Genomic DNA, 115,343 nt, shown 5'->3' with positions numbered 1-115,343 from the left:
ACCGTCAGGTGGAGTCAGTACTCCACATCCACCAACCCCGTCTGAACCAACGGCCTCCCCCTCTTCCGTGACACGAACACACCCCGCCCCGCCGGCATCGGCCGGGGCCGGACTCCGTTGAGGATGTCGCCCTCGGCCGGGTCGCCGGCCAGGACGATGCCCTGGGCGCCGAGTTCCTTCATGCGCTGCATGAACGGCTCGTAGGAGGCGCGGCCCGCGCCCGCGGAGGAGCGGGCGATGATGAAGCGGACGCCGACGTCGCGGGCGAAGGGCAGCATTTCCGTCAGGCCGGCGAGCGGGTTGCCGCTGGAGTTGGAGACGAGGTCGTAGTCGTCGATGACGACGAAGACCTGCGGGCCCCGCCACCAGCTGCGGTCCCGCAGTTGCTGCGGGGTCACGTCGGCCGTCGGCGTGCGGCGCTGCATGAGGTCGGCCAGGGCCGCCATGTGGTGGTCCATCTGGCTGGACATCGGGATGTACTCGGCCAGGTGCGAGGCCGGGGTGATGTCCAGCAGCGAGCGGCGGTTGTCGACCACGAAGAACTTCGCCTCGTCGCCGCCGTACCGCAGGGACAGCTGCTTGATGATGAGCCGCAGCAGGTTCGACTTGCCGGACTCGCTCTCGCCGAAGATGAGGAAGAACGGGTCCTGTTCGAAGTCCAGGAACACCGGCTCCAGGGCGTCCTCGTCCAGCGCGAAGGCGATGCCGCGCTGCGGGAGCCGGTCGCCCGGAGGCAGCTGCACGGCCTCCAGCTGGCGCGGCAGCAGGCGGACCTGCGGCGCGCCCGGTGCCTGCCAGTGGCGGCCGACCTCGGTCGTCAACGCCGCCGTGGCCTCGGCCAGGTCGGTGTCGGAGGTCAGGCCGTCGATGCGCGGGACCGCCGCCATGAAGTGCAGCTTCTGGGGGGAGAGGCCGCGGCCGGGGACGCCTGCCGGGACGTTCACCGCCACCTTGCGGTCGATCTCCGAGTCCATGACGTCACCCAGGCGCAGCTCCAGGCGGTTCATCAGGTGGTCCTTGAGGTTCGCCCGGACCTCCATCGAACGCGACGCCGTGATGATCACGTGGATGCCGTAGCCGAGACCGCGTGCGGCGATGTCGAGGACCGCCGGCTCCAGGGCCTCGTAGTCCGTGCGGAAGTTGCCCCAGCCGTCGACGACCAGGAAGACGTCGCCCCAGGGTTCGTCCGTCACCGAGATGTCGCCGCGGGCCCGGCGGGCCCGGTAGTCGGCGATGGAGGCGATGCCCGCCGAGCGGAAGTACTCCTCGCGGCGGGTCAGGACGCCGTACACCTCGGAGACCGTGCGGCGCACGCGTTCGGGGTCGAGGCGGGAGGCGATGCCGCCCACGTGCGGCAGGCCGGACACCGCGGCCATGCCGCCGCCACCGAAGTCCAGGCCGTAGAACTGCACCTCGTACGGCGTGTGCGTCAGGGCGAAGGAGCAGATCAGGGACCGCAGGAGCGTCGACTTGCCGGACTGCGGGCCGCCGATGATCTGCATATGGCCCTGCGCGCCCGAGAAGTCGAGCATGAGCCGGTCGCGGCGCTGCTCGTACGGCTTGTCGACGAGGCCGACGGGGACGATGAGGCGGCCGGCGCCCTCGTAGTTCGGCTGGGTCAGGCCACGGCCCTGTACCGCCGCGAGGCCGGGCAGCAGCGAGTCCAGCGCCGGCGGGCTCTCCAGCGGCGGCAGCCACACCTGGTGGGCGGCCGGGCCCTGGGCCTCCAGCCGGCGCACGATCACGTCGAGGACGGTGTCGGCCAGCGCCTCGTCCACCTCGGGGGCCTGCTCGGTGCGCTGCTGCGGGATGGCCGTGTACTGCACCGGCACCTCGGTGGCCGTGAACAGCACCGGGCGCCGGTCCACCGGCAGCGGGCCGCCGCCCAGCGCCGCGCGCTGGGAGCCCGAGCGGTACGTGCCGGAGACGTACGCCGCCTTGAAGCGGACCATCTCGTCCGTGCCGAACTTCAGGAAGCCGGAACCGGGGACGTTCGGGAGTTCGTAGGCGTCCGGGACGCCCAGCGCGGCGCGGGATTCCGCCGCGGAGAACGTGCGCAGACCGATGCGGTACGACAGGTACGTCTCCAGGCCGCGCAGCCGCCCCTCTTCCAGGCGCTGCGAGGCCAGCAGCAGGTGCACGCCCAGCGAACGGCCGATACGGCCGATCTGCACGAACATCTCGATGAAGTCCGGCTTCGCGGTCAGCAGTTCGCTGAACTCGTCGATCACCAGGACCAGGGAGGGGATCGGCTGGAGCGGGGCGCCCGCCGCGCGTGCCTTCTCGTAGTCGTGGATGTTGGCGTAGTTGCCCGCGTCGCGCAGCAGCTCCTGGCGGCGGTTGAGCTCACCGCGGATCGAGTCGCCCATGCGGTCGACCAGGGTGAGGTCGTCGGCCAGGTTGGTGATGACCGCCGCCACGTGCGGCATCTGGGCCATGCCGGCGAAGGTCGCACCGCCCTTGAAGTCCGCGAGGACGAAGTTCAGGGTCTCGGAGGAGTGGGTGACCGCGAGGCCCAGCACCAGGGTGCGCAGCAGCTCCGACTTGCCGGAACCGGTCGCGCCGACGCACAGGCCGTGCGGGCCCATGCCCTCCTGGGCGGCCTCCTTGAGGTCCAGCATGACCGGGCGGCCGTCCTCACCGAGGCCGATCGGCACGCGCAGGCGCTCCGCGAGGGCGCGCGGGCGCCAGGTCCGCTTGGTGTCGACGGAGGCCGCGTCGCCGAGCCCGAGGAGGTCGGTGAACTCCAGGTTCGCGAGCAGCGGTTCGTCGTCGTCGCCGCCCGACGCCATCCGCAGGGGCGCCAGTTGCCGGGCCAGTGCCTCCGCGGACTCGTAGGACAGGGCGTCCGGCGTGCCGTCGTAGACCTCGCCGTGCCCGGACTCCAGGCGCAGCATGCCCGGCTGTACGACGATGGAGAGCTCGCCGCCCGCCGTCGTCAGCTCACCCGGCACCACCTCGACGATCGTGACGCCCTGCAGGCCCTCGGGGTTGGCGAGCACCGAGTCCGGCAGCAGGGAGATGTCGTCGAGGACGAGCACGATGTGCGGTTCGTCCAGCAGCGGTGAGGCGGCGGGGTGGAAGCGGGGGCGGCCGGTGAGCCGGGCGGACAGCAGGTCCTCCAGCTCGCGCGGGTCGGTGCCGATCAGCCGGCGGGAGCCCGCGCCGTCCACCGCACCGGGCGCCTGCACATGCGGCAGCCACTTCGCCCAGTCCCAGTGCGGCAGCGCCTCGCGCCCGGCGGCCACCGCGATGATCAGGTCCTCGGGGGAGTGCAGCGAGGCCAGCGAGCCGACCAGGGCGCGGGCGGAGGACCGTACGGACTGCGGCTCACCGCTGACCGTGACGTGGTAGAAGGCGCGCAGGGACACCGCCATCGGCAGATCGCCGACGGTGCCGTGCGTGGCGAGGAAGCGCTGCATGGCGCCCGCGGTCAGCGGCTCCAGCTGCTCGACCGGGCCGGTCTCCGGGGCGATGAGCGGGGTCGCCAGCGGCTGCGGGCCGAGTCCGACGCGCACGTGCGCGAAGTCCTCGTCACCGGGCCGCCGCTCCCACACCCGGCTGCCCTCGGCGACGAGCGCCCACAGCTGCTCGGGGGAGGGGTGCAGGTAGTACTGCGCGTCCCGCTGCGTCCGCGCCGTCGTCACGGCGGACTTGCGGGTCTGCGACAGATAGCTGAGGTAGTCGCGGCGCATGTCGGCCAGCTGGCCCTGGGAGCCCCGGCGGAAACGGACCACCATCGCGATGGACATGGCCACCGTCGAGGCGATCATGATCATGCCCATGATCTTCATGAACGGCTGACCGTTCGTGAAGAAGAAGACCACCGAGCCGCCCATGCCCAGCGTGGGCAACAGCTGCATCAGGACGCTCTCCTGATGCCCCCGCGGCAATTCGGGCGGTGGCTGGACAACGACCTCTTCCGTGGGCACTTCGGACGGCAGCGCCCTCGCTGGGCGCTTGACGACAATCTGGCTCACTGCTCACCAATTCCCTTGCCCGACCCAGGCTTTCCGCCCGCCGCCCCGTGTCCGGCGTGCGCAGGCCGCCGCGTGATCCTACTGAGTTCACGGCGGGCGGGTGAGCGGTAGGGTGCCGGATGTTCGCGTGAGCACACGCCGAGCAGGCTGGACATACTGGGACAAGCCCCTCGATGTCGAGGTGGTACGGCCCCGACTTCCGGCCACAGGGCACCCGTTCCGGCGCGCACGGCGCCGACCGGCACGAGACCTTCACGAAGTAGACGCACCACCACCACCGAGGGGGAGCAGCAGGTGAGCATGACGGCCGCCGCCACCGGCGGACCCGGCACGGGAGCCCCCGCCGGGCCCGGCACCGGACTCGGCTTCTGCCGGGTCACCATCGTCGCGCCGGACAGCCGCATCGACGTGGCACTGCCCGACGACGTCCCGGTCGCCGACCTCTACCCGGAGATCCTCCGGCTGTCCCAGCAGAGCCCCGAGTCCGGCGCCCCGGTCGGCTACCACCTGGTCCGCACCGACGGCACCGTGCTGGACAGCGCCCGCTCCTTCGCCGCCCAGCGCATTCTCGACGGTGAACTGCTCACCCTGCGGCCGTTCGCCGACTCCCTGCCGCCGGCCGTCTTCGACGACGTCTCCGAGGCCGTCGCCTCCGCCGTCACCAAGCAGCACAAGCTGTGGAGCGGCGACCTCACCCGGGCGGCGGGCCTCGTCGGCGGCGGCGTGCTGCCCGCGCTGCTCGCGTTCGTCGCATGGACCGCCGACCCGCACCACGACATGCACGGCCTGGCCGGCATCCTCGCCGCCGTCGCCGGCGTCCTGCTGGTCGTCCTGTCCGCGATCCGCGCCCGCGTCTACGACGACCGCGGCTCGGCCGTCGCCCTCGGCCTCGGCGCCCTGCCCAACATCGGCGTCGCGGGCAGCGGGCTGCTGCCGCTGAGCGGCGGGGAGGGCATCGGCCGGCTCCAGTTCCTGCTGGCGTGCGCGGCCGTCCTCGTCGCGGCCCTGATCCTCACCCTGTGCTCCCCGCACGGCGACGGCCCGTTCGTCGCCTTCGTCTTCGCCTCGGCGGTCGCCCTGGTCGTCGTCTTCGTCGCGACCCTCACCCACTGGTCCGCGACCGAGATGGCCGGCCTGTGCGCGCCCGTCGCTGTCGGCGCGCTCGCCTTCCTGCCCGGCATGTCGATGCGCTTCGCCCGGCTGCCGATCGGCTTCGAGAACCCCAGCAGCGGCCCCGCCCCCCGCTCCGCCTACGGCACCGAAGCCGCGCCCGAGCCCGTGGACACCGAGCGCATCGAGGCCCAGGCCCGGCGCGGCCACGAGCTGCTCGTCGGCCTCGTCGGCGGCTGCGCCCTCCTCGCCGTCGGCGCCGCCGCGGTGCTCGGCTTCTCCGACGGCATCTGGGCCCAGCTGCTCGCCCTCGCCACCGGCGTCGCGATGCTGATGCGCGCCGGCCTCTTCCGGTACACCGCCCAGGTCGCCCCCGTGCTCGCGGCCGGCCTCGCCTGCCTGGTCCTGCTCGGCCTCGGCCTCGCCCTCAACCCGCCGCGGCACGCGATGTTCGAGGCGTTGAGCGGGAACCGTACCGACCTGGACATCCGCACCATCTGGCTGATCGCGGCCATCGGCGCGGCCACCGCCCTGGTGACGGCGCTGGGCCTGATCCTGCCGCGTGGCGGGCTGACCCCGTTCTGGGGCCGCTTCCTGGAGATCTGCGAGGGCTTCGTCCTGCTGACCCTGATCCCGCTGACCCTGGCGGTCTTCGACGTGTACGCGACGGCGCGGTCGATGACCAGCAAATAACGGCTCCCGTCGACGGCATCGGGCCCGGGCTCACCCAAGAGCCCGGGCCCGATGCCGTGTCCGGCGCGTGCTGCCACTTGCCATGCCGTTCCGGCGCGTGGCGCTACTGCGCCGAGAGCCCCCCGTTCCGCTCCGTGGGCTCCAGATCGAACTCCCCGTCCCGAGCCCCCAGCACGAACGCCCGCCACTCCGCCTCGGTGTAGCGCAGCACGGTGCCGTGGTCGAGGGAGGACCGCATCGCCACGGCGCCCTCGGGGAGGTACGCGATCTCGACGCGCTCCTCGTGCTCCTCGGTGCCCGGGGCGCAGTGCCACTCGACGCCCGAGATGTCGAGCGCGTACAGCTCGTCCCGCTCCCGCTCCTTGCGCGCCTTGATCTCCGCTTCCGTCTCCGCCATCGTCCAGCGACCCCTTCCCGGCGTTACGTTTCGATCCGGCGCTCACCCTAGTGGCCGCGAGCGCCCCGCCCGGGCCCTTCGACGACCGCGGGAAAAGTGCCCGCCACCTCCTGGTACCCTGGCTGACGGCCGTTTGTGTACGCACCCCCGGACCCCCGTAGCCAACGCTGCAGGTTCTGGTGGCCGCGCCCAGCGGATCCCGCCTCCCGAGTAACGGAAGCTCCCCCGAGACGCAGACCGGGGGCACTCGGTGGCACTCGACAAGACTATGAGGAGTACGCGTGTCGCTCGACGCCGCTACGAAGAAGCAGATCATCTCCGAGTTCGGTACCAAGGAGGGTGACACCGGCTCCCCCGAGGTCCAGGTCGCTCTGCTCTCCCGTCGGATCTCCGACCTGACCGAGCACCTCAAGACCCACAAGCACGACCACCACTCCCGTCGTGGCCTGCTGATCCTCGTCGGTCAGCGCCGCCGCCTTCTCCAGTACCTGGCGAAGAAGGACATCCAGCGCTTCCGTACGCTGGTCGACCGCCTCGGCATCCGCCGTGGTGCGGCGGGCGCCAAGTAAGACGCCGTGAAGGGAGCGGTTCCCGAAGGACTCGGGGACCGCTCCCTTTGCCGTATGCGGGGAAACGTGCGCAGTGTCACACACGCTTTGTAGTGTGGTAGCACAACGCAATACGCACGACACGCAACGCAGGACGAAAAAGAACGAGGAGAAGCGCACCTCGCCGCCGCCGGTCCTCGGTAGTGGCCCCCGGGGGGAAGCGAGCCCCGGGTGCTTCGATCGAAGACCGGCCCGCACCAGACGGCGCGCTTCTCCGCCACAGTCCCCCTGCCACACGGGCAGCCAAGGGACGAAAGACGATACGTAACGGAGAAAACGCTAGTGGAGAACGAGACCCACTACGCCGAGGCCGTCATCGACAACGGCGCCTTCGGCACCCGCACCATCCGCTTCGAGACGGGCCGCCTGGCCAAGCAGGCCGCTGGCTCCGCCGTGGCGTACCTGGACGACGACACCATGGTGCTGTCGGCCACCACCGCCTCCAAGAACCCCAAGGACCAGCTGGACTTCTTCCCGCTGACGGTGGACGTCGAGGAGCGGATGTACGCCGCCGGCAAGATCCCCGGCAGCTTCTTCCGCCGTGAGGGCCGGCCGTCCGAGGACGCCATCCTCACCTGCCGCCTCATCGACCGCCCGCTGCGCCCGTCCTTCAAGAAGGGCCTGCGCAACGAGATCCAGGTCGTCGCCACGATCATGGCGCTCAACCCCGACCACCTGTACGACGTCGTGGCGATCAACGCCGCCTCCGCGTCCACGCAGCTGGCCGGTCTGCCCTTCTCCGGCCCGATCGGCGGCGTCCGCGTCGCGCTGATCCGCGGCCAGTGGGTCGCCTTCCCGACGCACACCGAGCTTGAGGACGCCGTCTTCGACATGGTCGTCGCGGGCCGCGTCCTGGAGGACGGCGACGTCGCGATCATGATGGTCGAGGCCGAGGCCACCGACGGCACCATCAAGCTCGTCGAGGGCGGTGCCGAGGCGCCGACCGAGGAGGTCGTCGCCGCCGGTCTGGACGCCGCGAAGCCCTTCATCAAGGTGCTCTGCCGCGCCCAGGCCGACCTCGCCGCCAAGGCCGCGAAGCCGACCGCCGAGTTCCCGATCTTCCTTGACTACCAGGACGACGTCTTCGAGGCACTGACGGCCGCCGTTCGCCCCGAGCTCGCCCAGGCGCTCACCATCGCCGGCAAGCAGGAGCGCGAGGCCGAGCTGGACCGCGTCAAGGGTCTCGCCGCCGAGAAGCTCCTGCCGGAGTTCGAGGGCCGCGAGAAGGAGATCTCCGCCGCGTACCGCTCGCTCACCAAGCAGCTGGTCCGCGAGCGCGTGATCAAGGAGAAGAAGCGCATCGACGGCCGTGGGGTGACGGACATCCGTACCCTCGCCGCCGAGGTCGAGGCCATCCCGCGGGTGCACGGTTCCGCGCTGTTCGAGCGTGGCGAGACCCAGATCCTGGGCGTCACCACCCTCAACATGCTCCGCATGGAGCAGCAGCTGGACACCCTCTCCCCGGTGACCCGCAAGCGCTACATGCACAACTACAACTTCCCGCCGTACTCCACCGGTGAGACCGGCCGCGTCGGCTCCCCCAAGCGCCGCGAGATCGGCCACGGCGCCCTCGCCGAGCGCGCCCTCGTGCCGGTGCTGCCGACGCGCGAGGAGTTCCCGTACGCGATCCGCCAGGTGTCCGAGGCCCTCGGCTCCAACGGCTCGACGTCCATGGGCTCGGTCTGCGCCTCCACCATGTCGCTGCTGAACGCCGGTGTGCCGCTGAAGGCCCCGGTCGCCGGTATCGCCATGGGTCTGATCTCCCAGGAGATCGACGGCGAGACGCACTACGTCACCCTCACCGACATCCTCGGTGCCGAGGACGCCTTCGGTGACATGGACTTCAAGGTCGCCGGCACGAAGGACTTCGTGACCGCCCTCCAGCTCGACACCAAGCTGGACGGCATCCCGGCCTCCGTCCTGGCCGCGGCCCTCAAGCAGGCCCGCGACGCCCGCCTGCACATCCTCGACGTGATGATGGAGGCCATCGACCGGCCCGACGAGATGAGCCCGCACGCCCCGCGGATCATCACCGTCAAGATCCCGGTCGACAAGATCGGCGAGGTCATCGGCCCCAAGGGCAAGATGATCAACCAGATCCAGGAGGACACGGGCGCCGAGATCACCATCGAGGACGACGGCACGATCTACATCGGCGCCGCCGACGGCCCCTCCGCCGAGGCCGCCCGGGCCACGATCAACGGCATCGCCAACCCGACGATGCCCGAGGTCGGCGAGCGCTACCTCGGTACGGTCGTCAAGACGACCACCTTCGGTGCGTTCGTCTCCCTGCTGCCCGGCAAGGACGGTCTGCTGCACATCTCGCAGATCCGCAAGCTGGCCGGCGGCAAGCGCGTGGAGAACGTCGAGGACGTCCTCGGCGTGGGCCAGAAGGTCCAGGTCGAGATCGCCGAGATCGACTCCCGCGGCAAGCTCTCCCTCGTTCCGGTGATCGAGGGCGAAGAAGGCAACGACACGGACAAGGACGACGCCGAGCAGTGACGTCCCGTAGCTCCAAGGTGACGGCCCGCCCCTCTTCGGAGGCGCGGGCCGTCGCCCGTACCCAAACCCTCATCAAGGGCGCGGGCGGCATCGGCACGGTCCGCAAGACGACCCTCCCGGGCGGCCTGCGCGTCGTCACCGAGACCCTGCCCTCGGTCCGCTCCGCGACCTTCGGCATCTGGGCGCACGTCGGCTCCCGCGACGAGACCCCGGCCCTGAACGGCGCCACGCACTACCTGGAGCACCTGCTCTTCAAGGGCACCGAGCGGCGCAGCGCGCTGGACATCTCCGCCGCCCTCGACGCCGTCGGCGGCGAGATGAACGCGTTCACGGCGAAGGAGTACACGTGCTACTACGCGCGCGTGCTCGACACCGACCTGCCGCTCGCCATCGACGTCGTCTGCGACATGCTGACCGGCTCGCTGATCCTGGAGGAGGACGTCGACGTCGAGCGCGGCGCGATCCTCGAAGAGATCGCGATGACCGAGGACGACCCCGGCGACTGCGTGCACGACCTGTTCGCGCACACCATGTTCGGCGACAACGCCCTCGGCCGCCCGGTCCTCGGCACGGTCGACACGGTCAACGCCCTCAGCGCCGACCGCATCCGCCGCTTCTACAAGAAGCACTACGACCCGACCCACCTCGTGGTCGCCTGCGCGGGCAACATCGACCACAACAAGGTCGTACGACAGGTCCGCGCGGCCTTCGAGAAGGCGGGCGCCTTCAAGAACACGGCCGCGCAGCCCATCGGTCCGCGCGAGGGCCGCCGTACGATCCGCACGTCCGGCAAGGTCGAGCTGCTCGCCCGCAAGACCGAGCAGGCGCACGTCGTCCTCGGCATGCCGGGCCTCGCCCGCACCGACGACCGCCGCTGGGCCATGGGCGTGCTCAACACCGCCCTCGGCGGCGGCATGTCCTCCCGCCTCTTCCAGGAGGTCCGGGAGAAGCGCGGCCTCGCCTACAGCGTGTACTCGTACACCTCCGGCTTCGCCGACTGCGGCCTGTTCGGCGTGTACGCCGGCTGCCGGCCGAGCCAGGTGCACGACGTGCTGAAGATCTGCCGCGACGAACTCGACCATGTCGCCGCCAACGGCCTCACCGACGACGAGATCGCCCGCGCCGTCGGCCAGCTCCGCGGCTCCACCGTCCTCGGTCTGGAGGACACCGGCGCGCTGATGAACCGTATCGGCAAGAGCGAGCTGTGCTGGGGCGAGCAGATGTCCGTCGACGACATGCTGGACCGGATAGCGGCGGTCACCCCGGACGAGGTCCGCTCGGTCGCCCGCGACATCCTGGGACAGCGCCCGTCGCTGTCGGTCATCGGCCCGCTGAAGGACAAGCAGGCCGCACGGCTGCACGACGCCGTCGCCTAACCACTCCTGACAAGGAAGCACAAGAGATGAGCAAGCTGCGCGTGGCGGTCCTCGGTGCCAAGGGCCGCATCGGGTCCGAGGCGGTCCGGGCGGTCCAGGCCGCCGAGGACATGGAGCTGGTCGCCGCCCTCGGCCGGGGGGACAAGCTGGAGACCCTGGCGGAGACCGGCGCCCAGGTCGCCGTCGAGCTGACCACCCCCGACTCCGTCATGGACAACCTCGACTACTGCGTGCGCCACGGCATCCACGCGGTCGTCGGTACGACGGGCTGGACCGAGGAACGCCTCGCGCAGCTGAACGGCTGGCTCGCCGCCTCCCCGGAGACCGGCGTGCTCATCGCGCCGAACTTCTCCATCGGCGCCGTGCTGACCATGAAGTTCGCGCAGATCGCCGCGCCGTACTTCGAGTCGGTCGAGGTCGTCGAGCTGCACCACCCGAAGAAGGTGGACGCGCCGAGCGGTACGGCCACCCGCACCGCCCAGCTCATCGCCGAGGCCCGCAGGGCGGCCGGTACGGCCCCGGCGCCGGACGCCACGGTGACGGCCCTGGAGGGCGCGCGGGGCGCGAACGTCGACGGGATCCCGGTCCACGCCGTACGCCTGCGCGGCCTGCTGGCCCACCAGGAGGTGCTGCTCGGCGGCGAGGGCGAGACCCTCACCATCCGCCACGACTCCCTGCACCACAGCAGCTTCATGCCGGGCATCCTGCTCGGCGCCCGCCGCGTGGTGACGACTCCGGGCCTGACCTTCGGCCTGGAGCACTTCCTGGACCTGAGCTGAGACCGTTTCTGCGATGCGCGCGAAGATCACCTACCTCGTCACGGCCGCCGTCCTGGTCTTCTACTTCGTCCTGGTCGGCAGCCGAGGCGTGATGCTCATCCAGTCCGGCACGCTCCTGACCGTCACCTTCGGGGTCGCGGTCCTGATCCTGCCGGTCATCGGCCTGTGGTTCCTGTGGCAGAACACCCAGTTCGTCCGCAAGGCCAACGCTCTCGCCGCCGAACTCGACGCCGAGGGCGCCCTGCCGGTCGACGAGCTGCGGCGCCTGCCCTCCGGCCGTATCGACCGTGACTCCGCCGACGAGGTGTTCGCCAAGCGCAAGGCCGAGACGGAGGCGTCCCCCGACGACTGGCGCTGCTGGTTCCGCCTGGCCGTCGCCTACCACGACGCCCGCGACACCCCACGCGCCCGCAAGGCGATGCAACGGGCGATCGCCCTGCACGAGGGCAGGGCGGCCGAGGCCTGACCCGAACCCACGCAGCTGCGGGCAGCCGCGCCGTCAGGGCGGCGCCCACCCGGCAGCGGCTGTCGTACCCGCGTAGCCATGGGCGGCCGCAGGACCTGCGTAGCTGCGGGCAGTCGTGCCGCTGGGGCGATGGGGGTGCCCCCGGTCGAGCGAAGCCGAGACTGGGGGAGGGTGGGCGCTGGGGGTATACCCCCTGCTCGAAGAGCTTGGGGGAGGCACCCGGCCGGCGCGGGGCAAGCGACCCCACCCCCACCCCCACCCCCGCACGTCACGCCGAAGGGCCGGTCCGCACCCCAGCGGACCGGCCCCTTCGGCGTGCCTGCGGCAGCTCAGCCGCGCTCGTACTCCGCCGCCCATGCCTCCACCACATCCGCAGCCCGGTCGAATGCGGCAGGGCGCCCCAGAAAGTCCAGCGTGTGCGTGGTCAGCAACGGCGACGTCTCCTCGGCCGGCCGGTCCGCGCGTACGAGTGCCAGCGCCTGCCCCTGCACCGTCCGGGGCAACCCCAGCCAGCGCACCGGCTGCTGCACCGTCCGCACCGAGACGACCCGCGCCCACGGCACCGTACGCGTCGCCAGAAAGCCGACCTGGCGCAGCCCGCGCCCGCTGACCCACACGCCCACGCGCAGCAGCCGCAGCGCACCCGCGATGACCACGAGCGCCGCGCCGAGAACCGCCCCGGCGACGGACACCGAGCCGGTCAGGGCGATGGCGACCGCGGCGAACAGCACGAAGGACGCCAGCAGCAACGCCAGCGCGGCCATGCCCACCCGCCAGGGCCCAGGGCGGTACGGGCGCCGCCAGCGCTCCCGGTCGTCGTAGGGCAGCGCACTCTCGGCAGCGGCCTCGAAGGTGCGGTCGGCCGTCAGGAAGGGCAGGGGCACGGCTGGTCCTCACTCGATCCTTGCGCGGGCTGTGCCCGGTGAGGCTATCCGGCCGTGTTGCCGCTCACCACCCTTGGACCGCCGGAAGAGTCAGTGCCCGTCGGAGGCCTGCGACTGCTGCACCGGCGTACTGGAGGGAGTGGCCAGCGCCGGCATGCCGAGCATCAGCGAGCCCACGAGCCCGGCGACGATGGTGAGGCCCAGCAGCCAGCGCCCGGCTATCTGCCCGGCCGACGCCCTCCGGCGCGGCGGGGGAGCGACATTGCTGCGGAACCTGTCCGCCTCGGCCAGGAAGGCGAAGGGCACGGGCTCACGCCGACGGAACATGACAGGACCTCTCCTCTCGAAGCCGAACTCTCAGGCCTCATTGATACAGACGTCCGACTGACGGAAAAGGTGCCCATGTCCGAAAAAATCATCGACAAGGTCACGGGTCGGTCACCGTACGGCACTGTCAGAGGCGCCCCGTACAGTGGGCGCGAACCTGAAGAAGTGATGGGAAGGACCCCCGTGACCACCCCCGAGTCGCTCACCCTGCGCAGTGATGTCACCGTCGAGCTGGTGAAGTCCAGCGCGTCGGACGCAGACGTCCTGTTCGCCGCCCGCGTCTCCACACTCGGCGAGCAGTCCCTGGACGAGCTGAAGAAGGACCCCGAGCGCTCCAAGGGCCTGATCAACTACCTGATGCGCGACCGGCACGGAAGCCCGTTCGAGCACAACTCGATGACCTTCTTCATCAGCGCCCCGATCTTCGTCTTCCGCGAGTTCATGCGGCACCGCGTCGGCTGGTCGTACAACGAGGAGTCCGGCCGCTACCGGGAGCTGCAGCCGGTCTTCTACGTCCCGGACACCTCCCGCAAGCTCGTCCAGGAGGGTCGCCCCGGCAAGTACGTCTTCGTCGAGGGCACCCCGGCCCAGCACGAGACGGTGAGCAGCACCCTCGCCGAGAGCTACGAGCAGGCGTACGCGGCGTACCAGAAGCTCCTCGCCGAGGGCGTGGCCCGCGAGGTCGCCCGCGCGGCCCTCCCCGTCGGCCTCTACTCCTCGATGTACGCCACCTGCAACGCCCGCTCCCTGATGCACTTCCTCGGCCTGCGCACCCAGCACGAGCTGGCCAAGGTGCCGTCCTTCCCGCAGCGGGAGATCGAGATGGTCGGCGAGAAGATGGAGGCGGAGTGGGCCCAGCTCATGCCGCTGACGTACGCCGCCTTCAACGCGAACGGACGCGTGGCTCCGTAATCGAGTCCGCGACGGTCCGCGACGGACCACGACGGCCTGCGAAGCCCTGTTCCCCCACCCGGAACGGATGTACGGATCAGCCGGGCGAAGTGTCCGTATTGCGGCATTTAGAGAAGTTCATCTAGCCTGATCAAACGGACCCGGCACTGCTTGAACCCCCGAGCAGGCAGTGCCGGGCTCCGCATTTGTCCTGACTTTCCCGGCCCCCCGAGGGCAGACCACGCACGGAGCACCGAGTAGCGTGTTACCCATGGCTCCGACCTCGACTCCGCAGACCCCCTTCGGGCGGGTCCTCACCGCCATGGTCACGCCCTTCACGGCGGACGGCGCACTCGACCTCGACGGCGCGCAGCGGCTCGCCGCCCATCTGGTGGACGCAGGCAACGACGGCCTGATCATCAACGGCACCACCGGCGAGTCCCCCACCACCACCGATGCGGAGAAATCGGACCTGGTACGAGCCGTACTGGAGGCGGTCGGCGACCGCGCCCACGTCGTCGCCGGAGTCGGCACCAACGACACCCACCACAGCCTTGAGCTGGCCCGCGAGGCCGAGCGCGTCGGCGCACACGGCCTCCTCGTCGTCACGCCGTACTACAACAAGCCCCCGCAGGAGGGCCTGTACCGCCACTTCACGGCCGTCGCGGACGCCACCGGCCTGCCGGTCATGCTCTACGACATCCCCGGCCGCAGCGGCGTCCCGATCAACACCGAGACGCTCGTCCGGCTCGCCGAGCACCCCCGGATCGTCGCCAACAAGGACGCCAAGGGCGACCTCGGCCGGGCCAGCTGGGCCATCGCCCGGTCCGGCCTCGCCTGGTACTCCGGCGACGACATGCTGAACCTGCCCCTGCTCTCCGTGGGCGCGGTCGGCTTCGTCTCGGTCGTCGGCCACGTCGTCACGCCAGACCTGCGCGCCCTCGTCGACGCGTACATCTCCGGCGACGTCGTCAAGGCCACCGAGATCCACCAGAAGCTGCTTCCGGTCTACACCGGCATGTTCCGCACCCAGGGCGTCATGACCACCAAGGCCGCCCTCGCCCTGCAGGGACTGCCCGCCGGACCGCTGCGCTCGCCCATGGTCGAGTGCTCGCCCGAGGAGATCGCCCAGCTCAAGATCGATCTTGCCGCCGGCGGGGTACAGCTCTGACAACAGACTTGGCGCCACCCGGCTGAACAAGCTCCACAAACTTCATAACTGAAGACACAACCGCATAAGCGGGCCACCGGTGCCCGCACTCCACAACGACAACTGCTTCTGCACGAACGTCATGCGCGCCACGTGCCTCACCGGGTACGTGGCGTGCGTGGTGAGGAGAGTCTTTTGAGTCATCCGCATCCTGAACTCGGCCCGCCCCCGCCGCTCCCCGAGGGCGGCCTGCGGGTCACCCCGCTCGGCGGTCTCGGCGAGATCGGCCGGAACATGACGGTCTTCGAGTACGGCGGCCGCCTGCTGATCGTCGACTGCGGAGTGCTCTTCCCCGAGGAGGAGCAGCCCGGAATCGACCTGATCCTGCCGGACTTCTCGTCCATCCGGGACCGCCTCGGCGACATCGAGGGCATCGTCCTCACGCACGGCCACGAGGACCACATCGGCGGTGTCCCGTTCCTGCTCCGCGAGAAGCCGGACATCCCGCTGATCGGTTCCAAGCTGACCCTGGCCCTGATCGAGGCCAAGCTCCAGGAGCACCGGATCCGCCCGTACACCCTGGAGGTGGCCGAGGGGAACCGCGAGCGCATCGGCCCCTTCGACTGCGAGTTCGTCGCCGTCAACCACTCCATCCCGGACGCGCTGGCCGTCGCCATCCGCACGCCCGCCGGCATGGCGGTGCACACCGGCGACTTCAAGATGGACCAGCTCCCGCTGGACAATCGCCTGACCGACCTGCACGCGTTCGCGCGCCTGAGCGAGGAGGGTATCGACCTCCTTCTCACCGACTCCACGAACGCCGAGGTCCCGGGCTTCACCCCGCACGAGCGGGACATCTCCAACGTCCTGCGCCAAGTCTTCGCCGGCGCCCGCAAGCGGATCATCGTGGCGAGCTTCGCCAGCCATGTCCACCGCATCCAGCAGATTCTGGACGCGGCCCACGAGTACGGCCGCCGGGTCGCCTTCGTCGGCCGCTCCATGGTCCGCAACATGGGCATCGCCCGCGACCTCGGCTACCTGAAGGTCCCGCCGGGCCTGGTGGTCGACGTCAAGACCCTGGACGACCTCCCGGACGACGAGGTGGTCCTGGTCTGCACGGGCTCCCAGGGCGAGCCGATGGCGGCCCTGTCGCGGATGGCCAACAGGGACCACCAGATCCGCATCGTGGACGGCGACACGGTCATCCTGGCCTCGTCCCTCATCCCCGGAAACGAGAACGCGGTCTACCGGGTGATCAACGGCCTGACCCGCTGGGGCGCCAACGTCGTCCACAAGGGCAATGCCAAGGTCCACGTCTCCGGCCACGCTTCGGCGGGCGAGCTGCTGTACTTCTACAACATCTGCCGCCCGAAGAACCTGATGCCGGTACACGGCGAGTGGCGCCACCTGCGGGCGAACGCCGAGCTGGGCGCCCTGACCGGTGTCCCGCACGACCGGATCGTCATCGCCGAGGACGGCGTGGTGGTCGACCTGGTCGAGGGCAAGGCCAAGATCTCCGGCAAGGTCCAGGCCGGTTACGTCTACGTCGACGGCCTCTCCGTCGGCGACGTCGGCGAGCCGGCCCTCAAGGACCGCAAGATCCTCGGCGACGAGGGCATCATCTCGGTCTTCGTGGTCGTGGACGCCTCCACCGGCAAGATCACGGGAGGCCCGCACGTCCAGGCCCGTGGCTCCGGCATCGAGGACTCGGCCTTCGCCGACGTCCTCCCGAAGATCACCGAGGTGCTGGAGAGGTCCGCCCAGGACGGCGTCGTGGAGCCCCACCAGCTCCAGCAACTCATCCGGCGCACCCTCGGCAAGTGGGTCTCGGACACCTATCGCCGCAGGCCGATGATCCTCCCGGTGGTCGTGGAGGTCTGACGGTCCGTCGGAGCATCACCCGAGCGGGGCGCCTCGATTTGCATCGAGGCGCCCCGCTCCAGTACGTTTACGGCTCCGCCCAACCGGGAACCCCAGCACTTCATGCGCTGGACACAGGTGCTCGGCGGGGTGGGAAAACCGACTCAGAACTTCTGATAAAGTCGGAACCGCCGGAAAGGGAAACCGCGAGAAAACGCGGAGGACCTGGAAAGCACCGAGGAAATCGGATCGAGAAAAGATCTGATAGAGTCGGAAACACCGAAGGGAAGCCCGGAGGAAAGCCCGAGAGGGTGAGTACAAAGGAAGCGACCGTTCCTTGAGAACTCAACAGCGTGCCAAAAATCAACGCCAGATATGTTGATACCCCGTCTCCAGCATCTGCTGGGGCGAGGTTCCTTTGAAATAACACAGCGAGGACGCTGTGTGCGAGAGGATCATTCCTCCTCTTGCACCGCTCTCGTGGTGTTCATCCCGATCACGGGAAAACATTCACGGAGAGTTTGATCCTGGCTCAGGACGAACGCTGGCGGCGTGCTTAACACATGCAAGTCGAACGATGAAGCCCTTCGGGGTGGATTAGTGGCGAACGGGTGAGTAACACGTGGGCAATCTGCCCTTCACTCTGGGACAAGCCCTGGAAACGGGGTCTAATACCGGATACGAGGTTCGGAGGCATCTCCGATCCTGGAAAGCTCCGGCGGTGAAGGATGAGCCCGCGGCCTATCAGCTTGTTGGTGAGGTAATGGCTCACCAAGGCGACGACGGGTAGCCGGCCTGAGAGGGCGACCGGCCACACTGGGACTGAGACACGGCCCAGACTCCTACGGGAGGCAGCAGTGGGGAATATTGCACAATGGGCGAAAGCCTGATGCAGCGACGCCGCGTGAGGGATGACGGCCTTCGGGTTGTAAACCTCTTTCAGCAGGGAAGAAGCGCAAGTGACGGTACCTGCAGAAGAAGCGCCGGCTAACTACGTGCCAGCAGCCGCGGTAATACGTAGGGCGCAAGCGTTGTCCGGAATTATTGGGCGTAAAGAGCTCGTAGGCGGCTTGTCACGTCGATTGTGAAAGCCCGAGGCTTAACCTCGGGTCTGCAGTCGATACGGGCTAGCTAGAGTGTGGTAGGGGAGATCGGAATTCCTGGTGTAGCGGTGAAATGCGCAGATATCAGGAGGAACACCGGTGGCGAAGGCGGATCTCTGGGCCATTACTGACGCTGAGGAGCGAAAGCGTGGGGAGCGAACAGGATTAGATACCCTGGTAGTCCACGCCGTAAACGGTGGGAACTAGGTGTTGGCGACATTCCACGTCGTCGGTGCCGCAGCTAACGCATTAAGTTCCCCGCCTGGGGAGTACGGCCGCAAGGCTAAAACTCAAAGGAATTGACGGGGGCCCGCACAAGCGGCGGAGCATGTGGCTTAATTCGACGCAACGCGAAGAACCTTACCAAGGCTTGACATACACCGGAAAGCATTAGAGATAGTGCCCCCCTTGTGGTCGGTGTACAGGTGGTGCATGGCTGTCGTCAGCTCGTGTCGTGAGATGTTGGGTTAAGTCCCGCAACGAGCGCAACCCTTGTTCTGTGTTGCCAGCATGCCCTTCGGGGTGATGGGGACTCACAGGAGACCGCCGGGGTCAACTCGGAGGAAGGTGGGGACGACGTCAAGTCATCATGCCCCTTATGTCTTGGGCTGCACACGTGCTACAATGGCCGGTACAAAGAGCTGCGATACCGTGAGGTGGAGCGAATCTCAAAAAGCCGGTCTCAGTTCGGATTGGGGTCTGCAACTCGACCCCATGAAGTCGGAGTCGCTAGTAATCGCAGATCAGCATTGCTGCGGTGAATACGTTCCCGGGCCTTGTACACACCGCCCGTCACGTCACGAAAGTTGGTAACACCCGAAGCCGGTGGCCCAACCCCTTGTGGGAGGGAGCTGTCGAAGGTGGGACTAGCGATTGGGACGAAGTCGTAACAAGGTAGCCGTACCGGAAGGTGCGGCTGGATCACCTCCTTTCTAAGGAGCACTTCTTACCGGGTTCGCTCGGTCAGAGGCCAGTACATCGGCGAACGTCCGGTGCTGGTTGCTCATGGGTGGAACGTTGATTATTCGGCCGGATGTCACGGGTCGGAGGCTGCTAGTACTGCTCGCAAGAGCGTGGAACGCATGATCTCCGGACGGGGTCCGGCCGGGCACGCTGTTGGGTGTCTGAGGGAACGAACTTTCCTCAGTCGCCGGCCCCAGTAAACTCACTGGCTTGCTAGTGGGGTGATGGGTGGCTGGTCGTTGTTTGAGAACTGCACAGTGGACGCGAGCATCTGTGGCCAAGTTTTTAAGGGCGCACGGTGGATGCCTTGGCACCAGGAACCGATGAAGGACGTGGGAGGCCGCGATAGTCCCCGGGGAGTCGTCAACCAGGCTTTGATCCGGGGGTTTCCGAATGGGGAAACCCGGCAGTCGTCATGGGCTGTCACCCTTGCCTGAACACATAGGGCAAGTGGAGGGAACGAGGGGAAGTGAAACATCTCAGTACCCTCAGGAAGAGAAAACAACCGTGATTCCGGGAGTAGTGGCGAGCGAAACCGGATGAGGCCAAACCGTATGCGTGTGAGACCCGGCAGGGGTTGCGCATGCGGGGTTGTGGGATCTCTCTTCCACGGTCTGCCGGCCGTGGGACGAGTCAGAAACCGTTGATGTAGGCGAAGGACATGCGAAAGGTCCGGCGTAGAGGGTAAGACCCCCGTAGTCGAAACGTCAGCGGCTCGTTTGAGAGACACCCAAGTAGCACGGGGCCCGAGAAATCCCGTGTGAATCTGGCGGGACCACCCGCTAAGCCTAAATATTCCCTGGTGACCGATAGCGGATAGTACCGTGAGGGAATGGTGAAAAGTACCCCGGGAGGGGAGTGAAATAGTACCTGAAACCGTGTGCCTACAAGCCGTGGGAGCGTCGGAATGTGCTTGCACATTCTCGTGACTGCGTGCCTTTTGAAGAATGAGCCTGCGAGTTTGCGGTGTGTTGCGAGGTTAACCCGGGTGGGGAAGCCGTAGCGAAAGCGAGTCCGAACAGGGCGATTTTAGTAGCACGCTCAAGACCCGAAGCGGAGTGATCTAGCCATGGGCAGGTTGAAGCGGAGGTAAGACTTCGTGGAGGACCGAACCCACCAGGGTTGAAAACCTGGGGGATGACCTGTGGTTAGGGGTGAAAGGCCAATCAAACTCCGTGATAGCTGGTTCTCCCCGAAATGCATTTAGGTGCAGCGTCGTGTGTTTCTTGCCGGAGGTAGAGCACTGGATAGGCGATGGGCCCTACCGGGTTACTGACCTTAGCCAAACTCCGAATGCCGGTAAGTGAGAGCGCGGCAGTGAGACTGTGGGGGATAAGCTCCATGGTCGAGAGGGAAACAGCCCAGAGCATCGACTAAGGCCCCTAAGCGTACGCTAAGTGGGAAAGGATGTGGAGTCGCACAGACAACCAGGAGGTTGGCTTAGAAGCAGCCACCCTTGAAAGAGTGCGTAATAGCTCACTGGTCTAGTGATTCCGCGCCGACAATGTAGCGGGGCTCAAGCGTACCGCCGAAGTCGTGTCATTGCAGCATATAGCCCCAACGGGTGCTGTGATGGGTAGGGGAGCGTCGTCTGCCGGGTGAAGCAGCACCGGAAGGTAGTTGTGGACGGTTGACGAGTGAGAATGCAGGCATGAGTAGCGATTCACACGTGAGAAACGTGTGCGCCGATTGACTAAGGGTTCCTGGGTCAAGCTGATCTGCCCAGGGTAAGTCGGGACCTAAGGCGAGGCCGACAGGCGTAGTCGATGGATAACCGGTTGATATTCCGGTACCCGCTGTGAAGCGTCAAACATCGAATCCAGTGATGCTAAGCCCGTGAAGCCGCCTGCCCCCAGCTTTGCTGTGGGTGGGAGTGGTGGAGCCGGTGACCCGAGCTGGTAGTAGGTGAGTGATGGGGTGACGCAGGAAGGTAGTCCATCCCGGGCGGTGGTTGTCCCGGGGTAAGGGTGTAGGCCGCAAGGTAGGCAAATCCGCCTTGCATACGGCTGAGACCTGATGCCGAGCCGATTGTGGTGAAGTGGATGATCCTATGCTGTCGAGAAAAGCCTCTAGCGAGTTTCATGGCGGCCCGTACCCTAAACCGACTCAGGTGGTCAGGTAGAGAATACCGAGGCGTTCGGGTGAACTATGGTTAAGGAACTCGGCAAAATGCCCCCGTAACTTCGGGAGAAGGGGGGCCACGCCTGGTGATCCGATTTACTCGGTGAGCTGGGGGTGGCCGCAGAGACCAGCGAGAAGCGACTGTTTACTAAAAACACAGGTCCGTGCGAAGCCGTAAGGCGATGTATACGGACTGACGCCTGCCCGGTGCTGGAACGTTAAGGGGACCGGTTAGCTCACTTTCGGGTGGGCGAAGCTGAGAACTTAAGCGCCAGTAAACGGCGGTGGTAACTATAACCATCCTAAGGTAGCGAAATTCCTTGTCGGGTAAGTTCCGACCTGCACGAATGGCGTAACGACTTCTCGACTGTCTCAACCATAGGCCCGGTGAAATTGCACTACGAGTAAAGATGCTCGTTTCGCGCAGCAGGACGGAAAGACCCCGGGACCTTTACTACAGTTTGATATTGGTGTTCGGTTCGGCTTGTGTAGGATAGCTGGGAGACTTTGAAGCAGGCACGCCAGTGTTTGTGGAGTCGTCGTTGAAATACCAGTCTGGTCGTGCTGGATGTCTAACCTGGGTCCGTGATCCGGATCAGGGACAGTGTCTGATGGGTAGTTTAACTGGGGCGGTTGCCTCCTAAAGGGTAACGGAGGCGCCCAAAGGTTCCCTCAGCCTGGTTGGCAATCAGGTGTTGAGTGTAAGTGCACAAGGGAGCTTGACTGTGAGACCGACGGGTCGAGCAGGGACGAAAGTCGGGACTAGTGATCCGGCGGTGGCTTGTGGAAGCGCCGTCGCTCAACGGATAAAAGGTACCCCGGGGATAACAGGCTGATCTTCCCCAAGAGTCCATATCGACGGGATGGTTTGGCACCTCGATGTCGGCTCGTCGCATCCTGGGGCTGGAGTCGGTCCCAAGGGTTGGGCTGTTCGCCCATTAAAGCGGTACGCGAGCTGGGTTTAGAACGTCGTGAGACAGTTCGGTCCCTATCCGCTGTGCGCGTAGGAGTCTTGAGAAGGGCTGTCCCTAGTACGAGAGGACCGGGACGGACGAACCTCTGGTGTGCCAGTTGTTCTGCCAAGGGCATGGCTGGTTGGCTACGTTCGGGAGGGATAACCGCTGAAAGCATCTAAGCGGGAAGCCTGCTTCGAGATGAGGACTCCCACCCACTTGATGGGGTAAGGCTCCCAGTAGACGACTGGGTTGATAGGCCGGATCTGGAAGCCAGGTAACTGGTGGAGGTGACCGGTACTAATAGGCCGAGGGCTTGTCCTCAGTTGCTCGCGTCCACTGTGTTGGTTCTGAAACCACGAACAGCCCCATGTGCCACACATGGTTCGGTTGTCAGTTTCATAGTGTTTCGGTGGTCATAGCGTGAGGGAAACGCCCGGTTACATTCCGAACCCGGAAGCTAAGCCTCACAGCGCCGATGGTACTGCAGGGGGGACCCTGTGGGAGAGTAGGACGCCGCCGAACAATTCTTCTAAAAAGGTCGGATCCTGAACTTCGGTTCGGGGTCCGGCCTTTTTACGTTCTGCTTAACGTGTCGTTCACCCTGCGCGCCCAGCATCCAGCACATGGGAACTGCTGCAATGCTCAGGGCCGCCGGCGTCGGTGTGGGTGACGAGGTCGTCGTGCCGGCCTTCGGGAACGTCGAAGTCGCCGAGGCCGTGACCCTGGCCGGTGCCCTTCCGGTGTTCGCCGACATAGACCCGGTGACCTACTGCCTGGCCCTCGGCGCCGTCGAGGCGGCCGTAACTCCTCGCACCGCGGCGGTCGTTGCCGTGCACCGGTTCGGACGGCGGGCGGATATCGGGGGGTTGCACGCGCTGGGACAGCGGCAGGGGCTGCTGGTGCTGGAGCAGGGCGAATCCGAGGCGCCGTACGACGAGATAGCTCAGCGCCGGCAGCGGGCCGCCTACCTCGATGCCAAGCTCAAGGGCGTGACGACGCCGGACGGCGGCGACGGGCACACGTATCAGCAGTACGTCGTGCGGGTGCCGGGGAACGGCCGGCCGGACCGGGACGCCTTTGCACGGGCCCTGCGGGCCAGGGGAGTTGAGTGCCGGGTGCCGGTCAAGACGCCCGTGCACCGGCTGCCGGAGTTCCGGCAGTGCGTGTCACTGCCCGAGACCGAGCTGGCCGCCGACGAGACGCTCGCGCTGCCCGTGGACGCCGCACTCACCAAGCGGGAGATGCAACGCATCGTCTCCGCGTGCAACGCGCTCGGCGGACTGCTGCAGCCCGCCTTCTGATCGGAGCCCGAACGAATTTGGGAAGTCGGGCCAGTTCGGGGTACAGTTTCTTCGTCGCCGCGAGGGAAACCTCGAAAACGACAGGCCCCTATAGCTCAGTCGGCAGAGCGTCTCCATGGTAAGGAGAAGGTCAACGGTTCGATTCCGTTTGGGGGCTCCAGCAAAAAGGCCCCACCCTCTCGGGTGGGGCCTTTTTCGTGCTTTCACACTTCCTGGTGGATTCCCGGCACCCGCATCGCCAGAATCGCCATGTCGTCCGACGGGGCGTCGGACGCGAAGCGCTCCACCGCGCGCATGATGCGAGCCGCGACCGCGCCGGCCGTCAGGCCCGTGCAGGTGGTGAGAACGTCGGCGAGGCCGTCGTCGCCCAGCATGCGGGTGCCCTCACGGCGTTCGGTGACCCCGTCCGTGACGCAGAGCAGCACATCGCCCGGGTCCAGGGTGACCGTCTCCTCGTACAGCTCCAGGTCCTCGATGACGCCGAGCAGCGGCTGGGGCTCGGCGGCCGTGACCACCGTGCCGTCCTGGCGCAGGCGCAGCGGGAGCGGGTGGCCGGCGCAGACCACCTTCAGTTCGGCGCTGCCGTCCTCCTGCGGGCGCATCTCGCCGTAGAGGAGGGTCAGGAAGCGGCTGCGGTCGCCCTCGTCGAGGATCGCGGAGTTGAGGCGCTCCAGGACCGCGGGGCCGGAGAGGCCTTCGCGGGCCAGCAGGCGCAGGGCGTGCCGGGCGAGGCCGGTGACCGCCGCCGCGTTGGGACCCGTACCGCAGACGTCGCCGATGGCGAAGCCATAGGCGCCGTTGCCGATCGGGAAGAGGTCGTAGAAGTCGCCGCCGACCTCGTTGCCCTCGCCGGCCGCGCGGTAGATGACCTCGACCTCGACGCCGTCGATGTGCGGGGTGCCGGGCGGCAGGAGGCTGCGCTGGAGGGCCTGACTGATGGCCGTACGCTCCGAGTACAGGCGGGCGTTGTCCAGGGCGAGCGCGGCCCGGCGGGAGAGGTCCTCGGCCAGTTCCAGGATCTCCTGGCGAAAGTGCTCGTCGGTGGGCTTGCCGAGAACGAGCATGCCGATGACACGGTTGCGGGCGACGAGCGGCAGGACGACCGTCTCGCCGCCGACCGCGGAGGCGGTGGCGAGGGTCGGGCCGATCGCCGAGGAGACCCGGTGCGTGGGGCCGCCGGACAGGCCGAGGGTGCGCATGGAGGTGCGCAGGGCTGCCTGGTGCGCCACCTCGGCGGGGATGGTCCACACGCGGGCGCCGGGGGTGGGTACCGGGTCCGGCGGGGCGATCTTCGACAGCAGCGATTTGATGCCGTCGATGAGTTCCTCGTCCTCGTGCAGGACGTACGACAGATACGGGTCCGAGGCCTGGTCGGCGATCGTGTAGACGGCGCACCAGGTGGCCAGGGTCGGGACCGTCATCTGGGCCATCAGGGCCAGGGTCTGGTCGCGGTCGAGCGTGCCGGCCAGCAGGTCGGAGGCCTCGACCAGGAAGCTGAGGGAGCCGCGGCGCAGGCGTTCCAGTTCGCCGAGGCGGGCCGACTCGACGGCCAGGGCGATGCGGTCGGCGGCGAACTGCAGGCGCAGCGCCTCCTCGTTGGAGTATCTGCCGGGTGCCTCGGCCGCGACGCCGAGGGAGCCGGTGAGGCGGCCCTCGACCTTCAGCGGGACCGTGACGACCGAGCGCATGCCGGTGCCGGACAGGAGGGGTACGGCACCGGGTACGGCCGTGAGGTCGTCGTGGACGGCGGGCATGCGCGCGGAGCCGTAGCGTCCGGGGCCCGCTTCGACGGGCACGCGCGCGAAGCGCTGGCGGGCGGAGGGCAGTCCGGTGGAGGCGCGGACCTCCAGCTCGGTCTCGTCGTCGGTGGCGAGCAGCAGGAAGGCGGAGTCGCCGTCGAGCATGTCGCGCGCGCGTTCCACCGTGCGCTGCAGGAGGCCGTCGAGGTCGTCCGGGGCGGGGGAGCCGATGAACACCTCGAAGGGGTCGGCGTTCTGGCCGTCGGCGGACTGGCTCTGGTCGGCCGGGACGCGCGGCGGTGTCTGGAGGACGGCCCGCTCGTGGTCCCGTACCAGGAGGCAGACGGTGGAGGGCTCGCCGCCGGTGTCGCGGACCCTGAGATGGGAGGCGTAGACCGGGGCCACCCGGCCGTCGGCGCCGCGGATGCCGTAGCTGCCCTCCCAGCGGGAGAGCTGGAGGGCCTCGGCGACGCCCGTGCTGGTGCCGGGGGTGTGCGGCCAGGCCGCGAGTTCGGTGAGGGGCTTGCCGATGACCTCGGCCGCCGAGTAGCCGAAGAGTTCCTCGGCGTCCTCGTTCCAGGCGGTGACGGTGCCCTTGCGGTCGACCTGGAGGACGGCGACGCGGACCCGGCCGTCGGCGAGCGGGAGGAGCTCGGGGGGCAGGGACGGGCCGGCGGTGCGGGTGCCGACCGGGCGCTGGGGGAGGTTCAGCTGGAACCAGACGTTCTTGTGGGTCGGGGTGTAGTCCACGCCCCAGCGGGCGGCGAGGGCCGCGCACAGCTGGAGGCCGCGGCCGCCCTCGCGGTCGGGGCTGCCCATGGTCGAGGCGGCGCTCTGGAGAGGGACCTCGCGCTCGGGGTAGCGGTCGGAGACCTCGATGCGCACGCCCTCCTCGGTGCGCAGACAGAGCACGTCCGCGTGTGTGCCGGCGTGGACGACGGCATTGGTCACCAGTTCGCTGGTGAGGACGACGGCGTCATCGACGATGTCGGCGAAACCCCAGCCCTGGAGGGTGTCGCGGACGAAGGACCGGGCGGTCGCGACCGATCGCCCGACGGGCTCGAAGGTGGCGGCCGCGCGCGCGGTGATCACAGAACTCCTCGGCCGGTTGTCGACGTGCAGGGCGGCGGGGCCGGCCGGCTCGCTTCGCTGCTGGGGCAGCAGCTCGCCGGTCGGCTGTGGCTCCGGGGGCTGTCCCCCGGGGATGACTCCGGTGGTCATGGTCTCTGCGGCCGCCCCTCCGATGCCCGCTCGTGCTCGTGCCACCGCCCAGGCCGGACGGACCGGTGCGGCTGGACAGCCGCATGCAAGGTTACTTACCTTCGCGGTCCGAACGGATGCCGGTTGCCGGTGTTCACCCCCCACGGTGTGCGGGCGATGTGCGAAGCTGCCGAACTGTTATGGCCTGGTTCGGACCGGGTGAAACACTGGGCAAGCTTCTGATGAAGGTCGGGCCGGGCTGCGTGCGTTCCGTGTACGGCGGGCAGCAGCCTCTGGTGTGGCCGGATCTCGTCTGGCAGAAATACGCAGTGGTAACAGGTACGCGGAAGTATCCGGTATGCCGATGACCGGCACGCCGGTGGCCGAAGCGGCCGAGCACGGAGCAGAGCAGTAGGCGGTCTACCCCTCCGGGAGGGACACAGTGGAGTCTGGCGCGGCGACGCGTGGCACGAAGACGCGCGCGAAAGGCGGACCGTCCCTGGGCAGGACCGGCGGCACCACCGCCGTGGACACGGCTGCCCTGAATCGGCTGCTGGCGGCTCTCGTCTCGATGCGTGACGGAAACTTCCGCAAGCGGCTCACCGTCTCCGGGGACGGTGTGATGTCGGAGATCGCGGCGGTCTTCAACGAGGTCGCCGACCGGAACCTGCATCTGACCGGTGAGCTGTCCCGGGTACGGCGCATGGTGGGGCGTGAGGGGAAACTCACGGAACGCCTGGAGACGGGGGCCTGCGAGGGCTCCTGGGCGTCGGCCATCGACGCCTCCAACGCGCTGGTGGACGACCTCGTCTGGCCGGTGTCGGAGGTCAGCCGGGTGCTGACGGCGGTCGCCGAGGGCGATCTGTCGCCCCGGATGGAACTGCGTACGCAGGCGCAGGACGACGGCGCCGGGCATCCGCTGCGGGGCGAGTTCCTGAAGGTCGGCCGTACGGTCAACAACCTGGTGGACCAGCTGTCGACGTTCACCGACGAGGTCACGCGCGTGGCCAGCGAGGTCGGGACCGAGGGCAAGCTGGGCGGGCAGGCCCGGGTGCGCGGGATGTCGGGTTCGTGGAAGGACCTGACGGAGTCCGTCAACACGATGGCGGACCGGCTGACCGCGCAGGTGCGGGACATCGCGCTGGTGACCACGGCCGTCGCCAAGGGTGACCTGTCACGCAAGGTGACCGTGCATGTCGCGGGCGAGATGCTGGAGCTGAAGAACACCGTCAACACGATGGTGGACCAGCTGTCGGCGTTCTCCTCCGAGGTCACGCGGGTGGCCCGGGAGGTGGGCACCGAGGGCATCCTGGGCGGCCGGGCGCAGGTGCCCGAGGTGGCCGGTGTGTGGAAGGAGCTGACCGACTCCGTCAACACGATGGCGGGCAACCTGACGGCGCAGGTGCGCGGGATCTCGCAGGTCACGACCGCTGTGGCGAACGGTGATCTGTCGCAGAAGGTGACTGTTCCGGCACGTGGCGAGGTTGCTCAGCTCGCAGAGACGATCAACCAGATGACCGAGACGCTGCGGATCTTCGCGGACGAGGTCACGCGCGTGGCGAACGAGGTCGGCGCGGAGGGGCGGCTCGGCGGTCAGGCGAATGTGCCGGGCGCGGCCGGTACCTGGAAGGACCTGACCGACTCGGTCAACACGGTCTTCCGGAACCTGACCACGCAGGTGCGGGACATCGCCGCCGTGACGACGGCCGTGGCCAGCGGTGATCTGTCGCAGAAGGTCACGGTGGACGTGGCCGGCGAGATGCTGGAGCTGAAGAACACCGTCAACGGGATGGTGGACCAGCTGTCGGCGTTCGGTGCCGAGGTGACCCGGGTGGCCCGGGAGATCGGTGTGGAGGGTGAGCTCGGCGGTCAGGCGCAGGTGCCGGGCGCGGCCGGTGCCTGGAAAGACTTGACCGACTCCGTCAACACTGCATTCCGCAACCTCACTGGGCAGGTGCGCAACATCGCCCAGGTGACCACGGCGGTGGCCAACGGCGACCTCTCGCAGAAGGTCACCGTCGACGTCTCCGGCGAGATGCTCCAGCTGAAGAACACCGTGAACACGATGGTGGACCAGCTGTCGAGCTTCGCCGACCAGGTCACGCGGATGGCCCGGGACGTGGGCACGGAGGGCCGCCTCGGCGGTCAGGCCCGGGTGGACGGCGTGTCGGGCACCTGGAAGGAGCTGACGGACTCCGTCAACTTCATGGCCGGCAACCTGACGTCCCAGGTGCGCAACATCGCCCAGGTGACCACGGCGGTGGCCAACGGCGACCTGTCGCAGAAGATCGACGTCGACGCGCGCGGCGAGATCCTTGAGCTGAAGAACACGATCAACACGATGGTTGATCAACTGTCCGCCTTCGCCGATCAGGTGACCCGGGTCGCGCGCGACGTGGGCACCGAGGGGCGCCTGGGCGGTCAGGCGCAGGTGCCGGGTGTCGCCGGTGTGTGGCGGGACCTGACGGACTCCGTGAACGGCATGGCGGGCAACCTCACCGCCCAGGTGCGCAACATCGCGCAGGTCGCCACCGCCGTGGCCCGCGGTGACCTCTCCCAGAAGATCACCGTGGACGCGCGCGGGGAGATCCTGGAGCTGAAGAACACCCTGAACACGATGGTGGACCAGCTGTCGTCGTTCGCCCAGGAGGTCACCCGGGTGGCCCGTGAGGTGGGTACGGAGGGCATCCTGGGCGGCCAGGCCGAGGTCCAGGGCGTCTCCGGCACCTGGAAGGACCTCACGCAGTCCGTGAACTTCATGGCGAACAACCTGACGATCCAGGTGCGCAACATCGCCGAGGTCACGACGGCGGTGGCCAAGGGCGACCTGTCCAAGAAGATCACTGTTGACGCCAAGGGCGAGATTCTTGAGCTGGTCACGACGGTCAACACCATGGTTGATCAACTGTCCAGCTTCGCCGAGCAGGTGACCAGGGTGGCCCGCGAGGTGGGCACCGAGGGCATCCTGGGCGGCCAGGCGCACGTGCAGGGTGTCACGGGTATCTGGAAGGACCTGAGCAACAACGTCAACCTGATGGCCAACAACCTGACCATGCAGGTGCGCAACATCTCCCAGGTGGCCTCGGCCGTCGCCAACGGTGACCTGACGCGGCAGGTGACGATCGAGGCGCGCGGTGAGGTCGCGCAGCTCGCCGACACCATCAACACCATGGTGAAGACGCTGAGTTCGTTCGCCGACCAGGTCACCAAGGTGGCCCGTGAGGTGGGCACGGACGGCATCCTGGGCGGCCAGGCGCACGTTCCCGGTGTGGCCGGCACCTGGAAGGACCTGACGGAGTCCGTGAACCAGATGGCGTCCAACCTGACCGGTCAGGTGCGCAACATCGCCATGGTCACCACGGCCATCGCCAAGGGTGACTTGACGAAGAAGATCGACATTGACGCCCGCGGTGAGATCCTTGAGCTGAAGACGACGATCAACACGATGGTTGATCAGCTGTCGAGCTTCGCCGAGGAGGTCACGCGCGTCGCGCGCGAGGTGGGCACCGAGGGGCAGCTCGGCGGCCAGGCACGCGTGCGTGACGTCGACGGCACCTGGCGGGACCTGACCGAGTCGGTGAACGAGATGGCCGGGAACCTGACCCGGCAGGTGCGTGCCATCGCGCGCGTGGCGACCGCGGTGACCCGTGGCGACCTGAACCTGAAGATCGACGTGGACGCGTCCGGCGAGATCCAGGAACTGCAGGACTACATCAACAAGATGATCGCCAACCTGCGCGACACCACGATCGCCAACAAGGAGCAGGACTGGCTCAAGGGCAACCTGGCCCGCATCTCCGCCCTCATGCAGGGCCGGCGGGACCTGGAGGACGTGGCCTCGCTGATCATGAGCGAGCTGACGCCGGTGGTGTCCGCGCAGCACGGCGCGTTCTTCCTGGCGATGCCGCTGGTCGAGGGCAAGGCCGTGGGCAACGGCGAGGACAACTACGAGCTGCGGATGCTGGGCTCGTACGGCTACTCGATGGGCTCCATGCCGACGTCGTTCCGGCCCGGTGAGGCGCTGGTCGGCACGGCCGCGCAGGAGAAGCGGACGATCCTGGTCTCGGACGCGCCCAGCGGCTATCTGAAGATCTCCTCCGGGCTCGGCGAGGCCCCGCCCGCGCAGGTGATCGTGCTGCCGGTGCTGTTCGAGGGCAAGGTGCTCGGCATCATCGAGCTGGCCTCCTTCACGCCGTTCACGCAGATCCAGAAGGACTTCCTCAACCAGATCGCCGAGATGATCGCGACCAGCGTCAACACCATCTCGGTCAACACCAAGACCGAGCAGCTGCTGAAGCAGTCGCAGGAGCTGACCGAGCAACTGCGCGAGCGGTCCGCCGAGTTGGAGAACCGGCAGAAGGCGCTGCAGGCCTCCAACGCCGAACTGGAGGAGAAGGCCGAGCTGCTGGCCCGGCAGAACCGCGACATCGAGGTGAAGAACACCGAGATCGAGGAGGCCCGGCAGGTCCTGGAGGAGCGCGCCGAGCAGCTCGCGGTGTCGATGCGCTACAAGAGCGAGTTCCTCGCGAACATGTCGCACGAGCTGCGCACCCCGCTCAACTCGTTGCTGATCCTGGCCAAGCTGCTTGCCGACAACGCCGAGGGCAACCTCTCGCCGAAGCAGGTCGAGTTCGCCGAGACCATCCACGGCGCCGGTTCCGACCTGCTCCAGCTGATCAACGACATCCTGGACCTGTCGAAGGTCGAGGCGGGCAAGATGGACGTTTCGCCGACGCGGATCGCGCTCGTCCAGCTCGTGGACTATGTGGAGGCCACCTTCCGCCCGCTGACCGCGGAGAAGGGCCTGGACCTGTCGGTGCGGGTCTCGCCGGAGCTGCCCGCGACCCTGCACACCGACGAGCAGCGGCTGCTGCAGGTGCTGCGCAACCTGCTGTCGAACGCGGTGAAGTTCACCGACTCGGGGTCGGTGGAGCTGGTGATCCGGCCGGCCGGAGCGGATGTCCCGGTGGGCATCCGGGAGCAGTTGCTGGAGGCCGGCTCGCTGACCGATCCGGACGGGCCGCTGATCGCGTTCTCGGTGACGGACACGGGCATCGGCATCGCGGCCAGCAAGATGCGGGTGATCTTCGAGGCGTTCAAGCAGGCGGACGGCACGACCAGCCGCAAGTACGGCGGCACCGGCCTGGGCCTGTCGATCTCCCGGGAGATCGCGCAGCTGCTCGGCGGTGAGATCCACGCGCAGAGCGAGCCGGGCCGCGGCTCGACGTTCACGCTGTACCTGCCGCTGCACCCGAGCGAACTGCCGCCGCAGGGCTACCAGCAGTCCGTGCCCCCGCTGGGGGCGGGCGAGCTGCTCGCCTCCGAGTCCGGGCAGTCCTCGGAGCTGTCCGCGGTGGAGATCGAGATGCCGGCCGAGGTGAAGTCGTACCGGGAGACGCAGAACGGTCCCGCGGCGCTCTTCCGGCGCCGGCGCCGCGGTCTGCCGCAGGGCGAGCCGCGGCCGGAGCAGTGGGCGGTGCCCGAGCAGGAGGGCGCGCCGCACCCCGCGCGCGCGGTGCGGTTCGGCGGCGAGAAGGTGCTGATCGTCGACGACGACATCCGCAATGTGTTCGCGCTGACCAGCGTGCTGGAGCAGCACGGCCTGTCGGTGCTGTACGCCGAGAACGGCCGCGAGGGCATCGAGGTGCTGGAGCAGCACGACGACGTGGCGGTCGTGCTGATGGACATCATGATGCCGGAGATGGACGGGTACGCGACGACCACGGCGATCCGCAGGATGCCGCAGTTCGCCGGGCTGCCGATCATCGCGCTGACGGCGAAGGCGATGAAGGGCGACCGGGAGAAGGCGATCGAGTCGGGCGCCTCGGACTATGTGACCAAACCGGTCGACCCGGACCATCTGCTGGCCGTGATGCAGCAGTGGATGGCCGGCCGGTGACGGCGGCGGTCCGCCGGGATGTGAACACTCGGGGAACCTCCGGCGGGCGTCGGGAGTTGCCCGTGTGAGGTGGCTGCGAACGTACAACTCAAGGGGCGCTGCGCACGTATGGGAATGCGGGATTCCGGGAACCATCCGGTCTCCCGCCGCGTTTCCGCTATGTGCACAGTGACATCGCGGTGACAGGGTGTGGCGACGGGCGGGGTGCGGCTACGATGACCGGCACAAGGACGGGCGGCGAAAGGGAGTCGTCCCCTGGGGCGGCGCCCGGTGTACCGCCGGGGCGAGGAGGGCGGGCCATGGTGCAGAAGGCCAAGATCCTCCTGGTCGATGACCGGCCGGAGAATCTGCTGGCGCTGGAGGCGATCCTCTCGGCGCTCGATCAGACGCTGGTGCGGGCATCGTCCGGGGAGGAAGCGCTCAAGGCACTGCTCACGGACGATTTCGCGGTCATTCTGCTGGACGTCCAGATGCCGGGCATGGACGGTTTCGAGACCGCCGCGCACATCAAGCGGCGCGAGCGGACCCGGGACATCCCGATCATCTTCCTCACGGCGATCAACCATGGCCCGCACCACACCTTCCGGGGCTACGCGGCGGGCGCGGTGGACTACATCTCCAAGCCGTTCGACCCGTGGGTGCTGCGCGCGAAGGTCTCGGTCTTCGTCGAGCTGTACATGAAGAACTGCCAGCTGCGCGAGCAGGCGGCGCTGCTGCGGCTGCAGTTGGAGGGCGGCGCCAAGGGTGCGGTCGGTGGCAAGGAGTCGGCCGGGCTGCTCGCCGAGCTGTCCGCGCGGCTCGCAGCCGTCGAGGAGCAGGCCGAGGCACTGTCCAAGCAGCTGGACGACGACTCGGCGGACGCGGCCGCGGTGGCCACGGCGGCCCATCTGGAGCGCAAACTCACCGGGCTGCGGCGCGCGCTGGATGCCCTGGAGCCGGGCGCCGGGCCGGGCGGTTCGACGGTGCCGGCGCAGAACTGACGTACTCCCGTCCGGTGGTTGCCCATGAGCGTGCGTCAGTTCCGGATCCCCGCAAGGGCGACACGAACGGGTGAAGCTGTGGGCACACGTGTCCGCTGTCGTCTCCCCCGGTAACCTCACACCCATGGCCTCACGTCCCTCCGCAGCCAAGAAGCAGCCCGCGAAGAAGGCGGCCGCTCCCGCGAAGGCTCCGGCGAGGAAGGCCGCAGCGAAGAAGCCCCCGGCCAAGAAGGCGCCCGCCAAGAGGGCCCCGGCGAAGAAGGCGGCTCCGCCGAAGCCGGCGCCCAGCCCCACCGGGGGCGTGTACCGGCTCGTGCGCGCCCTCTGGCTGGGCCTCGCGCACGCCGTCGGCGCCGTCTTCCGCGGCATAGGGCAGGGTGCGAAGAACCTGGACCCGGCCCACCGCAAGGACGGCATCGCTCTGCTGCTGTTCGGCATCGCGCTGATCGTCGCCGCCGGCACCTGGGCCGACCTGAAGGGCCCGGTCGGCGACCTCGTGGAGATCCTCGTCACGGGCGCCTTCGGCCGGCTCGACCTGCTGGTGCCGATACTGCTCGCGGCGATCGCCGTACGGTTCATCCGGCACCCTGAGCAGCCGGAGGCCAACGGTCGGATCGTGATCGGTCTGTCCGCCCTCGTCATCGGCGTGCTCGGACAGGTCCACATCGCCTGCGGCTCGCCCGCGCGCAGCGACGGCATGCAGGCGATAAGGGACGCCGGCGGCCTCATCGGCTGGGCGGCGGCGACCCCGCTGACGTACACCATGACCGATGTGCTCGCCGTACCCCTGCTGGTGCTGCTGACGATCTTCGGGCTGCTCGTGGTGACCGCCACCCCGGTCAACGCCATCCCGCAGCGGCTGCGGGCGCTCGGCGTGCGCCTGGGGGTGCTGCACGACCACGAGGCCGAGGAGTACACCGAGGACGACGAGCGCTACGACGAACAGTGGCGCGAAGCGCTGCCCGCGCGCCCCCGAAGGCGCTCGGGCGCCCCTCAGGCGTACGACCCTGATAGCGCCGAGGAAGAGGCCCTCTCGCGGCGCCGTGGCCGTCCCAGGCGCTCCGCGGTGCCCCAGCCGGATCCGCGGCGCCAGATGGACGCCGTGGACGTCGCCGCGGCCGCCGCTGCGGCGCTCGACGGCGCCGTGCTGCACGGCATGCCGCCCTCCCCGCTGGTCGCCGACCTCACGCAGGGCGTCAGCATCGGGGGACGCGAAGAGACCACCCCGGTGCCCACGCCCGAGCCCGAGCCGGTTCCCGAGCCCGCGCCGGCCCCCGCGCCCTCGCCGGTGCCGGCCGCGCGCCCCAAGCAGGAGCAGCTCAAGCCCGGGATCGTCCCCGACCTGACCAAGAAGGCCCCCGAGGAGCCCCGGGACCTGCCTCCGCGCGCGGAGCAGCTCCAGCTCTCCGGAGACATCACGTACGCGCTGCCGTCGCTGGACCTCCTCACCCGTGGCGGCCCCGGCAAGGCGCGCAGCGAGGCCAACGACGCCGTCGTCGCCTCGCTCACCCAGGTCTTCACCGAGTTCAAGGTCGACGCGGCCGTCACCGGCTTCACCCGCGGCCCGACGGTCACCCGCTACGAGGTCGAGCTCGGCCCCGCCGTGAAGGTCGAGCGGATCACCGCGCTGACCAAGAACATCGCGTACGCGGTCGCCAGCCCGGACGTGCGGATCATCAGCCCCATCCCCGGCAAGTCCGCGGTCGGCATCGAGATCCCGAACACCGACCGGGAGATGGTCAACCTCGGCGACGTGCTGCGGCTCGCGGAGTCGGCCGAGGACGACGATCCGATGCTGGTCGCCTTCGGCAAGGACGTCGAGGGCGGGTACGTCATGCACTCGCTGGCGAAGATGCCGCACATGCTGGTCGCCGGCGCCACCGGCTCCGGCAAGTCGTCCTGCATCAACTGCCTGATCACCTCGGTCATGATGCGGGCGACCCCGGAGGACGTCCGGATGATCCTGGTCGACCCCAAGCGCGTCGAGCTGACCGCGTACGAGGGCATCCCGCACCTGATCACGCCGATCATCACCAACCCCAAGCGGGCCGCCGAGGCGCTGCAGTGGGTCGTGCGTGAGATGGACCTGCGCTACGACGACCTGGCCGCGTTCGGGTTCCGGCACATCGACGACTTCAACCAGGCCATCCGTGACGGCAAGGTGAAGCTGCCCGAAGGCAGCGAGCGCGAGCTCCAGCCGTACCCGTACCTGCTGGTGATCGTGGACGAGCTGGCCGACCTGATGATGGTCGCGCCGCGTGACGTCGAGGACGCGATCGTGCGCATCACGCAGCTCGCGCGCGCGGCCGGCATCCACCTGGTCCTCGCCACCCAGCGGCCGTCGGTCGACGTGGTCACCGGTCTGATCAAGGCCAACGTGCCCTCCCGGCTGGCCTTCGCCACCTCCTCGCTCGCCGACTCGCGGGTCATCCTCGACCAGCCCGGCGCCGAGAAGCTGATCGGCAAGGGCGACGGCCTCTTCCTGCCGATGGGGGCGAACAAGCCGACCCGCATGCAGGGCGCGTTCGTGACCGAGGCCGAGGTCGCGGTCGTCGTCCAGCACTGCAAGGACCAGATGGCGCCGGTCTTCCGGGACGACGTCACGGTGGGCACCAAGCAGAAGAAGGAGATCGACGAGGACATCGGCGACGACCTCGACCTGCTGTGCCAGGCGGCCGAGCTGGTCGTCTCCACGCAGTTCGGGTCGACCTCCATGCTCCAGCGCAAGCTGCGCGTGGGCTTCGCCAAGGCCGGGCGGCTCATGGACCTCATGGAGTCCCGGGGCGTCGTGGGGCCCAGCGAGGGCTCCAAGGCACGTGACGTTCTTGTGAAGCCTGACGAGCTGGACGGCGTGCTCGCGGTGATCCGCGGGGAGTCTGACGGGTAGGTAGTGCGAAGGGCCGTCCGGCGGACACGGGTTACGCCGGGTGGCCGGATCGTCGTGACCCACCCGTTAGAGATCGGCGGGCAACCGTTTCGCTTTGTGGTACGTCAAGTTGAGCGAGAGGACGGGCAGGCGTCCCACCATGGGACATCTGCCTGTCCGGCCGTCGGGACGACCGGCCATTCCGATGGCGTAAAGGTCCGACCGCCCGGTTGCCCCACCCTTTCGTACCCCCCCTAGACTGAGCTTCCAGCACAGGTGGCTACACGCTCGAAAGGCGCCCCCGTGTCCATCGGCAACTCCCCTGAAGACGAGCGTCCGTTCCCAGACGAGTCCCAGGAACCCCGTGTCTCCGTGGGCCGCGCCCTGCAGCAGGCGCGGATCGCGGCCGGGCTCACCGTGGACGACGTCAGCAGTGCCACTCGTGTCCGTATCGCCATCGTGCACGCCATCGAGGCGGACGACTTCGCCCCCTGCGGCGGCGACGTGTACGCGCGCGGGCACATCCGCACGCTGGCCAAGGCCGTCCACCTCGACTCCGCGCCCCTGATCGCCCAGTACGACGCCGAGCACGGCGGGCGACCCGCGCCCACGCCGGCGGCCCCGTTGTTCGAGGCGGAGCGGATCCGCCCGGAGCGGCGCGGGCCGAACTGGACCGCGGCCATGGTCGCCGCGATCGTCGTCGTGATCGGCTTCGTCGGCTTCACCGCCCTCAAGGGCGGCGACGGCGGAAGCTCCAAGACGCAGGTCGCCGAGGGCGCCACGTCCTCCACCACCAAGCCCGCCTCGCCCACGCCGACGAAGGACAAGCCCGCCGCGCCGACCGGCGCGCCCTCCGACAGCGCCATCGCCGCGGCCCCGCAGGACAAAGTGACCGTGCAGGTCAGCGCGCCGAACGGACGCAGCTGGATCTCGGCCAAGGACCACAACGGCCGGATGCTCTTCGACGGGCTGCTGAAGAAGGGCGAGTCCAAGACCTTCCAGGACAGCTCCAAGATCAACCTGATCCTCGGCGACGCCGGCGCGATCGAGCTGTACGTCAACGGCAAGAAGATCGACGACAACTTCCAGCCGGGCGCCGTGGAGCGCCTGACGTACACGAAGGGTGACCCGGTGGCCGGGTGAGCGAGGCCCTTCGGGAGAGCGGTTGTGACGGGGTTGGCCGAGAATCGGCAGGGTCTGCCCGCCGGACCGGGCCGACTGCAGGGGACGGTGCGTCCCGGCCTGCCTGAGCGGGGGCTGGTGCGTGCGGCTGCACGGCGAAGGAGGCCGTGACATCAGCCGCTGCCGCGGCGGGCGACGCGTGGGGGTCCTCCCCGCGCGAGCCCCGTTCGAGCGTGGGGGCGTCGGCGACTGACGACAACGCCGCAGATGTGCGGGCCGGCCCTCGCGACTCCGGCATGGTCCGCCGGGGGAGGCCCTGACCCCGTCGACGTGGGCTGTCAGTGAGACAAAGTAGTCTTGAGCCCATGCCTGAACGCCGTACCGTCGCACTCGTCACTCTCGGCTGCGCCCGCAACGAGGTGGACTCGGAGGAGCTCGCAGGCCGTTTGGAGGCGGACGGCTGGCAGCTCGTCGAGGACGCCGCGGACGCCGACGTCGCCGTGGTCAACACCTGTGGCTTCGTCGAGGCCGCGAAGAAGGACTCCGTCGACGCCCTCCTGGAGGCCAACGACCTCAAGGATCATGGCAGAACCCAGGCCGTCGTGGCGGTGGGCTGCATGGCCGAGCGGTACGGCAAGGAACTCGCCGAGGCCTTGCCCGAGGCCGACGGCGTGCTCGGCTTCGACGACTACGCGGACATCTCCGATCGCCTGCAGACCATCCTGTCCGGCGGCATCCACGCCTCGCACACCCCGCGCGACCGCCGCAAGCTGCTGCCGATCAGCCCGGCCGAGCGCCAGGAATCGGCCGCCGCCGTCGCGCTGCCCGGCCACGGCCCGGCCGACCTCCCGGAGGGCGTCGCGCCCGCCTCCGGCCCGCGCTCCCCTCTGCGCCGCCGGCTGGACGGCTCCCCGGTCGCCTCGGTCAAGCTCGCCTCCGGCTGCGACCGCCGCTGCTCCTTCTGCGCCATCCCCTCCTTCCGCGGCTCCTTCATCTCGCGGCGTCCCAGCGATGTCCTGAACGAGACGCGGTGGCTGGCGGAACAGGGCGTGAAGGAGATCATGCTGGTCTCCGAGAACAACACCTCCTACGGCAAGGACCTGGGCGACATCCGCCTGCTGGAGTCCCTGCTGCCGGAGCTCGCCGAGGTCGACGGCATCGAGCGGGTGCGGGTGAGCTATCTGCAGCCGGCCGAGATGCGCCCGGGGCTCATCGACGTCCTGACCTCGACCCCCAAGGTCGTTCCGTACTTCGATCTGTCCTTCCAGCACTCCGCGCCCGCCGTGCTGCGTGCCATGCGCCGCTTCGGCGACACGGACCGCTTCCTGGAGCTGCTCGACACGATCCGCTCCAAGGCCCCCGAGGCCGGCGTGCGGTCGAACTTCATCGTCGGCTTCCCCGGCGAGAGCGAGGCCGACCTGGCGGAGCTGGAGCGCTTCCTGACCGGCGCCCGCCTGGACGCCATCGGTGTCTTCGGCTACTCCGACGAGGAGGGCACGGAGGCGGCGACGTACGGCGACAAGCTGGACGTGGACGTCGTCGCCGAGCGGCTCGCGCACATCTCCCGGCTCACCGAGGAGCTCGTCTCGCAGCGCGCCGAGGAGCGCGTCGGCGAGACCGTGCGCGTCCTGGTCGAGTCCGTCGACGAGGAAGAGGGCGTGTACGGCCGCGCGGCGCACCAGGCGCCCGAGACCGACGGCCAGGTCCTGCTCACGAGCGGCGAAGGCCTGAGCGTCGGACGTATGGTCGAGGCGAAGGTGGTCGGTACGGAAGGTGTCGACCTGGTGGCCGAGCCGCTGGCCGGCTCGCTCGCGTGTAGTGAGGAGGCGGGCAGATGACCGGAGTCCCGGCATCCGCCGCGGGCGGCTCCTCCGGCGCACAGGGCCCTCGGGGTTCCGCCGCGGCTGCCGACGGCGCCCGGTCGGAGGTCTCCGGTTCTGCTCCAGGTGCCGACAGCGGTGGCAAGCCCCCGCGCGGCGGGAAGATCACGGCTGCGGCCGTCAATCAGGCCAGCGTCTGGAACGTAGCCAATCTGCTGACCATGCTCCGGCTGGTCCTGGTGCCCGGCTTCGTGGCGCTGATGCTCGCGAACGGCGGCTATGACCCGGCCTGGCGCTCGCTGGCCTGGGCGGCCTTCGCCATCGCCATGATCACCGACCTGTTCGACGGGCATCTGGCGCGCACCTACAACCTGGTCACCGACTTCGGGAAGATCGCCGACCCCATCGCCGACAAGGCGATCATGGGGGCGGCGCTCATCTGTCTGTCCGCCCTGGGCGATCTGCCGTGGTGGGTCACCGTGGTGATCCTCGGCCGGGAACTCGGTATCACACTTCTGCGTTTTCTGGTCATTCGCTACGGAGTGATCCCCGCGAGCCGGGGCGGCAAGCTCAAGACACTCACCCAGGGCGTGGCAGTCGGGATGTACGTCCTGGCACTGACGGGGTGGCTGGCGACTCTGCGGTTCTGGGTGATGGCTGTGGCGGTCGTCCTCACCGTCGTCACCGGTCTCGACTACGTAAGACAAGCCATTGTGCTGCGCCGCCGGGGAATCGCCGAGCGGGCGGCAGCGTTGGAGGATGAGGAAGCGTGAGTTCCACGGCCACCGAACTGGTGCGACTACTGACAGTGAGGGGCGAGACCCTCGCCGTCGCCGAGTCGCTCACCGGTGGCCTGGTGGCGGCGGAGATCACGGGAGTCCCCGGAGCGTCCAAGGTGTTCCGGGGCTCGGTCACTGCCTACGCCACGGAACTGAAGCGCGACCTGCTGGGCGTCGACACCGCCCTGCTGGAGCGACAGGGAGCGGTGGATCCGCAGGTCGCCGCCCAGATGGCGGCCGGAGTGCGCAAGGCTCTGGGCGCCGACTGGGGCCTCGCGACCACCGGGGTCGCCGGCCCCGACCCGCAGGACGGCAAGCCTGTCGGGACGGTGTTCGTGGCCGCCGACGGGCCGTTCACCGGCCGCCCAGGTTCTGCCGGTGGCGGAAAAGTGGAGGCTCTGCGGTTGAACGGCAGCCGTGCGGAAATTCGTATGGAGAGTGTACGGAGCGTACTCGCACTGCTCCTGGAGCGGCTTGCGGACGAACAGACCGGAAATGAGCGGGCACAGGATACGGAACGGAACGGGGGGTTTTGATGTTTGCAGCCCTGAGTGAACACGACATCGCTCCCCGCACGGCCGCGGCGCGAGGCGGTACGGTGGGGCGAGAAGGATGCGGCTACGCGGTCCGAGGAGGGAGCCACCGATGATTCTGCTCCGTCGCCTGCTGGGTGACGTGCTGCGTCGGCAGCGCCAACGCCAGGGCCGTACTCTGCGCGAAGTCTCCTCGTCCGCCCGAGTCTCACTCGGCTATCTCTCCGAGGTGGAGCGGGGGCAGAAGGAGGCTTCCTCCGAGCTGCTCGCCGCCATCTGCGACGCGCTGGACGTACGGATGTCGGAACTCATGCGAGAAGTGAGCGACGAGCTGGCGCTCGCCGAGCTGGCCCAGTCCGCCGCGGCCACCGAGCCCGTGCCCACCCCGGTCCGTCCGATGCTGGGTTCGGTGTCGGTGACCGGTGTGCCCCCGGAACGGGTGACCATCAAGGCGCCCGCGGAGGCGGTGGACGTGGTCGCCGCGTGAGGTTCGCGCACGCGGCCTAGCGATCCGATACGAGTGACAGCCCCGGCCGGCTGCTCCAGGGAGACCTGGGGGAGTCCACCGGGGCTCTGTCATTGCCGGTCGGCTTGCGTCCGTTTGCCGGGTTTGCGCGGTGCGGTCATGGTGGAGGGACGTGACGGCGCCGAAGCACCGGAGGAAGCGGATGTACGTCGTGAAGAGCCCGTTGGCCGACGCGGATCTGAAGACCGTGTCCGAGGCGCTGCAGGGCGCTCTCGTCGATCTGGTGGATCTCTCGCTGGTCGCCAAGCAGATCCACTGGAACGTCGTCGGGCCCCGGTTCCGGTCCATCCACCTCCAGCTCGACGAGGTCGTCGCCTCCGCGCGCACCCACTCCGACACGGTGGCCGAGCGGGCCTCGGCCCTCGGTGTCCCACCTGACGGACGCGCGGCCACGGTGTCCTCCGGCAGCGGTATCGGCACCACTCCGGCGGGCTGGATCAAGGACGGGGACGCGGTCGGCGCGATGGTGGACGCGCTCGGCGCGGTGATCACCCGGATGCGGAAGCGGGTGGAGGCGACGGGGACACCGGATCCGGTGTCCCAGGACATCTTCATCGGGATCACGGCGGACCTGGAGAAGCATCACTGGATGTTCCAGGCGGAGAACGCTTAGCGATCCGTCCAGACGCGCTCGACGTGCTGTCTCAGGTGACTCGACCATGGCTCGACGATGTGCATCGGTGAGCCCGCGATGCGCCTCCCGCGCCGGACAGGCGGCGGTCTAGCGTCCCGCAGGAGGTGATGGCGGCCATGGTGGCGCGGACAGTGCGCTGGGCGCTCGGGCTGGGGCTCACGGTCGTGTGGTGGTGGGCCGTGCTGCGGCTCGCGCTGGGGCAGGGCCCGGGGGTGGTGGAAGGAGCCGTCGTGGCCGGTGGGTGGGGGCTGAGCGTGCTGCCCGTGCACTGTGTGCCCAAGGGGCAGGCGGCCGGGGCGCTGTCGAGGGGGCGCTGGGTGGCGGCCTGGCGGACCGGGGACGTCACCAGGGCATCGCCACACCCCCGTTCGGGCGAAGTATCTGACCCGTCGTGAACGACGAGGCGTCCGACGCCAGATACAGCACTGCGTGAGCGACGTCGGCCGGCTCGCCGACCCGGCCGAGCGGCGCCATCCGCGCCATCGTGCCCTCGGCGTGCGCCTGGGCCTCGCGGTCGTGACGCTCGGTCATGGGAGTGCGGATCCAGCCGGGCGCGACCGCGTTGACCCGGATGCCGTGCCGGCCGACCTCGGTGGCCAGCGTCTTGGTCAGCTGGACCACGGCGGCCTTCGCCGCGCCGTAGCAGAGCAGCCCCGGTCCGCCGGTGTCGACCGCGCCGGACGCCATGGTGACGATGCTGCCCCGGGTGCCATGGGCGAGCATCAGCCGGGCCGCCTCCTGGCAGGGGTACAGCACGCCCTTGAAGTTGACGTTCAGAACCCGGTCGAGATCCTCGTCACGGGTGTCCAGCACCGGGCTGCTGTGCATGATCCCGGCGATCGCCGCGAGCACGTCCAGACGCCCGCAGGACCGTACGGCCTCGGCGAGCCCCGTCCGGTCGGTGACGTCCAGGACGTGTACGAGGGCTGTGCCACCGCGGTCCTTGATCAGCGCGGCCGTGCCGTGCAGGCCGTCCGCGTCCCGGTCGGCGCAGTGCACCGTCGCGCCCGCCTCGGCGAGCAGGACGGCCGAGGCCCGGCCGATGCCGCCGGCGGCTCCGGTGACGAACGCGGTGCGTCCGGTGAGGTCGTACGCGGTGAGGCCCATGCAGCGAACGTACGATTCGATCTGACGGTCCGTCAATTGGTGGAAACGTGTTGGCCTTCCTGCCGACGGGTTCGACGCGTTTGACGGGCCGTCGGTCGGACTGCGGACTCGTCAGGCGGAACGGCGGGGGCGGTGGTGCCGGGACGGTCCGGGCGCCGGTGCCGGGCCCGTCTGGCAGGTGGGGCACCAGTAGGTGGGGCGGGCCCGGGAGCCGTCGCCCTGGTCGGCCACGCGGACGGGCGTACGGCAGCGCAGGCAGGGGCGGGGTGCGCGGCCGTAGACGAACAGGTCGTGCCGGTGCAGGCCCGTGGTCTGGCGGACCGGGCGGTCGCGGTTCGTCTCCAGCAGCTTCTTGGCGAGCAGGGGCAGCTTCTCGGCGCGGTCCGCGGGCAGCGCGCCGACGGGCAGCCAGGGGGTCGCGCCGAGCAGGAAGCACAGCTCGCTTTTGTAGATGTTGCCGATCCCGGCCAGGTTGCGCTGGTCGAGCAGGGCCTCGCCGAGTGGGCGGGCGGGGTCGGCGAGGAGGTTGGCCAGGGCGCGCTCGGCGTCCCAGTCCGGGCCGAGCAGGTCGGGGCCGAGATGGCCGATGGCCCGCTCCTCGTCGTGCGTGCGCAGCAGCTCCAGGACCTGGAGGCGGTAACCCACGGCCGTGCGGTCGGCGGTGCCGAGGACCACCCGGATCTGATGCGCAGGCCCGCCCCGCCAGCGCTCACCCGTGGCGTACACCTGCCACGCCCCCTCCATCCGCAGATGGGTGTGCAGGGTCAGGTCGCCCTCGAACCGGGTCAGCAGGTGCTTGCCGCGCGGGATCGTGTTCAGCACCGTACGGCCGGTGAGGTCGACCGTCGCGTACTTCGGCACCCGGAAGTCGCTGTGGGTCAGCGCCTTGCCCGCGAGGGCCTCGTGCAGCCGCCGCGCGGCCTGCCAGACCGTGTCACCTTCGGGCATGCGTCCAGGGTCCCACGGTGGGGTGAGGCGAGGATTCCGCGCCGGGGTGGGGCGGGCGCGCGGCCGAGGTCACGCTCTCAGGCGCAGGCCGCGCGGTGTGGCCACGAAGCCCGCGGCCTCCAGAAGGACGCCTATGGGTGAGGTCAGGGCCTGGATGCCGTTGATCCGCTCGACCGTGACGGTGCCGAGCGAACCTGCGCGGGCCGCCGCGGCCAGAGCCTCGGCCGCCGTACGGAGCCGGGGGTCCTCCGGGGCCGGGACGTCGGGGGCGGCGGGCCAGGCCAGCAGGGTCTTGCCGCCACGCTCCATGTACAGCGTCAGCTCGCCCTCCACCAGCACGACCAGCGCGCCCGCCTTGCGGCCCGGCTTGTGCCCGGCGCCGGTGGGCGACTCCGGCCAGCCGAGGGCCGCGCCGTAGGCGTTGGCGGGATCGGCCGCGGCGAGGACCACGGCACGCGGGTCGGGCACCGACGGACCCGAACGACCGCTGCCGTAGCCCCGGCCGGCGGACGTGCCGTAGGCGGTGCCGCCGCCTCGGGGGCCGCCGTAGCCGGGGGAGGCGAAGGGGTCGGCCAGGTCGCGGGGGGAGACGTACTCGCCGGGGGCGGGCGGGGGGTCTTCCGGTGGCCAGGTGAAGTCGCCGTCCAGGCCGGGGTGGGCGAAACCGCCGTCCGAACCGTCGAAGGCGCCGGGGAGGGGGTGGGCGTGCGGCGCACCGTCGAAGCCGGTCGGGAACGCCGGGTCGGCGAAACCGGTGCCTGGGGTGATGAAGGCGTTCCGGTGGGCCGGGGAGGCCAGGCCCTCGCCGCGGTCGCGGACGCCCGCCACCGCGCGGAGCCGGTCCACCGCGCCGTCCATGGCGAACTGGGCCGCGCCCAGCCCCTCGACCACATAGCCGCGCCGAGCCTGGCCGCTCTCCTCGAAGGCCGACAGCACCCGGTACACCGCCGAGAAGCCGCCCTCCACGCCCTCCGCCGCGACCGCCCCGCGTGTGACCACACCGTGCCGGTCCAGCAGGGTGCGGGCCAGCGCGTGGGCGCGCACGGTGGTGTCCGGTTCGGCCCCGGGCAGCAGCGACCAGCGGCCTGCGACGGTGGGCGGGCCCGTACGGGAGGCGGAGCGGGCGGCGGCCGTCAGTGAGCCATAACGCCCGCGCGGGACCGACCGTTTGGCGCGGTGCGCGGTCGAGCCCGCCGTACGGCCCGAGCCGAGCAGGGAGCGCATCGGGGCGAGGGTGTCGTTGGTGAGCCGGCCCGACCAGGCCAGATCCCAGAGCGCGTCAGCCAGGTGAGGATCGGTGACGTCGGGGTGAGTGGTGGCCCGTACCTGGTCGGCGATCTGACGGAAGAACAGGCCGTAGCCGCCGGAGAGCGCGTCCAGGACGGACTGGTGCAGCGCGGTCAGCTCCAGGGGGTGGGGCGGCGGGAGGATCAGGGGGGCGGTGTCCGCCAGATAGAGGGAGACCCAGCCGTCCTTGCCGGGCAGGGCGCCCGCACCGGCCCACACCACCTCGCCGGCCGCGGTCAGCTCGTCGAGCATCGCGGGCGTGTAGTTCGCCACGCGGGAGGGCAGGACCAGCTTCTCCAGCGCGGAGGCGGGCACGGAGGCACCCTGCAACTGCTCTACGGCGCGCACCAGCCCGTCGATCCCGCGCAGCCCGTGGCCCTTGCCGATGTGCTGCCACTGCGGCAGGAACTGGGCGAGCGCGGCCGGCGGGACGGGCTCCAGCTCGTGCCGCAGCGCGGCCAGGGAGCGGCGGCGAAGGCGGCGCAGTACGGCCGCGTCGCACCACTCCTGGCCGATGCCCGCCGGATGGAACTCGCCCTGGACCACCCGGCCGCCCGCCGCGAGCCGGTGCAGCGCGCCCTCGGTGACCGCGACACCCAGACCGAAGCGGGCCGCCGCCGTGGCCGACGTGAACGGGCCGTGCGTGCGCGCATAGCGGGCGAGGAGGTCGCCGAGTGGGTCCTTGACCGGCTCGGTGAAGGCCTCGGGCACGCCGACCGGAAGCGCCGTGCCGAGCGCGTCCCGCAGCCGGCCCGCGTCCTCGATCGCCGCCCAGTGGTCGGCGCCGGCGATGCGGACCTTGATGGCCCGGCGGGCCCCGGCCAGCTCGCGCGCCCAGTGCGGATCCGCGCCCCGCGCGACCAGCTCGGCGTCGGTCAGCGGACCGAGCAGGCGCAGCACGTCGGCCACACCCTCCAGGTCCTTGACCCGGCGGTCCTCGGTGAGCCACTGCAGCTCGCGCTCCAGCTCGGTCAGCACCTCGGCGTCGAGCAGCTCGCGCAGCTCGGCCTGGCCCAGCAGCTCGGCCAGCAGCCGGGAGTCCAGGGACAGCGCGGCGGCACGGCGCTCGGCGAGCGGGGAGTCACCCTCGTACAGGAACTGGGCGACGTACCCGAACAGGAGAGAACGCGCGAACGGGGACGGCTCCGGGGTGGTGACCTCGACCAGGCGTACCTTGCGGGACTCGATGTCGCCCATCAGCTCGGCGAGTCCGGGGACGTCGAAGACGTCCTGGAGGCACTCACGGACCGCCTCCAGGACGATCGGGAACGAGCCGAACTCGCTGGCCACCTGAAGCAGTTGGGCCGCGCGCTGGCGCTGCTGCCACAGCGGGGTGCGCTTGCCGGGGTTGCGGCGCGGCAGAAGCAACGCGCGCGCGGCGCACTCGCGGAACCGGGAGGCGAACAGGGCCGAGCCGCCCACCTGGTCGGTGACGATCTGGTCGACCTCGCCCTTGTCGAAGGCGACGTCCGCCGCGCCTACCGGCGCCTGCTCGCTGTCGTACTCCGTACCGGCCTTCACGGGCTCCTGGTCGAGCAGGTCCAGACCCATCAGGTCGGCGTCGGGCAGGCGCAGCACGATGCCGTCGTCGGCGTGCATGACCTGCGCGTCCATGCCGTACCGCTCGGACAGGCGGGCGCCGAGGGCGAGCGCCCACGGCGCGTGGACCTGGGCGCCGAAGGGGGAGTGGACGACGACCCGCCAGTCGCCCAGCTCGTCGCGGAAGCGCTCCACGACGATCGTGCGGTCGTCCGGGACATGGCCGCAGGCCTCGCGCTGCTCGTCCAGGTACGACAGCACGTTGTCCGCCGCCCAGGCGTCCAGGCCCGCCGCCAGCAGGCGCGGCCGGGCGTCGTCCTTGGGCAGCGAGCCGACCTCGCGCAGGAACGCGCCCACCGCGCGGCCCAGTTCGAGCGGGCGGCCGAGCTGGTCGCCCTTCCAGAAGGGGAGGCGGCCGGGTACGCCGGGTGCGGGGGAGACCAGGACGCGGTCGCGCGTGATGTCCTCGATGCGCCAGGAGCTGGTGCCCAGGGTGAAGACGTCGCCCACCCGGGACTCGTACACCATCTCCTCGTCCAGTTCGCCGACCCGGCCGCCGCCCTTCTTGGGATCGGAACCGGCGAGGAAGACCCCGAACAGACCCCGGTCGGGGATCGTGCCGCCGGAGGTGACGGCGAGGCGCTGGGCGCCTGGACGGCCAGTGATCTCGCCGGTCACTCGGTCCCACACCACGCGCGGGCGCAGCTCCGCGAACGCGTCGGACGGATAGCGGCCCGCGAGCATGTCGAGGACCGCCGTGAACGCCGACTCCGGCAGCGACGCGAAGGGTGCCGCGCGGCGGACCAGGGCGAGCAGGTCGTCGAACTGCCAGGTGTCCAGCGCCGTCATCGCGACCAGCTGCTGGGCGAGCACGTCCAGTGGGTTCGCCGGGACCTTCAGGGACTCGATCGAGCCTGTGCGCATCCGCTCCGTGACCACGGCGGCCTGGACGAGGTCGCCGCGGTACTTGGGGAAGACGACGCCGGTGGAGACGGCGCCCACCTGGTGTCCCGCGCGGCCGACGCGCTGGAGGCCGGAGGCGACCGAGGGCGGGGACTCGACCTGGACGACGAGATCCACCGCGCCCATGTCGATACCGAGTTCCAGACTGGAGGTGGCGACCACCGCGGGCAGGCGTCCGGCCTTCAGGTCCTCCTCCACCAGGGCGCGCTGCTCCTTGGAGACCGAGCCGTGGTGCGCGCGGGCGATCACCGGGGGCGCGCCCTGGGCCGCGCCCGAGCCGCCCATCAGCTGTGCGGGGGCGTGATGCTCCGCCAGGGTCTCGCCGGTCGCGCGCTCGTACGCGATCTCGTTCAGCCGGTTGCACAGGCGCTCCGCGAGGCGCCGCGAGTTGGCGAACACGATCGTGGAGCGGTGGGCCTGGACGAGGTCGGCGATCCGCTCCTCCACATGCGGCCAGATCGACGGCTTCTCGCCGCCTTCCGCGGCGTCGGCCGCCGGGGAGCCGCCCAGCTCGCCCATGTCCTGGACGGGCACGACCACCGAGAGGTCGAACTCCTTGCCGGACTCCGGCTGGACGATCTCCACCTTGCGGCGCGGCGAGAGATAGCGGGCCACCTCGTCCACCGGCCGTACGGTCGCCGACAGGCCGATCCGGCGGGCCGGCCTCGGCAGCAGCTCGTCCAGCCGCTCCAGGGAGAGCGCGAGGTGAGCGCCGCGCTTGGTGCCCGCGACCGCGTGCACCTCGTCCAGGATCACCGTCTCGACGCCCGTGAGCGCGTCGCGCGTGGCCGAGGTCAGCATCAGGAACAGCGACTCGGGGGTGGTGATCAGGATGTCCGGCGGGCGCGTGGACAGCGCGCGGCGCTCGGCGGCCGGGGTGTCGCCTGAGCGGATGCCGACCCTGACCTCCGGCTCGGGCAGGCCCAGCCGCACGGACTCCTGGCGGATGCCGGTCAGCGGGCTGCGCAGATTGCGCTCGACGTCGACCGCGAGGGCCTTCAGCGGTGACACGTACAGCACCCGGCAGCGCTTCTTCGGGTCGGCCGGGGGCGGGGCCGAGGCCAGCTGGTCCAGGGCGGCGAGGAATGCGGCCAGCGTCTTGCCCGATCCGGTCGGGGCCACCACCAGCACGTCCGAACCCGCCCCGATGGACTGCCACGCACCCGCCTGGGCCGCGGTGGGCGCGGAGAACGCCCCCGTGAACCAGCCGCGGGTCGCGGGGGAGAAGCCGTCGAGGGCTCGGTGTGCGGAGCTGACCATGCGTCCATCCTGCACCCGACCACTGACAATCGCGCTGACCTGGGAAAACGTCGTGTGTCGGTGCGCGGTTGAGGGGTGGCCCGGGGGTGGCGAGGAGGAGGCCGGGGCCGGTGCTGGCGTGCTGCCGGCGTTGTCGTCGAACACGGCCGGGTTCGGCCCGTGCGGTGGACCGGCCCGCCCGGCATCCCCGGCCGGGTTCGGCCCGTGCGGTGGACCGGCCCGCCCGGCATCCCCGGCCGGGTTCGGCGCGAGGCGTCGGCTCAGCCCGTGAAGCGGCCGTACGACCTGAGTGTGCGCAGGGCCGCGATCGTCTCCAGGGGGCGTGACTCCAGGGTGGGAGCCGGTGACCACTGGCGCCTTCGGGCGGGCCAGCCGCCGTCGTCCTGCTGTGCGGACGTCAGGTGGTCCAGGGAGCGGGCCATCTCGGCGTCCGTGAACCACGCGCGCGCGAGTGAGTCCGGGCTTCGAGCGAAGTCGTGCGGGAAATGGTGCTCGGTCGGGGCATAGCCCGGCGCGACCGGGTACCTGTCGAGCCGGTCCGGGTCCAGTGCCGCGAGCCGTTGTTCGCGCACCATGCGGCCCAGCCGGTCGGCCGCCGCCTCCGCGCGCGGGCGGTCGGGCGCGGAGTCCAGGAAGGCCACGGCGGCCTCCACCTCGCAGGGGTGGGACTTCTCCAGGGAGTCGACGGCCTGCCAGCAGAAGTCGGTGGCCCGGAACAGCCAGGCGTGCCACACCTGGTTGCGGTGCAGCAGCCCGACCACCGGTCCGGTGGCGAGCAGGTCGCTGGGCGGGTGGTCGACGACCGGCACGAACGGGGCCACCGGATAGCCGCGCTGGCCGGGATGGACCGCCGGCAGGGCACCGTCCGCGGTGGAGACCGAGGTGAGATACCGGCACACGCGCTCCACCCGCTGCCCGCCGCAGCGCCCGATGGCGTCCAGGACACGCAGCGCGTGCGCGGTGTGCAGGGGCTGGCTCACGGGTCCGCGCAGATCGGGGTCCAGCGCGTGCCCGTACCCGCCGTCGTCGTTGCGGTAGGCGTCCAGTGCCGTCTCCACCGCGTCCGGGGTGCCGTGCAGGAAGTGGTGGGCGAAGAGCCGCTGCTCCAGCACGCGCGCGGTGAGCCATACGAACTGTTCGGCGCGGAAGAGCGGGGAGCGCGCCTGGGGCGTGGAAGGGAGCGAGGAAACTCCGGTGTCGGCCATGGGTCAGACCGTAGGACGGAAAGCGGTCTCGGCAAGCGGTCCCGGCCGGGGCCCACCCCCAGGGGCGGGATACTGGAGTCATGCGGTTGACGGTCTTGCGCCTCCTGGGCCCCGGCACGACCCGCGCGTGACACCGTACCCGCCCCGGCGCAAGCGGTCATCGTAACGAAATCCAGCACCCGCGTAATCAGGGCTGACCCTTAATTTTCTGTGTTCCTCGGTTGATTAATTGCCGGGCCGAGCGGTGTTGACAGTCGCGCCGTGCTGCGTAGTACACTCGCGCAGAACTGAAAATCAACTGTCAGTTGAGAAGATTCAACTGTGAATGACCGACGGGAAATCGCGACCGACGGGAAGTCAGATGAATCATGCCTTCCTCGATTTATTGAGGAGTTTCGACAGTAGCGACGCAATGGTCTTCAACGGGTCCGCCCATTCCTATGCGGACCTGTGCGACACGGTCGATTCCTGGGCGCGGGAATTCGATCGGTGCGGCGTGCGTCCCGGGCAGGTGGTCTGCCTGGAAGTGACCTATACCCCTGCTTCCTGCGGGGTTCTCCTCGCGCTGATGGCACACCGGGTGATCGTTGTCCCGCTTGCTCCGCTGCCGGCCGCGAAACGGGCCGAGTTCCTCGATCTGGCGCAGGCCGAGAAGGTCGTCAGCCTTGACGCCGAGGGCAGTCCGACGATCACGTCGACCGGGGTCACGGCGTCCCACCCGCTGTACGAGCGGCTCAGGCGGGCGGCGACCGGCGGGCTCGTCCTGTTCAGCTCCGGCACCTCGGGGCGCAGCAAGGCGTCCGTGCTCGACCTCTCCAAAGTGCTCGGCCGTTATGGCACCCCGAAACGGGCGAAGCCGAAGCGCACGTTGTGCTTCCTCACGCTCGATCACATCGGCGGGATCAATACGTTCCTGCACACTCTGAGTCAGGGCGGCACGCTCATCACCATTCCCGAGCGGACCCCGGAAGCGGTGTTCGCCGCCGTCGAGCGGGATGCGGTGAACGTTCTCCCGACGACCCCGACATTCCTCAACCTCGTACTCATCTCCCGTGCGTACGAAAGATGTTCGACCCGGTCGCTGGAACTCATCACCTACGGCACCGAGCCGATGCCGGCACACACCTTGCGACGGCTGCACGATGCCTTGCCGGATGTCCGTCTCAAGCAGACCTACGGACTGTCCGAACTGGGCATCATGCCCACTCGATCGCGCAGTGACGACTCTCTGTGGCTGGAACTCGGAAAGGCCGGCTTCGACTACAAGGTCATCGACGGTGTGCTGTGGATACGCTCCGACATGGCCATGCTGGGGTACCTCAACGCGCCGGCCGACTTCGACGAGGACGGCTATTTCAACACCCAGGACGTCGTCCAGGTCGACGGTGATTATCTGCGCATCCTCAGCCGTACATCGGAGCTGATCAACGTCGGCGGGGAGAAGGTGTACCCGGCAGAGGTGGAGAACGTCCTGCTGGAGATGGACAACATCGCCGAGGCCACGGTGTGCGGCATGCCGAGTCCGGTGACGGGAATGGTCGTGAAGGCCACTGTCCGGCTGGCCGAGGAGGAAGACCCCCGGCAGGTCGCCAACCGGGTGCGGGAATACTGCCGCAGCCGTCTGGAGCCGTACAAGGTGCCGCTCTCCGTCGAGGTCTCGGCCGCGCGGCAGCACTCCGAACGTTTCAAGAAGATCAGGGCCGCCCGGTGAGCGGGGCCGGCGATGAGCGTCGGGTCGCCCTGGTCAGCGGCGGGAGCCGGGGGCTCGGCCGGCTGCTGGTCGAACGCCTGCTCGCCGACGGGTGGCGGGTGGCGACGTTCAGCCGTGACCCCGCTGCCGACGACGGGGCGCCCACCGGCGGCGGGGACGACGGGAAGAGCTTCCTCCAAGGACGCGCCGACCTGGCGGATCCGGGCTCGCTGCGGGCGTTCGTCGCCGAGGTGCAGCGCCGGTTCGGGCGCCTGGACCTGCTGGTGAACAACGCGGGCCAGCTCCACGAGGGCCTCCTGCTCACCACTCCGCTGACTAAGATCACGGAGCTGATCGCGGTGAACCTGACCGCCTCCGTCGTCCTCGCCCAGTGCTGTGCCAAGCCCATGGTCAGGAACGGCGGCGGGGCCATCGTCAATGTGTCGTCGATCAACGCGATCAGAGGCTTCCGCGGCGTGTCGGTCTACGCCGCGGCGAAGGCCGGCGTCGACGGCTTCATGCGGAGCCTGGCTCGGGAGCTGGGCTCGTTCGGCATCCGGGTCAACTCCGTGGTGCCGGGTTTCTTCGACAGCGGCATGACATCGCACGTGCCCCACGGCAGCGCGAACGCATCGAGGGCCGTACCCCGTTGGGGCGCCTCGGCACCGCGCACGAGGTCGCCGACGCCGTCCTCTTCCTCGCCTCTCCCGGAGCCCGGTTCATCACCGGCCAGTCCATCGTCGTCGACGGAGGGATCACATGCTGAAGACCACCGAAGTCCGCACCACGGTGTACCACGTCGTCACCGGCCTGATGCGCGAGAGCAACCCCGAGGCTCCTGAGCCGACCGGAGGCGAGGAGCTGAACACGCTGGGCCTCGACTCGCTGACACTGGCCCGGCTGATCATCGAACTGGAGGCGGCCACCGGGGTCGACCCCTTCTCCGAGGACGTGGTGCTCTCCGACGTCAGGTGCCTCGACGACCTGGTGGATGTGTACGAGCGCGCCCTGGCCGCCCGCGGCGCCTGACGGAGGGAGGAGAGGAGATGCCCGAGCCGTCGGGGGAGACCCTGATCGTCGTCGGCGACCGCTTCGAGGAGTTCCTGCGCACCCCGGGGACCATCGCGGCGTCGGCAGTGCGGGCACGTCTGGAGGCCCGGGACACCGACGGCCTGGACCTGGTGGCGGGCCAGGGGCTGTCCGCGGAACTGCTGGCGGAGCTGGGCAAGCACTGGCCGGTGCCGATGCCCGCCCCCAGGGAGCTGACCCACAAGCGGCTGATGAAGAACGTGATGGTCGGCGAACCCTCGCGGGCCGGCGACCACTACGAGATTCCGCTCGTGCTCGATGAACGGTGCGAGACGCTGGAGGACCATCTGACGGGCCGGCACATTCCGGCGGTCGCGCTGACCGAGGCGGCCCGGCAGAGCTGGACCGCGGTGACGGAGAGATTCCTCCCCACCGGTCTCGACCCGGCCCGGTTCGTGATCGACGACTTCCACGCGTCGTTCCGCGCCTTCGTCTTCCCGCTGCCCGCGACGCTCACCTACGAGGTGCTGGAGCACGAGCCGGGCACCATGCAGCACCGCTTCCACTCCGTGGTCCGCGTCCGGCAGTCGGACACCGTCGCGGCCGAGGTCGAGGTCCGCTTCCGCGTCGTGGCCGGGAAACTCGCCGACAAGCAGGAGGCCATGGCGGCACGGCAGGCCGTGGTCACCCACCTGCGCACATGAACAGTGCCATCCACGGCCACACCACCCCGTCCCGCACCTCGTCACACCACTGTCACACCACCTCATCCCATCACCACCCAACCGAACAGGGGAGTCAGTCGATCGTGAGTGCCACCGGAAACATCGGGAACTTCACCACCGTGGACACGGCCCCGGACAGCGGCTGGTTCATCGACTTCATGGACATCGCCAACGCCCTTCCCGAGTACCGTGTGATGAAGGACGAACTCGCGGCAGCCATGGGCGACCTGGACGGCAAGACCGTCCTGGAGGTCGGCTGCGGCACCGGGGACGACGCCAGGGAGGTGGCTGCCCTGGTCGGTGCCCGGGGCAAGGTCGTGGCGACGGACCTGAGCACCACCATGCTGGCGGAGGCGCGCCGGCGCAGCGAGGGGTCGGCCCTGCCGGTCGAGTTCCGGGTCGCGGACCTGCGGGGTCTGGACTTCCCCGACGACACCTTCGACGCCGCCCGCGCCAAGCTGGTGCTGATGCACTGCGAGGACATCGAGACGGGTCTCGACGAACTGGTCAGGGTGGTCCGGCCCGGCGGCAGGATCGCCGTCTTCGACTACGACTTCGACACCACCATCGTCGATCACCCGGACACCGAGGGCACCCGTCAGGCCATGCGCTGCTTCTCCGACGCCCACCGCAACAAGTGGAGCGGCCGCCAGCTGCGGCGGCGGATGCTGGCCAGGGGCCTTCAGGACGTGACGGTCTCGCCGCTCACCGTCGTCATGCCGTTCGGTTTCTTCCGCACGCTCAGCGCCGGCCGGCTCGCGAGCGCCCAGCAGAGCGGTCAGCTCGACTTCACGCCCGAACAGCTGGAGCAGTGGTGGCTGCCGCTGCTGCGGGCCGAGGACGAGGGGACGTTCTTCGCCTCGTTCACCGGCTTCGTCGTGGGGGCGACCAAGCCGTGAGGAACGCGGAGCCCGGTACGGGCGCCTACGCGTTCTTCGACGTCGACGACACGCTCGTACGGCTGAAGACGATGTTCAGCTTCCAGGAGTACTACTACACGCACACCGGCTTCCTCCCTTCCGTCCTGGGACGGTGGCGTGCGGAGAAGTACGAGGCGACGCGGCGGCGCCATCTCGCGCAGGGCCGCCCCAGGGAGTTCATCAACCGCACCTACTATCAGACCTTCCGGGGCAGACGCCCCGAGCAGGTGGCCGAGCTCGCCCGGCGCTGGTACACGGAGGTGCGCCAGCAGGGGGACGGGCTGTATCTGCCGGGTGCGCTGCGCGCGCTGCGCACCCGGCAGGAGGCGGGCGACGAGGTGGTCTTCGTGTCCGGTTCGATGGTGGACATCCTGCGGCCGATCGCCGAGGAGCTGGGTGTCACCAGGATGCTCGCGACCCGGCTCGTGACGGAGGGCGGCCGTTACACCGGCGAGATCGTGCCGCCGCAGACCATCGGGCACGGCAAGGCGGAGGCGGTCCGTTCCTTCCTGCGGGCCTCGGGTGCGTCGGCCGCCGCGTGCTGGGCGTTCGGCGACGACCGCTCCGACCTGCCGATGCTCGCCGAGGTCGGTCATCCCGTGTTCGTCTCCGAACAGCCCGAGATAGCCGAACTCGCCGACGTGCACGGCTGGCAGCTGATCCGTCCCTGACCTTGTCCGAGGAAGGAGCCCATGAGCACGCCTACGTCCGACATGAACACGCCCACATCCGAGGAGTCGCTGCTGTATGACGCCTGTCTGGTGGACGGCGAGTGGCGCGGCGCCGACGACGGCCGTACCTTCGCGGTCACCGACCCGGCGACGGGCGATGTCATCGCGTCGGTGCCCCTCATGTCCACCGCGGAGACCGATACGGCCATACGCGCGGCCGAAGCGGCGTTCGGCCCGTGGCGCACCCGCACGGCGAAGGACCGCGCCGCGGTCCTCTCGCGCTGGGCCGCGCTGCTGCTCCAGCACCGGGAGCAGCTGGCCCGGCTGCTCACCCGTGAGCAGGGCAAGCCGCTGGCCGAGGCGCGCGGCGAGATCGGGTACGCCGCCTCGTTCCTGACGTTCTACGCCGCCGAGGCGGAGCGGATACGCGGGGAGGTGATCCCGGCGGCGACCCGGGAGAGCCGGATCGTGGTGCTGCGGCAGCCGGTCGGTGTCGTCGGGTGCATCACGCCGTGGAACTTCCCGGCAGCGATGATCACCCGGAAGGCCGCGCCCGCACTGGCCGCCGGTTGCACCGTGGTCATGAAGCCCGCCGAGCAGACCCCGCTGTCGGCCCTGGCCATCGCGGCCCTCGGCCGCCGGGCCGGGGTACCGCCCGGTGTCCTCAACGTCATCACCGGGGACGCGCCGTCCATCGGGCGGGCCCTGTGCGACAGCCCGGCCGTACGGCTGCTGTCCTTCACCGGCTCCACCGAGGTGGGCAAACTCCTCGCGGCCCAGTGCGTGTCCACGGTCAAGAAGCTGTCCCTGGAACTGGGCGGCAACGCTCCTTTCCTGGTCTTCCCCGATGCGGATCTGGAAGCCGCGGTGGACGCGGCGGTGCTCTCGAAGTTCCGGCACAGCGGGCAGACCTGCGTGTGCACCAACCGGTTCCTGGTCCACGAGGACGTGTACCCGGAGTTCACCGAACGGTTCGCCGGCCGGGTCCGCAAGCTGACGGTCGGCAGGGGTGACCGACAGGGCGTCGATGTGGGGCCGTTGATCGACGAGGACGGCCTGGCCAAAGTGGCGGCCCATGTGGCCGACGCGGTGGCGCAGGGTGCGGAGGTGCTGGTCGGAGGCGGCAGGCATCGGGCGGGCGGGACGTTCTTCGAACCGACCGTGCTGCGCGGGGTCACCCCGGAGATGCGCGTCATGCGCGAGGAGACCTTCGGTCCCGTCGCCGCGGTAGCCTCGTTCCGCACCGAGCGGGAGGCCCTGGAGCTGGCCAACGACAGTCGCTCGGGGCTCGCGGGCTACGTCTTCACGCGTGACCTTGCCAGGGCCTGGCGGGTGACGGAGGAACTGGAGGTGGGCATGGTCGGCCTCAACACCGGCTTCCTGTCCGTGGAGACGGCGCCTTTCGGGGGTGTGAAGGAGTCCGGTCTCGGCCGGGAGGGCTCGCACCACGGCATCGAGGAGTTCCTGGAGCTGAAGTTCTGGCACATCGGAGGGCTCAGCTCTCCTGATGCAGCAGCAACTTCCTGAGCAGGACGACCAGCTGGGCCCGGTCGGCCTCCGAGAGGGGGTCGGCCAGGTCCGCACTGGCCTGCGCATGGACGATCACGGCCTTGCCGGCCACCGCCAGGCCCTGTTCGGTCAGTGCGGCCAGCAGCGAGCGGCGGTCGTCGGGGTCGAGCCGGCGTGAGACGAATCCGCGCTTCTCCAGCCGGGTGAGGCGCTTGGTGAGACCGCCCGAGGAGATCAGCAGTGACCGGTTCAGCGCGGCCGGGGCCAGTTCGTGCGGTGGTCCGCTGCGCAGCAGCGTCGCCAGTACGTCGAACTCGCCGGGGTCGAGGTCGAACTCCTCCAGCGCCCGGGCGAGGCGCTGTTCGAGATTGCGCGCCACCCGTGTGACCCGCTTCGCCACGGCCATGGAAGCGAGCGGCAGCTCGTACGGCGATTGCTGCCACTGCCGCAGCAGCACGTCGATGGCGTCTTCACGGTCCACATCACCAGACTAGCAGCTCCCTTCCCGGTAAGTTCCTTTCCGGGAAATTGCTTCTTGGAAAGATATACGCTAGCGTGCAAACCATGCGAGTTTCCCGTGCAGACCGCGTCCCTCTCACCGAAGAGCGGTTATCACCCGCTCCGGCAACCACCCGGCGGGGCGGCGGCGGTTCCCTGGCCGTCGGCTTCATCACCCTGCTCGTCGTGGGAACCGACCTGTTCATCGTCTCCCCCCTGCTGCCTGCCATCTCGCGGCACTTCCACGTCTCGCCGGGCACCGCGGGCAACGCGGTCACGGTCTTCTCGATCGTCTACGTCCTGGGCGCGCCCGCCTTCGGCTCCCTCGCCGACCGGATCGGGCGCCGCACCGTCCTCGCGGCGGGCCTCGTCGCCTTTGCCGCGGCCAACGTCCTGACCGGCCTGGCCCCCTCCTTCGCGGTGCTCCTGCTGGCCCGGGTGCTGGCCGGACTGGCGGCGGCCGCCGTGAGCCCTTCGGTCTATGCCCTGGTGGGCGCCGCGGCCCCGGCCCACCGGCGGGGCGTGTGGATGTCCACCGCCGTGGCGGGCTTCCTGATCTCCCTGACCACCGGTGCCCCGAGCGGCACGGCTCTGGCCGCGGTGTGGGGCTGGCGCGCCGTGTTCGTGGTCCTCGCCCTGCCGGCCGCGGCCCTGGCCGCCGTCAACCTGGCCGTATGGCCCCACGCGTCCAAGCCGGGCGCCACCGGCACCGCCCCGCCCCCCGCCCCCATCGGCCTGCTCACCCGCGCCAGGGCGGTCACGGTCACCGGGCTGTGGGCCTTCGCCGTCTACGCGCTCTACACCTATCTCGGCACCGGGCTGCGGGCGGACGCCAAGCTGTCCACCGGCCTCGTGGCCCTGGCGCTGATCGTCTTCGGCGCGGGCGCGGTCGCCGGCAGTTTCGGCGGGGGCAGGCTCGCGGACCGGTTCGGAGCCCGGCGGGTCGCCACGGCCAGCCTCGCGCTGGTCGGGGTGATGCTGCTGTTGCTCGACCTGGCGGTGCGCGCCCCGGTACCCCTCCTGATGTGCGCGCTGTTCTTCTTCGCCCTCTGCGCCTACCCGTGCCTGCCCTCGTACCAGGCCCAGTTGGTGTCCTCCTTCCCGCAACACAGCGGTTCGCTGCTGGCCTGGAACAGCAGTTGCATGTATCTGGGCACGGCACTCGGATCGGCGGCGGGCAGCGCCCTGCTGTCCACGGCCGGTTTCCGCGCCATTCCCCTCGCGAGCGCGGCCGTGGCATTCCTCGGCGCGTTCTTCTGCGCTTTCTGGGCCATCTCCCGGAAACCGGAATGAGGGTCAGCCCTGATGTCGCAAGGTTTTCGGTGGACTAGCCTCACCATGCCGCTTCCCCGACACGAAGGTGATCCCGATGCTCTGGGCCGTGCATTGTCTTGATGCCGACGACGTCCTGGAAATCCGACAGGAGGCCAGAGCGGAGCATTCGGCCAGGCTTCGCTCCGGAATCGTGGAGCCGGTCTGCTACGGAATGCTCGTCTCCGATGACGGCGGGCACGCCGTCGGCAGTCTGATCCTGGTGCGCGCCGAGGACCGGGAGACGGTCGAACGGTACGTCGCAGAGGACCCGTTCATGATCAAAGGTGTGTGGCGCAAGGTCACCGTGAGCGCCTTCACCGAGTCCGCCAACTCGCCGGCCCGCCTCGCCGACACCCTCGTCATGACAGAGGAGACCAACCGATGACCAGGCCTCTTCCCCCCAACTTCAGCGAAAGTGAGCTGACGTCCGCCCTGGACTCCCTGCGGGAAGCCCTGGGGGCGACCTGGGTGCTCACCGAGGAATCCGAAATCGCCTCGTACCGGGATCCGTTCCCCGTCCTGGAGGCCGATCACTTCAGTCCGTCGGCCGCGGTTCTTCCGCACACCGTGGAGGAGATACAGGAAATCGTCCGGATCGCCACATCGTGCGGCCTTCCGCTGTCACCGATCTCCACGGGGAAAAACCTCGGATTCGGCGGCGCGGCGCCCCGGCTGCCCGGTGCCGTGATCGTCGACCTGAAGCGGATGAACCGCATCCTGGAGGTCAGCGAGAAATTCGGGTATGCACTCGTCGAACCGGGTGTCACCTATTTCGATCTGTACCAGCACCTTCAGCGGCACAACAGCGGGCTGATGCTGGACGTGCCCGATCTCGCCTGGGGCAGCATCGTCGGCAACACGCTCGAACGCGGTGTCGGCTACACCCCGTACGGAGACCACCTGTCCATCCAGTGCGGGATGGAAGTGGTGCTCGCCGACGGGGATGTGATCAGGACCGGCATGGGCGCCCTCCCGGGAAGCAACACCTGGCAACTGTTCAAGTACGGATACGGGCCGCAGTTCGACCCGATGTTCACCCAGTCGAACTTCGGCATCGTCACCAAGATCGGCATCTGGCTGATGCCCAGACCCGCGGGGTATCAGGCGTACATGATCACCCTGCCGCGGGAGGAGGACCTCGGCACCTTCGTCGACGCGCTGCGTCCGCTCCGCCTCGACGGGACGATCGCCCATGTGCCGACGCTGCGCAGCCTGTTCCTCGACGCCGCGGCGGTGGCGCCCCGCTCCGCGTTCCACCCGGGTACCGGCCCGATCCCCGACAGCGTGGCCCGGAGGATGAGCGACGACCTCGGCATCGGCCGCTGGAACTTCTACGGCGCGCTGTACGGCCCCGACGCCGTGCGCGCCGCCACCTGGTCCGTCATCAGAGACGCCTTCTCGGGCATCCCGGGAGCGGGGTTCCACTTCGAGGGGGAGCACCCGAGCCCCGTACTCGCCACCCGGGCCAAGATCATGGCGGGAGTGCCCAACCTGGAGACGTACGACATCCTCCGATGGCACGACAACGGCGGGCACATCGACTTCGCACCCGTCTCGCCGGCCACGGGTGAGGACGCGCTGCGCCAGTACGAGCTGGCCCGCGACCGGTGTCACGAGGCGGGCAAGGACTACATGGGCAACTTCATCGTCGGTCGCCGCGAGATGCACCACATCTGCATGCTCATGTTCGACACCGCCTCGTCCGAGGACCGCGCCGCGACCCTGCAACTGTGCCGGACCCTCATCAAGGAGGCGGCGGACCTCGGCTACGGCGAGTACCGCGTGCACCCGGCGCTGATGGACGAGATCGCCGCCACGTTCAGCTACCACGACGGTTCCCTGCTGCGCCTGAGCGAGAAGATCAAGGACGCGCTCGATCCGGCGGGCGTCCTGACTCCCGGAAAACAGGGGATCTGGCCGCGTCACCTGCGTGGCAGTGGGCTGTGAGCCCACCGGAATGAGGATTGCCGTGCGCGTCGTCGTCACAGGAACGGACTTCGTCGGCAGGAGGCTGCGCGCCCCTGCTCCGAGCGCCACCGCCAATGGCGCCAACGTTGCCTTCGGGCTCGGCCAGTTGGGCGTCGCGGCGAGGCGGGCGGGCGCCGTCGGCATCAACCCCCTGCTGCGGGACCAGGGGGGCGCCGACCTGGTCGTCATAGCGCCGGACGACCCGTGGGCCATGCTCGGCCACGCCCGGGAGTGCAGGAGGCTGGCGGTGCCCTTCACGGCAGACCCCGGATCCGGCGTGACACACACCGGGACCGAGGAGGCGCGCGCCTTGGTCCGGGGCGCGCACTGGCTGTTCACCGGCGCGCACGAACGGGAGTTGCTGCTGGCGGCCACCGGATGGCGCACGCAGGAGGTGCTGCGGCACGTCGGTGCCTGGGTGACCACCCTCGGGGCCCGGGGCGCGCGCGTCGAGTCGCACCACTTTGCCGAGATCAGGGTCCCGGCCTGCGAGGTGAGGCGGGTGGTGGACCCTCGCGGAGCCGGTGACGCGTTCCGTGCCGGGTTCGTCGCCGGCGTGGTGAGCGCCCTGACCATCGAGCGCGCGGCCCAACTGGGCTGCGTGACCGCCGGGTTCGCTCTGGAGTCGCCCGGCGCGCAGGGATACGCGGTGCCCCTGCGCGCACTGCCCACATGCTGTGCGAGCACACCCGGGACGCACCGCTGGACCAGGAGACCGCGGGGCAGCTGTTTCCGGACCTCGACCCCCGGCTCGTCCAGCAGATGCTGCGCAGGACGAGGTATCCGGACGGCGACGAGCTGGAGGCCGAGGTCATGGCGTCGGTGATCCTGTGCCATATGAACTCCCGCCCGGCGAACGGGCCGTCCGCTCCTGCCGCCGGCTCCCGGGGCATGCTGCACCGGCTCGAACGGTCCTTCTCGATCGGCGGCGGGAGCGCCGGGTGACCGATGCACTGCACCTGACCTGCCTGATCGTCGGTGGCACCATATTCCTCTGCAAGGCGTGGGCGCTGCTGTCCAGGGCCCGCGACACCGTCGCCGTCACCATCTGCGTGTACGTCGGCCTGTCCGCCCTGAGTTACCTCCTGCTGCTGCCGCCGGTGTACGTGCTGATCGACCGGTGGACCGGCATCCGCAACAGCGCGGGAATGGGGTCGGGTGTGAGCGTGCTGGGTCTGACCGTGGCCCAGCAGTATCTGCTGATGCACTGGACGTACCCGAGGAGCGAGGCGCGGCGCCGCTTCCGGCGCCGGCTCACCCTCGGCATCGTCATGATCGCCGTCTATGTCGTGACCTTCATGGTGTTCGCTCCCCGGCAGGAGCGGTTCCAGGACTTCTACCTGGAGTACAGCCAACGGCTCTTCCAGTCCCCGTACTTGGTCATCTACACGCTGGCCTGCCTGGTCGGGCAGACCGATGTCGTACGGCACTGCTGGAGGTATGCGCAGATTTCCCAGCGCACCTGGCTGCGCTGGGGCATGCTGACCACCGCCGTCGGCGGGGCGCTGATCCTCTGCTACGCGGTGCTGCGCGTGACCGATCTCGCCGCCGGCCCGCTCGGCTACGACCTGCACGGGATGGAACCCGCCGTGTGGTTGTGCGGGGACGTCGGGTCGATGCTCTCGCTGATCGGCTGGGTGCTGCCCACGATGGGGGAGCGGCTGTCCGCGGCCGCCCGATGGGGTCGTGCCTACCGGATCCATGGCCGTCTGTATCCGCTGTGGCGAGCCCTGTAGGAGGAGGTCCCGGGCGTCGCGCTCGATCCGCCGCCGTCCAGACTCGCCGACCGGTTGCGGGTGCGGCGCATGGACTTCTGGCTGCACCGCAGGGTGATCGAGATTCACGACGCCCGCCGGGCCCTCCAGCTGGCTCCGGCGGGCGGCGATCACCCGGCCTCGGCGGGTCACGACCCGGCAGGGCCGCCCGGCCGGGACCCGGCCAGGTCGGCACTGCTGGCCGCGTTGCGCCGGGCCGACCAGCGGTCCGGGTTCGCCTCGTCGCCCCCGGACCGGGACTTCGACGGGGAGGTCGAGTGGCTGACCGGTCTGGCGAAGGCGTTCCTCGCCGAGCGGAGGGTCGCCCCGTGAGGCCTGATCAGGATGGGGACAGGCCGGTGGGAACGTCCCGCCGGGCCGACAGGTCGTACACGGAGCGCTGGTGGTGCGAGAGCCCGCAGTGCACCGCCGTCGCCCGGTCGGGCATGACCCGCACCAGGCTCAGCACGACGCGTCTCCCGTCGCGGTCGTACCAGGCACCGACCATCAGTTGCGGGTCCCGGACGAGGACATCGGCGTGCTCCCGCAGATACGCCCGCAGCGCCCGGGGGCCGTCACCTGCGAAGAAGGCGGCGGCGGGCTCCACCTGCGCGGTGGAACGCCCGGTCGCGACCGCGTACCCGGAGGCCGGAGCGGTTCCCCGGCGCGGGTCGACGGTGAACCCGCCCGTCCGGAGGGTCCGTTCGACCAGGACCCCGAGGCGTGCCTCCACGGCGGGGAACGTTTCGGGGGCGGCGCGGTCGCCGCCGGACATGTCACCTCCCACGACCGCCGAGGCGGCGACGAGCGCGCAGACCATGGCGAGTACGCACCGCACGTTCCGGCGCCGCGTCACGCGGCGGGGCGGTGGCCGAGGTAGGTGACCACGGCCATGACCCGGCGGTGTTCATAGGGACTCTGCTCCAGTCCGAGCTTGCAGAACAGACTGCGCAGATGCGCCTCGACCGTCTTGGGGCGCAGGTGGAGCTCCCGTTCGATCGCCAGATTGGACTTGCCGTCGGCGACGAGTTCGAGGACCTGCCGCTCCCTGCCGGTGAGCCGGCCGAGCAATGTCTCCGTAGGCGTCTGAACGGTCACGCGTCCTCCTCGGCGTAATTCAACGGCTGGTTGACTTACCTCAACTAGTAGATGGTTGGGGAGTACCGCCCGCAAGGGTGCCTGCCCTATTGTGATGTGCACCACAAGCGTGTGGTGCTGGTTACTCTTGGACCTTCCCTTGGAACGTTCGCTCACCACGGAGGGCGGGAATGGCTGCGGAGAAGAACGAATCGGTGCTCGCTGAGCGTCTGGACAGCCTCTTCCGGTCGAGCCGCCCCGAAGGGCGTCCGTGGACCAACGACGAGGTGGCCGCCCGGCTCAAGGACGCCAACCCCAAGCTCCGCGTGAGCGGCGCCTACCTGTCCGCACTGCGCAATGGCAAGCGCGAACGCCCCTCTCATGAGCTCCTGACGGCGCTGGCCCACTTCTTCGGGGTGCAGCCCGCCTATTTCTTCGACCAGACCTACGCGGACCAGGCCCTCACCCAGCTCGCCCTCCTCGACGAGTTGCACCAGGCCGGAGTGCGCTCCATCGCGCTGCGCGCCGCGGGACTCCCGCCCGAGAGTCTGAACGCGGTCATGTCGGTGCTGGACGAGATAAGGAAACTCCAGGGCCTGCCCCCCGTCGAGGAGTAGCGGCCGACTCCCTGGAAACCTCCTGACGGTCGCGCGGGGGGCGTGAGAGGCTGGAAATATGCAGGTCATGGTGGGTGCGGAGCGGAATTCATGCGGTTGACGGTCTTCTGGCAGCGGATGGCGGAACACTTCGGTCCGGGGTACGCCGACACCTTCGCGCGCGATCACGTCATGTCGGAGCTGGGCGGGCGCACGGTGAACGAGGCGCTGGACTCCGGCTGGGACGCGAAGGACGTGTGGCGCGTGGTCTGCACCGTCATGGACGTGCCGGGCGAGCGGCGCTGACCCGCCGACCTGCCCACCCTCCCGCCTTCCGATATGCCCCAATCGTCAGGTCGAGCGGCTGCGGTACGGCACCGATCGGTCACGAAATCGCAGGTCGGCGCCGGTTGTCGGTGGCGTCGACGAGACTTGGCCCGTGGCACCCACTGATGAGGAAACCGAGCCCGTGACCCAGCACACGGCATCCACCGGTGCGACGACGCCCGACCGGCCCCCGGTCCGGAGCACCGTCGTCCCGGGCGGCCGCATGCCACGCTGGCTGCCGCGCGCCATGGTGCTCGCCCTCGCGCTGATCGCCGTGTTCCAGCTGGGCACGTGGGCCTTCCACCAGCTGACCGGATTGTTGATCAACGTGTTGATCGCGTTCTTCCTGGCCCTCGCGATCGAGCCCGCCGTGAGCCGGATGGCCGCCCGGGGGATGCGCCGGGGCCTGGCCACCTTCCTGGTCTTCCTGGTGCTGACGATCGCCGCCGCCGGGTTCATCACCTTGCTCGGATCCATGCTGGCCGGCCAGATCATCAAGATGGTCGAGGGCTTCCCGGACTACCTTGACTCGCTCATCAGGTGGATCAACGACTCCTTCCACACCGACCTCAAGCGTGTGGACGTCCAGGAGGGTCTGCTCCACTCGGACTGGCTGCGCAAGTACGCGCAGAACAGCGCGGCCGGTGTCCTCGACGTGTCCCAGCAGGTGCTCGGCGGACTGTTCCAGCTGCTGACGGTGGGCCTGTTCTCGTTCTACTTCGCCGCCGACGGACCCCGGCTGCGCCGCGCGCTGTGCTCCGTGCTGCCACCCGCGCGCCAGGCCGAGGTGCTGCGCGCCTGGGAGATCGCCGTCGACAAGACAGGCGGCTACCTCTACTCGCGCGGCCTGATGGCGCTCATCTCCGGTATCGCCCACTACATCCTGCTCCAGGCCCTCGGCGTGCCGTACGCGCCCGTGCTCGGTGTCTGGGTGGGCCTCGTCTCGCAGTTCATCCCCACCATCGGGACGTATCTCGCGGGCGCGCTGCCGATGCTGATCGCGTTCACCGTCGACCCCTGGTACGCGGTGTGGGTGCTGGCCTTCGTCGTGGCCTACCAGCAGGTCGAGAACTACATGCTCCAGCCCAAGCTGACCGCCAGGACCGTCGACATCCACCCGGCGGTCGCCTTCGGCTCGGTCATCGCGGGCATCGCACTGCTCGGCGCCGTCGGCGCGCTGATCGCCATTCCGGCAGTGGCCACCCTCCAGGCCTTCCTGGGCGCCTATGTGAAGCGGTACGCCGTCACGGACGACCCCCGGGTGCAGGGGCACCAAGGCAGGGGGCCGGGCCGTCCCGGGATGCTCGCGCGAATACGCCGGCCGCAGGCCGGAGAGCCCGAGGCGGAGGAAACGGCGTGACCTCCGGGCCGGTTCAGTACGTCAGCACCGCCCACACGCCCGCACCGGCGACGGCAGCGGCGTAACAGCCGACCGCCGTGGCCACGACCCGCCGGCGCGTGCGTTCGCTCCAGGACGAGCGGGACAGCAGCCAGGCCAGCAGCGGCAGGACCACGACGGCGTGCAGGCTGACGCCGTGCAGGGGCTTGAGCGGGGCTGTGGAGTGGTAGGCGGCCTCCTGGTGGCCGGTCCGGGTCAGCACGACCCCGCGCGCGATCATCGCCGCGCCCGAGGCCAGCCCCACCAGCAGCACGGCGAACCCGGAGCGGACCGCGAGCGGCATCCCCGCGGGGCCCGTCGGCCGGTGCCGGAACGACGCGACGGCGAAGACCGTGAGGACGGCCACCAGGACGGCGCCTCCCACCGCGAGCATCATGGACACCGCGGTGTCGAAGGGCGTCTCCATGTTCAGATGCGAGGGAACCCGGCGCCACGCCTGCAGGGTGATCCCGCCGACCTCCACCACGCAGTCGGCGGCGAAGACGAGCAGCAGGACCGCCCGGGTCCGTGCTCCGACCCGCACGTACGACGTGACCCAGGTGATCGCGATCAGCGTCAGCCCGAAGGAGAGTCCGAACGTGAACGGCTTGCGCCAGGAGACCGGGCCGTACCAGGGGCCGCCGTCGACCGCGAACACCACCAGGTGTACGAGACCGGACAGGACCAGGAGCAGCCCCGTCACATGACAGAGGCGGTCGACGTGGCGCGGAATCTTCATGGGCCAAGGCTCGCCGGAGCGGCCCGCGCGGTCGTCGTCCGGCCGAAGACACCCGCCGTACGCCACCGGTGGTAGGGGCCTACGGCGTCCGGTCGAAGGGGATCACGGGATGACCGTGGCGGCGGGCGGGGTCCAGCGCCTGGTGCGAGGCACCGCGCCGGTGACGCCGTAGTCCTTCTTCAGGTGCTCGGGGATGGCGTAGTGCATCACGCGCCCCCGGGTGAGGGACGACAGCTCGAAGACCGTCGTGAGATGTCCGAGCCGGTCCAGGGCCCAGGCGCCGAGCGGGGAGTGGTCCTCGATGGTCTCCAGGACCCCGAGGAGGTGCGGGACGGCCTTGACCAGGGTGTCCCAGCGCGTGCGGGGCACCTGGAGCCAGTCGGCGCAGGTGTCGCCCACCAGATAGCGGACGAGGGCGGAGACGATCGGGTCGAAGAGGGTGCCGGGCACGACCTCCTCGTAGAGGTCGATGAGCTGCCGGGTCAGCTCCGTGCCCTCCTCGGAGGGGCCCATGTGACGGATCATGTACAGGTCGAGGAAGCTTCGCGCCTCCTCCAGGGTCTTCGGCGCGGCCTCCTGGTCCACGCCGAGCATGGCGCCGACCACCCGCCAGGCGTAGTAGTAGGCCTCCGCCCCCTCCGCGGTCATGTGGATGCCCAGCCGGTGCAGGCTGTCGAGGACCAGCATTGAGAAGAACATCTGCCCGCCGATCATGTCCTCCTGGCAGATCGGCGTGCCCAGCGCCGCGGTGTCCCAGCGGTCCTCGCGTGTCAGGTGGTGCCGGATGGACGCGTGCAGCAGCCGTACCTTCTGGGCGGCGGGGATGAAGCGGCTGCCCGCCTCGAAGGCGTCGGGCTGCATCAGGTGGACCGTGAACTGGCCGGTCTCCGCCATCCGCTTGGAGGGGTACTTGAGCGAGTGCGTGGCCGACAGCAGCTTCGCCACGTGCGGGACCACGTAGCAGGCCGGCATGGAGGCGAAGGACAGCGCCGTGGAGATGTGCACGTTGTTGTCGATGAAGAACAGCCGCGCCTTCTCCATCTCGCCCCAGTCCACCCAGGCCGGCGGCACACTCGTCGCCTGGAGGTACTCACGGGCCGCATCGGGCAGCCCGTCGGGCAGCGGAGCACCGGCCGTGGAGACGTACCGCATCAGCGTGTTGAAGGTGCCGACCTCCCCGCGCGCGAAGAGGGCGGCGACGGTGGCGTCGGCGAGTTCGTCGCCGGCCTCCCGCAGGGCGTCCATCGAAGCCTCGGTGAAGGTCATGGCAGGGGCTCCTTGATCAGGGAGTCAGGGCGGCGGGGAATCAGGTGGCCGGGGCCCGGGACGGCAGGCATCGGGTCGTGACGCGTGGGCACGCGCGCGCGTGGTGCGGGTCAGAACGGGCGGGCCGTCGCCGCGTGCGCCAGCCCGGCCAGGGCGTCGGCGGCGGTCACCGGCACGTCCAGCCCGTGCAGCGCGTCGAGCGCCTCCGCCACGCGCGCGGAGATCATGTTTTCGACCCGCTCCCGAGCCCCCAGCCGGTGCATCACCTCCCGCACGGCGTCCAGGCCTGCCCGGTCCGGCTCCCCCCGGCCCAGCAGTGTCCGCAGCCGCTCCCGCTCGTCCGTGCCTGCGATGCGCCAGGTCTCCGCCAGCAGCGCGGTGGGACGATGCCCGCGTACGTCGTCGCTGTCGGCCTTGCCGGTGCGCTCCGGGTCCCCGAACAGGCCGAGCAGGTCGTCGCGCAGCTGGAAGGCCTCGCCGAGCGGCAGCCCGTACGCGGAGTAGCCCGCGCGCAGCCGTTCACCGGCCCCGGCCAGGGTGCCGCCGATCAACAGGGGGTGCTCGACTGTGTACTTGGCGGTCTTGTACCGGATCACCTTCAGTGACGCCGTGGTGTCCGGGACGGCCCCCGTGTGCAGGATCTCCAGGCACTCACCCGCGATCAGCTCCCGGGCGAGCAGCGACCACAGCGGGCGGGCGCGGGCCAGATACGCGGCGGGCAGACCGCACGTGGCGAACAATTGCCCGGCCAGCGACATCAGCAGATCCCCGACCAGCATCGCCAGCGACCGCGCCGCGGCGCCGGGACGTGGATGACCGGCCACGGCACCGCGCAGCGCCAGATGGGCGGTGGGCCGGCCGTGCCGCAGCGGGCTGTCGTCGATCAGGTCGTCGTGGACGACCGCGGCGGCATGCACCAGCTCCATGGAGGCCGCGGCCCGCAGCAACGCGTCGCTGTCCGGCTGGCCGGCCGCGCGCCAGCCCCAATAGCAGAACGCCGCCCGCAGCCGTTTGCCGTTCGCGACCGCCGCCTCCAACTGGTCGGCCACGGAGCCCAGGGCCGGATCGACCTCGGCCAGCAGATCGGCCTCCTGGGCGACGAAGCCGCGCAGCACCTGGTCGACGCGGGCCCGGAACACGGCCGCGTCCCAGCGCTCAGCCGCCATCGGCACCCCGGCGTACGCGCGCGTGCCGGGCGAGGATCTCCAGATGGGCCGGCGGCACGGTGGCGTACCGGTCCAGGGCCAGCCGGCCGCGGGCCACCAGATCCTGTTCGGCGGCCGACGCGAGTTCCACGGCGTCCGAGCGGCGCAGCAGCCCTCGTACGGTCGTCAGGGCCGAGCCCAGCGTGCTCACCGCCAGGTCCGCCACCCCCGCCACCAGCAGCACGGCCTGCTCGTCCCGGCCGCCGCGGCGGCCCGCTCCCTGTGTCATGCTCCGAGCATGGCGGCCCGCAGTACGAGGAACGGGCGTAATCGTCGCCGGGCCCACCATCGGGTGACTGCTTCGCCAGGCCGTGCGGTTCGTGATCTCTGCCGGATCCCTCGGCCGCCTGGACCGGGACGTAGGTGATCGTTTTCCGGGCATGAAGAAGATCATCAGCATCGCCGCCGTCGCGCTCGCCGCCATCGGCCTGGCCACGCCCGCCTTCGCCGATGACGGCAACGACGGTGACTTCGGCTCCGGCGTCAACGCCGCGAACAACTGGAACTTCACCGCCGCCGACGCGTGTCTTCAGGAGCTCGCCGTCGTCCCCGCACTCGGTGACTGGACGGGGAACCACAGGAACAACTGCTCCAACGGCAACGTCATCGACCACTCCGGTCACTGACGAGGCGTCGCAGTGCCGCCCGGGCGGGTGGGCCCCAGGTGGGTTTGCCGCCCGGGCGGCCGTGGATGCCGGCCTCTCCGATGAGGATGCCGCTGAGGGCCTGCAGTACCGCCCAGCCGCGGGCACGGCGCAGGGTCGCGGGGTCCGGGGCGGGCCGGTAGGCGGCGTGGAAGCGGTCGGCCGCGCCGTCCGGCAGCAGTACCCAGGCGGCGGCGAGGTCGCACGCCGGATCGCCCGCGCAGAGGTCACCGAAGTCGATCACGCCGCAGATGGAGCCGTCCGCGGTGAGGACATTGGCCGGATGCAGGTCCCCGTGCAGCCACAGGGCCGGGCCCGTCCAGCCGGGCGCCTCGACGGCGTCCTCCCAGACCGCGCGGACGCCGTCGGGGTCGGGGACCAGCCCCTGCTCGCCGGCCGAGGCGAGGCGCTCGGCGAAGTGCTCCGCCCAGTCGGCCAGCGGCCCGCCACGGCCCCGGCCGGCGGGCACCGCCTCAGGGGCGGGCCGGTGAAGGGCCGTCAGGAAGGCGGCCAGGGCGTCGGCGGCCTTGGCGGCGCTCGTGGCGGGGGCACGGTCGGCGGGCGTGCCCGGCACCCAGGTGGTGACGATCCAGGGGCGCCGAAAGCGGGCGGAGGGCTCGCCGAGGCGCTGCGGGACAGGGACCGGCAGGGGAAGGTGCGGCGCGAGGGCGGGGAGCCAGGCGTACTCCTTGAGCAACAGCTCGTCCGCGGACCGGGTCGCCCACGGCAGCCGGACGGCGAGCTCGTCACCGAGCCGCCACAGCTGGTTGTCCCAGCCCCGTGCCCCGAGCCGTAACGGGAGCTCGGCCAGGTCGGGGTGCTGGTCGCGGAGCAGCTCGCGGATGAACTCCGCGGTGATCTCGATCTCGGTACGGGTCATGCGGAGTGACGATAGGCGAGCGGTGGGCGCTGCGGCCGGTGTTCCGGGCCGCTGGAGCCGCCGAACCTTCGCTTCCGGTGTCGCGTGGCTCGCTTGACACGAAAATCGAACATCCATTCTTATGGAGGCTCAGGCGAGGCTCTAGGTGGTGGATTTCATCCCGTTTTGATGGGAGATGTCCCCCGGTTATCCACAGGCCAGGCCTGCGTCGGGGCGCATTGTCAGTGGCAGGGGTTAGCGTCTTTGACGTGAAGCGATCGACTCAAGCAAACCGGGTGGAACCCATGGCAGGAACCGACCGCGAGAAGGCGCTCGACGCCGCGCTCGCGCAGATTGAACGGCAATTCGGCAAGGGCGCGGTCATGCGCATGGGAGAGCGGGCGAAGGAGCCCATCGAGGTCATCCCGACCGGCTCGACCGCGCTCGACGTCGCCCTCGGCGTCGGTGGCCTGCCGCGCGGCCGTGTCGTGGAGATCTACGGACCGGAGTCCTCCGGTAAGACGACCCTGACCCTGCACGCCGTGGCCAACGCCCAGAAGGCCGGCGGCCAGGTCGCGTTCGTGGACGCGGAGCACGCTCTCGACCCCGAGTACGCGAAGAAGCTCGGCGTCGACATCGACAACCTGATCCTCTCCCAGCCCGACAACGGCGAGCAGGCCCTGGAGATCGTGGACATGCTGGTCCGCTCCGGTGCCCTCGACCTCATCGTCATCGACTCCGTCGCCGCGCTCGTCCCGCGCGCGGAGATCGAGGGCGAGATGGGCGACAGCCACGTCGGTCTGCAGGCCCGTCTGATGAGCCAGGCCCTGCGGAAGATCACCAGCGCGCTCAACCAGTCCAAGACCACCGCGATCTTCATCAACCAGCTCCGCGAGAAGATCGGCGTGATGTTCGGCTCCCCGGAGACCACGACCGGTGGCCGGGCGCTGAAGTTCTACGCCTCGGTGCGTATCGACATCCGCCGCATCGAGACCCTGAAGGACGGCACCGAGGCGGTCGGCAACCGCACCCGTTGCAAGGTCGTCAAGAACAAGGTCGCGCCGCCCTTCAAGCAGGCCGAGTTCGACATCCTCTACGGCCAGGGCATCAGCCGCGAGGGCGGTCTGATCGACATGGGCGTGGAGCACGGCTTCGTCCGCAAGGCGGGTGCCTGGTACACGTACGAGGGTGACCAGCTCGGCCAGGGCAAGGAGAACGCGCGCAACTTCCTCAAGGACAACCCCGACCTGGCCAACGAGATCGAGAAGAAGATCAAGGAGAAGCTGGGCGTCGGTGTCCGGCCGGAGGAGCCTGCCGCCGAGCCGGGTGCGGACGCGGCGGTCGCCACCGCGGCCGAGGACGACACCAAGACGGTGTCCGCCCCGGCAGCCGCCAAGGCCACCAAGCCCAAGGCCGCCGCAGCCAAGAGCTGACCGACCCGTGACACGACGAACCGACTGGGCCGAGTACGAGTACGCCACCCCCGGTGCCCGACGGGGGAGGGGCACCGGGGGCTATCCGGACTCCGCCCTGGACGGTGCCGCCGGACACCTGGGCGAGGACCGCGAGGGGTACGGCGGGTACGGCGGACCTGGTGAGCACCGTGGGAGCGATGGCGGTGGCCATGAGGGCGACGACGGCTCCCGCCGGGGTGGCCGGAGTCGTCGGCGGCGCGGTTTCGGGGACGCGCCCGGGGAGGACGAAGGCGCCCCTTCCTCGTCGAGGGCCGAGCGGGGGGAGTCTTCAGGGGACCCGGCTGAGCGGGCACGGGCGATCTGCCTGCGCCTGCTCACCGGGACCCCACGCACCCGCAAGCAACTTGCCGACGCCCTGCGCAAGCGGGAGATTCCCGAGGACGTGGCCGAGGAGGTGCTGTCGCGGTTCGAGGAGGTCGGGCTGATCGACGACGGCGCGTTCGCCGACGCCTGGGTGGAGTCCCGGCATCATGGCCGGGGGCTCGCCCGCCGCGCGCTCGCCCGGGAGTTGCGTACCAAGGGGGTCGACTCGGGGCTGATCGACGAGGCCGTCGGCCGGCTCGACTCCGAGCAGGAGGAGGCGACCGCCCGTGAACTGGTTGCCCGCAAACTGCGCGCCACCCGCGGCCTCGACCGCGACAAGCGCCTCCGCCGCCTCGCCGGCATGCTCGCCCGCAAGGGCTACCCCGAGGGCATGGCCCTCCGAGTCGTCCGCCAGGCCCTGGAAGAGGAGGGCGAGGACATCGAGTCCTTGGGAGAGGGGGACATCTGAGGCTTCTCTGGGGGAGGGGGCTCGTTGCCGGGCGGTGGGGTCTCGGTGCTTCGATGCTTGAGGTTGCCTGAGGGGCCGGGCCTTCGGATGTCTCGTGACGGGGGCGGTTCTTGGCCGCTCGGCGGTGCGGACGACGCTTCGATGACTCATGGCGGGTCTGGCCTGCGGCAGTCTCGCGGCGGGCCCGATCTCCGGTGGCGGGGTCGGCTCGGTTCCGTCTTGTCGGGCGGGCCTGGCCGTTGAGCGGGGCCTGACCCTCGGGTGGCTCGCGGTGAGGCCGGTCCGGATGCCCTCGGCAGGGCGACGGCCGGATGCCTGGCGGTGGGGTCGGCTCCTGGTCGTCTCGTAGGTGGGGGGCGGCCCTCGGAACGCGTGCGGTGAGGTCAGCCCTCGGAACGCTCGTGGTGCGGTTGGCCCTCGGGTGGCGTGCGGTGCGGTCGACTCTCGGGTGGCTTGCGGTGGGGTTAGCCCCCGTTGAAGATGCCGGGTCGCCGCAGTGCTCGGGTGGCGGTGTGTGGGCGAGTCTGGATGTGCGCCGGGCCATGGCACACCAGCCGGGGCCGGTCGCCTACGACACCGCCGACGCGCACAACAGAAGAGAGCCCACCCCGATGATGCTGCGTTACGCCCTCCAGTCAGTCCGCGCCCGGAAGGCGGGCTTTCTCGGTGCCTTCCTCGCGCTGATGTGCGCGGCCGCCCTGATCACCGCCTGCGGCACCCTCCTCGACACCGGCCTGCGCGGCACCATCCGCACCGAACGCTATGCCGGCGCCCCGGTCGTGGTCTCCGGAGACCAGTACGTCCACCAGACCACCGTCAAGCACAAGAAGGGCAAGACCAAGGTCAAGCACAAGGCGAAGCCCATCGCCGAGCGCGCCTGGCTCTCTGAGGGCCTGCACACCCGACTCGCACATGTCCCCGGAGTGGCCCGTGTCGTGCCCGAACTGACCTTCCTCGCCCAGCCGTTGACCCCCTCCGGCACCGGCGGCCGTAGCGCCTACGGGCACGCCTGGGACTCCGCCGCGCTGACGCCGTACCGGCTGACCACGGGCAGCGCGCCACGCTCCGACGGCGATCTGGTCATCGACAGCTACCTCGCCGCCCGGGCTGGTCTGCACCCCGGTGACAGGCTCACCGTGCAGTCCACGCAGGCCCCGCGCAGCTACCGGGTCACCGGTATCGCCGCCTCCGACACCGCCGTACGCCACCAGACGTCCCTGTTCTTCTCCGCCGCCGAGGCCCGGCGGCTGGCCGGGCACCCGGGGCAGGTCAGCGCGTTCGGTGTGCTGCCGGACCAGGGCACGGACCCCGGGCGGGTGCGGCAGGCCGTGGCGGCCGCGCTGCACGGCACCACCGCCCAGGTCGCCGACGGAGACGCCCGGGGACCCGTCGAGTTCCTGGACGCGGCGACCGCCCGCACCCGGTTGGTCAGCATGGGCGGCGCCATGGGTGGCACCTCGCTGCTGGTGGCCGTCCTCGTGGTCGTCGGCACCTTCGGGCTCACCGTGCAGCAGCGCCACCGTGAACTCGCCCTGCTCCGCGCCATCGCCGCCACCTCCGGGCAGATCCGCGCGCTGCTCGGCCGGGAGGCGCTGGTCGTCGGCGCGGCGGCGGGTACCGTGGGCGCGCTGCTCGGGCTGCCGCTCGGGGGCGTGCTGTACTCCAGGTTCGTCGCCCTGGGCGCCGTACCCGACACCCTCGAACGCACCGTCAGCGTCTTCCCACCGCTCGCCGCTCTCGCCGCCACCCTGCTCGGTGCCTGGGCCGCCGCCCGGATCGCCTCCCGCAGGATCGCCCGGATCCGGCCCACGGAGGCCCTGGCCGAGGCCAGGACCGAGCCCAGCCGACCCGCGTGGGGCCGGATCGCCGCCGGGCTGCTGCTCCTGGCCGGCGGAACCGTCCTTGTCGTCGTCCTCACCTCCCTGCGCACCGAGCCGGCCTCGACTCCCGTCACTTTCCTCGCCGTCGTCGTCCTGTCCACCTCCGTCGCTCTGCTCGGCCCGCTCCTGGTCAGGGCGGCTGCCCTGCTGCTCGCCGGCCCGCTCCGGCTCACCGGTCACGGCGGCCGTCTCGCCACCGCCAACCTGCGCGGCAACGCCGCCCGCATGGCCTCCGTCGTCACCCCCCTCACCCTGCTCATCGGCATGACCTGCACCGTCCTGTTCGTCCAGTCGACCCTCGGTGACGCCGCCCGCGCCCAGGTCCGGGACGGCGTCCGGGCCGACTGGGTCGTCACCGCGCAGGGGCCCGGTGTGCCCCACGAGGCCGCCCAGCGGCTGCGCGCCGGGCACGACACCGTCACCGAGGTCGTCCGCAGCACCGTCCGCATCGGCCTCGACAAGTACCCGGCGCAGGGCGTCACCCCGGCCGGCCTGACCCGCACCTGGGACCCGGACGTCACCGCCGGCTCCCTCGACCGGCTCACCCCCGGCACGGTCGCCGTCAGTGAACTGGCCGCCGATCAGCACCACTTGAAGCCCGGCAGCACCCTGAAACTCACCCTCGGCGACGGCACGCCCGCCACGCTCACCGTCGCCGCCGTCTATGCCCGGGGTCTGGGCTTCGGCGACCTCACCTTCGCCCACGACCTCCTCGCCCGGCACGTCGACAACCCGCTCGCCTCCTCCGTCCTCGTCAGCACGCCCCGTACACAGACACAACTCGCGACTACGCTCCGTGAGTTCCCGGGACTCGACATTCTTTCTCCGGCCGCCGCGGACTCTCTCCAGGCCGACCAGCAGCAGACGAACGCCGAGGTCAACTACCTCGCCATGGGGCTCGTGCTGGCCTTCACCGCCATCGCCGTCGTCAACACGCTCGCCATGTCGGTGGCGGAACGTGTCCGGGAGTTCGCCCTGCTGCGCCTCGCCGGGGCCACCCGCCGCCACGTGCTGCGCATGCTGCGCACCGAAGTGCTGAGCGTGCTGCTTCTCGCCACCTCGCTCGGCAGCGGGATCGCCCTCGCGGTGCTGACCGCGTTCAGCGTCGGGATGACCGGCCGGGCCGCGCCGACGGTCACACCGCTGTTCTACGCCACCGTCGTCGGGGTGGCCGGCCTCCTCGCGCTCGTGGGCAGTGCTGTGCCGGGGCGGGTGGCGCTGCGGGTGCGGGCGGTGACGGTGGCCACCGCGAAGGAGTAGCACGGAGGGGACCGGGTGCTGAACCTCCGCTCCCCGGAGCGGAGGTTCAGCACCCGTTTTCCTCACGCGTCAGAGCGGCGCTTTCAGCGCGCCGCCGGTTCCACCGGCAGCCCCGCCGCCCGCCAGGCCTGGAAGCCGCCCACCAGGTCCGTCGCCCGGTGGAGGCCCAGTTGGTGGAGGGAGGCGGCGGCGAGGCTGGAGGCGTAGCCCTCGTTGCAGATCACCACGATGCGCAGGTCGTGGCCGGTGGCCTCGGGGGCGCGGTGGCTGCCCTGCGGATCGAGGCGCCACTCCAGTTCGTTGCGCTCGATGACGAGTGCGCCGGGGATCACGCCGTCGCGCTCGCGCAGGGCCGCGTACCGGATGTCCACCAGGAGCGCCGTACCGGTGTGCGCCGCCTCGTGCGCCTCCTGTACTTCGATGCGCCGGTAGCCCGCGCGCACCCGCTCCAGCAACGCGTCGATGCCGACCGGCGTCCGACCGTTGGTCCCGCTCACTGCCAGTCCTCCGGCCGCTCCACCTGCTCCAGACGCAGCACCTGGCCCGTGCGGCTGTAGCGGCGGATGCGGGGCAGGGGCGGGTAGTAGGCGTGGACGGAGACGGCGTGCTCGGTGCGGGACTCGTTGAGGACCTCGTGGACGTGGTGGCGGCCGAAGGCACGGCCCTGGCCTGCGGGCAGGCGGCGGGCGCGGTCGACACCCTCGGTGAGTTCCAGGGTCCGCCAGCCGTCGGTCGGCAGGCGGGCGGCGAGCGAGTTCTCCTTGAGTTCGCCGGAGGCCGTGAGAAACGCGCCGACCGACTCGGCGTGGTCGTGCCAGCCGGTGCCGGTGCCGGGCGGCCAGCCGATCAGCCAGGCCTCGCTGCCGCCCGGCCCCTCCAGCCGCACCCAGGTACGGCCCTCCGGGTCGAGCGGGAGCGAGGCGATCAGCTCGGCGTCGGCTGCCGTACGCCGGACGAAGTCGAGGAGGTCCGCCTGCGTGGGCGGCGCGGAGCCGACGGCAGAGGACGCGGGGGCAGGGGAGACAGACACGTACACCGTCCTGGAAGTTCGCGGAAACGAGCGCGCGACGGCGCCCGGAAAGGGCAGAGGGTGCGAATTCAGCAGGACGGACGACACACGCAGCCTGCGTAGCGGACGAGGTCCATGTGGACCCTCCGCCACAGGCGCACGCAGGTGTCGGTCATGGTCCGGAGTACAGCATGCGCGTGCACTCCGGTCAACTCACCGTCACCATCCGGACAGAGCGTGACCAGAGTGCGGGTCAGCGCGCGCTGGAGGCGGCCTGCGCCTCCTCCTTCACCGCGCCGCCCACCGCCACCTCGGCCGCCGCGTACAGGTCGGCCGGGCGGACTCCGCTCAGCGCCGTGACCAGGTGGCCGTCGGGGCGCACGAGCAGCACGCTGTGCGCCGGCGCACCTGGGTACTCCTCGGCGACCAGCAGCTCGGCCCGGTGCGGCAGTGCGGTCACCGCGGCCGCCAGACGGGGCATCACACCCGCGGACACCCAGTGCTTGCGGTCCCACACGCCGGTGCCCGGCGCGATCAGGACGACGAGCAGGGCGCCCCGGCCGAGCCGGTCGCGCAGCCGGACGAACGAACCGTCCTCCGCGGTGACCCGGACGTCGGTGACCGGCGCGCCGGGCGCGGTGTCGACCGGGATCTCGCCCTCCAGATGGCGGGGCGCGAGCGGCGAGCCGGCGTACGCCCCCGGCGCGCCGAGCGGCCCACGCCCCAGGTGGCCGTCGGTGAGCAGCGCGTCATGGCCACGGGCTGCACCCGGGACGATATGACGCAGCCCGCCTCCGCCGCGCAAGACCGGCAGCACCTGGTCGGCGGCGCGCAGCCGGGCGGCGACCACCGCGCGCCGCTCGGTCTGATAGCTGTCCAGCAGCGCCTCGTGGTGCCCGTGGTGCCAGGCCGGGGCCAGCTTCCAGGCGAGGTTGTCGGCGTCCCGCAGACCCTCGTCGAGCCCCTGGGTGCCGAGCGCGCCGAGCAGATGGGCCGCGTCCCCGGCGAGGAAGACCCGGCCCGCGCGCCACCGTCGCGCCAGCCGGTGGTGCACCGTGTGGACACCGGTGTCCAGCAGGTCGTACGGCGGTGTGGTGCCGTCGGTCCAGCCCGCGAGGGTCTCGCGGATCCGGGTCACCAGGATCTCGGGCGTGACCAGGTCCTTGCCGGGCGGCAGCAGCCAGTCCAGGCGCCACACGCCGTCCGGGAGGGGGCGGGCGGTGACCTCCCCGGCCGAGGGCCCGGACTGCCGCCACGGCGGCATCCGATGGAGCAACGCCCGGCCCTCCCACGGAAGTTCCGCGCGCAGCGCGGCGACCGCGTGCCGCTCCACCGCCGTACGGCCCGGGAAGCGGATGTCCAGGAGTTTGCGCACGGTGGAGCGGGGGCCGTCGCAGCCGACCAGGTAACTGCCGCGCCACCAGGTGCCCTTGGGGCCACGGGTGTGCGCGGTGATGCCGGAACGGTCCTGCTCGATCGCGTCCAGACGGCTGTCCACGGCCATTCTCACCAACGGCTCGTCGGCGACGGCCGCGCGCAGGGCGGCGGTGAGGACGTGCTGGGCGATGTGCAGCGGGGCGGCGGGGTCCGCATCGGTGAAGTCGACCTCGCTCATCACCTGCTTGCGCCTGAGGGACCGCCATCCGGCCCAGCGCACACCGTGGTCACCGAGCGCCACCCCGGTCAGCCGCTCCAGCAGGGCGGCCGTGTCCTCGCGCAGCACGACGGTGCGCGCCGGGCGGGGTTCGTCCTTGCCGGGGCCCTCGTCCAGCACGACGGACGGCACCTCCTGGCGGGCCAGCGCCAGGGCGAGCGTGAGCCCGACGGGCCCCGCTCCGACGACGATCACCGGGTCCACGGCGTGGCGCCCCCTGCCCGCAGCGGTGCCTTGACGGATGACGGTGAACAAGAAGGTGAAGCGGGGTGCACGATCACAGAACGTATGCAACCCATTGGCAGAGTTTGCGTCAAGCGACCGGAGGCAGTGGCGATCATGCCACTGCCTCCGGGTGATGCATTCGGGCTTGAACGAGTGTCAGCGCTCGGCGCCGGTCGCCGCCGTACCCGCGACGTCCGCCACGTCCTGCGCCCCCAGTACCGCCCCGGTCGACTTCTTGCCCCGCCGCAGCCGGCCCTCCAGCCAGCTCGCGAACGAGGTGAGCGAGAAGTTGATGATCACGAAGATCACGGCCACCACCGTGAAGGACGCGATGACGTTGGCACCGTAGTAGCCGCTCATCGTGTTGGCCGACGAGAGAAGTTCGGGGAAGGTGAGGACCGCACCGCCGAGCGCGGTGTCCTTCACGATCACGACGAGCTGGCTGACGATCGCCGGGAGCATCGTGGTGACCGCCTGCGGCAGCAGGATGAGCCGCATCAGCTGCCCCTTGCGCAGGCCGATCGCCAGGGCCGCCTCGGACTGGCCCCTCGGCAGAGCGAGGATGCCCGCGCGGACGATCTCCGCGAGCACCGACGCGTTGTACAGCACCAGACCGGTGACAACCGCGTACAGCGGACGGTCGTCGGAACTGACGTTGGTGTACTGGCTGTACAGCGCGATCCCGAAGATCATCAGGACCAGCACCGGGATCGCGCGGAAGAACTCGACCACGACCGTCGCCGGTATCCGCACCCACACGTGGTCCGAGAGCCTGGCGATGCCGAGAACGGCACCCAGTGGCAGCGCGATGACCATGGCCAGCGCGGCGGCCTTCAACGTGTTCTGCAGCCCGGGCCAGATGTACGTCGAGTAGGCCTCGGTGCCGCTGAAGAACGGCTTCCACAGTGCCCAGTCCAGCTGGCCCTTGTCGTCGAGGGAGGTGTACACCCACCACCCGAGGGCCGCCAGGGCGATCAGGAAGACCGCCGTGTAGAGGATGTTGCGCCGCTTGGCGCGCGGCCCCTGGGCGTCGTACAGGACCGAACTCATCGCTTCACCGCCACCTTCTTGCCCACCCAGCCGAGGATCAGACCGGTCGGCAGCGTCAGGCAGCAGAACCCGAAGGCGATGACCGCGGAGATCGCCAGCAGCTGTGCCTCGTTCTCCACCATCTGCTTCATCAGGAGCGCCGCTTCCGCCACGCCGATCGCGGCCGCCACCGTCGTGTTCTTCGTCAACGCGATCAGCACGTTGGCCAGCGGGCCGACGGCCGCGCGGAAGGCCTGCGGAAGGACGACCAGGCCCAGCACCTGGGTGAAGCTCAGGCCGATGGCCCGGGCCGCCTCCGCCTGGCCGACCGGCACCGTGTTGATGCCGGCGCGGATCGCCTCGCACACGAAGGCCGACGTGTAGACGATCAGACCCAGCACGGCCAGCCGGAAGTTGGTCGTGTCGACCTTGTCCGAGCCCATGGTGACGCCCAGCGTGTTGCTCAGGCCGAGCGAGGCGAAGAGGATGATCACCGTGAGCGGGATGTTCCGCACGATGTTCACGTAGGCGGTGCCGAAACCGCGCATCAGCGGCACCGGGCCCACCCGCATGGCGGCCAGCAGAGTGCCCCAGACCAGGGAGCCCACGGCCGACAGCAGCGTGAGCTGCACTGTCGTCCAGAAGGCGCCCAGCACGTCGTACTTGTCAAGAAAGTCGAACACGATCTCCCGCGCTTCCGCGTGTAGGGATGCCCCCGGTGCGCCGCCGTCGCGAGCGGCGCACCGGCCGGGCCCTGCCTCAGCTCTTGATGTCGCCGATCTTCGGGGCGGGCTCGTTCTTGTAGTCGGCCGGGCCGAAGTACTTCTTCACGGCCGCCTCCCACGAACCGTCGGAGACCATCTCCTCAAGAGCCTTGTTGATCTTGTCCTTGAGGGGGCTGCCCTTCTTGACGCCGATGCCGTAGTTCTCGTTCGTCATCTTGAAGCCACCGAGCTTGAACTTGCCCTTGAACTGGGCCTGGGAGGCGTATCCGGCGAGGATCGAGTCGTCCGTGGTCAGGGCGTCGATCGCCTTGCTCTGCAGACCGGTCAGGCACGCGGAGTAGGTCGGGTACTGCTGGAGCTGCGCCTTGGGGGCCAGCTTGTCGTGCACGTTCTGCGCCGAGGTCGAACCGGTCACCGAGCAGAGCTTCTTGTTGTTGAGGTCGGCCGGCGACTTGATGGAGTCGTCGTCCGCGCGCACCAGCACGTCCTGGTGGGCCAGCAGGTACGGGCCGGCGAAGTCGACCTTCGCCTGACGCTTCGGGGTGATCGAGTAGGTGGCGGCGATGAAGTCGACGTCGCCGCGCTGCAGCATGGTCTCGCGGTCGGCGCTCTTCGACTCCTTCCACTCGATCTGGTCGGCGCTGTAACCGAGCTTCTTGGCGACATAGGTGGCCACGTCGACGTCGAAGCCCGCGTAGCCCTGCGGGGTCTTCTGGCCGAGGCCCGGCTGGTCGAACTTGATGCCGATGGCGATGGTCTTGCCGCCGCCGGAGGAACCGCTGTCGTTCTTCTTGCCGCCGCCGCACGCGGTGGCGCCCACCGTGAGGGCGAGAACGGCGGCCGAGGCGGCGGTGACCTTGCGGAGCTTCATGCTGAACATCCTTCGAAAATGGTGAGGGACGAGGTCCGTTGGAAAAGGCGACCCACGGCGCGGGGAGCCGGACGACGCTGCCGTCAGTGGTGCAGGATCTTGGACAGGAAGTCCTTGGCCCGGTCGCTGCGCGGGTTGCTGAAGAACTGCTCGGGCGCGGCCTCTTCGACGATCCGGCCGTCGGCCATGAAGACCACCCGGTTCGCGGCCGAGCGTGCGAACCCCATCTCGTGGGTGACGACGATCATCGTCATGCCCTCACGGGCCAGCTGCTGCATGACCTCAAGGACCTCGTTGATCATCTCGGGGTCGAGGGCCGAGGTCGGCTCGTCGAAGAGCATGACCTTCGGGTCCATCGCCAGCGCCCGCGCGATCGCCACGCGCTGCTGCTGGCCGCCGGACAGCTGGGCGGGGTACTTGTCGGCCTGGGTGCCCACCCCGACCCGGTCGAGCAGCGCCCGGGCCTTCTCCTCGGCCTGCTTCTTCTCCACCTTGCGGACCTTGAGCTGGCCCAGCATCACGTTTTCGAGCACGGTCTTGTGCGCGAAGAGGTTGAAGGACTGGAACACCATCCCGACGTCGGCCCGCAGCCGGGCCAGCTCCTTGCCCTCCTGGGGCAGCGGCTTGCCGTCGATGGTGATGGTGCCCGAGTCGATCGTCTCCAGGCGGTTGATCGTGCGGCACAGGGTCGACTTTCCGGACCCGGAGGGCCCGATGACCACGACGACCTCGCCGCGGGCGATCGTCAGGTCGATGTCCTGGAGCACATGCAACGCGCCGAAGTGCTTGTTGACGCTCTTCAGGACGACCAGTTCGTCGGACGTGACCGTGTCTTCCTTGGTCAGCGCTGCTTCGGTCATCGCTCTCGGGCTCCGTCCTGCTCGGTTTCGGAGGACAGTAATGAGAGGCTGTGACCTGCGTCATCACATCTGAGGGAGATCTGAGCATCACGATCCGGTAGCAGGCGGACACGTGTCGTAGCACTTGTCACGCCAGTGCGTATCGGCCGGATAACGGAAGCGGCGGGCAACCGGAACCCTCTTGACGCCGTCCTTCTCCATCGGCGTCACTGCCATGGTGCACACGCGCGCGTGCGCTACAAGACGCACGGAAACCGAGACCGTACGACCGCTGAACCGGAGGGGGCCGGGTTGAGACTGCTGCTCGTCGAGGACGACAACCACGTCGCCGCGGCCCTGTCCGCCGTACTCGCCCGGCACGGATTCGACGTCACGCACGCGCGTAGCGGCGAGGAGGCCCTCCAGGCGCTCGTTCCCGAGCACGACGGTTTCGGCGTCGTCCTGCTCGACCTGGGCCTGCCCGACCAGGACGGTTACGAGGTCTGCGGCAAGATCCGCAAACGCACCAGCACCCCGGTGATCATGGTCACCGCGCGCTCCGACGTGCGCTCCCGCATCCACGGGCTCAACCTGGGCGCCGACGACTACGTCGTGAAGCCGTACGACACCGGGGAACTGCTCGCCCGGATCCACGCCGTCAGCCGGCGCACCGCCCACGAGGACGCGGGCTCCGGCGGCGACACCTCGCTGCTGCTCGGCCCGGTCCGCATCGAGCTGCCCACCCGCCAGGTCACCGTGGACGGTACGACCGTCCAGCTGACCCGCAAGGAGTTCGACCTGCTCGCCCTGCTCGCGCAGCGCCCGGGCGTCGTCTTCCGGCGGGAGCAGATCATCAGCGAGGTCTGGCGCACCAGTTGGGAGGGCACCGGCCGCACCCTGGAGGTGCACGTCGCCTCGCTGCGCGCCAAGCTGCGCATGCCCGCGCTGATCGAGACCGTACGCGGCGTCGGCTACCGGCTCGTCGCACCGGCCGCCTAGCGGGGCCGGGTGCGCACACGTCTGCTGCCGCTGCTCTTCGTCCTGATGGCGGCCGTCCTCCTCGCCCTCGGCGTCCCGCTCGCCGTCAGCGTGGCCGCCGCCCAGCAGCAGAAGGTCGTCGTCGACCGGATCGACGACACGGCACGCTTCGCCGCACTCGCCCAGTTCGTCACCGACAGCCCCAGCGGTTCCCGCCGTACGGGCATCGACGAGCGGCTGGAGGCCCTGCGCAGCGAACTCGACAGCTACTACGGCGTCTACGGCATCCGCGCGGGCGTCTTCTACCGCAACGGCTCGGGGATGGCCAACGCCCCCGACGACTGGTTCGTACCGCAGGCGGGGGAAGTCCGGGAGGCGTTCGACGAGGCGCTGCTCAGCCGGCGCAGCCATGACCCGCGGCAGGTGTGGCCCTGGCAGCGCAGCCGGCTGATCGTCGCCTCGCCGGTGATCCGGGACGGGGACGTCGTCGCGGTCGTGGTCACCGACTCGCCCACCGGGCAGATGCGCTCCCGGACCCTGCACAGCTGGCTGCTCATCGGGGCCGGTGAGAGCGCGGCCATGCTGCTGGCCGTGGGGGCCGCGCTGCGGCTGACCGGCTGGGTGCTCAGGCCGGTGCGGGTGCTGGACGCCACCACGCACGACATCGCCACCGGGCGGCTGAAGTCCCGGGTCGCGGCGGCCGGCGGGCCGCCGGAACTCAGACGGCTGGCCCGGTCGTTCAACGAGATGGCGGACAACGTCGAGAACGTGCTGGAGCAGCAGCGCGCCTTCGTCGCCGACGCCTCGCACCAGCTGCGCAACCCGCTCTCGGCGCTGCTGCTGCGCATCGAGCTGCTCGCCCTCGAACTCCCCGAGGGCAACGAGGAGATCGCCTCCGTCCGCACCGAGGGCAAGCGCCTCGCCCAGGTCCTGGACGACCTGCTCGACCTGGCGCTGGCCGAGCACGCCGAGGCGGACCTGAGCGTGACCGACGTCGGGGCGCTGGCCGAGGAGCGGGTGGCGGCCTGGGCCCCGGCCGCCGATGCCAAGGGCGTCAGGCTGACGGGTGACTGCCCGCCCACGACGGCCTGGGCCGACCCGATCACCCTGTCCAGCGCCCTGGACGCGGTGATCGACAACGCCGTGAAGTTCACCCCCGAGGGCGGCACGGTGGCGGTCACCGTGGCCGCCGACGGTGACACCTCCACGGTCGTGGTGACCGACACCGGCCCCGGCCTGACCGACGAGGAACTCGCCCGTGTGGGCGACCGCTTCTGGCGCAGCGGCCGCCACCAGAACATCAAGGGCTCGGGCCTCGGCCTGTCCATCACGCGCGCGTTGCTCGCGGCAGGCGGCGGGTCGATCGATTACGGCCACCATGAGCCGGGCGGGCTGCGGGTGACGGTGACGGTGCCGCGGTACGGGGAGAGGTGAGAGGCGGCGGGGAAGCGGGGTCCAGGCGCCGAGGGTGGCTCGGCCGGGTGGGGAGCGTTCCCGCATAGGCCGTGGCAGCGGGGACCGGCGGCTGATGGCCGCCCTGACCGGGCGGGTCCGGCCGGACCCGACAGGATCCCGTCCGCCCGGCGGCTACGGCTTCACCGAGCGGTAATAGCGGCGGGCGCCCTCCTGCAGGGGCAGTGGGTCGGTGTAGATCGCGGTGCGCAGGTCCACCAGTTGGGCGGAGTGGACGTGGGCGCCGATGCCGTCGCGGCTCTTGATCACCGTGCGGGTCACCCACTCGGTGAGCCGGGGGTCCACGTCCGTGCGGGTCATCAGGATGTTGGAGACCGCGATCGTCGGCACCTCGGTGCCGTGCTGTACGGCCGGATACGCCGACTCGGGGATGTTGGTGGCCCGGTAGTAACGGGTCTCCTGGCCCGCGCTGTGCAGCTTGGCGACGAGGTCGCTGTCGATCGGCACGAACGTGAAGGCGGACTTCCGCGCCAGCGGCATCAGCCCCTTGGTGGGCAGCCCGCCCGACCAGAAGAACGCGTCGATCTTGTTCTCCTGCAGCTGCTCGGGCCCGGTGTCGATGCCGTCCGCGACCGGGGTGACGTCCTTGTGCGGGTCGATGCCGGCGGCCCTGAGCACGCGGTCGGCGATCAGCCGTACCCCGGAGTCGGGCAGCCCGGTCGCCACCCGCTTGTGCCGCAGGTCCGCCACGCTCCTGATGTCCGAGCCGCTCCGCACGATGAGATGCGCGTAGTCGTCGTAGAGCCGGGCCACCCCGCGCAGCCGCCCGGCGCCGCTGCCGTGCTCCAGCTCGTACCTCTCCACGGCGTCCGCCGCCGCGATGGTGAAGTCGGCCTTGCCGGTCGCGACCCGCTGCACGTTCTCCTGCGAACCGGCACTGTTGAGCAGCTTCACCTTCAGCCCGGGCATGTCCTTGGCCAGCTCGCTGCGCAGCCGCTCGCCGTACTCCTGGTAGACCCCCGAGGCGGTGCCCGTGCTGAAGACGATCGTGCCGCTCGGCGGCTTCTCGCCCAAGGGCAGCAACCACCACAGCAGCAGCCCGAGCACCACCGCTCCGGCGGCCGCGACCGGCAGCGCCCGGCGCCTGCCGAGCCGGGGGAACACCTTCGACATGCGGCGATCCTGCCAGCCGAGGCATGGCGCTGACCAGGGCCGAGGTCACTCCGGAGCCGGAAAGAGGCCGGGGCGTTGTCAGTGGCGGTCGTTACAGTCGTCGCATGAGCACTTCGCCCGCCGACTTCGTCCGTGAATTCCACCTCGCCTTCGGTCTCGACGCCCGCAGTACGCCGACGGAGGTGGACCCCGAACTGGCCGCGCACCGCGGGGAACTGCTCGCCGAGGAGGCCGCGGAGGTCGCCGAGGTCGCGGTCGAGGGCCCGCTGGACAAGCTCGCGCACGAACTGGCGGACGTGGTCTACGTGGCCTACGGCACGGCCCTCGTCCACGGCATCGACCTCGATCAGGTGATCGCCGAGATCCACCGGGCCAACATGAGCAAGCTCGGCCCGGACGGACAGGTCGCCCGCCGGGCCGACGGCAAGGTCCTCAAGGGGGAGCACTACCGGGCCCCGGACGTGTCGGCCGTACTGCGCGGCCAGGGCTGGATGCCGGCGGCCCGCCAGGACGGTTCCGGCCCCCTTGGACAGATCGGAGAACAGATCGGATAGGTCAGACAGATCGGATAGAGCGGCTTCCGGTCCGCTCGGTCAGAGCGTGCCGCCCGCCAGCTTCCACTCGCGGTGCAGCGCGCCGAGCGGGGTGTCCCGGTGGACGATCGGTGTGCCGAAGACGGACAGCTGCAGCCGCAGGGTCCCGGACAGGTCGACCCCGCCGTACACCCCCCAGGCCGCCCCGGCCGCCCCGTCCTTCGCCCGGCCCGCGCGGGAGGAGCCGGAGGCCGTGCCGGTGGAGCCGGAGACCGTGCCGGAGGCCTCGCCGCGCAGGTATGGGGCCAGGTCGGCGGTTACGCCGACGGTGCCGTAGAGGCCGACCGAGGCCTCGGCGCCGAGGGTGGTCTTCAGGCTCCCGGCGGTGCTGACGGAGGCGTGGACGGGGGTGCTGGTCATGTCGGACGAGCTGACCGGCGTCCAGCCCCTGGACGTACCGAAGGTGCCGCCCGCCGTGAAGGCGCCCCGCAGGCTCTGCTCGACGTCGACGGTGGCCCGCCCGTCGCCGCTGATCTGGATGTAGCAGGTCAGGTCGAGGTCGACGACGACCGGAACGGGGCCGACCTGGAGGACGGGGTCGGCGTGCAGCCTGGCGAACGGGATCCGCAGCGGGGAGCCGGTGCTCGCGGCGGCCCGGCCTCCGACCGACCAACCGGAGGTCCACGTGCCGGAGACCCCCAGGTACGCCGAGCCGGGCGTCGCGTCGGCCCTGGTGCCGCCGTAGGCGAAGTCGACCCGCGGGGCGACCTGGACGAAGCCGCGCACCGAAGCGCTCGCCGAGGTCGGGGCGCCCTCGGCCGTCGGCACCTGGGCGCGCACGTCGAGTCGGAGGCTGCCGAGGGGCACGGTCGCGCCCTCGGGACCGACCCGCAGGTCACCGGCCTTCGCCCAGGACACCTTCACATCGGGGAGCAGCTTGTCGACGGCGAAGGACGAGGGGTCGACCGGCACGGCGCCCTTCGCGGTGCCGTCGCCGAGCAGCGCGTTGAGCGTGGCCGGTTCCGTCTGCACCTCCGTGCCACGGTCCGACGCGCCGAGCACCTTGGTGACCTTGGCGAGCAGCCCGTGCGGCGCGCCGGGAGCGGGCGCGCTGGCGATCACATCGCCCACGTCGGCCCGGTGCGGGACCGCGGAGGAGGTGCCGGAAGGGGAAGGGGAAGAAGAGGGGGAAGGGGTGGTGTGTGAACTTCCGGTACGTGAAGTCCCGGTATGTGAAGTCTCCTGGTGTGACGGCCTGTTGGAGAGTACGGCCCGTCCGGTGCGGCTGTCGTACGAGCTGACGGTGAGTGTGGTCCGGTGTGCCCGCTGCCCGGTGCCCGGCGGACCCGCCGCGGCGGTCGGGACGGTGGCGGGAGCGGCGGCGACGGTGAGCGAGCGGTTCGCGCCGTCGGCGGTGCGGGCGCCTGCGGTGACCCGCGGTCCGGGTCCGGCGGTCGTGGGTGACTCGGTGTGCGGTGCGGCCGAGGAGCAGGCCGCGGCGAGGAAGAGGGCGGTCACGGCGAAGGAAGGCAGCAGGGCGCGCCTGTGCCTCATGCGTCTGCGCAAGGTCGGTCCTGTGTGGAGTGGGGGGTGGCAGAGAGATACCGGCGGGTGGGCTACTCGGAAGTAGAACCGGCCGGTAACTCGATGTGGAGCCATGAGCATCCCACGCCGTCCGCACGGTTCCCTCACCCTTCGGCCACACCTGAACGTGAGGTGTGACACGGCGAGTTCGGGCCATCGCTGGCCGAAGTCGGCCAGGGTGCCGCAGTGTTGAGGGCCGCCGTCCGAACGCGGACGGCGGCCCACCGTGACCGAGCGGAACTCAGCGGCTGTTGAGGCCGGTGCCGCCGAGCCGGGTCAGCAGGTGTGACAGCTGTGCGACGTCCTCGGCGCTCCAGGCCGGGGCCGCGAAGACCTCGGCGGCGGTCTCCTCGGCCGTGGCGCGCATCTCCGTCAGCCGCTGCCGGCCCGTCGTGGTCAGCGAGGCGTACGCCACGCGCGCGTCCCGGGCGTCCGACTCGCGCGTCACCAGCCCGATCCGCTCCAGCGGAGCCAGCCCGCGTGTGACCCCGGAGGCGGTCAGACCCAGGGCCTCGGCGAGGTCGACCCGGCGCATACGGCCGCCCGGCGCCTGTCCCAGCCGCAGCAGCAGGGTGAAGTCGGCGAGGCTGACTCCGTGCAGCCCGCTCAACCGGGTGTCGAAGCGTCGTACGAGCGCCGTCTGTGCCCTGACCAGTCGCAGGGCCGCGTCGAGGGTGTCACTCATCGCCGCCGCTCACCGCCCGCTCCGGGTCGGCGCTCCTGGTCGCATCCTTGAGGGCTTCGCATCCTTGAGTGCTCATTGCTGCATCCTTGAGTACTCAAGTTTATGCCCCGTCGAAACGCGCCGCGCGCCGCTGGCGCTTGCTCAGCGGGGCCTGGGAGAGGTCCTCGGCGCTGGAGCGCAGGTGCTTGAAGCCGTAGCCCCGTTCGGTCAGCCAGGCCTTCGCCGCGTCCTCGGCCCGCTCGGTCGCCTCCAGGATGTCCTCCTCTTCCTCGCCGGTGTCGGAGAAGCGGAAGACGAAGGCGGGGCGGGCGGCGATGTCGTAGGTGAGGGTGCCCTCGGGGGTGAAGGCGGCCCGCAGCACGTCGTGCTCGGCGGCGTCGGCCAGCAGGGCGGCCCGCTGCGCCTCGGAGAGGCCGTCGAAGGCGCCGCGGACGGTGATCCGGAAGGTACGTGTACTCATCCCGCGACCTTAGGCACAGCGGGCGCGTCGGCTCCACCGGGTTTCCGCAGGGCGGCCGATTCCTCGTCGGGGTCGGGCAGGCCGAGGGAGCAGGTCCGGACGGACAGGCGACGCTGAGTGACGCGGGTGGGCACCGGGCCGGCGTGAACACCTGGTTCCCGCCGACCCCTCGTCCCCCGTGGTCACAGGTCGGACCGGGAGTTCCGCCGGCCCGGTGGCTGCTGCTTCGCTGGTGAAGGGGTGGCGGCGACGGGGAGCGATGACGCGGAGCCGGGGGAGCGGAGGGAGACGGTGTGGACATCGGAGGAGCGACCGCGTCGGTGGCCGTAGCGGTCGTCGGAGTCGTCGGGACGCTGTTGTCCGCGCTGCTGACCCAGCGCGCGGCCGACCGCGGCCACCGGCGCGAGCTGGAGCACGCCGAGCGGGTGCGCGAGCGGCGCGCTCACACCCGGGAACTGCGTTCGTGCTACGTCGCCCTCAACACCTCCGCCCGGCAGTATCTGGCCGCGCTCACCGACCAGATGCACGCCCTGGGCAGGGGCGACGAGGCCCGGGCCGTACGGCAGCGGCTGGCCGAGGCGCGCGACCAGTACCGGGACGTGTACGCGGAGGCGCAGATGCGGCTGCCGGAGCCGGTGCTCGACCTCGCGGGCGACCTCAGCCACGAGCTGGGCGTGGTGTACGGCATGGTGCGCCGGCTCGACGAGGGCGCCCCCCTACGCCAGTGGTCGGCCGAGACCCGGCTGCACCGCACCCCACTGCCGTACGGCGAGACGGTCACCGTCAGCCGCCGCGGTACCACCAGCCACCAGGCCAACCCCTGGGCCATGATCGACGACGGTCGGGCCACCGAGGACCACGGCGCCGTCTGGTCCTGCGCCCTCGCCTGGAGCGGCAGCCGGCGGCTCACCGTCCAGCGGCTGCCCACCGAACGAGTCACCCTCTCGGCGGGCTTCGGCCACGATCCGGTCATCTGGGAACTGCCCCTCGGAGCGGAGCCGGCCACACCCGTCTGCGCGGGCGCGTACACCGAGGGCGGCTTCGGCGCGGCGAGCCGGCTGTGGCACCGCCATGTCCTCGACCATGTGCTGCCGCACGCGGACGAGGCACGTCCCGTGCTGTACAACTCCTCGGAGGCCACCGAGTTCGACATCGACGTCACCGCGCAGACCGAGCCGGCGGAGAAGGCGGCGGCGCTCGGCGTGGCGCTGTTCGTCATGGACGACGGCTGGTTCGGCGCCCGCACCCACGACGCCGCCGGCCTCGGCGACTGGACCCCCAACCCCGACCGCTTCCCCGACGGCCTCGCTCCCCTCATCGACCGCGTCCATGACCTCGGTATGCGGTTCGGCCTGTGGGTCGAGCCGGAGATGGTCAACCCCGACAGCGACCTCTACCGCGCCCACCCCGACTGGGTGCTCCACCACCCGCACCGCCGCCGCACCGAGCACCGCAACCAGCTGGTCCTCAACCTCGCCCGCCCCGATGTGTCCGCCTGGCTGCACGGCCGGCTCGACGAACTGCTGACGAAGAACGCCATCGACTTCCTCACATGGGACATGAACCGTCCCTTCAGCGAGGCGGGCCGGCCCGACGCCGAGGCCGACCCGGACCGCCTGTGGACCGGTCACGTCCAGGCGCTGTACGCGCTGCTCGACCGGCTGCGCGCCGACCATCCGCACCTGCGCATCGAGTCGTGCAGCAGCGGCGGGGGCCGCCTCGACCTCGGCATCCTCGCCCGCACGGACCAGGTGTGGGCCTCCGACAACACCGACGCCGTGGACCACGTCGACATCCAGCACGGCTTCTCCCAGGTGTACCCCGCGCGTGTCATGGGTGCCTGGGTGACCGACAGCCCCAACCCCTGCACCGGCCGCCGCGTGCCCCTGGATTTCCGCTTCCACGTCGCCATGACCGGTGTCCTGGGCATCGGCGGCGACCTGAACCGGTGGGGGAGCGAGGAACTGGCCAGGGCGGCCGAACTCGTGGCCGCGTACAAGGGTGTACGGCACCTTGTACAGATGGGAGAGCAGTACCGCCTGCGGCCGCTCGGAGACGCCGAGTTGAGCGCCGTACAGTATCTGGCGCCCGACGGCCGTGAGACCGGGGTGATCGTACTGCGGCACGCACGGCGCTTCGGCCACCGTGATCCCAGCCTGCCCCTGCGTGCCCTCGACCCTTCGGCCCGCTACCGCGACGCCGCGACCGGCGCCGTGCACCACGGCGCCGTGCTCCTCACCCACGGACTGCCGCTGGACCTGGCCGCGGACGACCACGCCTCCGCGCTCGTCCACCTGGTGCGGGAGCCGAGGTAACGGACCGACTGCGCGTCAGCGGGCGGTGCCCGGCCGGACCAGGGCCGCAGCGCGGCCACGCCGGCGGCTCACATGTTGATCATGTGGCCGGCCAGGCCGTGCACGGCCTCCTTGACGGCCTCGCCCAGAGTGGGGTGGGCGTGGACGTTACGGGCGACCTCGTGGACGGTGAGGTCCCACTGCTGGGCCAGGGTGAGTTCCGGGAGGAGTTCGGTGACGTCGGGGCCGATCAGGTGACCGCCGATCAGCTCGCCGTACGTGGCGTCGCTGATGAGTTTGACGAAGCCGGTGGTGTCGCCGAGGCCGTGGGACTTGCCGTTGGCGGTGAAGGGGAACGTGGCGACCTTGACGTCGTAACCGAGGTCGCGGGCCTGGGCCTCGGTGTAGCCGAAGCTGGCGATCTGCGGCTGGCAGAAGGTGGCGCGGGGGATCATCGCGTAGTCGAGTTCCATGGTCTCGGCCTCGGCGATCGTCTCGGCGGCGATCACGCCCATGGCCTCGGCGGCGTGCGCGAGCATCAGCTTCGCGGTGACGTCGCCGATGGCGTACAGGTGCGGGACGGAGGTGCGGCAGCGGCCGTCGACGTCGATGGCGCCGCGCTCGGTGACGCGTACGCCGGTGTTCTCCAGGCCGTAGCCGGTGACGTTGGGCGCGAAGCCGATCGCCTGGAGGACCTTGTCGGCCTCCAGGACCTGCGGGGTGCCGTCCTTGCCGGTGACGGTGACGCGGACCTGGGGCCCGGACTCGTCGATGGCGTCGACGCGGGTGGAGGTGAGGACGTCGATGCCGAGCTTGCGGTACTGGCGGGCGAGTTCGGCGGAGACCTCGGCGTCCTCCAGCGGGGCGACGCGGTCCAGGAACTCGACGACCGTGACCTTCACGCCGTAGTTGTGCAGGACGTACGCGAATTCGATGCCGATGGCGCCGGCCCCGGCGATGACGATCGACTGCGGCAGATCCTCGGCGAGGATCTGTTCCTCGAAGGTCACGACGCGCGTGCTGCGTTTCGTTCCGGGGAGCAGTTTGGGGGTGGCGCCGGTGGCGATGACGCAGTGGTCGAAGCCGAGGGTGCGGGTCTCGCCGTCGTAGCCGGTGACCTGGAGGGTGTGCGGGTCGAGGAAGCTGCCGCGGCCTTCGTATTCGGTGATCTTGTTCTTCTTCATCAGGTAGTGGACACCCCTGACGCGGCCGTCGGCGACCTTGCGGCTGCGGCGGTAGGCCTCGCCGTAGTCGAAGGAGACGCGGCCGTCGACCTTGATGCCGAAGGTCTTCGCCTCGCGGGTGAAGACGTGGGCGAGTTCGGCGTTGCGCAGCAGGGCCTTGGTGGGGATGCAGCCCACGTTCAGACAGACGCCGCCCCAGTACTTCTCCTCGACGACGGCGACGCGTTTGCCCAGCTGGGCGGCGCGGACAGCGGCGACGTAGCCGCCGGGCCCGGCTCCGAGTACGACAACATCGAATCGCTCGTCCTGCTCGACCACGGTCGTCCCTCTTCCATCGGTTCGGCTGCCGTTCGGTGACAGCTCTTATTGAAGGGGCCGACAGAGATCATCCGCGGCAGGCTGTGCCTGCGAGGGGGGGGCGGTTGCGTCCGGCTACGACGCCGCCGTCGATGTCCGGGACGGCGCCGGTGACCCGGTCGGTCCGGTTCGACAGGAGGGCTCGTGGCTGGCTGCAGGATCGCCGACATCGACTGGCGTCAGGGCGGCCAGGGCGTGTTTCAGAAGTGGATCAAGCGGTGATGTGCGGAGTCGGTGCGGCCGTATGCTGCACTCGCACGCAGGATCTCGGTCGTCAGATCGCGTACTGGGACAGCGTCGGCGCAACGAAGACGTTCACCCATCCAGTGAATCTCAGCTGGCTGGCGGGGGTGAGTCCGAACGCTCAGGTCCTGGACTACGGCTGTGGATACGGCCGCGTCATGGCTGAGCTGAGCGAGTACGGCTTCTCTGACGTCTCCTGGGTGGACCTGTCTCCCGCACTGATCGAGCGGGGCCGTCAACTGAGGCCCGACCTGCGCTTCGCCGTCCTGGACACCTACGAGGCCGACCTGGCCCTCGGTCTGCCCGAGGCGCCCGCGACTACACGGCCGCCGCCCAGATGCTCACCGCCCTCGGCATCGCCGAGCTGGACCTGCTCACCAACAACCCCGACAAGGCCGGCAGTTGGGCGACCGCCGCATCTCGGTCAACCGGACTGTCCCCACGGGCGTGCACACCACACGCAGCAACCTGCGCTACCTGCACGCCAAGGTCCGGCACACCCACCACACCATCGCCCTCGCGCCGATGGCGAGCCTGGCCGGCTGACTTCCCCGAGTCCCCCGGCCCAGCCGAACACCCGGCCCTCCCGGGCCACCTGACACCTCACGGAGAAGACATGAACCCACAGGCACGAGCCGTGCGTTTCGACCGGTACGGCGATCGTGACGTGCTGTACGTCACCGACGTCCCGATGCCCGAGCCGGGGCCCGGAGAAGTTGTCGTCGAGGTCCGCGCGGCCGGCATCAACCCGTTCGACGCGATGATCCGCTCGGGTGTGGTCCGGGACCTGTTCCCGGCGACCATCCCGTCCGGTCAGGGCAGTGACCTCGCCGGAGTCGTCGTGGCCGTCGGCGCGGGGGCCGACGAGCTCGCCGTGGGCGACGAGGTGCTGGGCTGGACGCCGGGTCCCGCCGCGCAGGCCACGCATGTGGCGGTTCCGACGGCACAGTTGGTGGCCAAACCCACCCGGCTGGGCTGGGAGCCGGCGGGCTCCCTGCACATGGTCGCCAGCACGGCCTACGCCGCCGCCCGTGCCGTCGCCGCCCGTGCCGTCGCCGCCCGGCCCGGGGAGACGGTCGCGGTCTCCGCCGCCGGTGGCGTCGGGACGTTCCTCGTGCAGCCGCTCACCGGACGAGGGGGGCGCGTGCTCGGCATCGCCTCGGCCGCCAACGCCGAGTGGCTGGAGCAGCACGGCGTCATTCCGGTGCCGTACGGGGACGGCCTTGGGGGAACGGCTCCTGCAAGCGGCGGGCGGCGACGGAATCGACGCTTTCATCGATCTCTACGGGCCGGAGCACGTCGATCTCGCAGTCGCTCTCGGCATACCGGCGAACCGCCTCCAGACGACCGTCGCCATGGAACGCGCGGCGGAATTCGGCGCCAGGACCGACGGCCGCCACAACGCGACCGCACGGGAGATCCAGGTGGAGCTGGTCGATCTGGTCGCCTCGGGCGCCGTTGAGATTCCGATCGCCGCCACCTACCCGCTGGACCGCGTCGCCGACGCCGTCGCGGAGCTGGAGCAGCGGCACACCCGTGGCAAGATCGTCCTGCTCCTCTGATCGAGGCTGTGGGCCATGCCTGGTCTCAGCCGATGGCGCGTGCCGAAGAGGCGACACCGCAGGGCCTGATCGGCCGGTGACCGGCGGGCGGCGACCACCGGCAACCGGCCGACCACCGGCAACCGGCGACGGCAGACCTGGTGGGCGGCCGTGGACAACGCCTACTACGTCGACGCCAGGATCCAGTCGCACACCATCTCGATGGCGCATCGCGTGAAACGCTCCACAGATCGTTGAGCTGCTTCAGTCGGCCCCCATACAGGGGAGACGACCAGCTCGCCACAGCCCCCACCATCCGTGGCGACAGCGCTACGCCAAGCGGGCGACAATCGGTGTCTCCGGGAACGCCTACCCTTGACCCATGACCAGCAGCAGCGACCGGAGCCGGGCAGTGGACCTTCGTTCATCCATGACGTACGAGATCCGCACCTACGGGTGCCAGATGAACGTCCACGATTCCGAGCGATTGTCCGGGCTGCTGGAGGAGGCCGGGTACGTGCGTGCGCCGGAGGGTTCCGACGGCGATGCCGACGTCGTGGTTTTCAACACATGTGCCGTGCGCGAGAACGCCGACAACCGGCTGTACGGCAACCTGGGCCGGCTGGCGCCGAAGAAGGCCTCGCGCCCCGGCATGCAGATCGCGGTCGGCGGCTGCCTCGCACAGAAGGACCGCGACACCATCGTGAAGAAGGCGCCCTGGGTGGACGTCGTCTTCGGCACGCACAACATCGGCAAGCTCCCGGTCCTGCTGGAACGCGCGCGCGTGCAGGAGGAGGCGCAGGTCGAGATCGCCGAGTCCCTGGAGGCCTTCCCCTCCACCTTGCCGACCCGGCGCGAGAGCGCCTACGCCGCCTGGGTGTCGATCTCCGTCGGCTGCAACAACACCTGCACCTTCTGCATCGTCCCGGCACTGCGCGGCAAGGAGAAGGACCGCCGCACCGGCGACATCCTCGCCGAGATCGAGGCCCTGGTCGGCGAGGGCGTCAGCGAGATCACCCTGCTCGGGCAGAACGTCAACGCGTACGGCTCCGACATCGGCGACCGCGAGGCCTTCAGCAAGCTGCTGCGCGCCTGCGGGACGATCGAGGGCCTGGAGCGCGTCCGCTTCACCTCCCCGCACCCCCGCGACTTCACCGACGACGTCATCGCCGCCATGGCCGAGACCCCGAACGTGATGCCGCAGCTGCACATGCCGCTGCAGTCCGGGTCGGACACGGTCCTGAAGGCGATGCGCCGCTCGTACCGGCAGGAGCGTTACCTCGGGATCATCGAGAAGGTGCGGGCCGCCATCCCGCACGCGGCGATCACGACCGACATCATCGTGGGCTTCCCCGGCGAGACCGAGGAGGACTTCGAGCAGACCCTGCACGTCGTCCGCGAGGCCCGGTTCGCGCAGGCCTTCACCTTCCAGTACTCCAAGCGACCCGGCACCCCGGCCGCGACCATGGAGAACCAGATCCCCAAGGAGGTCGTCCAGGCGCGCTACGAGCGGCTCGTCGCCCTCCAGGAGGAGATCTCCTGGGAGGAGAACAAGAAGCAGGTCGGCCGCACGCTGGAGCTGATGGTGGCCGAGGGCGAGGGCCGCAAGGACGGCGCCACGCACCGGCTCTCCGGTCGGGCCCCCGACAACCGCCTGGTCCACTTCACCAAGCCGGAGCAGGAGGTGCGCCCCGGTGACGTGGTCACGGTCGAGGTGACGTACGCCGCTCCCCACCACCTCCTCGCCGAGGGCCCCGTCCTCTCCGTGCGCCGCACGCGCGCGGGGGACGCCTGGGAGAAGCGCAACGCCGCCGAGGCCGCCAAGCCGGCGGGCGTCATGCTGGGCCTGCCCACGATCGGCGTACCGGCCCCGCTGCCGGCCGCCACGGGAAGCGGCTGCGGCTGCGACTGACCGGTCCCGCCCGATGGCTTCCGGGCCGGCAGGACTGCTTCCCGCCGGTCCGGTCCGACCATGTGCGTGCCGGCCGTGCCGGCCGTGCCGGTCCGACTACTTGTCGACAATCCGGACACAGGGGTACGAACTGACGGCCACGGTCGACGGCACGCGCAGGAGGCCGGGGAGCGGTTCGCCGAGCTGGAGTGGGACTCAGGTCCGATCACCCACTGACCGTCCGGCGGCGTACCCTGCCGGTCATGCTTGTCGCCGCCGCAGTCTGTCCCTGCCCTCCACTGCTCGTCCCCGAGGTCGCCGCGGGCGCCGCTCCCGAGATGGACGCCGCGCGCTCGGCCTGTGCCGACGCGCTCGGTGTGCTCGCCGCCGCCCGCCCGGACCTCCTGGTGGTCGTCGGGCCCGCCGAGCAGACCGGACGCGGGCCGTTTCCGCAGGGCACTCCGGGTTCCTTCCGCGGCTTCGGCGTCGACGTGGAGGTACGGCTGGGCCCGGCCACGGACACCGTCCCCCCGCGCGCATTGCCGCCCTCGCTGGCCGTCGCCGCCTGGCTGCTCGGGCGGACCGGCTGGGCGGACGCCCCGATCGAGGGGCTCGGCGTCGGGGAGCCCCTGGAGCCCGAGCGCTGCGTCGACACCGGCCGGGAGATCGGCGCACGGGCCGGCCGGGTGGCCCTGCTGGTGATGGGAGATGCCAGCGCGTGCCGCACGCTCAAGGCGCCGGGGTACCTGGACGAGCGGGCGGCCCCCTTCGACGCCGAGGTCGCGCGGGCGCTGGGCGCGGCGGACGTGGCCGCCGTGAAGGCGCTGGACGCCGAGCTGGCGTACGAACTGAAGGCCTCCGGCCGCGCCCCCTGGCAGGTCCTGGCAGGCGCCGCCGAGGGCACAGACCTCACCGGCGCGCTGCTGTACGAGGACGCGCCGTACGGCGTCGGGTACGTGGTCGCCACCTGGTCGTAGACCCGGCCGGCTGCAGCCTCACCTGGTTGTAGCCCCGGCCGGTCGCAGGCCCACCTGGTCGTGGACCCGGCCGGTCGCAGGCCCACCTGGTCGTGGCCCGGCCTGGTCGCAGACCCCGCTGAACCCGCCGGTCCCAGCCCACGGGCCCCGGCCGTTCGCCGTTCCCGGCCATCCCCGTTCCCGTTTCCGGCCGTTCGCCGTTCGCCGTTCCCGACCGTCCCCGTTCCCGGTCCCGGCCGTTGCCCGTACGCGGAAACGGCGGACGGCCGGGAGCCGATGTGCTCCGCGACCGTCCGCCGATCGGTGATCCGACCGTGTTCCGACCGTGTGCCGATCCGGTGTGCCGTGTTCCGCCTGCCGTACAGGAGGCTCAGGAAGCCGACGGCGGCTCCTCCGGCCGGACGGGCGTCGCCGGGTCCGCGGCGGGCGTGTCCGGGCCGCTGCCCTCCTTGTGCGCGAGGCGGTCCATCGCCTCCTTGGCCTTGCCGGTACCCGCATGGATCTTGTCGCTGTACTTGCCCTTGGTCCGCTCATCGACGGCCTTCGCGGCCTTGTCGATGCCGTGCTGGACCTTGTCCCCGTGCTGCCGCGCGAGGTCCGACACCTTGTCCTTGGCCGGGCCCAGCTTGGCCTTCATGTTGTCCAACAGACCCATGGTCCACCTTCCCTCGCGGGACAGTTACCTGCGGGCGCCCTCGCCGGCGGCGCTGTCGGCGGCCTCCTCGGCGGACTGCTGCTTGGGGATTCCGGAGCCCTCGGACGCCTCGTCCGCCCCGGCCTCCGACCGTGCCGGCACGTCCGCGTGCCCGTCTCCGGCCGAACCCTTCGCCTCCGCCGCTCCGGCTTCCTTCGCCGCCGCCTCCGACTCCGTCGATTCCGACTCCGTCGCCGCCGCCTCGGCTCCGTCCGGCTCCACACCGGCCGTCGCCTCGGTGTCCGACGTCTCCGGAGTCGCCTTCGACTTGCCGAAGATTCGAGCAAACACGCCCATTTCCACTCCCATACGGTACTCGTGCGGGCGAATTCCCGCGTCACCCGGTGCGTACGGTTGCGCCGCCCGGGTCACCGCCTCCGGCGGACCGGAGGCGGCACCTCGCCACGGGCAACGACGCGGAAACCCACTCGTCACGTAACTCGTTCGAGACCCCACCGGGAGGTTTGCGAAACTGGTGCGGTGAGCAGTGCACTCCCCACCCCCCGCGTCATCGCCGTCGTTGGACCCACCGCGGCCGGAAAATCCGATCTCGGCGTCTTCCTGGCCCAGCAGCTCGGCGGCGAGGTCGTCAACGCCGACTCCATGCAGCTGTACCGGGGGATGGACATCGGCACCGCCAAACTGACGCCCGAGGAACGCGGCGGCGTCCCGCATCACCTGCTCGACATCTGGGACGTCACGGTCACCGCCTCCGTCGCCGAGTACCAGAAGCTCGCCCGCGCCCGGATCGACGCCCTGCTCGCCGAGGGCCGCTGGCCGATCCTGGTCGGCGGTTCCGGCCTGTACGTCCGCGGGGCCGTGGACAACCTGGAGTTCCCCGGCACCGACCCCGAGGTCCGGGCCCGGCTGGAGGCGGAGCTGGCCCTGCGCGGCTCGGGCGCCCTGCACGCCCGGCTGGCCGCCGCCGACCCCGAGGCGGCCCGCGCGATCCTGCCCAGCAACGGCCGCCGTATCGTCCGGGCGCTGGAGGTGATCGAGATCACGGGCCGGCCCTTCACCGCGAACCTGCCCGGGCACGACTCGGTCTACGACACGGTCCAGATCGGCGTCGACGTAGCTCGTCCAGAACTGGACGACCGGATCGCGCGCCGCGTCGACCGGATGTGGGACGCCGGCCTCGTGGACGAGGTGCGCGCACTGGAGGCGCAGGGCTTGCGCGAGGGGCGCACGGCGTCGCGCGCGCTGGGCTACCAGCAGGTGCTCGCGGCGCTCGCCGGGGAGTGCACGGACGCGGAGGCCAGGGCCGAGACCGTACGCGCGACCAAGCGCTTCGCGCGCCGTCAGGATTCATGGTTCAGGCGGGATCCCCGGGTGCACTGGTTGAGTGGGGCCGCGGCCGACCGCGGGGAACTTCCGCACCGGGCGCTGGCGTTGGTCGAACGACCGGTTACAGCCTGATCACGTGATGGCATCGGGATGCGCCGCCGGTCATCCCGGCCTTCGGCGCCGTGCCATCATCGACCTTCGATCGACCAAGTGGAGCCTAGTTGGGAGGGCGCGTGGCGATGGAGGCCGGCCCTCGCGACACCGCACAAAGTGCCGAGCACGTCACCACCGTCGGCGCTGAACCGGATCCCGCCGACGCCTGTCCGACCGAGGACGGACCGACGCAGAACCGGTCGGCCGTCGACCGCCCGGACGGAGGCCGTCCGACCGGCGAGCGGCTGATGGACGGCCGGCTCGACGCGGACCGCCTGGACAGGGGCCGTCCGACCGGCGGTCATCTGCCGGACGACCGGCTCGACGCGGACCGCCTGCCGGGGGACCGGCTGGCTGACGACGGTCCCTACGAGTCCCCGGACGGGGTGACCGCCGACGGACCGACGCCCGAGGAGATGTACGAGAGCGGGCCCGAGGTCGAGGTCGAGCTGCGCCCGCAGCGCCGGCTGCGCATCTGGCAGCTCGCGCCCATCGTGGGCCTGTCCGCCGTCGGCTCCCTGATGTTCGCCTTCCCGCTCGCCTTCGACTTCGGCGACAGCGGTGCGGTGATCGCCATGCTGGGCCTGCTGATCTGCTCGTGCGCCGCCGGCTGGGGCATGATGGCCGCCCGCCGCGTGGGCTACACCTGGCCCGGCCTGCCCCCGCGCGGCTCCGGCCGCCGGGCCGACTGGCGGGTCGTCCTCGGGTACGTCCTGCTGGTGGCCGTGGTGGTCGTCCTGGCGGTGTGGCGCGTGGCCAGACTCCGCTGAAGCACCCCCTCAGGGCTCCGTACCCCCACCTCCGCTCGGCCCGCCCGGCGGAGCGACCCCGTACGATCGAGGAATGAGCACGCCCACGCGCATCCCCTTCCTCAAGGGGCACGGCACCGAGAACGACTTCGTGATCGTCCCGGACCCCGAGAACGCCCTCGACCTGTCCCCTGCCGCCGTCGCCGCCCTGTGCGACCGCCGGGCCGGCATCGGGGGTGACGGAGTGCTGCACGTGGTGCGGTCCGCGGCGCACCCGGAGGCGCAGGCGATGGCAGCCGAGGCCGAGTGGTTCATGGACTACCGCAACGCCGACGGCTCGGTCGCCGAGATGTGCGGCAACGGTGTTCGTGTGTTCGCGCGCTACCTCCAGCACGCCGGACATGTGGCCGAGGGAGACTTCGCGATCGCCACGCGCGCGGGCGTGCGCTCCGTCCACCTCGCGAAGGACAGGGACGTCACCGTCGGCATGGGCCGGGCGCTCCTCCCCGAGGGTGAGGTCACGGTGTCCGTCGGCGAGCACAGCTGGCCCGCGCGGAACGTGAACATGGGCAATCCGCACGCCGTTGCCTTCGTCGAGGACCTCGGGCACGCGGGCCGGCTGCTCGACCCGCCCCCGGTCAGCCCGGCCGAGGCCTACCCGGACGGCGTGAACGTCGAGTTCGTGGTCGACCGCGGCCCCCGCCACGTCGCCATGCGCGTGCACGAGCGCGGCTCCGGCGAGACCCGCTCGTGCGGCACGGGCACGTGTGCCGTCGCCGTGGCCGCCGCCCGGCGCGACGGCGTCGACCCCGCCGTGACCGGCACCCCGGCCACGTACACCGTGGACGTGCCCGGCGGACGCCTGGTCATCACCGAGCGGCCCGACGGCCAGATCGAGATGACGGGACCCGCCGTGATCGTCGCCGAGGGCGAGATCGACGGCGAATGGCTGGAAAACGCCGTCCGCTGACCGGGCGTCAGCGCCGAAGGCGCCTCCACAACAGCGGCCCCGGGCGCCCGGACCAGCGGTTTCCGGTGCGCACGGGCCGACCGCCGAACGACCGGGGCCGTTCGCAACCGCGGGCGCTCCCAGGCCAGGTGGCGCAAACCCTAAACCTCATTTCCGTCGCTCGAATGGGTGATCCGTTTCACGCTCGGCGAGAGGCGGTCGGTCACGCGTGGTGGGCTCGGTAGCATCAAGCACCGGCACGGACGGGGGAACGTCGCCATCCCTGAGCCGCGTACGCCTGGAGCCCCGTCCGCCGGTCCACGAGCCGGAGGTGCCCATGAGTGCGGAGGCCACGAACCCTGCGACCCCTGGACCGGTAGCGCCCGCAGCGACCGCGGCGGCCACCGCCCCCGCGGTACCCCGGGCGGACCGCAGGAAGTCCCGGCCCCGGATCGACCTGCGCAGGCTCGGCCGGGCCGCGCTGCTCGGCCCCGCCGTCCGCGGCAAACTGCCCGACGCCATCAGCCATGTCGTGGAGGCGCACCGCGCCCACCATCCCGACGCCGACCTCGACCCGCTGCGCCGTGCCTACGTCCTCGCGGAGTCCTCGCACCGCGGCCAGATGCGCAAGAGCGGCGAGCCGTACATCACCCATCCGCTCGCCGTGACCCTGATTCTCGCCGAACTCGGCGCGGAGACCACCACGCTGACGGCTTCACTGCTTCACGACACCGTCGAGGACACCGACGTGACGCTCGATCAGGTGCGGGAACAGTTCGGCGAGGAGGTTCGTTATCTGGTCGACGGGGTGACGAAACTCGAAAAGGTCGACTACGGGGCAGCCGCCGAGCCCGAGACCTTCCGCAAGATGCTCGTCGCCACCGGCAGCGATGTGCGCGTGATGTCGATCAAGCTCGCCGACCGTCTGCACAACATGCGCACGCTCGGCGTGATGCGCCCCGAGAAGCAGGCGCGGATCGCCAAGGTCACCCGCGACGTCCTCATCCCGCTCGCCGAGCGCCTCGGTGTGCAGGCCCTGAAGACCGAGCTGGAGGACCTGGTCTTCGCGATCCTCCACCCCGAGGAGTACGAGCACACCAGAGAGCTCATCGCCGAGAACGCCGCCCGCCGGGACGACCCGCTCAATGAGGTCGCCGACGAGATGCGCGGGGTGCTGCGCGAGGCCGGCATTCCGGCCGAAGTCCTCATCCGCCCCCGGCACTTCGTCTCCGTCCACCGCGTGGCCCGCAAACGCGGCCGGCTGCGCGGCGCCGACTTCGGCCGCCTGCTCGTGCTCGTGGGCGAGGACGCCGACTGTTACGGAGTCCTCGGCGAACTGCACACCTGTATGACGCCGGTGGTCTCGGAGTTCAAGGACTTCATCGCCGTACCGAAGTTCAACCTGTACCAGTCGCTGCACACCGCCGTCGCCCGCCCCGACGGCCAGGTGGTCGAAGTCCTCATCCGCACCCACCAGATGCACAAGGTCGCCGAGGCCGGCGTCGTCGCGCTCGGCAACCCGTACGCCCCCGCCTCCGACACCTCCGCCTCCGACACCCCGGCCTCCGACGCCCCCGCCGACGGCGAGCGCGCCGACCCCACTCGCCCCGGCTGGCTCTCCCGGCTCCTCGACTGGCAACAGGCCGCTCCCGACCCCGACACCTTCTGGTCGACCCTGCGCGAGGACCTCGCCCAGGACCGCGAGATCACCGTCTTCCGCCCCGACGGCGGCACCCTCGGCCTGCCCGAGGGCGCCACCTGCGTCGACGCCGCCTACGCGCAGTACGGCGAGGACGCACACGCGTGCATCGGCGCCCGGGTCAACGGCCGCCTGGCCACCCTCAGCACTGTCCTGAAGGACGGCGACACCGTCCAGCTCCTCATGGGCCAGGACCCGGCCTCCGAGCCCTCCCGCGAGTGGCTGGAGCACGCCCACACCCCGGCCGCCCGCATCGCCATCCAGCGCTGGCTGGCCACCCACCCCGGCGGCGCCACCGGGACGGAGGAGCCCAGCGGTCCGCGCACCGAACCGGCCGACACCGCGGCCTGCGCCCGCCCCGCGGACAGCGCCCCCGCACGGAGCACGGCGCGGGAGAGCACAGCCAGGCAGACCACGGCCCGGGACAGCTCGGCGGAAGGCACCGCCCGCTCCCGGGACGCGGACGTCCTCGCGGACCGGCCCGGCGCCGCCGTGCGGCTGGCCGGCTGTTGCACCCCCGTACCGCCCGACGAGATCACCGGCTTCGCCGTACGCGGGGGAGTGGTGACCGTGCACCGCGTCGAGTGCGCCACGGTGGCGCACATGAAGAGCCGGGGGCGCGCGGAGATCGGCGTGCGCTGGGGGAATGCCACCGAGATCCGGGTCACGCTGGTCGCTGAATCGTTCGGCCGCCCCCATCTGCTCGCCGATCTCACCGAGGCGATCTCCTCCACCGGCGTCGACATCGTCTCGGCGACCGTGGAACCGCCCAGCCAGCAACGGGTACGGCACACGTACACCCTCCAGCTCCCCGACGCCGCCCACCTGCCGGCTCTGATGCGCGCCATGCGGGACGTGCCGGGCGTGTACGACGTGGCCCGCGCCCAGCACCAGGGCCCGGCCCTCTGAGCGACACCGGGAGGCCCCGGACCGAACCCGTTCGGGTGGGGCGGGCGCGCGTCGCCGTCGTAGCGCGGCGGCGCACTGGTAGCGGTGGTGCATGCTGCTCACCCCTCGTTCCCGGCGCACCCCCCGGATCTCCCGGCACCGCAAGGCGGCCCTGCTCGCCTCCGCAGTCTCCGTCTGCCTCCTCGCCGCCGCGGCCCCGGCCGAGCCCCTGGGCATCGGCGACCGCCTCTACCCGTACCTGGGCAACCCCGGCTACGACGTGGCGTCGTACGACCTGTCCTTCACCTACCCCGGCCGGAACGACAAGCCGCTGGACGCCGTCACCACCATCGACGCCTGGACCACCGCCGACCTGGAGCACCTCAACCTCGACTTCACGCACGGCACCGTCCGCTCCGTCGAGGTCGACGGGCGCCCCGCGGACTTCGCCGAGGCCGGCGAGGACCTGGTCGTCACGCCCGACCACCCCCTGTCCGAGGGCAGCTGGACCCGGATCACCGTGCGGCACACCAGCGACCCCGTGCCCACCAAGGACCACGACGGCGGCTGGGTGCAGACCACCGACGGACTCGCCATGGCGAACCAGGCCGACGCCGCCCACCTGGTCTTCCCGTGCAACGACCACCCGTCCGACAAGGCGATGTTCACCTTCCACATCACCGCCCCGAACGGTTACACGGCCGTCGCCAACGGACTGCCCGCCGGAGCGGACCGGGTCGGAAAGACCACCACCTGGACCTACCGCACCCAGCACCCCATGGCCACCGAACTCGCCCAGGTCTCCATCGGCCGCTCCGCCGTGCTGCATCGCGAGGGACCGCACGGACTGCCGATGCGGGACGTCGTACCCAGCGCCGACGCCAAGGCCCTCGAACCATGGCTGGCAAAGACCCCCGACCAGATCGCCTGGATGGAGAGCAAGGTCGGCCCGTACCCCTTCGAGACGTACGGCGTGCTCATGGCGCAGGCCTCCACCGGGTTCGAGCTGGAGACCCAGACCCTCTCGCTCTTCGAGAAGAACCTGTTCACCGAGCCCGCCTATCCCCAGTGGTACATCGAGTCGATCATGGTGCACGAGCTGTCCCACCAGTGGTTCGGCGACAGCGTGAGCCCGCGCGCGTGGTCCGACGTCTGGCTCAACGAGGGGCACGCCACCTGGTACGAGGAGCTGTACGCCGAGGAGACCGCGCACCGGCCCATGGAGGACCGGATGAAGGCCGCCTACAGCGCCTCCGACAGCTGGCGCGAGGCCGGCGGCCCGCCCGCCCGGCCCAAGCCGCCCACGCCCGGCCAGAAGATCGGCATCTTCCGTCCGAACGTCTACGACGGCGCCGCGCTCGTGCTCTACGCCCTGCGCCAGCAGATCGGCCGCCCGGCCTTCGAACGGCTGGAGCGGCTCTGGGTCCGCACCCACCGGGACTCCACCGCCACCACCGCCGACTTCGTCCGGCTGGCCTCCGCGGTCTCCGGCCGCGACCTGAGGGGCTTCTTCCAGGACTGGCTGTACGGCGAGAAGACCCCGCCCATGCCCGGCCACCCGGACTGGAAGCCGACGGCACCGGTCAAGGACGCCGAACCCGCCACGTCCGCGGGGTCACGGAGCGCGCGATAACACGGTGACGAGGCGGGCCGCCTCGTGCGACCATCGTCGGGTCGGCGCGAGACGGGACACGGGAATCTCCCGGGGTACTCGTACGTTATGTCACACGAGCGGTCCGGACGACCGCCGTACCGACGCCGAAACGGCACTCTCCATCGACGTAAGGATCCAATGACCTCCTCTTCTTCCCCTTCCCAGGAGACCAAGCGCCTCGCGCACGCCTATCCCGAGGGTCTTCGGGCCGATGCCCTGATGGAAGAGGACGTCGCCTGGAGCTACGAGATCGACGGCGATCGGGACGGCGAGCAGTTCGACCGCTCCGAGCGCGCGGCCCTGCGCCGTGTGGCGGGTCTGTCCACCGAGCTGGAGGACGTCACCGAGGTCGAGTACCGCCAGCTCCGTCTGGAGCGGGTCGTGCTCGTCGGCGTGTGGACCACCGGCACCGCCCAGGACGCCGACAACTCTCTCGCGGAGCTGGCCGCCCTCGCCGAGACCGCGGGCGCGCTCGTGCTCGACGGCGTCATCCAGCGCCGGGACAAGCCCGACGCGGCCACGTACATCGGCTCCGGCAAGGCCGTCGAGCTGCGCGACATCGTCCTTGAGACCGGCGCCGACACCGTCATCTGCGACGGTGAGCTGAGCCCCGGCCAGCTGATCCAGCTGGAGGACGTGGTCAAGGTCAAGGTCATCGACCGTACGGCCCTGATCCTGGACATCTTCGCCCAGCACGCCAAGTCCCGCGAGGGCAAGGCGCAGGTTGCGCTCGCCCAGATGCAGTACATGCTGCCGAGGCTGCGCGGCTGGGGCCAGTCGCTGTCCCGGCAGATGGGTGGCGGTCGCGGCGGCCTCGCCACGCGTGGCCCCGGTGAGACCAAGATCGAGACGGACCGGCGCCGGATCCGCGAGAAGATGGCGCGGATGCGCCGGGAGATCGCGGAGATGAAGACCGGCCGCGACCTCAAGCGCCAGGAGCGCCGGCGCAACAAGGTGCCGTCCGTCGCCATCGCGGGCTACACCAACGCCGGCAAGTCCTCCCTGCTCAACCGCCTCACGGGCGCCGGCGTCCTGGTCGAGAACGCCCTGTTCGCGACCCTGGACCCGACCGTCCGCCGCGCGGAGACGCCGAGTGGCCGGCTGTACACGCTGGCGGACACGGTCGGCTTCGTCCGCCATCTGCCGCACCACCTGGTCGAGGCGTTCCGCTCCACCATGGAGGAGGTCGGCGACTCCGACCTGATCCTGCACGTGGTGGACGGCTCGCATCCGAACCCCGAGGAGCAGCTCGCCGCCGTGCGCGAGGTGATCCGGGACGTCGGCGCCACCGACGTGCCCGAGATCGTCGTGATCAACAAGGCGGACGCGGCCGACCCGCTGGTCCTCCAGCGGCTGCTGCGTGTCGAGAAGCGCTCCCTCGCGGTCTCGGCCCGCACCGGCCAGGGCATCGAGGAACTGCTCACCCTGCTCGACCAGGAGCTGCCCCGCCCCGCGGTCGAGATCGAGGCCCTCGTGCCGTACACCCACGGCAAACTCGTCGCCCGCGCCCACGCCGAGGGCGAGGTCATCTCCGAGCAGCACACGGCGGAGGGCACCCTGCTCAAGGTTCGGGTGCACGAGGAACTGGCAGCGGACCTGGCACCGTATGTTCCGGTGTCAGCGGCCTGACCCGTGACGGAACGAAAGGCCCGCTCCCTGGTGAAGGGGAGCGGGCCTTTCAGCGTCCCGTAAGGGCTGCGGGGCTGTATCGACATGCGGCTCCGCCGCTTGGGCGGGAACTGCCGATGACAGGCCGTCAGCCGCCCACGCGCCGCCGTCAGGCGGACGAGAAGGCGACGCGACCCCCCTTACTGCCCAGCGAACTTCTTGCTGACGGACTGATACACACCCTTGGCCACATCACCGAACCGCGGCCCGGCCAGCCAGCCCGACGACACCGGACCGATCGACGTGTTGGAAACCAGCGCGGGCTTGCCGTCCGCACCGGTCTCCACCCAGCCCCCTCCGGAGGAGCCGGCGGTCATCGTGCAGCCGATCCGGTACATCGTCGGGTCGGACTTCTGGATGGACAGCCGACCCGGCTTGTCCGTGCACTGGTAGAGCAGCTGCCCGTCGAACGGAGCCGCCTCCGGGTAACCGGACGCGGTGATGCGGTTCACCTTCGGCACCGCCGGGGCGTTGAAGTTCACCGGCAGCGCCCCGCCGACCGTCTCCTCCAGCGACTTGCCGCCGTTGCCCTGCTCCGGCGTCACATGGATCACCGCGTAGTCGTACGAGGCACCCGAGCCGCCGGTCTCACCGCCGTTGTCGATCCACTGCTGCGAGGTCTGTGCAGCGTCGGCCCACCAGACGCCGAAGGGCGCGATCTGGGACTTGCTGGCGCTCTGCAGCTGGTCGAGCGACTTGGCGGAGTTGTTGTACGACGGCACGAAGGCCATGTTGCGGTACCAGCCGCCGTTCTTGCCGGCGTGCACACAGTGACCCGCCGTCCAGACCAGGTTGGACTTGCCCGGGTGTGCGGGGTCCTCCACGACCGTGCCCGAGCACACCATGTGGCCCTCGGGGGAGTCGAAGAACACCTTGCCCGACGTGGCCGCGTTCACGTGGTACGGCGCCGCCACCGCCTGCGCCTTCACCGGCTGCGGGGTGGGGTCCGTCACGCCCTGGTCGCCGGAGATGTCGTTGTCGTTGACGCCCTTGGTCGGGTCGTTGGCGTGACGCATCCGGTCCGGGTCCCACAGACCCTTGATGATCGGGTTGACGAAGTCGTTGGCCTCGCGCAGCCAGTCCTGCTTGTTCCAGTTCTTCCAGGCGCCGTTCTTCCACTTGTCGATATCGATCCCGTGCTCCTTCAGCTTCTGCTTCAGGTCGTCCGGGATCCTGATCTTGCCGTCGCCGGCCGCGGCCGCGGAGGCGGACGGCTTGCTGTCGGCGTTGTCGTCGCCGTTGCAGGCGGTGGCGGTCATCGCCAGCGCCGAGACGAGGGCGACCGCCGCGAGCGAGCTGGAGGTGCGGCGGGTGCCCCTCCCTCGCCGAACGGTGAACGACGGCCGTATGGATCGCATGCTCTTGACTCCCCCTGTGCTGAAGGAACTCGGCGCTTGTGCCGTGCCACCGACGCCGAACTCATGAGGAGTTCATGCCGGTCTCACGGCGTTCTTGGAACGGCGTCCCACACTATGCCCTCGCTGTGGGGGACTTCCGATGGAACGGCAACGGTTCGGCTACAGCCGTCTGACCTGGCCGATCCTCGGTGGGCGTACCGATGTGACAGCCACTCACCCCGCCCGGTCGCCGAACCCCCGTCGTTTTCCCGCTCACATGGCAATCTTCTGCCCTTGACCCGTAACCCGCCGGGCGGTCCGCGGTTGTAGCGGTGGGGGGCCAGCTGCCTGTCTTCGGTCCCCGCGGATCAACTCGCCTCTGAACAGCGGGGAGGACAGCGAGCCGTGGCCGTTACGGAGTCGGTGGCTGGGGGTGCGCCCGGGGAAGCGCGTGGTGTGCACGAGGGGATCCTCAGACGCCAGTCGGCGCGGGAGTCCTCCGCCCGCACGTATGCCAGGGCGCTGCCCATCGTCCCGGTCCGGGCGCGCGGGCTCACCATCGAGGGCGCCGACGGCCGCCGCTACCTGGACTGCCTTTCCGGCGCCGGCACCCTCGCCCTCGGCCACAACCACCCGGTCGTGCTGGAGGCCATCCGCAGGGTCCTGGACTCCGGCGCCCCCCTCTCCGTCCTGGACCTGGCGACCCCCGTCAAGGACGCCTTCATCACCGAGCTCTTCCGCACCCTGCCTCCCGGCCTCGCGGACCGGGCCCGCGTCCAGTTCTGCGGACCGGCCGGCACCGACGCCGTCGAGGCCGCGCTGAAGCTGGTCCGGGCCGCGACCGGCCGCACCGGCATCCTCGCCTTCACCGGCGCGTATCACGGCATGACCGCCGGCGCCCTGGCCGCCTCGGGCGGCGCCCGCGACATCCAGGTCGCCCGCCTGCCCTACCCGCAGGACTACCGCTGCCCCTTCGGCGTCGGCGGCCCCTACGGCGCCGAACTCGCCGCCCGCTGGACCGAGTCCCTCCTCGACGACCCCAAGTCCGGCGTACCGCTGCCCGCCGGCATGATCCTCGAACCCGTGCAGGGCGAGGGCGGGGTGATCCCCGGACCGGACGACTGGCTGCGCCGTATGCGCCGGCTCACGGCCGACCGGTCCATCCCGCTGATCGCCGACGAGATCCAGACCGGAGTCGGCCGGACCGGCGCCTTCTGGGCCGTCGGCCAGAGCGGCATCACCCCCGACGTCATGGTCCTGTCCAAGGCCATCGGTGGCAGCCTTCCGCTGGCCGTGATCGTCTACCGCGACGACCTCGACGTCTGGCAGCCCGGCGCCCACGCCGGCACCTTCCGCGGCAACCAGCTCGCCATGGCCGCGGGCACCGCCACGCTCGCCCACGTCCGCGAGAACGGCCTCGCCGCCCGAGCCGCCACCCTCGGCTCCCGCATGCTCACCCAACTCGCCGAACTCTCCGCCCAGTTCGCCTGTGTCGGTGAGGTACGGGGACGCGGACTGATGATCGGGGTCGAGCTGGTCCACCCGGACGGCGAGCCGGTGCACCTGGGTGGCGAGCCCGTGCACCCGGACGGCGACGGTGCCGGCGACAGCGCCGCGCCCGGTGACCACGCCCACGGGACCGTCGCTCCCGCACCCGCCCGCACCCCGCGCCCGGCGGCCCCCGAACTCGCCGCAGCCGTGCAACGCGAGTGTCTCCAGCGCGGGTTGATCGTCGAACTCGGCGGCCGGCACACGTCCGTGGTCCGGCTGCTGCCCCCGCTGACGATCAGCGACGAGCAGGCTGCGGCCGTACTGGACCGCCTGGCGGACGCGGTCGCCGCGGTGGCCCGCCGCCACGAGAAGCACGGCCCTCAGCACTCCCCACAGCAGGACTCCCAGCGCGGTCCGCAGCGCGACTCCCAGCAAGGTCCGCAGTGCGGCCCCCAGCACGGCCGGCGGCACGGCCCTGCCCAGCGCGCCGGCTGAGCCCCGCACCTCCACCGCCCGGTCCCTCCCCTCCCTGCCGCAGGCCCTCGTCACCGCGAGCCCCCGGCGCCGCGAGCCACTGCGCCGCCCACGGCCACCGCAGGCCACCAGGGAACGCCCACCGGGCGACAGCACGAGCCCCGCACCCACCAGCCGGCCCCGAGGAACCGTCATGAACGCCACTCCCACTCCCGACGGCAGCTCCGGTTCTCCCGAAGAACAGGGAGACTCCGGCACCCCGCCCTCGTCCGTCCCGCTCGCCGAGTCGGTCCCCCAGCAGAAGCGGCGCACCGCGGACCTCACCCGGGTGACGGAGCCCGGCGCCGACCTGCTGGAGGACCCCGACCCGCGCACCGCGGCCCAGTGCGCTGCCACGGAGAACCTGCTGCGGTGCTGGGTGCGCGAGAACGACCTCGCGGCACCCACGAGCGGCACCCTCCGCCTTCCGCTTCCCGCCAGCGGCACCTCCCTCCTCGCACCGGTCCGCTACTGGTCCCCGACGGGCTGGCACCGCTTCGGCCCGCCCCGCCTCACTCACGCACCCGATTCCGCCCCTCCTCTCGACGCCGTCACGCTGGCCGCGCTGCTCGCCCGGGAGTCGCCCGCCGCCCCGCCCGCTGCCCCAGCCCGCGCCGCGACCGGCCGCGGCGACGACGGCGACCTCGCGGCCAGGGTCGCCGACTCCCTGCGCCGCACCGCGACCTTCATCCGCGACCGCCGAGAACACCCCACCGAGGTCCCCGATCTCTTCCTCGGCGCCGAGCAGGCCCTCCTCCTCGGGCACCCCCTGCACCCGACCCCCAAGAGCCGCGAAGGCCTGAGCGAGTCCGAAGCCGCCCTGTACTCACCCGAGGTGCACGGCTCCTTCCCGCTGCACTGGATGGCTGTCTCCCCCTCTCTGCTCGCCACCGACTCGGCATGGACCGAGCGCGGCCGCTCCGTCCCCGCCGACCACCTCACCCGGCGCCTGGCCGGCCCCGGACTTCCCCTGCCCGACGGATACGCCGCGCTGCCGCTGCACCCGTGGCAGGCCCGCGAGCTGCGCCACCGCGCACCCGTCGCCGCCCTGCTGGACTCCGGCCTCCTCCGCGACCTCGGCGCCTACGGCGCCGCCTGGCACCCCACCTCCTCCGTACGTACGGTCCACCGATCCGGCGCCCCCGCGATGCTCAAGCTGTCGCTGGGCCTGCGCATCACCAACTCCCGCCGCGAGCACCTGCGCAAGGAGCTCCACCGCGGAGTCGAGGTGCACCGGCTGCTGCGCACCGGCCTGTCCCGGCAGTGGCTGGCGGACCACCCGGGCTTCGACATCGTCCGTGACCCGGCCTGGCTGGCCGCCGACGACCCGGACGGCCGTCCCGTGCCCGGACTCGACGTGCTGATCCGGCACAATCCGTTCGCCCCGGCCGACGACGTCGGCTGCGTCGCCGGGCTCGTCTCGCCCCGACCCCTCGCCGAGCCCGGCGACACCCCTTCCGCGCCGCGAGCCACCTGGCCGATGGGATCCCGGCTGGCCCAGCTCGTGGCACGGCTGGCCGCTCGTACCGGCCGACCCGTGGGAGCCGTTGCCGCGGAGTGGTTCCTGCGCTACCTGGAGCAGGTCGTCCGGCCCGTGCTCTGGCTGGACGGCGAGGCCGGCATCGCCCTCGAAGCCCATCAGCAGAACACCCTGCTCCTGCTCGACCGCGACGGCTGGCCGGCCGGTGGCCGCTACCGCGACAACCAGGGCTACTACTTCCGCGAGTCCCGGCGGGCCGAACTGGACGCCCGGCTGCCCGGCATCGGTGAGCGCAGCGACACCTTCGTGTCCGACGAGGTCACCGACGAACGCTTCGCCTACTACCTCGCCGTCAACAACGTGCTGGGGCTGATCGGCGCCTTCGGCTCCCAGCGCCTCGCCGACGAGCGCCTGCTCCTCGCCGCTTTCCGCCGCTTCCTCACGGACCTCGCCTCGGGGCCCGCCCCACTGCGCACGTCCCTGCCCGGCCGCCTGCTCGACTCACCCGTCCTGCGCTGTAAAGCCAACCTGCTGACCCGGCTGCACGGCCTGGACGAACTCGTCGGCCCGGTCGACACCCAGTCCGTCTACGTCACGATCACCAACCCCCTTCATTCCTGAGCGATCCGCCTTCATTCCTGAGCGATCCGCACCGCCCGACCGCATTTCCCGAGGACCATGACCCACCTCGCCTCCTGAGAGGAGCGCACCGTGCCTCCCACCGACGCGACCGCCGGCAAAAGCCCCGCCCGCGTTCACCCGGGCGTCCCTGCCCGCCCCGACCCACCAGCGGACGGCGCCGGCAGCCGAGACACGCCATTCACCGGGTTCACCATCGAGGCCGACGACGAGGACGTGGAGGACACCCTCGACCTGCACCTGCCCGCCGACTTCCTTGCCCGTTTCGTCGCGGGGACTGCCTGCCTTCTCGACCGGCTTCCCACGTGGGGGCCGGTCGTCACCCCCGTCGGCTCCTTCCACCTTGTGCCGGTGCGTATCGACGACGACCTGCCGCTCGTGCACCGCTGGATGAACGACCCCGAGGTCGCCCGGTCCTGGGAGCTGGCCGGGTCCCAGAGCCGGACCGAGGAGCACCTACGGGCCCAACTCGACGGCGACGGGCGGAGCGTGCCGTGTCTCGGCGTACTGGACGGCACACCGATGAGCTACTGGGAGATCTACCGGGCGGACCTGGATCCACTCGCCCGCCACTATCCGGCCCGTCCGCACGACACCGGGATCCATCTCCTCGTCGGTGGGGCCGCGGATCGCGGGCGGGGGCTCGGATCCGCCCTGCTCCGAGCCGTCGCCGACCTCATCCTCGACCGGCGCCCGGCATGCGCCCGTGTCGTAGCGGAACCCGATCTTCACAACACCCCCTCCGTCGCGGCTTTCCTGAGCGCCGGATTCCGGTTCGTCGCCGAGGTCGATCTGCCCGGCAAGCGGGCCGCCCTCATGGTCCGGGACCGAGTCCTGCGCGATGTTCTGTAGCGCTGGGTGACCGAGCGTTCACAGATTGAACGTCCCCCGTTCCGGCGAGGTTCCCGCTCGATCAAAAAATTCCGCGGCGGCCGAGAAACCCAAGAATCGTCCGCTGCCTCCGCCCTCCTTCCTCCCGTCCCACCAGGAGCCAGGCCGTGACCCCGCCCCCCGTTCCCGCCTTGACCGCTCGTTTGTCGGTGCCGGGCCGTAGGGTGGTCGGGCTATGACGAAGCCCTCACTCCCCGAACTCCTGCATGCCGCTGTCACCGCTGTCGGCGGCACGGAGCGCCCCGGCCAGGTGACCATGGCCGAATCGGTCGCCGAGGCGATCGACGACGGATCCCACCTGCTGGTCCAGGCCGGCACCGGCACCGGAAAGTCGCTGGGCTATCTCGTGCCCGCGCTCGCGCACGGGGAGAGAGTGGTCGTGGCGACGGCCACGCTGGCACTGCAGCGCCAGCTCGTGGAACGGGACCTGCCGCGTACGGTGGACGCCCTGCACCCGCTGCTGCGCCGCCGCCCGGAGTTCGCGATGCTGAAGGGCCGGTCGAACTATCTGTGCCTGCACCGGCTGAACGAGGGCATGCCGCAGGACGAGGAGGACGGTCTCTTCGACCAGTTCGAGGCCGCCGCGCCCACCAGCAAGCTGGGCCAGGACCTGCTGCGGCTGCGTGACTGGGCGGACGAGACCGAGAACGGCGACCGGGACGATCTCGCCCCGGGTGTCTCGGACCGCGCCTGGGCGCAGGTGTCGGTGTCCTCTCGGGAGTGCCTGGGCGCGACGAAGTGCGCCTACGGCGCCGAGTGCTTCGCGGAGATGGCCCGCGAGCGTGCCAAGCTCGCCGAAGTCGTCGTCACGAACCACGCCCTGCTCGCCATCGATGCCATTGAGGGTGCCCCGGTCCTGCCTCAGCACGAGGTGCTGATCGTGGACGAGGCCCATGAGCTCGTCTCCAGGGTCACCGGCGTCGCCACCGGCGAGCTCACCTCGGGCCAGGTCAACCGCGCCGTGCGCCGCGCCGCCAAGCTCGTCAACGAGAAGGCCGCCGATCAGCTCCAGACCGCCGCCGAGGGCTTCGAGCGGCTGATGGAGCTGGCCCTGCCGGGCCGTCTGGAGGAGATCCCGGAGGACCTCGGCTACGCCCTGATGGCGCTGCGGGACGCGGCCCGCACGGTCATCTCCGCGATCGGCGCGACGCGCGACAAGTCGGTGCAGGACGAGGACGCGGTCCGCAAGCAGGCGCTGGCCTCGGTGGAGACGGTGCACGGCGTGGCGGAGCGTGTCCTGAACGGCTCGGAGTGGGACGTCGTCTGGTACGAGCGGCACGACCGCTTCGGCGCGTCCCTGCGGATCGCCCCCATGTCGGTCTCGGGCCTGCTCAGGGAGAAGCTCTTCGCGGACCGCGCGGTCGTCCTCACCTCCGCCACCCTGAAACTGGGCGGCGACTTCAACGGGGTCGGCGCCTCCCTGGGGCTGGGCCCCGAGGGTGTGGAGGGCGAGGACCTGCCCAAGTGGAAGGGCGTCGACGTCGGCTCACCCTTCGACTACCGCAAGCAGGGCATCCTCTACGTCGCCAAGCACCTCTCGCGCCCGGCGCGGGACGGCGAGCGCTCGGACATGCTCGACGAGCTGACCGAACTCATCCAGGCGGCCGGCGGTCGCACTCTGGGACTGTTCTCCTCGATGCGGGCCGCCCAGCTCGCCGCCGAGGAGTTGCGCTCGCGGATTCCGGAGTTCCCGATCCTGCTCCAGGGCGAGGAGACCCTCGGCGAGCTGATCAAGAACTTCGCGGCCGACCCCAGGACATGCCTCTTCGGCACGCTCTCGCTGTGGCAGGGCGTCGACGTCCCGGGGCCCAGCTGCCAGCTGGTCGTCATGGACAAGATCCCGTTCCCACGCCCCGACGACCCGCTGATGAGCGCCCGGCAGAAGGCGGTCGAGGAGGCGGGCGGCAACGGCTTCATGGCGGTTGCCGCCACCCACGCGGCCCTGCTCATGGCCCAGGGCGCGGGCCGCCTCGTCCGTGCGTCAGGGGACCGGGGCGTAGTCGCCGTACTGGACCAGCGGCTGGCCACCGCGCGCTACGGCGGCTATCTGAAGGCGTCACTGCCGGACTTCTGGTACACCACGGACCGTAACCAGGTGCGCAAGTCGCTCGCGGCGATCGACGCGGCGGCGAAGCAGACCGAGGCGTCGGAGGCAG

At 70.4% G+C, this 115,343-nt stretch carries 89 protein-coding genes, 1 tRNA gene, 3 rRNA genes and 4 pseudogenes (1 of these 97 cut by a window edge); 64 read left to right on the top strand and 33 right to left on the bottom strand.

Features of this window, described 5'->3' with window-relative positions; translation table 11 throughout:
* Window positions 1–14: 14 nt before the first annotated feature.
* Window positions 15–3,980: a type VII secretion protein EccCa gene (eccCa, locus tag O1G22_RS11825; protein WP_270081323.1), complete on the bottom strand. Its 3,966-nt coding sequence runs from the start codon at window positions 3,978–3,980 to the stop codon at window positions 15–17.
* Between the two features lie 300 nt (window positions 3,981–4,280).
* Here eccCa and eccD point away from each other — a divergent pair, with 300 nt between their 5' ends.
* Window positions 4,281–5,783 (top strand): type VII secretion integral membrane protein EccD, encoded by a 1,503-nt coding sequence (gene eccD, locus O1G22_RS11820; RefSeq protein ID WP_270086395.1) that lies wholly within the window; start codon window positions 4,281–4,283, stop codon window positions 5,781–5,783.
* A gap of 103 nt (window positions 5,784–5,886) precedes the next feature.
* Here eccD and O1G22_RS11815 read toward each other — a convergent pair whose 3' ends face one another.
* Window positions 5,887–6,180: a DUF397 domain-containing protein gene (locus O1G22_RS11815; protein WP_270081322.1), complete on the bottom strand. Its 294-nt coding sequence runs from the start codon at window positions 6,178–6,180 to the stop codon at window positions 5,887–5,889.
* Window positions 6,181–6,461: 281 nt separating this feature from the next.
* Here O1G22_RS11815 and rpsO point away from each other — a divergent pair, with 281 nt between their 5' ends.
* The 5 genes from rpsO (at window position 6,462) to O1G22_RS11790 (ending at window position 11,911) form a co-directional block, all read left to right on the top strand.
* Window positions 6,462–6,749 carry a 30S ribosomal protein S15 gene (gene rpsO / locus O1G22_RS11810; protein ID WP_023546329.1) on the top strand — a complete coding sequence of 96 codons (288 nt, stop codon included), beginning with the start codon at window positions 6,462–6,464 and terminating at the stop codon, window positions 6,747–6,749.
* 321 nt (window positions 6,750–7,070) lie between these two features.
* Entirely contained in the window at window positions 7,071–9,290 is a 2,220-nt protein-coding gene (locus O1G22_RS11805; RefSeq protein WP_270081321.1) for a polyribonucleotide nucleotidyltransferase, read from the top strand.
* Complete coding sequence (locus O1G22_RS11800) at window positions 9,287–10,666, top strand: M16 family metallopeptidase (RefSeq protein ID WP_270081320.1); 1,380 nt, start codon at window positions 9,287–9,289, stop codon at window positions 10,664–10,666. Before O1G22_RS11805 ends, O1G22_RS11800 begins: the two co-directional genes overlap by 4 nt.
* 26 nt (window positions 10,667–10,692) lie before the next feature.
* On the top strand, window positions 10,693–11,445 hold the full coding sequence (dapB, locus tag O1G22_RS11795) for a 4-hydroxy-tetrahydrodipicolinate reductase (RefSeq protein ID WP_270081319.1): 753 nt from the start codon (window positions 10,693–10,695) through the stop codon (window positions 11,443–11,445).
* A 13-nt stretch (window positions 11,446–11,458) separates the two neighbouring features.
* Window positions 11,459–11,911 (top strand): hypothetical protein, encoded by a 453-nt coding sequence (locus O1G22_RS11790; protein ID WP_270081318.1) that lies wholly within the window; start codon window positions 11,459–11,461, stop codon window positions 11,909–11,911.
* Between the two features lie 329 nt (window positions 11,912–12,240).
* On the opposite strand, the gene O1G22_RS11785 is transcribed toward O1G22_RS11790, so the two are convergent.
* Window positions 12,241–12,795 (bottom strand): hypothetical protein, encoded by a 555-nt coding sequence (locus O1G22_RS11785; protein WP_270081317.1) that lies wholly within the window; start codon window positions 12,793–12,795, stop codon window positions 12,241–12,243.
* A 90-nt stretch (window positions 12,796–12,885) separates the two neighbouring features.
* Complete coding sequence (locus O1G22_RS11780) at window positions 12,886–13,122, bottom strand: hypothetical protein (RefSeq protein WP_270081316.1); 237 nt, start codon at window positions 13,120–13,122, stop codon at window positions 12,886–12,888.
* Window positions 13,123–13,290: 168 nt separating this feature from the next.
* On the opposite strand from O1G22_RS11780, the gene thyX reads away from it, so the two are divergent.
* The 8 genes from thyX to O1G22_RS11740 all read left to right on the top strand — a co-directional run bounded on the left by thyX (window position 13,291) and on the right by O1G22_RS11740 (window position 23,627).
* Complete coding sequence (gene thyX, locus O1G22_RS11775) at window positions 13,291–14,034, top strand: FAD-dependent thymidylate synthase (RefSeq protein ID WP_270081315.1); 744 nt, start codon at window positions 13,291–13,293, stop codon at window positions 14,032–14,034.
* A gap of 250 nt (window positions 14,035–14,284) precedes the next feature.
* Entirely contained in the window at window positions 14,285–15,184 is a 900-nt protein-coding gene (dapA, locus tag O1G22_RS11770) for a 4-hydroxy-tetrahydrodipicolinate synthase (RefSeq protein WP_225101284.1), read from the top strand.
* A gap of 174 nt (window positions 15,185–15,358) precedes the next feature.
* Window positions 15,359–17,044, top strand: a complete 1,686-nt coding sequence (locus O1G22_RS11765) for a ribonuclease J (protein ID WP_225101283.1) — start codon at window positions 15,359–15,361, stop codon at window positions 17,042–17,044.
* A 488-nt stretch (window positions 17,045–17,532) separates the two neighbouring features.
* Window positions 17,533–19,058: ribosomal RNA gene (locus O1G22_RS11760) — 16S ribosomal RNA — on the top strand.
* Between the two features lie 306 nt (window positions 19,059–19,364).
* Window positions 19,365–22,487: ribosomal RNA gene (locus tag O1G22_RS11755) — 23S ribosomal RNA — on the top strand.
* Window positions 22,488–22,571: 84 nt separating this feature from the next.
* A 5S ribosomal RNA gene (gene rrf, locus O1G22_RS11750) occupies window positions 22,572–22,688 on the top strand.
* Together the 16S, 23S and 5S rRNA genes form the textbook arrangement of a ribosomal RNA operon.
* A 116-nt stretch (window positions 22,689–22,804) precedes the next feature.
* Window positions 22,805–23,467 carry a DegT/DnrJ/EryC1/StrS family aminotransferase gene (locus tag O1G22_RS11745; protein ID WP_225100720.1) on the top strand — a complete coding sequence of 221 codons (663 nt, stop codon included), beginning with the start codon at window positions 22,805–22,807 and terminating at the stop codon, window positions 23,465–23,467.
* 84 nt (window positions 23,468–23,551) lie between these two features.
* Window positions 23,552–23,627, top strand: a tRNA-Thr gene (locus O1G22_RS11740).
* A 43-nt stretch (window positions 23,628–23,670) separates the two neighbouring features.
* Here O1G22_RS11740 and O1G22_RS11735 read toward each other — a convergent pair.
* Entirely contained in the window at window positions 23,671–26,427 is a 2,757-nt protein-coding gene (locus O1G22_RS11735; RefSeq protein ID WP_270081314.1) for a SpoIIE family protein phosphatase, read from the bottom strand.
* A gap of 421 nt (window positions 26,428–26,848) precedes the next feature.
* On the opposite strand from O1G22_RS11735, the gene O1G22_RS11730 reads away from it, so the two are divergent.
* The 10 genes from O1G22_RS11730 to O1G22_RS11685 all read left to right on the top strand — a co-directional run bounded on the left by O1G22_RS11730 (window position 26,849) and on the right by O1G22_RS11685 (window position 41,960).
* Window positions 26,849–32,305 (top strand): HAMP domain-containing protein, encoded by a 5,457-nt coding sequence (locus O1G22_RS11730; protein ID WP_270081313.1) that lies wholly within the window; start codon window positions 26,849–26,851, stop codon window positions 32,303–32,305.
* 299 nt (window positions 32,306–32,604) lie between these two features.
* Window positions 32,605–33,285, top strand: a complete 681-nt coding sequence (locus tag O1G22_RS11725; protein WP_225100706.1) for a response regulator — start codon at window positions 32,605–32,607, stop codon at window positions 33,283–33,285.
* Between the two features lie 124 nt (window positions 33,286–33,409).
* Complete coding sequence (locus O1G22_RS11720; protein ID WP_270081312.1) at window positions 33,410–36,172, top strand: DNA translocase FtsK; 2,763 nt, start codon at window positions 33,410–33,412, stop codon at window positions 36,170–36,172.
* Between the two features lie 282 nt (window positions 36,173–36,454).
* Entirely contained in the window at window positions 36,455–37,294 is an 840-nt protein-coding gene (locus O1G22_RS11715) for a helix-turn-helix domain-containing protein (RefSeq protein ID WP_270081311.1), read from the top strand.
* A gap of 344 nt (window positions 37,295–37,638) precedes the next feature.
* Entirely contained in the window at window positions 37,639–39,111 is a 1,473-nt protein-coding gene (gene rimO / locus O1G22_RS11710; RefSeq protein ID WP_270081310.1) for a 30S ribosomal protein S12 methylthiotransferase RimO, read from the top strand.
* A complete protein-coding gene (gene pgsA, locus O1G22_RS11705; RefSeq protein ID WP_225100702.1) occupies window positions 39,108–39,866 on the top strand; it encodes a CDP-diacylglycerol--glycerol-3-phosphate 3-phosphatidyltransferase in 759 nt (252 codons plus the stop codon). The genes rimO and pgsA overlap by 4 nt, the downstream gene beginning before the upstream one ends.
* Window positions 39,863–40,408 carry a CinA family protein gene (locus O1G22_RS11700; protein ID WP_270081309.1) on the top strand — a complete coding sequence of 182 codons (546 nt, stop codon included), beginning with the start codon at window positions 39,863–39,865 and terminating at the stop codon, window positions 40,406–40,408. Before pgsA ends, O1G22_RS11700 begins: the two co-directional genes overlap by 4 nt.
* A gap of 109 nt (window positions 40,409–40,517) precedes the next feature.
* Window positions 40,518–40,892: a helix-turn-helix domain-containing protein gene (locus O1G22_RS11695; protein WP_053666341.1), complete on the top strand. Its 375-nt coding sequence runs from the start codon at window positions 40,518–40,520 to the stop codon at window positions 40,890–40,892.
* Between the two features lie 181 nt (window positions 40,893–41,073).
* Entirely contained in the window at window positions 41,074–41,544 is a 471-nt protein-coding gene (locus tag O1G22_RS11690; RefSeq protein WP_270086394.1) for a Dps family protein, read from the top strand.
* Window positions 41,545–41,681: 137 nt separating this feature from the next.
* The gene (locus O1G22_RS11685; protein ID WP_270081308.1) at window positions 41,682–41,960 is read left to right on the top strand and encodes a hypothetical protein; all 279 of its coding nucleotides are present in this window, start codon (window positions 41,682–41,684) and stop codon (window positions 41,958–41,960) included.
* Here the strand turns inward: O1G22_RS11685 and O1G22_RS11680 are convergent.
* The 4 genes from O1G22_RS11680 to O1G22_RS11665 form a co-directional block, all read right to left on the bottom strand.
* Window positions 41,908–42,672 (bottom strand): SDR family NAD(P)-dependent oxidoreductase, encoded by a 765-nt coding sequence (locus O1G22_RS11680; RefSeq protein ID WP_270081307.1) that lies wholly within the window; start codon window positions 42,670–42,672, stop codon window positions 41,908–41,910. The two genes, O1G22_RS11685 and O1G22_RS11680, sit on opposite strands and share 53 nt — an antisense overlap.
* A gap of 111 nt (window positions 42,673–42,783) precedes the next feature.
* Window positions 42,784–43,620: a DNA-formamidopyrimidine glycosylase family protein gene (locus O1G22_RS11675; protein ID WP_270081306.1), complete on the bottom strand. Its 837-nt coding sequence runs from the start codon at window positions 43,618–43,620 to the stop codon at window positions 42,784–42,786.
* A gap of 69 nt (window positions 43,621–43,689) precedes the next feature.
* Window positions 43,690–48,669 carry an ATP-dependent helicase gene (locus O1G22_RS11670; protein ID WP_270081305.1) on the bottom strand — a complete coding sequence of 1,660 codons (4,980 nt, stop codon included), beginning with the start codon at window positions 48,667–48,669 and terminating at the stop codon, window positions 43,690–43,692.
* 260 nt (window positions 48,670–48,929) lie between these two features.
* Entirely contained in the window at window positions 48,930–49,874 is a 945-nt protein-coding gene (locus O1G22_RS11665) for a hypothetical protein (protein ID WP_270081304.1), read from the bottom strand.
* A 361-nt stretch (window positions 49,875–50,235) separates the two neighbouring features.
* On the opposite strand from O1G22_RS11665, the gene O1G22_RS11660 reads away from it, so the two are divergent.
* The 7 genes and pseudogenes from O1G22_RS11660 (at window position 50,236) to O1G22_RS11625 (ending at window position 56,436) form a co-directional block, all read left to right on the top strand.
* On the top strand, window positions 50,236–51,585 hold the full coding sequence (locus tag O1G22_RS11660; protein WP_270081303.1) for an ANL family adenylate-forming protein: 1,350 nt from the start codon (window positions 50,236–50,238) through the stop codon (window positions 51,583–51,585).
* Window positions 51,582–52,330: pseudogene (locus O1G22_RS11655) on the top strand (SDR family NAD(P)-dependent oxidoreductase). Before O1G22_RS11660 ends, O1G22_RS11655 begins: the two are co-directional and overlap by 4 nt.
* Window positions 52,324–52,593, top strand: coding sequence for a phosphopantetheine-binding protein (locus tag O1G22_RS11645; RefSeq protein WP_270081302.1), 270 nt, complete (start codon window positions 52,324–52,326; stop codon window positions 52,591–52,593). The pseudogene O1G22_RS11655 and the gene O1G22_RS11645 overlap by 7 nt, the downstream one beginning before the upstream one ends.
* 17 nt (window positions 52,594–52,610) lie before the next feature.
* A complete protein-coding gene (locus tag O1G22_RS11640; RefSeq protein ID WP_270081301.1) occupies window positions 52,611–53,297 on the top strand; it encodes an AfsA-related hotdog domain-containing protein in 687 nt (228 codons plus the stop codon).
* A gap of 104 nt (window positions 53,298–53,401) precedes the next feature.
* Window positions 53,402–54,217, top strand: a complete 816-nt coding sequence (locus O1G22_RS11635) for a methyltransferase domain-containing protein (protein WP_270081300.1) — start codon at window positions 53,402–53,404, stop codon at window positions 54,215–54,217.
* On the top strand, window positions 54,214–54,909 hold the full coding sequence (locus O1G22_RS11630) for an HAD family hydrolase (RefSeq protein ID WP_270081299.1): 696 nt from the start codon (window positions 54,214–54,216) through the stop codon (window positions 54,907–54,909). Before O1G22_RS11635 ends, O1G22_RS11630 begins: the two co-directional genes overlap by 4 nt.
* Window positions 54,910–54,930: 21 nt before the next feature.
* A complete protein-coding gene (locus O1G22_RS11625) occupies window positions 54,931–56,436 on the top strand; it encodes an NAD-dependent succinate-semialdehyde dehydrogenase (protein ID WP_270081298.1) in 1,506 nt (501 codons plus the stop codon).
* On the opposite strand, the gene O1G22_RS11620 is transcribed toward O1G22_RS11625, so the two are convergent.
* Window positions 56,405–56,899, bottom strand: coding sequence for a MarR family winged helix-turn-helix transcriptional regulator (locus O1G22_RS11620; protein ID WP_270081297.1), 495 nt, complete (start codon window positions 56,897–56,899; stop codon window positions 56,405–56,407). The genes O1G22_RS11625 and O1G22_RS11620 overlap by 32 nt on opposite strands.
* Window positions 56,900–56,982: 83 nt before the next feature.
* Between O1G22_RS11620 and O1G22_RS11615 the strand changes: the two genes are divergently transcribed.
* From O1G22_RS11615 to O1G22_RS11585, 7 genes and pseudogenes are all read left to right on the top strand, one after another.
* A complete protein-coding gene (locus O1G22_RS11615) occupies window positions 56,983–58,209 on the top strand; it encodes an MFS transporter (RefSeq protein WP_270081296.1) in 1,227 nt (408 codons plus the stop codon).
* Between the two features lie 76 nt (window positions 58,210–58,285).
* Window positions 58,286–58,615, top strand: a complete 330-nt coding sequence (locus tag O1G22_RS11610) for a YciI family protein (protein WP_270081295.1) — start codon at window positions 58,286–58,288, stop codon at window positions 58,613–58,615.
* Window positions 58,612–60,177, top strand: a complete 1,566-nt coding sequence (locus O1G22_RS11605; protein ID WP_270081294.1) for an FAD-binding oxidoreductase — start codon at window positions 58,612–58,614, stop codon at window positions 60,175–60,177. Before O1G22_RS11610 ends, O1G22_RS11605 begins: the two co-directional genes overlap by 4 nt.
* 22 nt (window positions 60,178–60,199) lie before the next feature.
* Entirely contained in the window at window positions 60,200–61,024 is an 825-nt protein-coding gene (locus O1G22_RS11600) for a PfkB family carbohydrate kinase (RefSeq protein WP_270081293.1), read from the top strand.
* Window positions 61,012–61,143, top strand: a complete 132-nt coding sequence (locus O1G22_RS11595; RefSeq protein WP_270081292.1) for a hypothetical protein — start codon at window positions 61,012–61,014, stop codon at window positions 61,141–61,143. The genes O1G22_RS11600 and O1G22_RS11595 overlap by 13 nt, the downstream gene beginning before the upstream one ends.
* Complete coding sequence (locus tag O1G22_RS11590; protein WP_270081291.1) at window positions 61,140–61,934, top strand: MAB_1171c family putative transporter; 795 nt, start codon at window positions 61,140–61,142, stop codon at window positions 61,932–61,934. The genes O1G22_RS11595 and O1G22_RS11590 overlap by 4 nt, the downstream gene beginning before the upstream one ends.
* Before the next feature lie 15 nt (window positions 61,935–61,949).
* Window positions 61,950–62,285, top strand: a pseudogene (locus O1G22_RS11585) (DUF6545 domain-containing protein); the annotation flags it as partial.
* 7 nt (window positions 62,286–62,292) lie between these two features.
* Here O1G22_RS11585 and O1G22_RS11580 read toward each other — a convergent pair.
* Together O1G22_RS11580 and O1G22_RS11575 are read right to left on the bottom strand one after the other, a co-directional pair.
* On the bottom strand, window positions 62,293–62,808 hold the full coding sequence (locus O1G22_RS11580) for a hypothetical protein (protein ID WP_270081289.1): 516 nt from the start codon (window positions 62,806–62,808) through the stop codon (window positions 62,293–62,295).
* A complete protein-coding gene (locus O1G22_RS11575; RefSeq protein ID WP_270081288.1) occupies window positions 62,805–63,050 on the bottom strand; it encodes a response regulator transcription factor in 246 nt (81 codons plus the stop codon). The genes O1G22_RS11580 and O1G22_RS11575 overlap by 4 nt, the downstream gene beginning before the upstream one ends.
* 170 nt (window positions 63,051–63,220) lie before the next feature.
* Between O1G22_RS11575 and O1G22_RS11570 the strand changes: the two genes are divergently transcribed.
* From O1G22_RS11570 to O1G22_RS11560, 3 genes are all read left to right on the top strand, one after another.
* Window positions 63,221–63,646 carry a helix-turn-helix domain-containing protein gene (locus tag O1G22_RS11570; RefSeq protein WP_270081287.1) on the top strand — a complete coding sequence of 142 codons (426 nt, stop codon included), beginning with the start codon at window positions 63,221–63,223 and terminating at the stop codon, window positions 63,644–63,646.
* A 90-nt stretch (window positions 63,647–63,736) separates the two neighbouring features.
* Window positions 63,737–63,931: a DUF3046 domain-containing protein gene (locus O1G22_RS11565; RefSeq protein WP_225100696.1), complete on the top strand. Its 195-nt coding sequence runs from the start codon at window positions 63,737–63,739 to the stop codon at window positions 63,929–63,931.
* 133 nt (window positions 63,932–64,064) lie between these two features.
* Complete coding sequence (locus O1G22_RS11560) at window positions 64,065–65,312, top strand: AI-2E family transporter (protein WP_428986348.1); 1,248 nt, start codon at window positions 64,065–64,067, stop codon at window positions 65,310–65,312.
* 13 nt (window positions 65,313–65,325) lie between these two features.
* Here the strand turns inward: O1G22_RS11560 and O1G22_RS11555 are convergent, their stop codons facing one another.
* The 4 genes from O1G22_RS11555 to O1G22_RS11540 form a co-directional block, all read right to left on the bottom strand.
* Window positions 65,326–66,069 (bottom strand): hypothetical protein, encoded by a 744-nt coding sequence (locus tag O1G22_RS11555; RefSeq protein WP_270081286.1) that lies wholly within the window; start codon window positions 66,067–66,069, stop codon window positions 65,326–65,328.
* Between the two features lie 102 nt (window positions 66,070–66,171).
* The gene (locus tag O1G22_RS11550) at window positions 66,172–67,335 is read right to left on the bottom strand and encodes an oxygenase MpaB family protein (protein WP_270081285.1); all 1,164 of its coding nucleotides are present in this window, start codon (window positions 67,333–67,335) and stop codon (window positions 66,172–66,174) included.
* A gap of 110 nt (window positions 67,336–67,445) precedes the next feature.
* Window positions 67,446–68,501 (bottom strand): polyprenyl synthetase family protein, encoded by a 1,056-nt coding sequence (locus O1G22_RS11545; protein ID WP_270081284.1) that lies wholly within the window; start codon window positions 68,499–68,501, stop codon window positions 67,446–67,448.
* The gene (locus O1G22_RS11540; protein WP_270081283.1) at window positions 68,491–68,769 is read right to left on the bottom strand and encodes a polyprenyl synthetase; all 279 of its coding nucleotides are present in this window, start codon (window positions 68,767–68,769) and stop codon (window positions 68,491–68,493) included. Before O1G22_RS11540 ends, O1G22_RS11545 begins: the two co-directional genes overlap by 11 nt.
* A 151-nt stretch (window positions 68,770–68,920) precedes the next feature.
* Between O1G22_RS11540 and O1G22_RS11535 the strand changes: the two genes are divergently transcribed.
* Window positions 68,921–69,166, top strand: a complete 246-nt coding sequence (locus O1G22_RS11535; RefSeq protein WP_270081282.1) for a hypothetical protein — start codon at window positions 68,921–68,923, stop codon at window positions 69,164–69,166.
* Here O1G22_RS11535 and O1G22_RS11530 read toward each other — a convergent pair.
* A complete protein-coding gene (locus O1G22_RS11530) occupies window positions 69,144–70,064 on the bottom strand; it encodes an aminoglycoside phosphotransferase family protein (RefSeq protein WP_270081281.1) in 921 nt (306 codons plus the stop codon). The two genes, O1G22_RS11535 and O1G22_RS11530, sit on opposite strands and share 23 nt — an antisense overlap.
* Before the next feature lie 284 nt (window positions 70,065–70,348).
* Between O1G22_RS11530 and recA the strand changes: the two genes are divergently transcribed.
* The 3 genes from recA (at window position 70,349) to O1G22_RS11515 (ending at window position 75,430) form a co-directional block, all read left to right on the top strand.
* A complete protein-coding gene (gene recA, locus O1G22_RS11525; RefSeq protein WP_270081280.1) occupies window positions 70,349–71,476 on the top strand; it encodes a recombinase RecA in 1,128 nt (375 codons plus the stop codon).
* 7 nt (window positions 71,477–71,483) lie between these two features.
* The gene (gene recX / locus O1G22_RS11520; RefSeq protein WP_270081279.1) at window positions 71,484–72,290 is read left to right on the top strand and encodes a recombination regulator RecX; all 807 of its coding nucleotides are present in this window, start codon (window positions 71,484–71,486) and stop codon (window positions 72,288–72,290) included.
* A gap of 611 nt (window positions 72,291–72,901) precedes the next feature.
* Window positions 72,902–75,430 (top strand): ABC transporter permease, encoded by a 2,529-nt coding sequence (locus tag O1G22_RS11515; protein ID WP_270086391.1) that lies wholly within the window; start codon window positions 72,902–72,904, stop codon window positions 75,428–75,430.
* An 83-nt stretch (window positions 75,431–75,513) separates the two neighbouring features.
* Here the strand turns inward: O1G22_RS11515 and O1G22_RS11510 are convergent, their stop codons facing one another.
* The 8 genes from O1G22_RS11510 to O1G22_RS11480 all read right to left on the bottom strand — a co-directional run bounded on the left by O1G22_RS11510 (window position 75,514) and on the right by O1G22_RS11480 (window position 81,803).
* Window positions 75,514–75,927, bottom strand: coding sequence for a rhodanese-like domain-containing protein (locus O1G22_RS11510; protein ID WP_270081278.1), 414 nt, complete (start codon window positions 75,925–75,927; stop codon window positions 75,514–75,516).
* The gene (locus O1G22_RS11505; RefSeq protein WP_270081277.1) at window positions 75,924–76,460 is read right to left on the bottom strand and encodes a cupin domain-containing protein; all 537 of its coding nucleotides are present in this window, start codon (window positions 76,458–76,460) and stop codon (window positions 75,924–75,926) included. Before O1G22_RS11505 ends, O1G22_RS11510 begins: the two co-directional genes overlap by 4 nt.
* 68 nt (window positions 76,461–76,528) lie before the next feature.
* Window positions 76,529–76,576 (bottom strand): hypothetical protein, encoded by a 48-nt coding sequence (locus O1G22_RS44850; RefSeq protein WP_309506048.1) that lies wholly within the window; start codon window positions 76,574–76,576, stop codon window positions 76,529–76,531.
* Between the two features lie 116 nt (window positions 76,577–76,692).
* Window positions 76,693–78,297, bottom strand: coding sequence for an FAD-dependent monooxygenase (locus O1G22_RS11500; RefSeq protein ID WP_270081276.1), 1,605 nt, complete (start codon window positions 78,295–78,297; stop codon window positions 76,693–76,695).
* Window positions 78,298–78,474: 177 nt separating this feature from the next.
* Window positions 78,475–79,368, bottom strand: coding sequence for an amino acid ABC transporter permease (locus O1G22_RS11495; RefSeq protein ID WP_270081275.1), 894 nt, complete (start codon window positions 79,366–79,368; stop codon window positions 78,475–78,477).
* Window positions 79,365–80,030, bottom strand: coding sequence for an amino acid ABC transporter permease (locus O1G22_RS11490; protein WP_225101066.1), 666 nt, complete (start codon window positions 80,028–80,030; stop codon window positions 79,365–79,367). Before O1G22_RS11490 ends, O1G22_RS11495 begins: the two co-directional genes overlap by 4 nt.
* Before the next feature lie 76 nt (window positions 80,031–80,106).
* A complete protein-coding gene (locus tag O1G22_RS11485; RefSeq protein ID WP_270081274.1) occupies window positions 80,107–80,943 on the bottom strand; it encodes a glutamate ABC transporter substrate-binding protein in 837 nt (278 codons plus the stop codon).
* An 83-nt stretch (window positions 80,944–81,026) separates the two neighbouring features.
* A complete protein-coding gene (locus tag O1G22_RS11480; protein WP_270081273.1) occupies window positions 81,027–81,803 on the bottom strand; it encodes an amino acid ABC transporter ATP-binding protein in 777 nt (258 codons plus the stop codon).
* Window positions 81,804–82,094: 291 nt separating this feature from the next.
* On the opposite strand from O1G22_RS11480, the gene O1G22_RS11475 reads away from it, so the two are divergent.
* Together O1G22_RS11475 and O1G22_RS11470 are read left to right on the top strand one after the other, a co-directional pair.
* Window positions 82,095–82,781 (top strand): response regulator transcription factor, encoded by a 687-nt coding sequence (locus tag O1G22_RS11475; protein WP_270081272.1) that lies wholly within the window; start codon window positions 82,095–82,097, stop codon window positions 82,779–82,781.
* A gap of 9 nt (window positions 82,782–82,790) precedes the next feature.
* Window positions 82,791–84,194: a sensor histidine kinase gene (locus tag O1G22_RS11470; RefSeq protein ID WP_270081271.1), complete on the top strand. Its 1,404-nt coding sequence runs from the start codon at window positions 82,791–82,793 to the stop codon at window positions 84,192–84,194.
* A gap of 153 nt (window positions 84,195–84,347) precedes the next feature.
* On the opposite strand, the gene O1G22_RS11465 is transcribed toward O1G22_RS11470, so the two are convergent.
* Window positions 84,348–85,346: a TAXI family TRAP transporter solute-binding subunit gene (locus O1G22_RS11465; RefSeq protein ID WP_270081270.1), complete on the bottom strand. Its 999-nt coding sequence runs from the start codon at window positions 85,344–85,346 to the stop codon at window positions 84,348–84,350.
* Window positions 85,347–85,450: 104 nt separating this feature from the next.
* Between O1G22_RS11465 and O1G22_RS11460 the strand changes: the two genes are divergently transcribed.
* Window positions 85,451–85,900 carry a pyrophosphohydrolase domain-containing protein gene (locus O1G22_RS11460; RefSeq protein ID WP_270081269.1) on the top strand — a complete coding sequence of 150 codons (450 nt, stop codon included), beginning with the start codon at window positions 85,451–85,453 and terminating at the stop codon, window positions 85,898–85,900.
* A 39-nt stretch (window positions 85,901–85,939) separates the two neighbouring features.
* Here O1G22_RS11460 and O1G22_RS11455 read toward each other — a convergent pair whose 3' ends face one another.
* The 3 genes from O1G22_RS11455 to O1G22_RS11445 all read right to left on the bottom strand — a co-directional run bounded on the left by O1G22_RS11455 (window position 85,940) and on the right by O1G22_RS11445 (window position 88,608).
* Window positions 85,940–87,433, bottom strand: a complete 1,494-nt coding sequence (locus tag O1G22_RS11455) for a hypothetical protein (protein ID WP_270081268.1) — start codon at window positions 87,431–87,433, stop codon at window positions 85,940–85,942.
* A 271-nt stretch (window positions 87,434–87,704) separates the two neighbouring features.
* On the bottom strand, window positions 87,705–88,148 hold the full coding sequence (locus O1G22_RS11450) for a MarR family winged helix-turn-helix transcriptional regulator (protein ID WP_270081267.1): 444 nt from the start codon (window positions 88,146–88,148) through the stop codon (window positions 87,705–87,707).
* A 100-nt stretch (window positions 88,149–88,248) separates the two neighbouring features.
* Window positions 88,249–88,608: a DUF6204 family protein gene (locus tag O1G22_RS11445; RefSeq protein ID WP_270081266.1), complete on the bottom strand. Its 360-nt coding sequence runs from the start codon at window positions 88,606–88,608 to the stop codon at window positions 88,249–88,251.
* 293 nt (window positions 88,609–88,901) lie between these two features.
* Here O1G22_RS11445 and O1G22_RS11440 point away from each other — a divergent pair, with 293 nt between their 5' ends.
* Window positions 88,902–90,923, top strand: coding sequence for an alpha-galactosidase (locus O1G22_RS11440; protein WP_270081265.1), 2,022 nt, complete (start codon window positions 88,902–88,904; stop codon window positions 90,921–90,923).
* Window positions 90,924–90,991: 68 nt separating this feature from the next.
* Here the strand turns inward: O1G22_RS11440 and lpdA are convergent, their stop codons facing one another.
* Complete coding sequence (lpdA, locus tag O1G22_RS11435; protein WP_270081264.1) at window positions 90,992–92,404, bottom strand: dihydrolipoyl dehydrogenase; 1,413 nt, start codon at window positions 92,402–92,404, stop codon at window positions 90,992–90,994.
* Window positions 92,405–92,535: 131 nt separating this feature from the next.
* Here lpdA and O1G22_RS44845 point away from each other — a divergent pair.
* The 5 genes and pseudogenes from O1G22_RS44845 to O1G22_RS11410 all read left to right on the top strand — a co-directional run.
* Window positions 92,536–92,916: pseudogene (locus O1G22_RS44845) on the top strand (hypothetical protein); the annotation flags it as partial.
* 386 nt (window positions 92,917–93,302) lie between these two features.
* Window positions 93,303–93,587, top strand: a pseudogene (locus O1G22_RS44535) (alcohol dehydrogenase catalytic domain-containing protein); the annotation flags it as partial.
* A 322-nt stretch (window positions 93,588–93,909) separates the two neighbouring features.
* Entirely contained in the window at window positions 93,910–94,248 is a 339-nt protein-coding gene (locus O1G22_RS11420; RefSeq protein ID WP_270081263.1) for a zinc-binding dehydrogenase, read from the top strand.
* Window positions 94,249–94,609: 361 nt separating this feature from the next.
* The gene (miaB, locus tag O1G22_RS11415; RefSeq protein WP_270081262.1) at window positions 94,610–96,139 is read left to right on the top strand and encodes a tRNA (N6-isopentenyl adenosine(37)-C2)-methylthiotransferase MiaB; all 1,530 of its coding nucleotides are present in this window, start codon (window positions 94,610–94,612) and stop codon (window positions 96,137–96,139) included.
* A gap of 242 nt (window positions 96,140–96,381) precedes the next feature.
* Window positions 96,382–97,095, top strand: a complete 714-nt coding sequence (locus O1G22_RS11410; RefSeq protein ID WP_270081261.1) for a class III extradiol dioxygenase subunit B-like domain-containing protein — start codon at window positions 96,382–96,384, stop codon at window positions 97,093–97,095.
* A 370-nt stretch (window positions 97,096–97,465) separates the two neighbouring features.
* Here O1G22_RS11410 and O1G22_RS11405 read toward each other — a convergent pair whose 3' ends face one another.
* Complete coding sequence (locus tag O1G22_RS11405; protein ID WP_225101050.1) at window positions 97,466–97,750, bottom strand: antitoxin; 285 nt, start codon at window positions 97,748–97,750, stop codon at window positions 97,466–97,468.
* Between the two features lie 24 nt (window positions 97,751–97,774).
* Window positions 97,775–98,086: a hypothetical protein gene (locus O1G22_RS11400; RefSeq protein ID WP_270081260.1), complete on the bottom strand. Its 312-nt coding sequence runs from the start codon at window positions 98,084–98,086 to the stop codon at window positions 97,775–97,777.
* 183 nt (window positions 98,087–98,269) lie between these two features.
* Here O1G22_RS11400 and miaA point away from each other — a divergent pair, with 183 nt between their 5' ends.
* The 6 genes from miaA to hflX all read left to right on the top strand — a co-directional run bounded on the left by miaA (window position 98,270) and on the right by hflX (window position 106,797).
* Window positions 98,270–99,208, top strand: coding sequence for a tRNA (adenosine(37)-N6)-dimethylallyltransferase MiaA (miaA, locus tag O1G22_RS11395; RefSeq protein ID WP_270081259.1), 939 nt, complete (start codon window positions 98,270–98,272; stop codon window positions 99,206–99,208).
* A 269-nt stretch (window positions 99,209–99,477) separates the two neighbouring features.
* On the top strand, window positions 99,478–99,999 hold the full coding sequence (locus tag O1G22_RS11390) for a hypothetical protein (protein ID WP_270086390.1): 522 nt from the start codon (window positions 99,478–99,480) through the stop codon (window positions 99,997–99,999).
* A gap of 73 nt (window positions 100,000–100,072) precedes the next feature.
* Window positions 100,073–100,948, top strand: a complete 876-nt coding sequence (gene dapF, locus O1G22_RS11385) for a diaminopimelate epimerase (protein WP_270081258.1) — start codon at window positions 100,073–100,075, stop codon at window positions 100,946–100,948.
* Between the two features lie 316 nt (window positions 100,949–101,264).
* The gene (locus O1G22_RS11380; RefSeq protein WP_270081257.1) at window positions 101,265–103,535 is read left to right on the top strand and encodes a RelA/SpoT family protein; all 2,271 of its coding nucleotides are present in this window, start codon (window positions 101,265–101,267) and stop codon (window positions 103,533–103,535) included.
* A 91-nt stretch (window positions 103,536–103,626) separates the two neighbouring features.
* The gene (locus O1G22_RS11375) at window positions 103,627–105,147 is read left to right on the top strand and encodes a M1 family metallopeptidase (RefSeq protein WP_270081256.1); all 1,521 of its coding nucleotides are present in this window, start codon (window positions 103,627–103,629) and stop codon (window positions 105,145–105,147) included.
* A gap of 159 nt (window positions 105,148–105,306) precedes the next feature.
* Complete coding sequence (gene hflX / locus O1G22_RS11370; protein WP_270081255.1) at window positions 105,307–106,797, top strand: GTPase HflX; 1,491 nt, start codon at window positions 105,307–105,309, stop codon at window positions 106,795–106,797.
* 179 nt (window positions 106,798–106,976) lie between these two features.
* Here hflX and O1G22_RS11365 read toward each other — a convergent pair whose 3' ends face one another.
* On the bottom strand, window positions 106,977–108,194 hold the full coding sequence (locus tag O1G22_RS11365; RefSeq protein ID WP_270081254.1) for a trypsin-like serine peptidase: 1,218 nt from the start codon (window positions 108,192–108,194) through the stop codon (window positions 106,977–106,979).
* Between the two features lie 384 nt (window positions 108,195–108,578).
* On the opposite strand from O1G22_RS11365, the gene O1G22_RS11360 reads away from it, so the two are divergent.
* The 4 genes from O1G22_RS11360 to O1G22_RS11345 form a co-directional block, all read left to right on the top strand.
* On the top strand, window positions 108,579–110,159 hold the full coding sequence (locus O1G22_RS11360; protein WP_270081253.1) for a diaminobutyrate--2-oxoglutarate transaminase family protein: 1,581 nt from the start codon (window positions 108,579–108,581) through the stop codon (window positions 110,157–110,159).
* 172 nt (window positions 110,160–110,331) lie between these two features.
* Window positions 110,332–112,278, top strand: coding sequence for an IucA/IucC family protein (locus O1G22_RS11355; RefSeq protein ID WP_270081252.1), 1,947 nt, complete (start codon window positions 110,332–110,334; stop codon window positions 112,276–112,278).
* Between the two features lie 90 nt (window positions 112,279–112,368).
* Window positions 112,369–113,148 (top strand): GNAT family N-acetyltransferase, encoded by a 780-nt coding sequence (locus tag O1G22_RS11350; RefSeq protein WP_428986347.1) that lies wholly within the window; start codon window positions 112,369–112,371, stop codon window positions 113,146–113,148.
* A 214-nt stretch (window positions 113,149–113,362) separates the two neighbouring features.
* Window positions 113,363–115,343, top strand: the 5' portion of a protein-coding gene (locus O1G22_RS11345) for an ATP-dependent DNA helicase (protein WP_270081251.1). 14 nt of this gene lie beyond the right edge of the window; only the first 1,981 of its 1,995 coding nucleotides appear in the window; it begins with the start codon at window positions 113,363–113,365; its stop codon lies beyond the right edge, outside the window.

The organism is Streptomyces camelliae, assembly GCF_027625935.1.
In the GTDB taxonomy this organism is placed as follows: Bacteria; Actinomycetota; Actinomycetes; order Streptomycetales; family Streptomycetaceae; genus Streptomyces; species Streptomyces camelliae.
This window is presented reverse-complemented; position numbering and strand designations above follow the sequence as displayed.

What these genes read in the sequence shown, in the direction of transcription:
- eccD (WP_270086395.1), top strand. Translation starts at nt 4,281, where the DNA reads ATGACGGCCGCCGCCACCGGCGGACCCGGCACGGGAGCCCCCGCCGGG.
- O1G22_RS11815 (WP_270081322.1), bottom strand. Translation starts at nt 6,180, where the DNA reads ATGGCGGAGACGGAAGCGGAGATCAAGGCGCGCAAGGAGCGGGAGCGG.
- dapB (WP_270081319.1), top strand. Translation starts at nt 10,693, where the DNA reads ATGAGCAAGCTGCGCGTGGCGGTCCTCGGTGCCAAGGGCCGCATCGGG.
- O1G22_RS11790 (WP_270081318.1), top strand. Translation starts at nt 11,459, where the DNA reads ATGCGCGCGAAGATCACCTACCTCGTCACGGCCGCCGTCCTGGTCTTC.
- O1G22_RS11780 (WP_270081316.1), bottom strand. Translation starts at nt 13,122, where the DNA reads ATGTTCCGTCGGCGTGAGCCCGTGCCCTTCGCCTTCCTGGCCGAGGCG.
- thyX (WP_270081315.1), top strand. Translation starts at nt 13,291, where the DNA reads ATGGGAAGGACCCCCGTGACCACCCCCGAGTCGCTCACCCTGCGCAGT.
- dapA (WP_225101284.1), top strand. Translation starts at nt 14,285, where the DNA reads ATGGCTCCGACCTCGACTCCGCAGACCCCCTTCGGGCGGGTCCTCACC.
- O1G22_RS11745 (WP_225100720.1), top strand. Translation starts at nt 22,805, where the DNA reads ATGCTCAGGGCCGCCGGCGTCGGTGTGGGTGACGAGGTCGTCGTGCCG.
- O1G22_RS11735 (WP_270081314.1), bottom strand. Translation starts at nt 26,427, where the DNA reads ATGACCACCGGAGTCATCCCCGGGGGACAGCCCCCGGAGCCACAGCCG.
- O1G22_RS11725 (WP_225100706.1), top strand. Translation starts at nt 32,605, where the DNA reads ATGGTGCAGAAGGCCAAGATCCTCCTGGTCGATGACCGGCCGGAGAAT.
- O1G22_RS11720 (WP_270081312.1), top strand. Translation starts at nt 33,410, where the DNA reads ATGGCCTCACGTCCCTCCGCAGCCAAGAAGCAGCCCGCGAAGAAGGCG.
- rimO (WP_270081310.1), top strand. Translation starts at nt 37,639, where the DNA reads ATGCCTGAACGCCGTACCGTCGCACTCGTCACTCTCGGCTGCGCCCGC.
- pgsA (WP_225100702.1), top strand. Translation starts at nt 39,108, where the DNA reads ATGACCGGAGTCCCGGCATCCGCCGCGGGCGGCTCCTCCGGCGCACAG.
- O1G22_RS11695 (WP_053666341.1), top strand. Translation starts at nt 40,518, where the DNA reads ATGATTCTGCTCCGTCGCCTGCTGGGTGACGTGCTGCGTCGGCAGCGC.
- O1G22_RS11690 (WP_270086394.1), top strand. Translation starts at nt 41,074, where the DNA reads ATGTACGTCGTGAAGAGCCCGTTGGCCGACGCGGATCTGAAGACCGTG.
- O1G22_RS11685 (WP_270081308.1), top strand. Translation starts at nt 41,682, where the DNA reads ATGGTGGCGCGGACAGTGCGCTGGGCGCTCGGGCTGGGGCTCACGGTC.
- O1G22_RS11680 (WP_270081307.1), bottom strand. Translation starts at nt 42,672, where the DNA reads ATGGGCCTCACCGCGTACGACCTCACCGGACGCACCGCGTTCGTCACC.
- O1G22_RS11675 (WP_270081306.1), bottom strand. Translation starts at nt 43,620, where the DNA reads ATGCCCGAAGGTGACACGGTCTGGCAGGCCGCGCGGCGGCTGCACGAG.
- O1G22_RS11670 (WP_270081305.1), bottom strand. Translation starts at nt 48,669, where the DNA reads ATGGTCAGCTCCGCACACCGAGCCCTCGACGGCTTCTCCCCCGCGACC.
- O1G22_RS11665 (WP_270081304.1), bottom strand. Translation starts at nt 49,874, where the DNA reads ATGGCCGACACCGGAGTTTCCTCGCTCCCTTCCACGCCCCAGGCGCGC.
- O1G22_RS11660 (WP_270081303.1), top strand. Translation starts at nt 50,236, where the DNA reads ATGAATCATGCCTTCCTCGATTTATTGAGGAGTTTCGACAGTAGCGAC.
- O1G22_RS11645 (WP_270081302.1), top strand. Translation starts at nt 52,324, where the DNA reads ATGCTGAAGACCACCGAAGTCCGCACCACGGTGTACCACGTCGTCACC.
- O1G22_RS11640 (WP_270081301.1), top strand. Translation starts at nt 52,611, where the DNA reads ATGCCCGAGCCGTCGGGGGAGACCCTGATCGTCGTCGGCGACCGCTTC.
- O1G22_RS11625 (WP_270081298.1), top strand. Translation starts at nt 54,931, where the DNA reads ATGAGCACGCCTACGTCCGACATGAACACGCCCACATCCGAGGAGTCG.
- O1G22_RS11615 (WP_270081296.1), top strand. Translation starts at nt 56,983, where the DNA reads ATGCGAGTTTCCCGTGCAGACCGCGTCCCTCTCACCGAAGAGCGGTTA.
- O1G22_RS11610 (WP_270081295.1), top strand. Translation starts at nt 58,286, where the DNA reads ATGCTCTGGGCCGTGCATTGTCTTGATGCCGACGACGTCCTGGAAATC.
- O1G22_RS11605 (WP_270081294.1), top strand. Translation starts at nt 58,612, where the DNA reads ATGACCAGGCCTCTTCCCCCCAACTTCAGCGAAAGTGAGCTGACGTCC.
- O1G22_RS11595 (WP_270081292.1), top strand. Translation starts at nt 61,012, where the DNA reads ATGGCGTCGGTGATCCTGTGCCATATGAACTCCCGCCCGGCGAACGGG.
- O1G22_RS11570 (WP_270081287.1), top strand. Translation starts at nt 63,221, where the DNA reads ATGGCTGCGGAGAAGAACGAATCGGTGCTCGCTGAGCGTCTGGACAGC.
- O1G22_RS11565 (WP_225100696.1), top strand. Translation starts at nt 63,737, where the DNA reads ATGCGGTTGACGGTCTTCTGGCAGCGGATGGCGGAACACTTCGGTCCG.
- O1G22_RS11555 (WP_270081286.1), bottom strand. Translation starts at nt 66,069, where the DNA reads ATGAAGATTCCGCGCCACGTCGACCGCCTCTGTCATGTGACGGGGCTG.
- O1G22_RS11550 (WP_270081285.1), bottom strand. Translation starts at nt 67,335, where the DNA reads ATGACCTTCACCGAGGCTTCGATGGACGCCCTGCGGGAGGCCGGCGAC.
- O1G22_RS11545 (WP_270081284.1), bottom strand. Translation starts at nt 68,501, where the DNA reads ATGGCGGCTGAGCGCTGGGACGCGGCCGTGTTCCGGGCCCGCGTCGAC.
- O1G22_RS11540 (WP_270081283.1), bottom strand. Translation starts at nt 68,769, where the DNA reads ATGACACAGGGAGCGGGCCGCCGCGGCGGCCGGGACGAGCAGGCCGTG.
- O1G22_RS11535 (WP_270081282.1), top strand. Translation starts at nt 68,921, where the DNA reads ATGAAGAAGATCATCAGCATCGCCGCCGTCGCGCTCGCCGCCATCGGC.
- O1G22_RS11530 (WP_270081281.1), bottom strand. Translation starts at nt 70,064, where the DNA reads ATGACCCGTACCGAGATCGAGATCACCGCGGAGTTCATCCGCGAGCTG.
- recA (WP_270081280.1), top strand. Translation starts at nt 70,349, where the DNA reads ATGGCAGGAACCGACCGCGAGAAGGCGCTCGACGCCGCGCTCGCGCAG.
- O1G22_RS11515 (WP_270086391.1), top strand. Translation starts at nt 72,902, where the DNA reads ATGATGCTGCGTTACGCCCTCCAGTCAGTCCGCGCCCGGAAGGCGGGC.
- O1G22_RS11495 (WP_270081275.1), bottom strand. Translation starts at nt 79,368, where the DNA reads ATGAGTTCGGTCCTGTACGACGCCCAGGGGCCGCGCGCCAAGCGGCGC.
- O1G22_RS11485 (WP_270081274.1), bottom strand. Translation starts at nt 80,943, where the DNA reads ATGAAGCTCCGCAAGGTCACCGCCGCCTCGGCCGCCGTTCTCGCCCTC.
- O1G22_RS11480 (WP_270081273.1), bottom strand. Translation starts at nt 81,803, where the DNA reads ATGACCGAAGCAGCGCTGACCAAGGAAGACACGGTCACGTCCGACGAA.
- O1G22_RS11465 (WP_270081270.1), bottom strand. Translation starts at nt 85,346, where the DNA reads ATGTCGAAGGTGTTCCCCCGGCTCGGCAGGCGCCGGGCGCTGCCGGTC.
- O1G22_RS11460 (WP_270081269.1), top strand. Translation starts at nt 85,451, where the DNA reads ATGAGCACTTCGCCCGCCGACTTCGTCCGTGAATTCCACCTCGCCTTC.
- O1G22_RS11455 (WP_270081268.1), bottom strand. Translation starts at nt 87,433, where the DNA reads ATGAGGCACAGGCGCGCCCTGCTGCCTTCCTTCGCCGTGACCGCCCTC.
- O1G22_RS11450 (WP_270081267.1), bottom strand. Translation starts at nt 88,148, where the DNA reads ATGAGTGACACCCTCGACGCGGCCCTGCGACTGGTCAGGGCACAGACG.
- O1G22_RS11445 (WP_270081266.1), bottom strand. Translation starts at nt 88,608, where the DNA reads ATGAGTACACGTACCTTCCGGATCACCGTCCGCGGCGCCTTCGACGGC.
- miaB (WP_270081262.1), top strand. Translation starts at nt 94,610, where the DNA reads ATGACCAGCAGCAGCGACCGGAGCCGGGCAGTGGACCTTCGTTCATCC.
- O1G22_RS11410 (WP_270081261.1), top strand. Translation starts at nt 96,382, where the DNA reads ATGCTTGTCGCCGCCGCAGTCTGTCCCTGCCCTCCACTGCTCGTCCCC.
- O1G22_RS11405 (WP_225101050.1), bottom strand. Translation starts at nt 97,750, where the DNA reads ATGGGTCTGTTGGACAACATGAAGGCCAAGCTGGGCCCGGCCAAGGAC.
- O1G22_RS11400 (WP_270081260.1), bottom strand. Translation starts at nt 98,086, where the DNA reads ATGGGCGTGTTTGCTCGAATCTTCGGCAAGTCGAAGGCGACTCCGGAG.
- O1G22_RS11390 (WP_270086390.1), top strand. Translation starts at nt 99,478, where the DNA reads ATGGACGGCCGGCTCGACGCGGACCGCCTGGACAGGGGCCGTCCGACC.
- dapF (WP_270081258.1), top strand. Translation starts at nt 100,073, where the DNA reads ATGAGCACGCCCACGCGCATCCCCTTCCTCAAGGGGCACGGCACCGAG.
- O1G22_RS11380 (WP_270081257.1), top strand. Translation starts at nt 101,265, where the DNA reads ATGAGTGCGGAGGCCACGAACCCTGCGACCCCTGGACCGGTAGCGCCC.
- O1G22_RS11375 (WP_270081256.1), top strand. Translation starts at nt 103,627, where the DNA reads ATGCTGCTCACCCCTCGTTCCCGGCGCACCCCCCGGATCTCCCGGCAC.
- hflX (WP_270081255.1), top strand. Translation starts at nt 105,307, where the DNA reads ATGACCTCCTCTTCTTCCCCTTCCCAGGAGACCAAGCGCCTCGCGCAC.
- O1G22_RS11365 (WP_270081254.1), bottom strand. Translation starts at nt 108,194, where the DNA reads ATGCGATCCATACGGCCGTCGTTCACCGTTCGGCGAGGGAGGGGCACC.
- O1G22_RS11355 (WP_270081252.1), top strand. Translation starts at nt 110,332, where the DNA reads ATGAACGCCACTCCCACTCCCGACGGCAGCTCCGGTTCTCCCGAAGAA.